Source organism: Mesorhizobium sp. M0185, from assembly GCF_040322175.1.
Classification (GTDB): Bacteria; Pseudomonadota; Alphaproteobacteria; order Rhizobiales; family Rhizobiaceae; genus Mesorhizobium.
On the sequence record NZ_JAMYSY010000025.1, the window covers coordinates 1 to 88536 of the forward strand.

General features: G+C 60.3%; 78 protein-coding genes, 12 pseudogenes and 1 riboswitch. Of the genes and pseudogenes, 34 read left to right on the forward strand and 56 right to left on the reverse strand.

Translation table 11 applies throughout. From position 1 onward, the window contains the following. Nucleotides 1-494 precede the first annotated feature (494 nt). Nucleotides 495-2573, forward strand: coding sequence for a calcium-binding protein (locus NKJ20_RS19760; RefSeq protein ID WP_352746218.1), 2079 nt, complete (start codon nt 495-497; stop codon nt 2571-2573). Between the two features lie 160 nt (nt 2574-2733). On the opposite strand, the gene NKJ20_RS19765 is transcribed toward NKJ20_RS19760, so the two are convergent. Together NKJ20_RS19765 and NKJ20_RS19770 are read right to left on the reverse strand one after the other, a co-directional pair. Further along, entirely contained in the window at nt 2734-3717 is a 984-nt protein-coding gene (locus NKJ20_RS19765; RefSeq protein ID WP_352746221.1) for an aldo/keto reductase, read from the reverse strand. 10 nt (nt 3718-3727) lie between these two features. Further along, the gene (locus NKJ20_RS19770; RefSeq protein ID WP_352746223.1) at nt 3728-4054 is read right to left on the reverse strand and encodes a YjiS-like domain-containing protein; all 327 of its coding nucleotides are present in this window, start codon (nt 4052-4054) and stop codon (nt 3728-3730) included. Between the two features lie 64 nt (nt 4055-4118). Here NKJ20_RS19770 and NKJ20_RS19775 point away from each other — a divergent pair, with 64 nt between their 5' ends. Next, nucleotides 4119-4988 (forward strand): LysR family transcriptional regulator, encoded by an 870-nt coding sequence (locus tag NKJ20_RS19775; RefSeq protein WP_352746226.1) that lies wholly within the window; start codon nt 4119-4121, stop codon nt 4986-4988. A gap of 161 nt (nt 4989-5149) precedes the next feature. Here NKJ20_RS19775 and NKJ20_RS19780 read toward each other — a convergent pair whose 3' ends face one another. The 6 genes from NKJ20_RS19780 to NKJ20_RS19805 all read right to left on the reverse strand — a co-directional run bounded on the left by NKJ20_RS19780 (nt 5150) and on the right by NKJ20_RS19805 (nt 10102). After that, the gene (locus NKJ20_RS19780; protein WP_352746229.1) at nt 5150-5833 is read right to left on the reverse strand and encodes an MBL fold metallo-hydrolase; all 684 of its coding nucleotides are present in this window, start codon (nt 5831-5833) and stop codon (nt 5150-5152) included. A gap of 3 nt (nt 5834-5836) precedes the next feature. Next, nucleotides 5837-6631: a helix-turn-helix domain-containing protein gene (locus NKJ20_RS19785; RefSeq protein ID WP_352746231.1), complete on the reverse strand. Its 795-nt coding sequence runs from the start codon at nt 6629-6631 to the stop codon at nt 5837-5839. 75 nt (nt 6632-6706) lie between these two features. Then, on the reverse strand, nt 6707-7051 hold the full coding sequence (locus NKJ20_RS19790; RefSeq protein ID WP_023679472.1) for a hypothetical protein: 345 nt from the start codon (nt 7049-7051) through the stop codon (nt 6707-6709). A 146-nt stretch (nt 7052-7197) separates the two neighbouring features. Continuing rightward, entirely contained in the window at nt 7198-7968 is a 771-nt protein-coding gene (locus NKJ20_RS19795) for a type 1 glutamine amidotransferase domain-containing protein (RefSeq protein ID WP_352746234.1), read from the reverse strand. Then, complete coding sequence (locus NKJ20_RS19800) at nt 7965-9464, reverse strand: aldehyde dehydrogenase family protein (protein ID WP_352746236.1); 1500 nt, start codon at nt 9462-9464, stop codon at nt 7965-7967. The genes NKJ20_RS19795 and NKJ20_RS19800 overlap by 4 nt, the downstream gene beginning before the upstream one ends. Next, nucleotides 9461-10102, reverse strand: a complete 642-nt coding sequence (locus NKJ20_RS19805; RefSeq protein WP_352449697.1) for an NADPH-dependent F420 reductase — start codon at nt 10100-10102, stop codon at nt 9461-9463. Before NKJ20_RS19805 ends, NKJ20_RS19800 begins: the two co-directional genes overlap by 4 nt. 381 nt (nt 10103-10483) lie before the next feature. Then, nucleotides 10484-10599: riboswitch (guanidine-I (ykkC/yxkD leader) on the forward strand. Between the two features lie 101 nt (nt 10600-10700). On the opposite strand from NKJ20_RS19805, the gene NKJ20_RS19810 reads away from it, so the two are divergent. From NKJ20_RS19810 to NKJ20_RS19835, 6 genes are read left to right on the forward strand one after another with little or no spacing between them, the layout of a single operon-like run. Further along, on the forward strand, nt 10701-11765 hold the full coding sequence (locus NKJ20_RS19810) for a putative urea ABC transporter substrate-binding protein (RefSeq protein WP_352746239.1): 1065 nt from the start codon (nt 10701-10703) through the stop codon (nt 11763-11765). 38 nt (nt 11766-11803) lie between these two features. After that, nucleotides 11804-12682: an ABC transporter permease gene (locus NKJ20_RS19815; RefSeq protein WP_352746333.1), complete on the forward strand. Its 879-nt coding sequence runs from the start codon at nt 11804-11806 to the stop codon at nt 12680-12682. After that, the gene (locus tag NKJ20_RS19820; protein ID WP_023679465.1) at nt 12679-13488 is read left to right on the forward strand and encodes an ATP-binding cassette domain-containing protein; all 810 of its coding nucleotides are present in this window, start codon (nt 12679-12681) and stop codon (nt 13486-13488) included. Before NKJ20_RS19815 ends, NKJ20_RS19820 begins: the two co-directional genes overlap by 4 nt. A gap of 10 nt (nt 13489-13498) precedes the next feature. After that, complete coding sequence (locus NKJ20_RS19825; RefSeq protein ID WP_023679464.1) at nt 13499-14707, forward strand: agmatinase family protein; 1209 nt, start codon at nt 13499-13501, stop codon at nt 14705-14707. 2 nt (nt 14708-14709) lie between these two features. After that, entirely contained in the window at nt 14710-15249 is a 540-nt protein-coding gene (locus NKJ20_RS19830) for a hypothetical protein (RefSeq protein WP_352746241.1), read from the forward strand. A gap of 47 nt (nt 15250-15296) precedes the next feature. Next, nucleotides 15297-15890, forward strand: coding sequence for a HupE/UreJ family protein (locus NKJ20_RS19835; protein WP_352449702.1), 594 nt, complete (start codon nt 15297-15299; stop codon nt 15888-15890). A gap of 1283 nt (nt 15891-17173) precedes the next feature. On the opposite strand, the gene NKJ20_RS19840 is transcribed toward NKJ20_RS19835, so the two are convergent. The 6 genes from NKJ20_RS19840 to NKJ20_RS19865 form a co-directional block, all read right to left on the reverse strand. Next, on the reverse strand, nt 17174-19375 hold the full coding sequence (locus NKJ20_RS19840) for a xanthine dehydrogenase family protein molybdopterin-binding subunit (protein WP_352746244.1): 2202 nt from the start codon (nt 19373-19375) through the stop codon (nt 17174-17176). Between the two features lie 3 nt (nt 19376-19378). Further along, nucleotides 19379-19837, reverse strand: coding sequence for a (2Fe-2S)-binding protein (locus tag NKJ20_RS19845; protein WP_352467057.1), 459 nt, complete (start codon nt 19835-19837; stop codon nt 19379-19381). 348 nt (nt 19838-20185) lie between these two features. Continuing rightward, nucleotides 20186-20377 carry a hypothetical protein gene (locus NKJ20_RS19850; protein WP_352565414.1) on the reverse strand — a complete coding sequence of 64 codons (192 nt, stop codon included), beginning with the start codon at nt 20375-20377 and terminating at the stop codon, nt 20186-20188. 647 nt (nt 20378-21024) lie between these two features. Then, a complete protein-coding gene (locus tag NKJ20_RS19855) occupies nt 21025-22440 on the reverse strand; it encodes a mannose-1-phosphate guanylyltransferase/mannose-6-phosphate isomerase (protein ID WP_352589324.1) in 1416 nt (471 codons plus the stop codon). A gap of 242 nt (nt 22441-22682) precedes the next feature. Then, nucleotides 22683-23672, reverse strand: coding sequence for a nodulation protein NodZ (locus NKJ20_RS19860; RefSeq protein WP_352746245.1), 990 nt, complete (start codon nt 23670-23672; stop codon nt 22683-22685). Nucleotides 23673-24065: 393 nt separating this feature from the next. Continuing rightward, nucleotides 24066-24428, reverse strand: a complete 363-nt coding sequence (locus NKJ20_RS19865) for a hypothetical protein (RefSeq protein ID WP_156937465.1) — start codon at nt 24426-24428, stop codon at nt 24066-24068. Nucleotides 24429-24472: 44 nt separating this feature from the next. On the opposite strand from NKJ20_RS19865, the gene NKJ20_RS19870 reads away from it, so the two are divergent. The 5 genes and pseudogenes from NKJ20_RS19870 to NKJ20_RS19890 all read left to right on the forward strand — a co-directional run bounded on the left by NKJ20_RS19870 (nt 24473) and on the right by NKJ20_RS19890 (nt 29749). Continuing rightward, nucleotides 24473-24946 (forward strand): hypothetical protein, encoded by a 474-nt coding sequence (locus NKJ20_RS19870; protein ID WP_352746248.1) that lies wholly within the window; start codon nt 24473-24475, stop codon nt 24944-24946. A gap of 369 nt (nt 24947-25315) precedes the next feature. Beyond that, nucleotides 25316-25617, forward strand: a pseudogene (locus NKJ20_RS19875) (nodulation factor ABC transporter ATP-binding protein NodI); the annotation flags it as partial. A gap of 141 nt (nt 25618-25758) precedes the next feature. Continuing rightward, nucleotides 25759-26829 (forward strand): GDP-mannose 4,6-dehydratase, encoded by a 1071-nt coding sequence (gene gmd / locus NKJ20_RS19880; RefSeq protein ID WP_352746249.1) that lies wholly within the window; start codon nt 25759-25761, stop codon nt 26827-26829. A gap of 660 nt (nt 26830-27489) precedes the next feature. Next, nucleotides 27490-27687 carry a hypothetical protein gene (locus NKJ20_RS19885; RefSeq protein ID WP_023722661.1) on the forward strand — a complete coding sequence of 66 codons (198 nt, stop codon included), beginning with the start codon at nt 27490-27492 and terminating at the stop codon, nt 27685-27687. Then, nucleotides 27677-29749, forward strand: coding sequence for a recombinase family protein (locus NKJ20_RS19890; RefSeq protein ID WP_352746252.1), 2073 nt, complete (start codon nt 27677-27679; stop codon nt 29747-29749). Before NKJ20_RS19885 ends, NKJ20_RS19890 begins: the two co-directional genes overlap by 11 nt. A 23-nt stretch (nt 29750-29772) precedes the next feature. Here NKJ20_RS19890 and NKJ20_RS19895 read toward each other — a convergent pair. Beyond that, nucleotides 29773-29868, reverse strand: a pseudogene (locus tag NKJ20_RS19895) (integrase core domain-containing protein); the annotation flags it as partial. A 559-nt stretch (nt 29869-30427) separates the two neighbouring features. Between NKJ20_RS19895 and NKJ20_RS19900 the strand changes: the two are divergent. Further along, nucleotides 30428-30700: a hypothetical protein gene (locus NKJ20_RS19900; RefSeq protein ID WP_352517225.1), complete on the forward strand. Its 273-nt coding sequence runs from the start codon at nt 30428-30430 to the stop codon at nt 30698-30700. A gap of 123 nt (nt 30701-30823) precedes the next feature. Then, nucleotides 30824-31522, forward strand: a complete 699-nt coding sequence (locus tag NKJ20_RS19905; protein WP_352746254.1) for a thermonuclease family protein — start codon at nt 30824-30826, stop codon at nt 31520-31522. On the opposite strand, the gene NKJ20_RS19910 is transcribed toward NKJ20_RS19905, so the two are convergent. The 20 genes and pseudogenes from NKJ20_RS19910 to NKJ20_RS20005 all read right to left on the reverse strand — a co-directional run bounded on the left by NKJ20_RS19910 (nt 31519) and on the right by NKJ20_RS20005 (nt 49383). Then, nucleotides 31519-31794, reverse strand: a complete 276-nt coding sequence (locus tag NKJ20_RS19910) for a pPIWI-associating nuclease domain-containing protein (protein ID WP_352746257.1) — start codon at nt 31792-31794, stop codon at nt 31519-31521. The genes NKJ20_RS19905 and NKJ20_RS19910 overlap by 4 nt on opposite strands. Beyond that, nucleotides 31679-32017: pseudogene (locus tag NKJ20_RS19915) on the reverse strand (hypothetical protein); the annotation flags it as partial. The pseudogene NKJ20_RS19915 and the gene NKJ20_RS19910, both read right to left, overlap by 116 nt. Then, a pseudogene (locus tag NKJ20_RS19920) lies at nt 31995-32461 on the reverse strand (DUF4238 domain-containing protein). The pseudogenes NKJ20_RS19915 and NKJ20_RS19920, both read right to left, overlap by 23 nt. Nucleotides 32462-32526: 65 nt before the next feature. Next, complete coding sequence (locus NKJ20_RS19925) at nt 32527-34404, reverse strand: hypothetical protein (protein WP_352746259.1); 1878 nt, start codon at nt 34402-34404, stop codon at nt 32527-32529. Nucleotide 34405: 1 nt separating this feature from the next. Continuing rightward, nucleotides 34406-34891 carry an ABC-three component system middle component 2 gene (locus tag NKJ20_RS19930; protein ID WP_199202885.1) on the reverse strand — a complete coding sequence of 162 codons (486 nt, stop codon included), beginning with the start codon at nt 34889-34891 and terminating at the stop codon, nt 34406-34408. After that, nucleotides 34888-35892 carry an ABC-three component system protein gene (locus NKJ20_RS19935; protein ID WP_352746262.1) on the reverse strand — a complete coding sequence of 335 codons (1005 nt, stop codon included), beginning with the start codon at nt 35890-35892 and terminating at the stop codon, nt 34888-34890. Before NKJ20_RS19935 ends, NKJ20_RS19930 begins: the two co-directional genes overlap by 4 nt. Nucleotides 35893-36279: 387 nt before the next feature. After that, entirely contained in the window at nt 36280-36552 is a 273-nt protein-coding gene (locus tag NKJ20_RS19940; protein WP_023680069.1) for a DUF2274 domain-containing protein, read from the reverse strand. Between the two features lie 11 nt (nt 36553-36563). After that, nucleotides 36564-37781 (reverse strand): TraB/TrbI/VirB10 family type IV secretion system protein, encoded by a 1218-nt coding sequence (locus NKJ20_RS19945; protein WP_352746334.1) that lies wholly within the window; start codon nt 37779-37781, stop codon nt 36564-36566. 10 nt (nt 37782-37791) lie between these two features. Next, nucleotides 37792-38820: a P-type conjugative transfer protein TrbG gene (gene trbG / locus NKJ20_RS19950; RefSeq protein WP_352746265.1), complete on the reverse strand. Its 1029-nt coding sequence runs from the start codon at nt 38818-38820 to the stop codon at nt 37792-37794. Further along, on the reverse strand, nt 38817-39539 hold the full coding sequence (gene trbF / locus NKJ20_RS19955) for a conjugal transfer protein TrbF (RefSeq protein ID WP_352746268.1): 723 nt from the start codon (nt 39537-39539) through the stop codon (nt 38817-38819). Before trbF ends, trbG begins: the two co-directional genes overlap by 4 nt. Beyond that, nucleotides 39540-40862, reverse strand: a complete 1323-nt coding sequence (trbL, locus tag NKJ20_RS19960; RefSeq protein WP_352720253.1) for a P-type conjugative transfer protein TrbL — start codon at nt 40860-40862, stop codon at nt 39540-39542. A gap of 35 nt (nt 40863-40897) precedes the next feature. Further along, on the reverse strand, nt 40898-41623 hold the full coding sequence (trbJ, locus tag NKJ20_RS19965; RefSeq protein ID WP_352473678.1) for a P-type conjugative transfer protein TrbJ: 726 nt from the start codon (nt 41621-41623) through the stop codon (nt 40898-40900). Then, complete coding sequence (trbE, locus tag NKJ20_RS19970) at nt 41620-44070, reverse strand: conjugal transfer protein TrbE (RefSeq protein ID WP_352746271.1); 2451 nt, start codon at nt 44068-44070, stop codon at nt 41620-41622. The genes trbJ and trbE overlap by 4 nt, the downstream gene beginning before the upstream one ends. Then, nucleotides 44064-44336, reverse strand: a complete 273-nt coding sequence (locus NKJ20_RS19975) for a VirB3 family type IV secretion system protein (protein ID WP_352746273.1) — start codon at nt 44334-44336, stop codon at nt 44064-44066. Before NKJ20_RS19975 ends, trbE begins: the two co-directional genes overlap by 7 nt. Further along, nucleotides 44336-44644 (reverse strand): TrbC/VirB2 family type IV secretion system protein, encoded by a 309-nt coding sequence (locus NKJ20_RS19980; protein WP_352528997.1) that lies wholly within the window; start codon nt 44642-44644, stop codon nt 44336-44338. Before NKJ20_RS19980 ends, NKJ20_RS19975 begins: the two co-directional genes overlap by 1 nt. A gap of 11 nt (nt 44645-44655) precedes the next feature. After that, on the reverse strand, nt 44656-45624 hold the full coding sequence (trbB, locus tag NKJ20_RS19985; protein ID WP_352746275.1) for a P-type conjugative transfer ATPase TrbB: 969 nt from the start codon (nt 45622-45624) through the stop codon (nt 44656-44658). Then, nucleotides 45621-46034 carry a CopG family transcriptional regulator gene (locus NKJ20_RS19990; protein WP_352746277.1) on the reverse strand — a complete coding sequence of 138 codons (414 nt, stop codon included), beginning with the start codon at nt 46032-46034 and terminating at the stop codon, nt 45621-45623. The genes trbB and NKJ20_RS19990 overlap by 4 nt, the downstream gene beginning before the upstream one ends. Nucleotides 46035-46153: 119 nt before the next feature. Beyond that, the gene (locus NKJ20_RS19995) at nt 46154-48181 is read right to left on the reverse strand and encodes a conjugal transfer protein TraG (RefSeq protein ID WP_352589283.1); all 2028 of its coding nucleotides are present in this window, start codon (nt 48179-48181) and stop codon (nt 46154-46156) included. 421 nt (nt 48182-48602) lie between these two features. Beyond that, entirely contained in the window at nt 48603-48836 is a 234-nt protein-coding gene (locus NKJ20_RS20000) for a GcrA family cell cycle regulator (protein ID WP_352457941.1), read from the reverse strand. A gap of 313 nt (nt 48837-49149) precedes the next feature. Beyond that, complete coding sequence (locus NKJ20_RS20005; protein WP_352467844.1) at nt 49150-49383, reverse strand: hypothetical protein; 234 nt, start codon at nt 49381-49383, stop codon at nt 49150-49152. Between the two features lie 274 nt (nt 49384-49657). Between NKJ20_RS20005 and NKJ20_RS20010 the strand changes: the two genes are divergently transcribed. Beyond that, nucleotides 49658-49876 carry a KTSC domain-containing protein gene (locus NKJ20_RS20010; protein ID WP_352746336.1) on the forward strand — a complete coding sequence of 73 codons (219 nt, stop codon included), beginning with the start codon at nt 49658-49660 and terminating at the stop codon, nt 49874-49876. A gap of 312 nt (nt 49877-50188) precedes the next feature. Here the strand turns inward: NKJ20_RS20010 and NKJ20_RS20015 are convergent, their stop codons facing one another. After that, nucleotides 50189-50377 (reverse strand): hypothetical protein, encoded by a 189-nt coding sequence (locus tag NKJ20_RS20015; protein WP_023718729.1) that lies wholly within the window; start codon nt 50375-50377, stop codon nt 50189-50191. A 455-nt stretch (nt 50378-50832) separates the two neighbouring features. Between NKJ20_RS20015 and NKJ20_RS20020 the strand changes: the two genes are divergently transcribed. The 3 genes from NKJ20_RS20020 to NKJ20_RS20030 all read left to right on the forward strand — a co-directional run bounded on the left by NKJ20_RS20020 (nt 50833) and on the right by NKJ20_RS20030 (nt 52866). Beyond that, complete coding sequence (locus tag NKJ20_RS20020) at nt 50833-51186, forward strand: hypothetical protein (RefSeq protein WP_352746279.1); 354 nt, start codon at nt 50833-50835, stop codon at nt 51184-51186. A 554-nt stretch (nt 51187-51740) separates the two neighbouring features. Beyond that, nucleotides 51741-51875 carry a hypothetical protein gene (locus tag NKJ20_RS20025; protein WP_352746281.1) on the forward strand — a complete coding sequence of 45 codons (135 nt, stop codon included), beginning with the start codon at nt 51741-51743 and terminating at the stop codon, nt 51873-51875. A 760-nt stretch (nt 51876-52635) separates the two neighbouring features. Then, nucleotides 52636-52866: a hypothetical protein gene (locus NKJ20_RS20030; protein ID WP_352746282.1), complete on the forward strand. Its 231-nt coding sequence runs from the start codon at nt 52636-52638 to the stop codon at nt 52864-52866. A 159-nt stretch (nt 52867-53025) separates the two neighbouring features. Here NKJ20_RS20030 and istB read toward each other — a convergent pair whose 3' ends face one another. The 9 genes and pseudogenes from istB to NKJ20_RS20080 form a co-directional block, all read right to left on the reverse strand. After that, the gene (gene istB, locus NKJ20_RS20035) at nt 53026-53754 is read right to left on the reverse strand and encodes an IS21-like element helper ATPase IstB (RefSeq protein ID WP_027038551.1); all 729 of its coding nucleotides are present in this window, start codon (nt 53752-53754) and stop codon (nt 53026-53028) included. Beyond that, nucleotides 53687-55253: pseudogene (istA, locus tag NKJ20_RS20040) on the reverse strand (IS21 family transposase). The gene istB and the pseudogene istA overlap by 68 nt, the downstream one beginning before the upstream one ends. Nucleotides 55254-55657: 404 nt before the next feature. Continuing rightward, a pseudogene (locus NKJ20_RS34170) lies at nt 55658-57319 on the reverse strand (DNA polymerase/3'-5' exonuclease PolX). A 108-nt stretch (nt 57320-57427) separates the two neighbouring features. Further along, the gene (locus NKJ20_RS20055) at nt 57428-57553 is read right to left on the reverse strand and encodes a hypothetical protein (RefSeq protein WP_352549760.1); all 126 of its coding nucleotides are present in this window, start codon (nt 57551-57553) and stop codon (nt 57428-57430) included. A gap of 750 nt (nt 57554-58303) precedes the next feature. Beyond that, nucleotides 58304-58549, reverse strand: a complete 246-nt coding sequence (locus tag NKJ20_RS20060) for a DUF982 domain-containing protein (RefSeq protein ID WP_352746289.1) — start codon at nt 58547-58549, stop codon at nt 58304-58306. Between the two features lie 229 nt (nt 58550-58778). Then, complete coding sequence (locus NKJ20_RS20065) at nt 58779-59024, reverse strand: DUF982 domain-containing protein (protein WP_352746291.1); 246 nt, start codon at nt 59022-59024, stop codon at nt 58779-58781. Between the two features lie 184 nt (nt 59025-59208). Continuing rightward, a complete protein-coding gene (locus NKJ20_RS20070) occupies nt 59209-59427 on the reverse strand; it encodes a hypothetical protein (protein ID WP_352746294.1) in 219 nt (72 codons plus the stop codon). Between the two features lie 274 nt (nt 59428-59701). Beyond that, the gene (locus tag NKJ20_RS20075; protein ID WP_352746296.1) at nt 59702-59929 is read right to left on the reverse strand and encodes a hypothetical protein; all 228 of its coding nucleotides are present in this window, start codon (nt 59927-59929) and stop codon (nt 59702-59704) included. A 589-nt stretch (nt 59930-60518) separates the two neighbouring features. Next, nucleotides 60519-60785 carry a hypothetical protein gene (locus tag NKJ20_RS20080; RefSeq protein WP_352746299.1) on the reverse strand — a complete coding sequence of 89 codons (267 nt, stop codon included), beginning with the start codon at nt 60783-60785 and terminating at the stop codon, nt 60519-60521. A 101-nt stretch (nt 60786-60886) separates the two neighbouring features. Between NKJ20_RS20080 and NKJ20_RS20085 the strand changes: the two genes are divergently transcribed. Then, nucleotides 60887-61228, forward strand: a complete 342-nt coding sequence (locus NKJ20_RS20085; protein ID WP_352746301.1) for a hypothetical protein — start codon at nt 60887-60889, stop codon at nt 61226-61228. A 201-nt stretch (nt 61229-61429) separates the two neighbouring features. Here the strand turns inward: NKJ20_RS20085 and NKJ20_RS20090 are convergent. Further along, nucleotides 61430-61627, reverse strand: a pseudogene (locus tag NKJ20_RS20090) (transposase); the annotation flags it as partial. 75 nt (nt 61628-61702) lie between these two features. Here NKJ20_RS20090 and NKJ20_RS20095 point away from each other — a divergent pair. After that, complete coding sequence (locus tag NKJ20_RS20095) at nt 61703-61954, forward strand: DUF6074 family protein (protein WP_352457909.1); 252 nt, start codon at nt 61703-61705, stop codon at nt 61952-61954. 365 nt (nt 61955-62319) lie between these two features. Here NKJ20_RS20095 and NKJ20_RS20100 read toward each other — a convergent pair whose 3' ends face one another. The 5 genes from NKJ20_RS20100 to NKJ20_RS20120 form a co-directional block, all read right to left on the reverse strand. Next, a complete protein-coding gene (locus NKJ20_RS20100) occupies nt 62320-63834 on the reverse strand; it encodes a T6SS phospholipase effector Tle1-like catalytic domain-containing protein (protein ID WP_352746304.1) in 1515 nt (504 codons plus the stop codon). A gap of 298 nt (nt 63835-64132) precedes the next feature. Then, nucleotides 64133-65122, reverse strand: a complete 990-nt coding sequence (locus NKJ20_RS20105) for a ParB/RepB/Spo0J family partition protein (protein WP_502902819.1) — start codon at nt 65120-65122, stop codon at nt 64133-64135. Beyond that, nucleotides 65076-66686, reverse strand: coding sequence for a DUF2130 domain-containing protein (locus tag NKJ20_RS20110; RefSeq protein WP_352746310.1), 1611 nt, complete (start codon nt 66684-66686; stop codon nt 65076-65078). Before NKJ20_RS20110 ends, NKJ20_RS20105 begins: the two co-directional genes overlap by 47 nt. 756 nt (nt 66687-67442) lie before the next feature. Further along, on the reverse strand, nt 67443-68033 hold the full coding sequence (locus tag NKJ20_RS20115) for an RES family NAD+ phosphorylase (RefSeq protein ID WP_352746313.1): 591 nt from the start codon (nt 68031-68033) through the stop codon (nt 67443-67445). Continuing rightward, the gene (locus NKJ20_RS20120) at nt 68030-68716 is read right to left on the reverse strand and encodes a hypothetical protein (protein ID WP_352746315.1); all 687 of its coding nucleotides are present in this window, start codon (nt 68714-68716) and stop codon (nt 68030-68032) included. Before NKJ20_RS20120 ends, NKJ20_RS20115 begins: the two co-directional genes overlap by 4 nt. A gap of 260 nt (nt 68717-68976) precedes the next feature. On the opposite strand from NKJ20_RS20120, the gene qatA reads away from it, so the two are divergent. Genes qatA through qatD form a run of 4 tightly spaced genes read left to right on the forward strand, consistent with a single transcriptional unit; the run spans nt 68977 to nt 73975 of the window. Then, complete coding sequence (gene qatA / locus NKJ20_RS20125; protein ID WP_352746317.1) at nt 68977-70971, forward strand: Qat anti-phage system ATPase QatA; 1995 nt, start codon at nt 68977-68979, stop codon at nt 70969-70971. A gap of 1 nt (nt 70972) precedes the next feature. Then, the gene (gene qatB, locus NKJ20_RS20130; protein WP_352746320.1) at nt 70973-71848 is read left to right on the forward strand and encodes a Qat anti-phage system associated protein QatB; all 876 of its coding nucleotides are present in this window, start codon (nt 70973-70975) and stop codon (nt 71846-71848) included. After that, entirely contained in the window at nt 71845-73233 is a 1389-nt protein-coding gene (gene qatC, locus NKJ20_RS20135) for a Qat anti-phage system QueC-like protein QatC (RefSeq protein WP_352746323.1), read from the forward strand. Before qatB ends, qatC begins: the two co-directional genes overlap by 4 nt. Next, entirely contained in the window at nt 73226-73975 is a 750-nt protein-coding gene (gene qatD / locus NKJ20_RS20140) for a Qat anti-phage system TatD family nuclease QatD (RefSeq protein ID WP_352746324.1), read from the forward strand. The genes qatC and qatD overlap by 8 nt, the downstream gene beginning before the upstream one ends. Nucleotides 73976-74164: 189 nt before the next feature. Here the strand turns inward: qatD and NKJ20_RS20145 are convergent, their stop codons facing one another. The 4 genes and pseudogenes from NKJ20_RS20145 to NKJ20_RS20160 form a co-directional block, all read right to left on the reverse strand. Further along, nucleotides 74165-77812 carry an anti-phage protein Upx-like protein gene (locus NKJ20_RS20145; protein WP_352746325.1) on the reverse strand — a complete coding sequence of 1216 codons (3648 nt, stop codon included), beginning with the start codon at nt 77810-77812 and terminating at the stop codon, nt 74165-74167. A gap of 190 nt (nt 77813-78002) precedes the next feature. Further along, nucleotides 78003-78635, reverse strand: a pseudogene (gene scpB, locus NKJ20_RS20150) (SMC-Scp complex subunit ScpB). A gap of 129 nt (nt 78636-78764) precedes the next feature. Further along, entirely contained in the window at nt 78765-79712 is a 948-nt protein-coding gene (locus tag NKJ20_RS20155; RefSeq protein WP_502902821.1) for a DUF1403 family protein, read from the reverse strand. 205 nt (nt 79713-79917) lie between these two features. Further along, complete coding sequence (locus NKJ20_RS20160) at nt 79918-80889, reverse strand: LysR substrate-binding domain-containing protein (protein ID WP_352457357.1); 972 nt, start codon at nt 80887-80889, stop codon at nt 79918-79920. A 122-nt stretch (nt 80890-81011) separates the two neighbouring features. Here NKJ20_RS20160 and NKJ20_RS20165 point away from each other — a divergent pair, with 122 nt between their 5' ends. The 8 genes and pseudogenes from NKJ20_RS20165 to NKJ20_RS20200 all read left to right on the forward strand — a co-directional run bounded on the left by NKJ20_RS20165 (nt 81012) and on the right by NKJ20_RS20200 (nt 86150). Continuing rightward, nucleotides 81012-81479, forward strand: coding sequence for an ATP-binding cassette domain-containing protein (locus tag NKJ20_RS20165; RefSeq protein ID WP_352746330.1), 468 nt, complete (start codon nt 81012-81014; stop codon nt 81477-81479). A gap of 86 nt (nt 81480-81565) precedes the next feature. Next, nucleotides 81566-82241 (forward strand): annotated as a pseudogene (locus tag NKJ20_RS20170) (amidohydrolase family protein); the annotation flags it as partial. Between the two features lie 35 nt (nt 82242-82276). After that, nucleotides 82277-83029, forward strand: a complete 753-nt coding sequence (locus tag NKJ20_RS20175; protein ID WP_352746332.1) for an SDR family NAD(P)-dependent oxidoreductase — start codon at nt 82277-82279, stop codon at nt 83027-83029. A 19-nt stretch (nt 83030-83048) separates the two neighbouring features. Further along, complete coding sequence (locus NKJ20_RS20180; protein WP_352453734.1) at nt 83049-83888, forward strand: transketolase; 840 nt, start codon at nt 83049-83051, stop codon at nt 83886-83888. Further along, nucleotides 83885-84907 carry a transketolase family protein gene (locus tag NKJ20_RS20185; RefSeq protein WP_502902820.1) on the forward strand — a complete coding sequence of 341 codons (1023 nt, stop codon included), beginning with the start codon at nt 83885-83887 and terminating at the stop codon, nt 84905-84907. The genes NKJ20_RS20180 and NKJ20_RS20185 overlap by 4 nt, the downstream gene beginning before the upstream one ends. Nucleotides 84908-85013: 106 nt before the next feature. Next, a pseudogene (locus NKJ20_RS20190) lies at nt 85014-85300 on the forward strand (transposase); the annotation flags it as partial. A 71-nt stretch (nt 85301-85371) separates the two neighbouring features. Next, nucleotides 85372-85527 (forward strand): annotated as a pseudogene (locus NKJ20_RS20195) (ATP-binding protein); the annotation flags it as partial. 266 nt (nt 85528-85793) lie between these two features. After that, nucleotides 85794-86150 carry a hypothetical protein gene (locus tag NKJ20_RS20200; protein WP_352453730.1) on the forward strand — a complete coding sequence of 119 codons (357 nt, stop codon included), beginning with the start codon at nt 85794-85796 and terminating at the stop codon, nt 86148-86150. Between the two features lie 137 nt (nt 86151-86287). On the opposite strand, the gene NKJ20_RS20205 is transcribed toward NKJ20_RS20200, so the two are convergent. Next, nucleotides 86288-87256, reverse strand: coding sequence for a glycosyltransferase family 10 domain-containing protein (locus NKJ20_RS20205; protein WP_352493678.1), 969 nt, complete (start codon nt 87254-87256; stop codon nt 86288-86290). Nucleotides 87257-87867: 611 nt separating this feature from the next. On the opposite strand from NKJ20_RS20205, the pseudogene NKJ20_RS20210 reads away from it, so the two are divergent. Further along, nucleotides 87868-88536: pseudogene (locus NKJ20_RS20210) on the forward strand (tyrosine-type recombinase/integrase); the annotation flags it as partial.

Consider the following 88536-nt stretch of genomic DNA (forward strand, 5'->3'; position numbering starts at 1 on the left):
TCTGCAATCTCTTCTCTCCAACAGAATGCAGAAATTACTTCGCAGCCGCAGGGTATGGACTCACATGAAAGTCCGCCGCTCTAGATCGGCAGCTTCGTCGATTGCGTCACATTTTGTTCTTGCTTTGTGCCGGCAGCTATGCTAGTAATTTGGCTACGGTGCAGATTCGCACTGACGACCCGCCGGTAGGCGGGTTTTGTTTTTGGTCTGGTTTTCAGATTTCCCGGCCGTCCTGCGTCGGACGGCTTCTCGACCGCGCCATTCGAGCCAAGCTCCACACGGTCGGATCAAGTTAGCCGAGTCTTATCCCGAATAGAACCATCCTTGGCTGGTCGTCGATACCGTTGCGGAAACGAGTTCGAAGGGAGCGCCCCTCCAACGCTCAATCCTACTTCAAACCTCAATATTTCTGTCAGAGGGTGTCGGTATGTGATTTGGCGCTAATATACGCCGTCTGTAAGTAGGCACGGTCGAAACAGAAAAAGGAATATTGGATGACAACTCTGCATTACACGTCAGGTGGATCGGGCACGGAAATTGCGCAAGCCGGATTCAATCTGGCCGACGTTTCATCTGTTGACCAACTCAATGCGCTGCCGGACGGTATGAAGGGCTTGGTCTACCTCAACGAAACCGACGGAGCGACGTCGTCCTTTATCGACAAGATCACGCCTTTCATCGGCAATCCGAAGCTGTTCGGATTCTTCCTGGTCGACGAGCCGGATCCCACCGGCCAATGGGGCACCTACGCCTCCGCCGCGAATCTGAAGGCAGAATCCGACTGGATTCACGCCAATGTGCCGGACGCCAAGACCTACATCACGATGATGAGCTTGGGGACGTCGGCGAATCCGGATTTTTCGGGCACGTACAATCCCGCCAATACCGGTATCGATTACTACGGCGTGGATGTCTATCCTGTCCGCACGGATGGCGCGGTCGACTATAACATGATCGACAAATTCGTCGCTGCCGCTCAGGCATCGGGCATCCCGACGAGCAAGATCATTCCAGGCTACCAGACGTTTGGCGGTGGCGACTATAACACCGACATGGGTGGCAAATATGTCGTGCCCACCGCCGCCCAGATGGAAACCATGATGGACCACTGGGCCAAGCTGGTTCCGTCACCCGCCTTCGAGTACGCGTACGCCTGGGGTTCACAGCGAGGCGACACCGCGCTTGAGAGCTCCCCGGAACTGCAGGCCGTTTTCCGGCAACACAATCTCAGCACCGCCGGGACTGCTCCTTCCGAAGCTGCGGCCACCGATCCCATTTCTACGGTCCCTTCCGAGGCCACCACCGGCGATAGCACCTCGACCGCCACAGCCCCTTCCGAAGCCACCTCCAGCGGCGGCACCTCGACCGCCACAGCCCCTTCCGAAGCCACCTCCAGCGGCAGCACCTCGACCGCCACGGCCCCTTCCGAAGCCACCTCCAGCGGCAGCACCTCGACCGCCACAGCCCCTTCTGAAGCCACCTCCAGCGGCGGCACCTCGACCGCCACAGCCCCGGCCGAAGCCACCTCCAGCGGCGGCACCTCGACCGCCACCGCCCCTTCTGAAGCCACCTCCAGCGGCAGCACCTCGACCGCCACAGCCCCGGCCGGGACCATCACCGGCGGCAGCACCTCGACTGCCACCGCCCCTTCCGAAGCCACCACCGGCGATAGCAATCATGGCAAGACCATGCTTTCGCATCTCCTCGCCGGCAACGGCGGTTCGACCACTACCGCCGCCTCCGGCGCTACCGCCAGCGATGGCAGTCATGGCAAGACCGCGCTATCGCACCTCCTCGCCAGCGACGGCAGTTCGACTACTACCGCCGCCCCCGGCACTACCGCCAGCGATGGCAGTCATGGCAAGACCGCGCTGTCGCCCCTCCTCGCCAGCGACGGCAGTTCGACTGATACCGCCGCCTCTGGCGCTATCACCGGCGATGGCAGCCATAGCAAGACCGCGCTTTCTCACCTCCTCGCTAGCGACGGCAGTTCGACTGCTACCGCCGCCTCCGGTGCCAGCACCAGCGATGGCAGTCATGGCAAGACCGCGCTTTCTCACCTCCTCGCCAGCGATGGCAGTTCGACTGACACCACCCAAGATAATGCCGGCGACAAGGTAAGCGAGGGCAGCAGCGTTGACCGCATATTGGCCTCGTTGAGCCATTCTCTTTCGGCCGGCTCGGAACTTCTCGCGACCAACGATCCATCCGACAAGACGGCAACCATCCGCCACGGGTTCGCGCAAACCGTCCAGCCCGATGAAAGTGTCGGCGCCCAGGCAAAAAACGGCGCCGCCGCCGAGATCATGTCTGGCCACGGAGGCAACGATGCCTTCGACTTCAGCAAGCTTCAGGACAAGCTGCACCTCGATCAAGCCGCTCTTACCGAGCTTAAGTCGGGCGGGCTTTCATTGCATACTTCCCCTGCTGGTACGGCCACGGATGATGGTTCCCACCACATCATCTTTGACAGCTCAACCGGGTCGCTCTCTCTCGACAGCGACGCGGTCGGCAGCGCAGCTCAAGCGCAGCTCGCTACCCATCTCCCGTTGCAGCATCACTCTTTGATCTGAAAACCGGAGCGGCGGACCTTCAACTCGAGCGTGTCCGCCGCTCCGTCCGTGGTCAATTGCGCCACGGAAGCTTGACTAAGAAAAATGCGATATCGGCAGACATCAGAGAGATCGAAGTTGGTCGCATTATCGCCAATGCGAATTCCGGATTCACCACACCCTACGCAGTCCCGGCAATTTTCAGCACTGCGTCGATCTCGGCCATCACCGTTGCCGGCAGCGGCCCTTTCTCCAGCGCACCGAGATTGTCCTCGACCTGCTCGGGCCGCGTGAAGCCGGGAACCGGCAAGGCGATTGCCGACTTGGCGAGTATCCAGCCGAGCGCGCCTTGCGCAAGCGTGCGTCCGCCCGAGGTGAGCAGGTCGCGGATTGCCGAGAGCCTTGACAGATAGTGCGGGTTGGCGGCGCCATCCCTGAAAAACACCATCCATTCGGCATTCCCGCCGCGCACATCGTTGGTGGGCAGCCGCATGGCCGGCGTGTATTTGCCGGTGAGCAGTCCCATTGCCAGCGGCAGCCGGCTGAACGAGACGAGGTTCTCGCGCGCCGCAACGGCCATCAGCTCGTTCGCCGGGGTAAACACATTGAAGTCGTTCTCTACGGCGACGAACCCCTCGCGCGTCGCGTAGGCGGCAAGCCGTTCGCGGTGATCGGTGCTCCAGCCGAAGCCGCCGATCTTGCCCTCCTGGCGCAACAGGCCGAGCGTATCGAACACCTCGCCGGCGCGCTCGATCGGATACTCGTTGATATGTAGCAGCACGACGTCGATACAATCCCGCTGCAGGCGCTGCCGCGAATTGTCGATCGATGTCCGGATTGCCGCGGCAGAGGCATCCTCGGGTGCGATCTTACGCGTTTCGGGATCGCCGAAATAGCCGACCTTGGTGACGATGACGGCTTCGTCCTTACCCCTCAACGCCCGCCCGAGGATCAGTTCGGCATTGCCGGCGCCGTAGGCGGCAGCCGTGTCGAACACCCGCGCGCCGATCTCATAAGCCATCGCCAGCGCGGCTTGCGACCTGATATCGTCGACCTCGCCATAGATTGTCGCCGTGTCACGCCAACGCGCGGGGCCACCCGCCGCCCAGGTGCCGATGCCGAGGCGCGGTACCGAGCGGCCATCCCAAAGCATCATCATCTGCATGCCCGGCTCCTCAACGACGCAAGCTGGCGTGGCGGGCACGCTCGCGGATCTCTTCGCGAGAAATGCCGGCATCCGCCAGTGTGCTGTCCCGGGCCTGCCTCAAGCTCGCAAGCGTCTGGCGATAGGCAATCCAGCGGGCGAAACGGTATCGAAGTTCATCCAACATGATCGTCTCCTTTGGTACGCAGAATGCCTGCGCGCCTGGGTTGGTCGGAAGCGCAAAACCTCTGCGCCAATCGCATGCGCGATCGAAAGGGTTCAGTTCGCTTCTTGGCCAGCCGAGGCGCTTGTCCCTGTCCGGCCAGGCAGGATTGTCCAACGCCTCCAATGCCTGCATACTTGCGCACGATGCCCGCTTTGCGCTACAGCCACGGTCGCAAGGAGTTTTTCATTTCTGCAAAATGGATATCGGCTGGGACGATCTGAGGTTGTTTCTCGACGTTGCGCGGCTGGGTGGCTTGAGCGCAGCGACGGGAACCACGCGCCTCAGCGCAGCCACCCTTGGACGACGCGTCACCGCGCTCGAAAAGCAGATCGGCGAACCTCTATTCGTGCGCCAGCAGAGCGGCTACCGGCTGACCCCGGTCGGCGAGGAACTGCTGCGGCGCGCCGAAGACGTCGAGGCGGCAATGCAGTCGCTGACCCGCTGGCGCGAGGGAAACCTGCCCGACCGCATTGTCCGCGTCTCGGCCGGGCCATGGACCTCGGCCTTCGTTTCCGCCCATATCGGCGAGATCTGGACGGTCGATGACGGCATAAGGGTAGAGCTTGTCACCACTACCGACCGGGTCGACATCGGCCGCCGTGCCGCCGACATCGGCATCCGCAGCGAGCGCCCGACCGAGCAGTGGCTGGCCGGCCGTCAGAGCGGCAAGGTCGCCCACGCCATTTATTCCGGACGTCACCTGATCAATGGCATCGCCGCCGGATTGTTCGTCGGCGTCACCGGCGAAGGCGCAAACATTGCCTCGGCGCGCTGGCTGCAAGCCCATCACGGCGACCGCATCGCCGTACGCGGCAACAACACCCATTCGGTGCGCGAACTGGTGGCCGCCGGCGCCGGCCTTTCGGTCTTTCCGTGCTTCGTCGGTGACGGCGATCCGCGGCTGGTTCGCGTTGCTCAGCCTATCCCCGAACTTGAAACCGACCAATGGATCGTCACCCATCACGAGGAACGTCACTCCCCGCCGGTACGGAAAGTCGCCGACCGGATTGCCGCCTTGATGCGGGCGCACCAGCCGCTGTTTCGCGGCGAGACGCCGATCCGGTAAGCCTCAGGCATCGATCGGCCGCCAGTGGATCAAGAATCAGATATTTTGGTGGGCCGGACGATGGTACCGCCGCGTTGAGGACGCCGGAGTGCGGCGCGCTGCTCGTCGAGATCCTTGCCTTGGACGAAGAGAGCGGTATAAACCGATCAGCAACGGGCCGCCTATCCGGTCACTCGTCCTCCTGCCGGCTCATAGCCGTATGCTTCGCCCTTACGCACCACACGGCCGATGCCCGGCCAGCCAAGGTGCGCGCCGGCGATCCACGTCCCCGCCTCGGCCGCTTCACTGAAAACCTTTAGGCGGGTTGCGCGCGCGGTCAGCTGATCGTCGTCATAGCCCCAACTGAACGCGGGATTGCCGAACTGCAAGGCCGGCACATGAACGATGTCCCCGAAGAATAGGAAACGGTCCTCGTCCGTGTCGAACGTGTAGCCGGTATGACCGGCAGCATGACCGGGCAAGGCGACCGCCCTCAATCGCTCACCCACCTGGTCGCCATTCTGGACAGGCTTCAGCAGGGGCCGGAACTGCGCAAGGTGCGCGTAAGCGAAAAAGCTCTGCACAGCCGCCTCGGGAATTACGATCGCCTTCAAGTTTGGAAAGAGCACTCGGCCGTCGCGGGTCAAAAGTCCGTGCACATGATCCTGATGGGCGTGGGTGAGCGCCAAGACCGTGATCGAAGCCGGGTCGATCTTGGCTTCCGCCATGGCCTGCTCAAGACGCCCCACTGTCGGGGCCCAGCCCCCTCCTCCGCTGTCGATCAGAACGCCGTCAACGCCTGGACCTGCGAGCGCGAAGCAATTGACAGACAGGCGAAGCGCCCCTGCGATGCTGGAATAGATCACAAGTCAGCCGTCGCGCCTGCGAGACCGCAGCCGGCCTGGCGACAGCCCTTTCAATCGGGTCACGACGCGATTCATATGGGCCTGGTGAGTGAAACCCGCGTGCTGAGCAATCTCGGCCAGCGGCAGATCGCTATTTTCCAAAAGCTCGACCGCGCGATCAACGCGGCGGCGTAAAATGAATTGATGTACCGGCAATTGCGTCGCCTCGCGAAAGGCGGCGGTGAAGGCGCGTCGTGGTATTCCCGCGATTCCGGCAAGATGGTCGATCGACACCCCCTTTTCCAGATCGCCGTCAATCGCAGCGAGGACTCGGTCGAACCGCTGCGAGGTTAGGACCGGAGACTTCTGCTGCCGCTGGCGTGCATGCCCGAGACGGAGCAGGTTCGCGAAAACCAGGCCCAGCGTCCATTCGCGGACGATCGGGTTGACTGGCGGGTCGCCTTCGAGGCGTCGGCACAACTCGGCCACCAGCGAATCGCGTATCGGTCGATCGGTCAGGATTACCAGGTCCTCGGGGGTCCCGCCTGCGGATACCAGGAGCCTTGACGCCAGGGCGGAGTCAACGGTGATCATCGTCAGCTCTCGCGGCTCCTCGATCTTGAACCGCGTGGCACGCTCGGGAAGACTGAGCAGCAGGTCGCCGGGGCGGGTGAAGACGCGCCGCAGCCCGCGGCCAAGATCGATCTCTGCATAGGATGAACCGCTGCGAATCACACGCAGCTGAACGACTCCGGCCGGCGCATGGCGATAGTCGCCGGCAGGAAAGAACAACCTCTTTGCACTTGCCGCGGTCACCATCGTTGTACCGGGCGTCCGGACGCAAGTTCCTCCGGGACTTCGATGATCGATCGCCGCATCCTCGATCCTTGATGCCTACACTTTTGCCCGTTTGACTGGTCCACCAGGCGCATCATTTGCCAGGGCAGTCAGTTCACCAATCCGGGGCACAAAGATGTTGTGCAGTGTCTGGGTCATAATGGTCATTTCACGCTGAACTTGCAGTTCCTGTGCGGCGGGAAACAATGTGTCCTGCAAGAAGAGCTCCAGGCCTGCCTTGTCGTCCCATATCTCGATGATGCGATAACCATCGTCTGTGGCATGCGCGATGTGCTGGTAGATGCCGCCAGCGGGCCGTTTCTCCACGCCGATCCGATCGAGGATGCGGCTATAATCTTCGGCCGTCAGGCCGGCAATATCAAGTGTCGTCACTACGGCCATGGTTCATCCTCGCTGCTGATAGTGGTTGTTTGAGGTGGAGTTTCTTGGACGGACCCGGATCCTACTGGGCCGATGTCGTTTGGCATCGCCCGCCCTGACGGCGAGTTTGTCTCCCGAACTTCACCGACAGGAGCGGTCTTTGGTCCTCAGCCACCGAGCGCCTCGATGACAAGACGGGCGGTCGCCGCTCCGGAGAAGTTCTGCTGGCCGGTGATCAAATTGCCGTCGCGCACGGCAAAATCGCGCCACAGCCCGGCCTGAATATAGTTCGCGCCGAGCGCACGCATCTCATCCTCGATCCGCCATGGCATCAGATGCGTACCGTGCGGCAGCGCGCCCATCTCCCAGACGGCATTTTCGGCGAAGTCCTCCTCGACATTGGCGAACCCCGTAACAGTGCGCCCTTTGGCCAGCAGCTCGCCGGTTGGGAGGCGCGCGTAACGCAGCAGCGCGACGCCATGACACAAGGCAGCCGCGACCTTGCCGGCCGCGAAGAAGTTGACGAACAGCCGCTGCAACTCAGTTGCGTCTTCGAAGGTGAACATCGGCGCCTGGCCGCCAGCGACGACGATCGCGTCGAACGCGTCGACCGACAGCTCTGCAATGGGCCGGGTCGTCTCCACCAGCGCCGCCAGTTTCGGCGTCGACAGGAAACCGAGCGAGATCAGATCCATATCCGAATAGCCGGACGGATCGCGCGGGTCGCTCAATGCATCCGCCTCGCATTTGTTGCCCTCAGGCGAGAAGATCGCGACTTCGTATCCGCGCTCGGTGAAGGCGAGCCAGGGGTGAGTTAACTCGCTCCACCAAAACCCGACCGGCCAGCCTGTGGTGGTTGACACAGCCGGGTTTGAAAGGACCATCGCGACGCGTTTGGGATGCCGCGGGTCGAGTGGGTTGGAATCGCGCACGCTCATCGCGCCATCTCGACTGGTTCGCCAAGATTCGCCCAAATCGTCTTGTATTGGGTGTAGCTTTCCCACGCCACGCGGCCCTGCTCGCGGCCATAGCCGCTCATCTTGAAACCTCCGAACGGCGCATTAGGATGGTACTTGTGCCAGCAGTTCAGCCAGATCGTGCCTGCCTTGATCCGGTCGGCGAGCCGCAAGGCGCGGCCGAGATCGCTGGTCTGGATGCCCGAGGCGAGCCCGTAGCTCGTATCGTTGGCGATCCGGATCGCGTCCTCCTCGCTGTCGAATGGAATCACCGGCAGGACAGGACCGAAAATCTCTTCGCGCGATATCCTTAGGTCGTTGGTCGCATCGGCGAAGATGGTCGGCTCGATGAAGAGGCCCTTGCCGTTGACCTGGCGGGTGCCGCCGCCCGCGGCCAGTCGCGCGGTGCGCTTGCCCTCTTCGACATAGCTCAAGACCTTGTCATACTCGCCCCGCGATGCGATCGGCCCGATCATCGTCGCAGGGTCCAGCGGATCGCCGAGTGTCGCCGACTTCGCCATGGCGCTCAGCTTCTCGACGGCCTCGTCATAGCAGGCGCGTTCAACCAGCAGGCGCGATCCGGCGACGCAGACTTCGCCCTTGTTCCAGAAGATGCCCCAGAAGGCTGCCTGTATCGCGACATCGATATCAGCATCGGCGAAAACGATATTGGGACTCTTGCCGCCGAGCTCCATGGTCAGGTGTTTCATCGTCCCGGCACCGTTGCGCATGATGCCCTGGCCGACGGTGGTCGACCCGGTAAAGGCGATCTTGTCGACGCGGGCATCGTTGACCAGCGCGTCGCCGATGGTGCCGCCCGGGCCGGTGACGAGATTGTAGACGCCTGGCGGCACGCCCGCGTCGAGGATCACTTGCGCCAAGGCGAGGGCCGTCAGGGGCGTGTCGGTCGCAGGCTTGTGAACGACCGTGTTACCCGCCGCGAGTGCCGGCGCGATTTTCGAACAGGACAGCGCGAGGGGAAAATTGAACGGGGTGATCGCAGCGACCACGCCGAGCGGCTCGCGCCGTGTCAGGATCCTGATATTTGGTTCGTAGCTGGTACGATAGGCGCCGTCCATCGCGCTCATGGCGAGCCCGCCATGAAAGCGGAACAGTCCTGAGCAGTGCGGCATGATGATATCGCGGAAATCGCGATAGGGCATACCCATATCCATCGCCTCGCGCACCGCGAAATCCTCGGCCCGCTCGTCCATTAGATCGGCGATGCGAAACAGGATCTTGGCGCGCTCCTCATGATGCATCCGCGCCCAGGGTCCTTGCTCGAAAGCCCGCTGCGCGGCCGCGACGGCATCGCTCGTGTCGGTGACGTCCGCCTTCGCAATATCGGTGATCGCCGCCTCCGTGGTCGGATCAAAAGTCGTCGAAGTCTCGCCGCTGACGGCATCGCGCCATTGGCCATCGATCAGCAGACGTCCTACTGGAATCGCCTTGCGCCGCGCGGGTAGATAATCAGTCATGAACCGGTTCCGTCCTGTCGAATGAGATTGAAGGAAATTGTCGGCCCCATCCCGCGCCGATAGGCGAGCTGGACCAATAGCAGCATCATCGGCTCGATCAGGCGCGAGGCCGTGAGATCGCCGACATCGACCGGCATTGTCGGCAGATCGGCGAGAAGCCGGCAAACCGCCGCCTTGGCATCTGCGTCATTGCCGGCGACATAGCTCGTCACCGGATCGCCGTTGAGACGCGGATCATCCCTGTCAAGCAATTCGGCAAAGGTCGGAATGCACTTGACGACAAGGGCGCCCCGCGCGCGCCTCTGAACCTCCTCGCCTACAGACGTAGTAGTGCCTAGCAGCATCGTGGAAAGGTCAGGCGCGACTGCATTGGTGTTGTCCCAGACGATCTTGCCCGACAAATCGCCAAGCGCGTCCATCGCCAGCTCGAGAGCCGGCCATGGCGTCGCCAGGGCAATTACGTCGGCCCATCTCGCTACTTCGTCAGGGGCACCGAAGCCAACACGGAGGGTTGCCGCGATTGCGCGCAACTTGCCTTCGTCACGACTGAAGCTGAGGCGAATTTCGTGCCCGGCGAGGCCAAGACATTTCGCCAAGGCCTTCCCGAGCGAGCCTGGTCCGATGATCGCAACTTTCACAACTGCCTCCCGACACGCGATCGGGCTTGCCTAGCATCATTGCAGTCGCGCTTATTTCACGAATTGCCCTTGCACGATCGGGCGCACTCGTCACATGGGTCGGCGCCAATTGGCATCCGGATCCGCCGCGCGCTCACGCCCTTCCCGAACGTGTCCCTATTGGGCATGTATGTGTGGGCGACCATAGAGCAGGGTGCGATCAGCGGAGGTCCCCAGGGCACAAGCCTTCTCATATTGGTTGACGCTAGATTTTCCTTGCCTAATCCGTCGGCGTTGCGATGACTTTTGTGGCATCAGCATAACGCGATTGCCTGCAAATCCGGGGAAAGGCCGCCTCAGGACGGCTTTCCGGACTGGCACGCCCCTTGCTTCGTTATTCACGTGCAGAGCGTCTAGGGTTCCGGCCGTGTCGATCACGGTGCTGGTCCAAGAGACGCGACCGCTTGAGATGCATTGAGGCATCTGGCGGAACACGGCGGGCCAAAATCCCGGGAGAACCCTGCACGGGTTTGCTGGCGCGAACCTCTCCCGGATGCGCGCTCCGTGAACCCCCCAACAGACGTTCGGACGCAATCCGGATCGCAAACAGGGGTATGTAATGCTTCGCAAACTGGCCACAATCATCCTAGCCGCATCACTCAGCCTCCCCTTCATCTCAGCCGCGCAAGCGGCGCCCAAGAAAGACTTCAAGATTTGCTGGTCGATCTATGTCGGCTGGATGCCGTGGGGCTATCTTTCCGACAGCGGCATCATGAAGAAGTGGGCCGACAAATACGGCATCAATGTCGAGATCACCCGCATCAACGACTATGTCGAGAGCATCAACCAGTACACGGCCGGCGGCTTTGACGGCTGTTCGATGACCAACATGGATGCGCTTTCGATCCCGGCCGGCGGCGGTGTTGACACGACGGCCTTGATCGTCGGCGATTTCTCCAACGGCAACGACGCGGTCATCCTCAAGAACAAGACCGCGCTCAAGAATATTGCCGGCCAGAAGGTCAATCTCGTCGAGCTTTCCGTCTCACATTACCTACTTGCGCGCGCGCTGGAGACGGTAGGGTTGGCCGAAAAGGACATTACGGTGGTGAACACCTCCGATGCCGACATGGTCGCTGCCTACGGCACCAGCGACGTCACCTCCGTCGTCACCTGGAATCCGCTGGTCTCGGAAATCGCTGCCATGCCGGGCGCCCACAAGGTATTCGATTCGACTGAGATTCCCGGCGAGATCATCGACATGATGGTCGTCAACACCGCGACGCTGAAGGACAATCCGGCCTTGGGCAAGGCGCTTGTCGGTGCATGGTATGAAGCCATGGCGCTGATGACGTCGGGCACGCCCGAAGGCAAGGCGGCCAAGGAAGAGATGGCCAAGGCGTCGGGGACGGATCTTGCCGGTTTCGACGCTCAGCTTGCATCAACGGCGATGTTCTTCGAGCCGGCCAAGGCGGTCGCATTCACCAACGGCGCCGAACTGCCGAAGACCATGGATCTGGTGCGCAACTTCCTGTTCAGCCACGGCATTCTTGGTACCAACGCGCCGAGCGTCGACGTGATCGGCATGAGCTTCCCCGACGGCTCGACGCTGGGCGACGTCAACAACGTTAAGCTGCGCTTCGATCCGGCCTTTATGGCAGAGGCAGCGGGCGGAACGCTCTGACGCGGGAGCGCGACATGCTAGCCAGAGGAACCGGCATCATGCAGACCGCAGCAGGCCCCGAAGTCGCACGCCTGCAACTTAGCAGGCCGAAAGCGCGGCTTCGCCTCATCAACGCGACGGTCTCCCGCGGCGGAGCGTTGCTGCTTGGGACGCTGCCGTTTGCCGCCGTGGCGATTGCCTATCTCTTCGCTTCGGCGCAAAGGCTGGCGGTCAATCCCAGCGACAAGCTGCTGCCCTCCCCTGCACAGATGTGGTCGGCCTTTTCAGACCTGGCGACAGTGCCGGACAAGCGCTCCGGCGACCTGATCCTGTGGGCCGACACCTATGCCAGCCTGATCAGGCTGTTCGCCGGAGTCGGCATGGCCACGCTGGTGGCACTCAGCCTCGGCGTCGCCATAGGTTTCATCCCGCGCGTCAGGGCCTTTCTGCTGCCCTTGGTCACAGTTGTCTGCGTCATCCCGCCACTGGCGCTGCTGCCGATCCTGTTCATTGCGCTCGGCCTCGGCGAAACGGCCAAGATCACCTTGATCGCTCTCGGCGTCGCACCGGTCATGGTGCGCGACATCGCCAACCGGGTGATGGAATTGCCGCCGGAGCTCGTCGCCAAGGCACAGACGCTCGGCGGCAACAGCTGGACCATGGTGCTCAGGCTGGTGCTGCCACAGGTCATGCCGCGCCTCATCACTTGCGTACGGCTGGCGCTTGGGCCGGCCTGGCTGTTCCTGATCGCGGCAGAAGCCATCGCCTCCACCGAGGGGCTCGGCTACCGCATCTTCCTCGTTCGTCGCTACCTATCGATGGACGTCATCCTGCCTTACGTCGCCTGGATCACGCTGCTTGCGGTGATGACCGACTGGCTGCTCGTGCGGCTCTCTCACATCATCTCGCCCTGGGCCCATCCGGTGCGGCGCAGATGAGCCGGATCCTCGTCCATGGGCTGGAGAAGAGCTACGGCGACGCCCGCGTGCTGGAACGGGTCAATGTCTCCGCCGAAGCGGGTGAATTCCTGTCGCTGGTTGGCGCCAGCGGTTGTGGAAAATCGACATTCCTGCGCATCCTGCTTGGCCAGGAACAGCAAAGTGGCGGCGTGGTCGTCGTCGGCGACCAGCCGATCGTGCCGGAACCGACGCCGCAGCGCGGCATCGTCTTCCAGCGCTATTCCGTGTTTCCGCATCTGACCGCGCTACAGAACTTGCTGCTGGTCGAGGACTTCCGTTCGGGCGGACCGTTCGGCCGCGTCTTCGGCGCCAGGCGCAAAAGCGCCAGACAAGAAGCCGAAACCATGCTGGAACGGGTCGGGCTTGGCCATGCGCGCGATCTCTATCCGGCCACGCTTTCTGGCGGCATGCAGCAGCGGCTGGCGATCGCGCAGACCTTGCTCGGCCGGCCGCAGATCCTGCTTCTCGACGAGCCGTTCGGCGCACTCGATCCCGGTATTCGCATCGAGATGCATGAGCTGCTCACCGAGCTCTGGACCGAGCACGGCATGACCGTGGTCATGGTCACCCACGATATCGGCGAGGCATTCAAGCTCGGCACCCGCGTGCTGGTCTTCGACAAGGTGCGCCACGACCCCCAGTTCCCGTCCGCCTATGGCGCGACGATCACCTACGATCTGAAGCTCGACCGCAAGCACCGGGCTTCCGCACGAGACGTGGCCGAAGTGGCCGCGATGGTCGGGACGACCCGACTGGATAGCGCAATCGCGACGACGGCGTCGTGAAGGAGGTTTCATGCACAGAGATAGTCCAGAACGCCGGCATCGTCGCGCCGGGCTCACCGACCACCAGCCACGCCAACGCTTCCACCATCCGAACTTCGAGATCCGCGACATGCAGGGCTGGAAGTCGATCGAGGCGGAAGGAAAGCTGCCCGAGGATGGCTGGCGCAAGGAACAGAAATGGGCACTCGACATGGGCCTGCCCGGATCGGATTCGATCATCGACAAGTCGATCCCGACATTCGCGCGAGGCGAGTTGCCGCATTTCGCCGGCATCAACACCTTCCTCAAGGCGCCCTATGTCGAGAACGTCCGCGATGTCGGCAGATATGACGCTGCCGTCATGGGCATTCCTTTCGACAGCGGCACCACCTACCGGCCCGGAACCCGCTTCGGGCCGCAAGGCATGCGCCGCATCTCGGCGCTCTACACGCCTTACAATTACGAGCTCGGTGTCGACCTGCGCGAGCAGATGACGCTTTGCGACGCCGGCGACGTCTTCACCATCCCCGCCAATCTCGAAAAGAGCTTCGACCAGATCACCAAGGGCGTCAGCCATGTCGCCTCTTCCGGTGCGCTGCCGATCATGCTCGGTGGCGACCATTCGATCGGGTTTCCGTGCGTGCGCGGCATCGCCGACGTTACCTCCAAGCGCATCGGCATCATCCATTTCGACCGCCACATCGACATTCAGGAAAAGGATCTCGACGAACGTATGCACACGACGCCCTGGTACTGGGCAACCAACTTGCCGAACGTCTCCGCCACCAATCTGGTGCAGCTCGGCATCGGCGGCTGGCAGGTGCCGCGCTACGGCGTCGCCGAGGCGCGGAAGCGCGGCACCAACGTGCTGACGATTTCCGATATCGAACAGATGGGGCTGGAGAAGGCGGCGGAGATCGCGCTCGAGCTCGCGTGGAAGGACACCGACGCCGTATACATCTCCTTCGATGTCGACAGCATCGATTGCGGTTTCGTGCCGGGTACGGGCTGGCCGGAGCCCGGTGGCTTCCTGCCGCGCGAGGCACTGAAGCTGCTCGGGCTAGTGTCGGCGCCCGGCATCTGCGGACTGGAAGTGGTCGAGGTGTCGCCGCCCTACGACACGTCAGACATCACGGCGCTGTTTGGCGTGCGGGTTGTCGTCGAGGCGCTCGGCTCGATGGTCGCGCACGGCAATCTCGGCAAGCACAAATCCATCATCGACAAGCCGACGAGCTTTTGACGATGCACGATGATCATCACCACCACAGCCATGACCATGGCGACGGTCACCATCACGGGCCGAACGGTCATCATCACCATCCCCACCCCGTCGGCCACAACGGGCCGGCCGGCAAGCCGTTGCAATGGCAGACACCGCATCTACCGCACGACCATGCGCCCGAACCCGCCGACGCGCCGGCGACGGATCTCGATCTCGTCGAGATCGCGTTTCTCGAAGGGTTTTCGCGGGCGCCCGACCCCTCCAGTTTCCTGCGCCTCGCCGGAATTCCCTTCGTCGGCGAAACCGCCGACGGCATGCGGCTGCATCTCCTGCGCGTCGAGACGCAGGACATGGTCGATGTCGGCGCCGTCATGCCGATGATCGGCGGCGCTGGCGTCACCTATCACCCGCTGCCCGCGAAACTGACGTCGCGCCGGCGCCGCCTGGCCTTCGTCTACCATGACGGCAAGGCACAAACGCCCCTTGACTTCGGCGAGGCGCGACTTCTGGCCGACAGGTCCGGCGCCGCACAATTCACCATGCCAGGGGCCGGACAATGAGCACCGGCCTTGAACCGATCGCACCCCTATCAAACAGGTCCAGAACCATGAACAGAACGCTTTCATTCTTCGGCAGACTCGCCCTGGCAGCCGCCACAACCCTCATCCCCTCATTGGCCTTCGCCCATAGCGGCGGATTTCATGCCCACGGGTTTGTAGACGGCCTTCAGCACCCGCTGACCGGTATGGACCACCTGCTTGCCATGATGGCTGTCGGCATCATTGCCGCTCGCGCCGGCGGCAAGGGGATCATCATCGTGCCGTCGTGCTTTGTCTCGGCGATGCTCGCTGGCGCCCTGCTCGGTATCGCCGGCATCGGCCTGCCCTCACTGGAAACCGGCATAACGCTATCGCTGGTGGTCTTCGGCGCCATGATGGCGCTTGCCAAGCCGCTTCCGCTCGCTGTGGCCGCCTCGCTGACTGCTCTCTTCGCCCTCTTCCACGGCAATGCCCATGGCCTCGAAATTCCCGAGACGGCCAGCGGCATCGCTTATGCGGTCGGCTTCGTGGTCGCTACTTCGGCTCTTCACGCGACCGGCGCGTTAGCCGCCCTAACACTTCGGCGCTGGCCGCGAGCCATCCGCACGGCAGGGGTCGGCACGTCGTTGGTCGGCGTGGCGCTGGCGGCACAGATCATCTGAACCGCAGCCCATTCATCTGCGATGAACAGGAGGCGAAGGCGTGATCAACCGGCTAACCGTTTGGCAGCGCATCCGAAACGTGCTGTACCAGATCCTGAAGACCCGGTCTGAGCGACTCTGATCTCATCCGGAGATTGAGGCTAGCAGCTTGCCGTACGCCGCGCGCGCGTACGGAGCGGTCCGCCGTGGGTCGCGATTAACTTCCTAGCTGCAGCCGGACGGTCTTGCCTGACGTCGCCGGCCTGTTCCCAGCTACGCCAAATGATCGCCGTCGTGAACTCCGCGCCGGCGAGCGTGACTTGGACGGCACCGCTGCTGGCGGCCTCCCGGGCGAGGTCATGAAGAACTGGCGTGTCAAAGCGCCGAACACATTCGATCGCGAATTCGGCTTCTCACGCATGGGCTACGAGATCGCCTGGGGTGCGGCGATGGCCGATGTAGCATCCAGACAGTAATTCGAGGTCGATTGCGTAGGGGACTATGCGCGGCTTTCTATTCCGAACACCGTGCCGGCGTCGTTCAAGCACTTGATAAACGATCCTGACACTCCACCGGCGGTTGGCAACACATCTGCGGCCTCCACAGGCCCACCATAAGTCAATAAAATCAAACGCTATGGACGGCGGTTCGCCAGCCTTGACTTGGCTAACCAAGTGCAACAATGCCTCTAAATCATTGAAAGGTAACGATAATGGTGGGCCCGGAGGGTATTCAGAAAGCCATAAAAATCAATTGGTAAGAGATCAGTGGGACTTCAGAGCATTCAAATCTTTTCCAATGTTTTTCAATGTTGTTGTCCCACTCAGAAATGCCTCAGTCCACCAAGCCGACGCACTGAACGCCTCACTCGGAAGGGAGGTTTGCGCAAGGCGAAAGGAAGATCGCGTCGGTGTGCAGCCTTCCTGAGAAAGGTCGCGGTAGCGCCAACTGCTGACGCTCAGCGCGAAGACATCAATGTCCTGTTATGGGGCCGTCAGAGGACCGGCCGCTTGTCGCGCCAAGAAGCGATAGCAGACATGCAACTAGGTGGTACAAAATCTCTAGCGTGACCCTTTCGAGACATTTGCGTGCGGCATTTGCGTCTCGAAAGCGGTTCTTTAGTGCTACCAGCACCAACGACCGTCGGCGGTCGTTCAGAACACGGGTTACCGTCTCTAAACCGTATATTGGACCGGGCAGCCGCCGGAAATTGATCGAATGGAGGTGATCGCATGTCAGGAGGCGTTCAAAACGACCTACGACCGCGATCTTCATCGCGGCCGTTTTCATGGTGTCATTCCCGGCTATGCTGACAAGTTCTTTATGATCGGCAGCTTGCGGATCGTCTTGCCCGTCGCCGCCCGTAGCGCGTTGGCGACGGCCGGGCCGATCGGCGGCACACCCGGCTCGCCAACGCCCGTGGGCGGCTCGTCGGACGGCACAATGTGCACCTCGACGCGCGGCATCTGCTCGATCCTGAGCGGCATATAGGTGTCGTAGTTCTCTTGGTCTACGACACCGCCCGTCAGGGTCAGCTCCTCCTGGAGGATCGCGCCTAGCCCGAAGCCGATACCGCCCTCCATCTGAGCGCGGATCTGGTCAGGATTTATCGCGGTGCCGCAATCTACCGCGCAGACGACGCGGTCGACTTTGAAATCATTTCCATCGATGAAGGTGATCTCGACCACCTCGGCGACATAGGTCGAGAGGCTTTCATGCAGGGCCACGCCGCGGAAACGGCCTTCCGGCAGAGGCTTGTCCCAGCCTGCCTTCTCAGCAGCCAATTTCAGCACGCCGGCATGCCGTGGATGGTGACCGAGCATCGACATGCGGAAGTCGACCGGATCACGGTTCGCAGCGGCGGCGAGCTCATCGATCAGGGTTTCCATTGCGTAAGCGGTGTGGGTGGAGCCTACCGAACGCCACCACAGCACTGGGATGTTCACGTCCGTGGTGGTCAGCTCGACCTTCAGGTTCGGGATCGCATAGGGCAGGTTGGTGGCGCCCTCCACGGAGGTCGGATCGATGCCGTTCTCGATCATCGCCGCAAAGGGCGAACCGTCCGCGATCGATTGGCCCACGATGTGGTCATGGAGAGCGACGACATTGCCTTCCTTGTCGAGCCCCGCCTCGACTGCGTGCACATAGGTCGGCCGGTACCGCCCACCCCGCATGTCGTTCTCGCGGGTCCACTGCACCTTCACTGGCTTGCCGGGTCCCAGTGCACGCGCTGTGGAAACAGCTTCGATAATGAGATCTGCGTCCGAGACCGCTCGGCGGCCGAAGCTGCCGCCGGTCTTCATCACGTGCAGCCTCACCTTGTCCGGCGTGGTGCCGCCTACTTGAGCGGCAGCCGCCTGATAAAGGTCGGGCATCTGGTGTCCGCCCCACACGTCGATGGTGCCGTCTTCGTTGATTCGGGCGGCCGCGTTGAGTGGCTCGATCGAAGCATGGACAAGATAGGGGAATTCGTAGTGCCCTTGGATGACTTTCTCAGCACTGGCCAACGCTGCGGGAGTGTTACCGTCGTCGCGCGCGGTGGCCGGGCCCGGATCGTCTGCTGCCTTAGTGTATTCGGCCATGATCTCGGCCGTGCCGCGCCTTTCGGCCTTCTCTTCGTTCCAGGTCACCTCCACGAGATCGCGGCCCTTGAGCGCCGTCCACATGTCCCTGCCGACGACGGCAATGCCGCGCGGCGTCTGGACGACATCGACAATGCCGTCGAGTGCCTTGGCCTTGGAGGCGTCGAAGCTCTCGATCTCAGCGCCGAACTTCGGCGGATGGATCATAACGGCCGTATTGAGTCCATCCATCTTGAGGTCGATCGTGTAGGTCTGCGCGCCATTGGTCTTGCCGGCGGAATCGTAGCGCTTGAGGCTGTCCGATCCGATCTGGGCCCACTTGTCGCGCGGCTTTAGCGGCACGTCGTCGGGAACCGGCATTCCCGCTGCGGCTTCACCCAGGTCACCGAAGCGCGCCTGCATCCCTGAGGCGTGCGACACGACCCCGGAAGCGACTGTGATCTCGCCGGCTGGCACGTCCCACCGCTGCGCCGCGGCCGCCACCAGCATGGCCCGTGCGGCAGCACCCGCCTTGCGGTAGCGCTCCCACGACGAGCTCATCGACGTGGAGCCACCGGTTCCCTGCGCGGCCCCGCCCCAGGCGAGATTGCCGTAGAGCGCGGTATTGCCATATCCGCCGACCACGTGGACCTGCGCCCAGGCGCCGTCGAGCTCTTCCATAACCAGGGTGGCGATGCCGAAATAGGAGCCTTGTCCCATCTCGAACTGCGACGAGTGGATGACGATTCGGTTCTCCGGTGTGATCTCGACATAGGTCTGGAAGGGGTTCGCCTGGACCGCTGCAGGCGTCGTTTGTGCGTTGGCGGGCGCGGCCATCATTAGCCGGTAGCCCACGGCGAGGCCCGCGGTGGTGACGGCCGTGCCGAGGAGGAACTGGCGCCGCGTGGGCCCCACGGCATTATGCTTCGGGAGAAACTGCAACATGCCTCAAGTCTCCAGCCGGTTGGCGGTCTCGTGGATGGCCGCGCGGATGCGATGATAGGTGGCGCAGCGGCAGAGATTTCCGCTCATCGCCGAATCAATATCATCGTCCGTCGGCTTCGGCGTCTCTGTCAGGAGGGCCACGGCCGACATGATCTGGCCAGACTGGCAATAGCCGCATTGAGGTACGTCGAACTCGGCCCACACGGCCTGGACCGTTTCGCCGATCTTGCCCGACACGCCCTCAATGGTGGTGATCGAGGCTCCTTCGATGTCGCCGACTGCGGTCTGGCACGAGCGCGTCGGCATGCCGTTAACGTGAACCGTGCAAGCGCCGCACTGGGCAAGGCCGCAACCGAATTTCGTTCCTGTGAGTCCGATGCCGTCACGGATCGCCCAGAGCAGCGGCATCTCTGGATCGACGTCGAGTGTTCGCGCCTCGCCATTGAGGGTAAAAGCGACCATGGCTTGCTCTCCTTGTCCTGAGCTGGCTATCTCGTTGCGCCTCCGCCCGGCTAGGAACCGGACTCTTCTTGCTGAGGCATAGCGACCACAGACTAGGATCGCGAAGCTCGAGCAACAAGCCGCTAGCTGGCAATCGCGAGATCGTGAAGTGGCTCGTGTCGAAAGGCTGGAGGCAACTGAATGTCATTTTTGGGCCCACCGGCCGGTCAGTTTCCTGCTCGATGACCTGGTTGGCAGTCATTCCGCTTCTAAGCCTAAACCCCAGACATGAACTGTAGCAGCATCATAAAAGACGACATCAAGCGGCGATTTTCTCGTTGCGCTGCACCGCTAGCTCGTTCGCGTGGTTCATGATCCGCTGGTTATCCGCGGATGCTGGTTCACCATAGGTGCCAGAAACTTGCCACGCGCTATGCGGTTAAGGATGTGGTCGTCATTCGTAGCGAGCGAATGGCCGAAAATGAAGAAGCAATGGCTGGCGGTCTTCCCATTCGCGGTGAACTGCTTGAAGCCTTGGTACAGGTAGGCATTGTGACGGATCTTCGCCTTCTTCTGGGCGCTGGTGGGCTGATGAAGGGCGGCTTAGGGTCATGATTCCCGCTGCAATGACCGATGAGTCACAGACGCTGCATTTCGCGCTAGACCGCAACTGCGGTATTCTCGATCATACGCTCAGCCATCCTATTCGCACCTCGTTGCCGCCGTTCGCCGCACCTATCGATCGGAGGCCTTCCAGCCTCGCGATAGCCGCGCTATGTGGCTGCACACAACCTGACGACGAACAGGAGCAAGATTGGACATAGAAGCCAGCACAAGATCGCCCTCCCCCTGTCCTTGCTCGTTTTCATGCGAAAACAATCGAACTGAGTGCTGCGGGGATAGCGAGGTCGATTTGGCCCACTTCAGAGCGAAGTCGGCCATAAGCCATTGATATAATTTTGGTGGGCCCTGAGGGTGCTTGGAAAGTCAGAAATATCAAAGGCTATTCGACAGTGGGACTGTGTTGCGTTACTATGCTCTCCGGTCTTTTCCGGTTGATTTGTCCCATCCTGATGCCGATTGCGGTCATTCGCCGCTGCCTTGGTCAATTCCCGATTCCACAAGCATCCGGTCCTGAGTGGGCAGACGGGCTTCCTAGTGGTAATTAGTCAGCGACACGTTGACCGTTCTCGTCACGCGGGTGAAATCTACGTTCGACCATATACGTCGTCGAAGCGAACGATATCATCCTCGCCGAGATAATCGCCGCTCTGCACTTCAATGATCACCAGGTCAATTCTGCCTGGGTTCTCCAGCCGATGCTTATGGCCGCAGGGGATGTAGGCTGATTCGTTTGTCGCCAGGAACAACTCCTGCTCGCCATTGACGATTTTCGCGGAGCCGCTGACCACGACCCAGTGCTCCGAACGATGATAGTGCATCTGCAGGCTCAGCCGCCGACCGGGCTTCACCTCGATGCGTTTGATCTTGAAGCGCTCGCCTTCCTCAAGAACCGTGTAGGTACCCCACGGCCGATGTACCGTGCTGTGGACCAGGTGAGCTTCATGTCCTGAAGCCTTGAGGCCCTCGAACAGCTTCTTGACGTCCTGAACGCGGTCGCGGGATGCGACGAGCAAAGCGTCCGGGGAATCGACGATCACCAGATCGCTGACACCGACCGTGCCGATGACGCGCTTGTCGGAGCTCACATAGCTGCCGGTCGTGTCGACCATATGCACATCGCCGCGGATCCTGTTCCCGCTTTCGTCGGGGGCGATCAAATCGGCCATTGCGTTCCAGGATCCGATGTCGTTCCAATCCATGTCGCAGGCAACCACGGCAAGTTTGTTCGTCTTCTCCATGACAGCGTGGTCGAGCGAGATTCGCGGGGCGGAGCCGAAATGCTCAGGCGCGAGTTCGATTTTGGCAAAGCCTTCGCCTTGACTGAAGCGGCCGTTCTCGTAGCTGTCGGAGACGGCCTGGATCACCGCGGGGCAATGCGATGCCATCTCGTCGAGCATGGTTTGTGCGCTAAAGCAGAAAATGCCGGCGTTCCAGAAGAAGCGCTTGGACGCGACATAGGCTTTGGCTGTGTCCAGATCCGGTTTTTCAACGAAACGGACGACTTTCTCACCATCCGCTTCGATATAGCCGAATGCCGTGTCCGGTCTGGTTGGGGTGATGCCCAATGTGGCGATCCGCCCGAGCTTCGCATGTTCGATGGCCCGGCACATGACGTCTAAAAATGCAGGCAGGTTGCCAACCATGTGATCGGCTGGGAAGACGCATAGAATCGCGTCAGGGCCTTGCGTTGCCTTGGCATGGATGGCGGCTGCCGCAACGGCTGCGGCCGTATCCCGGCCTTCAGGCTCGAGCAGAAAGGTGCGTGGCAGGACCACGGAATCTAGTTCGTCGAACTCGTCCTTGGTAAGGAAGAGGTGTTCCCCAGATGTCACGGCGACGAGTTCCACTACGCCCTTTATCGAACCGACGCGCAACACAGTGTGCTGCATCAGTGAATGCCCGTCTGCCACTTTGAGGAAAGGTTTAGGGTGCGATTGCCTTGAGGCGGGCCATAGCCGCGATCCGGCTCCGCCGCTGATGATGACGGGAACCACTTTCATATAACAACCTCGATTTCGTCTCTGGAGTGATTGCCCGCGCCCTTTCGAGCGTTAGCGTCACGATCGCCGTCGCTCTGGCTTGGTCTGCGGCCTCCGAGTAACAGCGAAGTTCTGGCGCGTTGCCGAACGGCCTCAGATGACGACGCTATCGGTATCGTACGACGCTTCCATGGCCTCGATGAGAAATGGACATTCAACTATGCCTGTTGGTTGCATCCGCCGAATTGTGCAGGTGACGGGTCTTAACTGAGACCAGAGATTCTTTGGCTGTCTTCTATCAAAATCAAACGACTTGGCTCCTTCAGATCGAACTCAATTACGCGTGGTACGAAAAGGCGTGCATATCGTGTAAAGGCGCTCGTCGGAGGAAACCGAATTACAGTATCGCAGCGCCCGAGAAGATACATCTCAACGAGGGCGGAAATTGCGCCGTCCATCCCAAGTGCTGCAGTGTGTAAGGGGCCGTCTTGATCGGATCGGAAATGCTTGGGGACGGTGAGAAGATCGGGAAACCTGGCCGACAGGTGATCCAGGATTTGCGCGCTGTCCGTGCACAAGAACAGCCGCACAGGCTTGGGGTGCGGTAACGCTTTAGCCTTATCAACCGCAGTGCACACTTGTCGAACGGCGAACTCCGGATCGGCCCAGTAGGGCGCATGGTCCATGATGTCTTCACCGTTACCATGTCGAACATGAACCCCGATGATGCTGTGCCCCTCAAAACATTCTTGGTAAATGGCATCTATGCGTGTTTGAATTTCAGACCGAGGCTTGACACTCTGGAAGACCTGCCGCTCGGCATCCTCATCGCAGCGCCACATCAAGCAAGCGTCACACACTACTGTGTTCGCTTCGACATCGTGTTCGGCCTGAAAGAGCTCGCCCAACTCGTCGCGCTCTTGGAAAATCTGCTCATCTGGGCGGTAAAGGCAGTCGATCGCTGGCCTATTCCACCACTCCGGGAAGAATGGACCCGGGAAGGAAAAGTCGTTGATCCGGTCGTCGCAAATAGCCGGTACGCCAGCGATGTCATTGATCGGTTCGAAGAACACCGGAAAGGCATTTGTGAAGGGTTGGTCGAGATAGCAGGACCCGCGCCAGTCGACGGCTAGCGTTCGTCCCGACCGCTGAGCGTAGCGCCAAGCGGCCGCCAGCGACCATAGACAATCACCGAACCCCGTACGCCTCTGAGAGACGACGAACCTGCGCTTTAGCAATCCACTGACCTGCATTTTCGGAAATTTCGTTTCAGAGACGAGGTTGCATCTGGCTTGGGATCTCTTAATCGATACTAGTCGACCGTTACGCCGGGCGATTTGGTAGAGGCTGCGCGTGGGGCAGAAGAGCTCCCTCTGCACTGCCTATCCTTATCTCTGTGACGCTCGCAAATCTTGACGCCGGGTACTCCCGCTTCCGGTTAAATTCAGCGTTCTCTAATGCGCCGGGCGACATCTGTAAAATTGATTGCGTGGATGTGGCCCATCCATGTGTTGGATACTAAGGCATTCCTTGACGATGGGCCTCTGCTGACGCGAGGCCGCGCTTTGCTAAGCGAAACAGCCGTTCGAGGCAGTCCACAAAGTCCCTTTTTCAAGTCCAATTCTTAACTGCCTCAACGTAACATGTCATTTGCGGGCGTTTCCTGAAGGACGGATGTGCAGGACCCGCCAGCCGTCGAATGTCAGGCGCAGGCCATCCACGTCATTTATGGCCATCATGGCGTCCGGTCCCATCGAAAGATGCGACACGGCGCCCTCTGACGCTTTCAAGTGCGCCAACATGGCGCAACTCGTGTCGACCGGATAGCTTTCGATCCGGCCGGACTGAGCGACTGGCACGCGATGCTGTGCGACGACGGCCGAGAGAGGAATTTTGGCGTCTGCAGCCATGTGGAGGATCGTTCCGACGGTTCTGCGGGTTCTCGGTGTCGGAGCCGACACCTGTGCGAACCCGCTCTCGTCCGTTTTCGACAGGCCCTTGAGGTTCATGATCCTGTTGTTCGCCGAGATCACCCGCCAGTTCAGCGATCCAGGTGAAGATCGGCACGCCTGTCGATGCGGCGATCATCGCCTCGGCCAGCGAAGATGATGAAGAGGGCCATTGGGTCAAGTACAAGCGCCGACCAGCGTTTCATTGCTTCAAAGCCCATTTCGGTGCCTACGCCGATACGGCCCTTGTCGAGGAGATCGCCGTCACGGCGCCCACACCGAGGACGGCAACGCCGTTCCTGATGCTCTGCCCGACAATCCCGGCGAAGTGTTTGCCGACAGCGCCTACCGAGGCAATCATCTCGGCGACGCGGTGCGCGCCAAGGGTGGAAGGCCGCGCATCGTCGCAACCGCTGTGGGGGCGCGACGAGGCCGAAAGCTCGACGCCTGGAACCGACCGATCCACAGAATTTGTACTCGGATCGAGAAGATCTTCGGCACCTGTAGCCGGATGCGATGGCGAGGGCTGGCAAAGGCGGCCGTTCAAATTCGCCGCACTGCGATCGCCTACAGTATGAAACACAGTTTGATGGTCGCCTCGTCCCCCCATCGTTGAAGCCCAGCGACCGTTTTCGGGCTAGCGCGCCCGAAATTCCTTGGAGGTCAATACGTAATGCCCTACCCGGCTTTTCGCCGCCGTCTCAAATGTGCGGTTCGCCCAAAGCCCCCACTGCCACGAACGTTGTCTTCGCGCGGAGCGAAACCTCGCGCCCACGACTTTGTGCCGCCGATGTGCCGCGCTGCCCTGCCAAACAATCCATTTTATGGATGCACCTCATCCAAACAATCGATTTCACTGATCAAAACAATTTCCATTAGAAGACGCTGAAGCAGGCAATGATTAAGATTACTTGGTTAGCGCAAGAGAGCGGTAAGGTGGAGTTGTCGGCTTGGACCCACATGCCCGCCATTTTATCTGGGAATGGCTACGTGCCCTGTTGGCGCAGGGCAAGACGATTCTACTGGCCACCCACTTCGTGGAAGAAGCGGAGCGGCTATGCAACCGACCTGCGTGCTTGAGAACGGACGTGCGTCCTCACTCGCTGATTGATGAGCAAATCGGGTGCGACGTGATTGAAATCTATGTCGCTCACCCCGTGAGCTGAGTTCGGCACTCAGGCCGCATGTGCGACTTAGGCAGGTTAGCGGCGAGACTCTGTTTTGCTATGCCTCCAAGCAGGAGCAGGTGTGCTCGCTGGCTGACACTGTCAATGACGAGCTCCGCGCCGCATCTGTCGAAATCCTACCATAGGGTATGGGGCGGGCCGCAGTTTGCTGGCGGTGTGGCGAGCCGGAGTCGAAACTTCAACTATAATAGAGCAGGAAGAAAATGGGCGAGAACAGGAAAGTTGCTCTGGTTACGGGCATAACGGGACAGGATGGTGCCTATCTTACCCGTCTTCTGCTGGAAAAAGGCTACGTCGTTCATGGGATTAAGCGACGTTCCTCTTCCTTCAACACGGGTCGCATCGAAGACATCTACCAAGACCCGCACGATCCCGATCCGCGCCTAATTTTGCATTACGGTGACCTCACTGATGCGACTAATCTCATCCGAGTAGTTCAGGAATCCCAGCCAGACGAGATTTACAACTTGGCCGCTCAGAGCCATGTCCAGGTGTCGTTCGAAACGCCGGAATACACAGCAAACGCCGACGGTATCGGAACATTGCGACTTCTTGAGGCGATCCGCCTCCTCGGTCTGAAGGACAAGACCCGCTTCTATCAGGCCTCGACTTCAGAGCTCTACGGCCTCGTGCAATCCGTACCGCAGAACGAAACAACGCCCTTTTATCCGCGCAGCCCTTACGCCGCCGCCAAGCTCTACGCCTACTGGATCGTGGTCAACTATCGCGAGGCCTATGGTATCCATGCTTCCAACGGCATTCTCTTCAATCATGAAAGCCCACTGCGCGGCGAAACTTTTGTGACGCGCAAGATCACCCGCGCCGCCGCTGCTATCTACCTCGGCAAGCAGGACAAGCTTTATCTCGGCAATCTGGATGCTCAACGCGATTGGGGCCATGCGCGTGAGTACGTGCGTGGTATGTGGATGATGATGCAGCAGGATCAACCGGATGATTACGTGCTGGCGACGGGCAAGACGACCCCTGTCCGCCAATTCGTCGAATGGGTTTTCGAAGATGTCGGCGTCGAGCTCGAATGGCGTGGTGAGGGAATCGACGAAAAGGGCTATGATGTCGAGACCGGCAGATGCCTAGTCCAGGTAGACCCACGCTACTTCCGCCCCACGGAAGTCGATCTTCTCCTGGGCGATGCCACCAAGGCGAAGGAGAAGCTCGGCTGGGTGCATGAGACATCCGTGCGCGAGCTCGCCGCGGAAATGGTGCGGGAAGACCTCAAGGTCATGCAGACGTCGGTAATCATGAAGGAAGCATAATGTACGATCTGAAGGGAAAAGCCGTGTGGGTCGCGGGCCACAAGCATGGTGGGCAGCGCTGTTGTAGGCCGCCTCGCGTCTGAAGACTGCAAAGTTATGGCCGCCCTGACGTTTCCCCCAATTTTATCCAGTCGTGAGTTCGTTTCCGGGGGTGGATTTGCCCTGATGGCCGGTGGACGCGACGGGTGCTGGCGCGGAGCGTTTCACGTTGCGCAGCGCGAGCGACCGTCGCGGGTTGAAGGTCGATGCACATTCGTTGGGTGTCTGCCATCCGATGTGCGAGTGCGGACGCGCGCCGTTGTACAACACGACGAGAGAACGCCCACGGGACCGAGGAACGCAAGTTTCTTTATCCATGGCATCCCTGGGCCGGGCGTTGTGTTCACGTTCATGAGGTGATCGAGAAGGCTGACCGGGAGGTTTTCCGCTGCAGTCTCTCTGGCCGCGCCTCCGATCGGTGGCTGGAGGTTCCGGCCTGGATGTTTGATCGCGCGGTCTGCACCGCGTGGCGCATTGCCGCTGCCCCACATGTCGATCCCAGAACGCTTGGCGTCTTGGTGACACTGCTGCAGGACGCGACGGCCAATTCCCACACCCCATCGCAATTGGAGGTTTCGGGCGCAGCATCGGATCCTCACGACGCGAATCGGGGAGAGGTCCATGCCGCGCCAGCCCACGACATATCAGTTCGATCTGTTCTCCAACCCGCACGATGCGGAGACCGCGCAGATGCCACCATGGCAGGCGCTGCCGGAAGAGACGCGCCTGACGCTGACAAAGCTGATGGTGCGCCTGATCCTCGACCACGTCGACGGCGAGCGCGCCGTTCCACGGGAGGAGGCACGCCATGATGCATGAGAAGATCCGGCCCCACCATCTGGAGCGAAAGGCGATCCTTTATGTGCGGCAGTCCTCGGCCCATCAGGTTCTGCACAATCGTGAGAGCAGCGCCCTGCAGTATGCGATGCGCGATCGCCTGGTCGCGCTCGGCTGGTCTTGCATCGAGACGGTCGATGACGATCTCGGCCGCTCTGCTGCTGGCGGTGTCGCGCGAGCGGGCTTCGATCGGATGGTCGCAGCAGTCTGTCTCGGCAAGGTTGGGGCGGTTGCGGCGCGGGAGGTATCGCGCTTCGCCCGCAACAGCCGCGACTGGCAGCAGCTCATCGAGATGTGCCGCGTCGTCGATACCGTGCTGATCGACCAGGAGACGGTCTACGCACCGCGCCAGGGCAATGACCGGCTGCTGCTGGGATTGAAGGGCAGTCTCAACGAGTATGAGCTCGATCTTCTGCGTCAGCGCTCCTTGTCGGCCCGCTATGAGAAGGCCCGGCGCGGTGAACTCGTCGTCGCTTCCCCGGTCGGCTTCGTGAAGGTCGGCGACCGGCTGGAGAAGGATCCCGACCGTCGCATGCAGGAGGCCATCACCCTTGTGTTTGACAAGGTGGCGGAACTCGGCAGTGCCCGCCAGGCCCTGCTCTGGTTCCTCGAACATGGGCTGGATTTGCCTGCCAAGCGCAACAATGGCGATGTGGTCTGGCGCAGGCCAAGCTATGCGACCATCCACCGAATGATCGAGAACCCGATTTACGGCGGCGCCTACGCCTATGGTAAGCCTCGTGCTGCGTCGGGATATGATGCAACAGCCATTCGTTCGCGCAGCCGCCGTAAGGCGCGTGATGAATGGCTGGCGCTGATCCCGGGTGCACACGAAGGCTACGTCAGCTGGGAAAGGGCGGAAGCGATCCGCAAGATGGTGAGCGACAACGTGCCCACGAGCCGGCATCACGGGGCGCCCAAGCATGGCGACGCTCTGCTCGCCGGCCTTGTCCGCTGCCGGCGCTGCGGCCGCAAGCTGACGGTCCGCTACACGGGAACCAAGCACAACATTCCGCGCTATTCCTGCTGGCGTGGTCTGCTTGACAATGGCGAGCCGCGTTGCATCGCCTTCGGTGGACTACGCGTCGACGACGCCATCGAGGAAGCTCTTCTGCGGGTTGTCGAGCCGGCAGCGATAGCCGCGGCCGTCGAGGCCGAAGCGCAAGCGGCCAGTCGCCGCGATCAGGTCCGCGATGCTCTGATGCGCGATCGCGAGGCGGCACGCTACAACGCCGATCGGGCGTTCCGGCAATACGACGCCATCGATCCGCAGAACCGGCTGGTCGCGGCGGAACTGGAGTTGCGATGGAACCGGGCGCTTACGCGTGTCGGCGAGATCGAGAGCAGGATTGCCGCGCATGATGCCTCGACATCGGAGCCATCACTTCTGTCGCCAATACACGTCACCGCGCTCGCCGCCGATCTCAAGGCTGTATGGGCGGCGCCGACGACGGATGCAAGGCTCAAGAAGCGCATCGTTCGCACCGTCATCCGGGAGGTGGTCGCCGATATCGATGACGAAGCGTCAGAGATCGTTCTTCTGATCCATTGGGTTGGCGGCGTCCATACTGAACTGCGCCTGCCGAAGCGGCGCCGTGGACAGCGCAACAGCACGTCCGGCGATATCATCGCGGCCGTCCGCCAACTGGTGCTCATCGCCAATGATGATCTGATTGCTGGCATCCTCAACCGCAATGGACTGGTGACCGGCCACGGCAATCGATGGACACGCGAACGGGTCACCGCGCACAGGTCGCATCATAAGATCCCTGTCTTCCGGCCAGCGGCGGACGGCAAAGAGCCATGGCTTAACCTGAACAAGGCGGCGCGCCTTCTCGGCGTTGCACCGAAGACCCTCAGGCTCGCCGCCGAGGCGGGCGAGATCGAAGGCGTTCATCCTCTGCCGGATGGTCCATGGGTCTTCAGCCGATCAACGCTTGGCGAACCTGCGGCACAGCGCATCGTTCATCGCGCGCGGCAAAACCCAAAATACCCCACGGGATCGCATCCAGATCAGCAAAACCTATTCACTTCAACGACATAGACAGATGGGTGTTATGAAACAGGATTGTAATCGGCGCGCCATACATTGAGCCTCGCGCGGGCCTGGGCCAGGGACGTGAACCGCGTCTCGTTGAGGAGTTCATCGCGAACGGGGCCGGAGCCAGCGGGCTTGATTGGGATGGCCCGCGCGGACGGTCAAGGCTGCGCCGGCCGACCATGGCGGAGGGACCACCTCGGTCAACGGCACGGCCCGATGACGGCGTGCCGATGTACCACAACATACGGCGAGATAGAGCCTTCCGGCGTCGCGGAAAAAAAGCCCGCCGGTTTTGAGCCAGCGGGCAAGTTCTGGAGTGGCTGAGATCAACCCAGCATCAGTCAACGACCGGCGGAAGGGTTGGTTGCAGTGGATGCCAGCTAGCCGCAGCATGCTGTGAATCGTAGCAAAGTGAAAAACAAAACTCTGGACTTCTAGGTCGGACTCGCCCCAATATTTGTTTGGGGGATTCACATGAAAATTGGAGCACTCATCGCAAGTGCAGCCCTGTGCGTCAGCGGCTGCTCTACGAGCGCTGTCGTGTCGGACAGCGATCTCACGGCAACGAATACCGTTGCGCTATGTCACGTTCTCGCCAGCAGCACGGACGAACAGTATCGTAGTCGGGTAGCGGCCCTTCTAGTGCGCAGGCGCGCAACAGCAGAGAAGTGCACCAGGCTTGTGAAAACCGACAATGCTGTCGCGACAGGCATAGCGGTCGCGGCTGTCGGCGGCGCAGCTGTGGGTGTCGCTGCCAACAACGGCTATGGAGGCGGAACATATTACCGGCCACCGCCACCACAAATCTATGGCGTCGCGTGGGACCAATTCTATGGCCAGAACTACAGCGTTATCTGGCGCTGCCGCGACCGCTCCACCGGGCGGTTCGTTGACGATTACTATTGCGCCGGCCTGCCCATGGTCGACAGCGCATGGCCGGGCTGGTCGGCGTAGCGGATGAGCAGGCCATACCGCAAATATCGATCCAATCGGTGGCAGAGACCCACCGGTGCCAAGCTGTGGCGGCGCCAACTTGCGAGCGTGCCGGCAATGCTCAGTCTTACGGCAGCGGCGGCGGTGGCCGCCTTCCTGGCGCCGTCGGGCGCGCAACGTAGCGACGATGCATCAAAGGCCAGCCCACGAAGGGCGGCGCCCGCCTTGCTTACCGGTGTCGCATCCGTCATTGACGGCGATACGATCGAAATCTACGGCCAGCGCGTCCGCTTCAACGGCATCGACGCGCCAGAGAGCCGACAGCTGTGCCGCGATGCGAATGGCGCCGAGTATCCTTGCGGCCGGCGATCGGCCGAAGCGCTGGACACTTTCCTGGCCGCGTCGAGGCCGCTCGAATGCACATTCGTGACGTGGGACCGCTACCACCGCTTTGTCGGCGATTGTCGGCGCGCCGACGGCGCGGGCGTGGCCGCCTGGATGGTCAAGCACGGCCAGGCGCTGGATTGGCCTAACTACAGCCAGGGCGCCTATGCGGGGCAGCAGGCGCAAGCCCAAGCCTCAAAGATCGGCCTGTGGGCCGGGACGTTTCAGGCACCCTGGGAATGGCGCGCTGCGCACGCCGACGCCGCGGCGCCGTCGAGTCGCCCGCTGGGCATCATCAGCCGTAAGCTGGTCGCGCAGAGCGGCTATTCTTGCGAGCCGCGGAGAACGTGCAAGCAGATCGGTTCCTGCGATGAAGCCAACTGGTACCTGCAAAACTGCTCATGGGGCGGAAAACTCGATCGCGATAAGGATGGGATCCCATGCGAAACACTCTGCTAGCTGAAATGTAACGGAGTAAGCGCGCCACGGCCGTGGGTCGCCTGGTTGAAGACGCCGAAAAGCTGGACGATGTTGGTGATGTCGGTCTCGATGAAGACCTCGAGCTTGTCGTGCAGCATCCCCTTCTTGCCGAGAAGATAGCGGATTTTCGCCTTGCGGGTGGGCTTGCCTTGGGCGTGCGGCGACCAAAGCGAGCTCGGGCGAGATCGTGAACATAACGATCGTATTTTGGAGGCCGGACCCCGGCGAGTAAGGTCTCGGCTTTCCGTCAACCCAATCTAGGATTACCGGATCGTCGGATGTCGCATAGGTGCAGCCAGGCGCGGCCGAGACGAAGGACCAGCTCCTGCGAGCCAGTTGCTCAACAGCCGTCGGGACCGATTCGAGCTCCAATCCAAACAGGTAAGTCTGATCGATCGCAACCTTACGTTCGCCTCGATCGATGAGGTCCTTCATATCCTCGTAGTTGATGTCATCGCGGACTAAGGGCGCCATTCGCTCGCGCCTGCTTCACCGAATCGTCGAAGCGATCCTTATCCTGCAGCATCATTTTCATAATGCCGTTGACGACTTTCAGATCAAAATTTTCGGTCATTGACCTGAACCGTGGATTACGCACGGCCACGTTCCCCATCAGAAGCATAACAGAAGAAAAATGCGCCTCCGATGGGAAGCTGATCGCCTCTATCATCTCGGCCAGATGCACTGAGATTTCACCCTCGATCTCGGCCATCCCGTCCTCGACGTGGTTAGGGTCATAGCCCTCGACATCGATCCGGAAGAAGTGGCGCCGACTGCCGACTTCCGGACCAAGGTCTCGAACGATTTTCTCGTCGACTGATCGTAGCAGAAGACCTTGGCTTTCCGCTTGTCACAGCCGACGCTGAAATTCCGCAGATAGAACTGAGGGGTGAAGTGGTGGTTTGCCTTCTCTGCCATTATTGCCCGCAATGCTTGCAGACCCGTGGAGGCCTGCTCCAGGGATCTGGCGATCCGGAACCGGCTCAAAACAGTCCGCGTTTGCCCGCGTTGCCGTGCTCGCCTGCGAACACATGCTCAAGCACCCCGTCCGGAAGTGGGAACGGCGGATCCTGGTTTTCGATGATTATGAACTGCGCCTCGTCGCAGCGTTCTATCAGATAGTTGTAGAAGTGCACGTTTAGACCTGCCGCGGCTACGGTAGCTTCGTCAGAGCTGAGTTCCTTGTGCTTTGACTTCAGCGGGTCGCGGTAGCTGAGAAGCGGGCTGTCGAGGACGAGAATACCCGGATGCGGCAACTCGCGTTTCCGGCAGACATCCATGACCCCAATCTTGAACGCTGCGTTGAGCAGCGCCCTTACACCCTTGCCGTTGGCGTTACGCTGCTTTCCGTTTAGGAGGATATCATGCGTCTGCTCGTGGAAAGTGATACGCGGATCCCCCGGATACTTCCACTTCCTGAAGATGTCCTCCACCGCAGCTGCGAGTTCATCTCCAACGACCGTCCCGACACCGACCGCGACGCTTCCCTTGGCGACCCCTTTCGTCTTGAACTTCAACAGCTCGGCCTGGCGGACCCGAAGTCCGCTGATGCGCCTCTCAACGGACGTTGCGTCATGGAGCTTCTTTCGGGCCACATCGATCCCCTCATACTGGTCGCGTGTCTTGACGGCGGCTTCCCGTGCGGTCTCGATCTGCTCATCTTTCACTTCGATGTCGCCGGAAAGGGAGGCGATCCGCCTCCGCATTCCGATCACTTCGGCCTGAAGTGAAGTGATCGCCTTCGTCAGCCCGGCGCTTTCGGCTCGGACTTTGCGCAATTCTGCCGAAACGGCCTTCTGGGAAGTTTCGACAGCCTCGAAGCCGTGTTCGACATGCTGATGCTCGGGATCAGCACCACACAGGACGCAAGGACGCTTCGCTCCGGCCATAAGGGCCGCGGCCCCCTCCTCCAGCATCATAAGCCTGCGGATATCGCTGGCAAAGCTTGTTGCGAGCAGTTCGAACCGTTCAATGGTCAGGACCGCCTCGTCCGCCCTCTCCGTCAGTTCATCGCGCTCGGACACCAGTCGTCGACGTTCCATGGAGAGCGCGTCGAGAGCGGAATGTCCTGCAGCCAGGTTTGATCTGAAGGTTTTCAACGTCGCATCTAGCCGCTCGGCCTGTTCGTCGAGTTTCAAGATCGTCAAGTCTTCGACATCGGGATACATGGCGGCGAGTTCTGCGACCGCCGTGTTCAGCATCTCCTCAACGATTTCAATACGACCAGCGTTCGTCTGTCTCTGCTGCTTGGTATCCGGCACTTTCACCATCGACTTGTCGTCGACACCTGTGAGGATGAACTTCAGGACGTTCTTGTTGAAGGTGTCGCTACTCTGGCGGTCGACGACGATTGGGCTTTCCTCCGCGATCATCGGGGTCTCTTCCGTGAACAGGTAGCTGGCGAAATGCCGGATCGTGAACGTCGCCTTGTCGCCGGTCTGAGTCCTGGCAATTTCCGTGTCGCCGACGCCGAGTTCTCCAAGCAGGAAAGTCGAGAGGCTCTCCTTCTTGGTCGTGTGGTTTTCGGCCAGCGTGCGGTCACTTTTCCGGCCGAGTGCCTGCTCGAACTCACCCTCGAAAAGGTCGTACCCGCCTTTTGACAGCGAACGGGCGAGAGTGATCCGCCCGCTTTTTGGCACATCAATTTCTAACCAGCATCTGTCGTATGCGACGGCCTCGGCCAGGCCCGGCAGGGCGGACCCTCCTCCGAACATGTAGTCGAGCGCCTTGACGGCGAAGGATTTGCCAGCCTGCGAACCGCCCCAGACCACCGTTAGTCCCGGCGCGAAGTCGAGGTAGACGGCCAGTCTATCCGGCCCGGTGAAGGCGAGGCGCCGCAAGATGAACCGGGACGGTGACATGTCAGACGCCAGCCTGGGAGGTGCCATGCCCGAAACTATCGGTCCATTCCCCGATGTTACCGACGACCATGGACCTGAATCCGGCCTTTGACAGTTCGCGCACCTGTCCGGCCACCCAGCTGGCGCAGATCTTCAGGTCTTCAGAGTAGGGGGATTCGAGCAACTCGACATACGAAGCGGCTTCCTCGGAGGCTCGCCACGCGAATCCCTCATCGTCGGCGACCTTCTCCAAGAGATGGCATTTGCGCATAAGGTCGAGCCCTGCCTCCACAATGCCGCGCCGGACGAGCAGCTCGCCCTTCCGGCTGCTGACCGCGGCGTGAAGCGACATCGGTCCGCCGACGTCGGAGGCGTGGACGACGACGTGATCGTAAAGGACAACCTCGCTGAGGTCGGCGGTCATCGGCCGCAGATGCTCGAGCACGACCACGGCACGAATCCCGGCCTCGAGCGGCGTATGATACAGGTCTGAAATGCTCGCGCTCATGGGCTCCATCTGATCCTTCCGTCCGAAACGAGGTGATGGCACGTACCCTGCTTCACGGGAGGCCGGGCCAAGGTACCCAGAATTCCTGCAGGCGCCGCCCCCGTGTGTTTCATCACCGCGTCGATCCTCGCCAAAGGCGATGGGTGCGCCTCGTTATAGACGTCGATCAGTAAATGGTAGATGTCGTTCTTGAATACGTCGACCGATCTGGCCGCCGTATTGTCGCGGTGGAAGTCGCGGAACGCGCACGCCTGATAATAGCGCTGTCTCTGGATCCTAAGGTGCTCCCCGAATTTAGGGTCCGTAAAGACGTCCTCCAGCGTCGCGAAGTCCAATCCGGCCGATCCCGCATAGACTTCCTGAAGCTGCGTCAGATACGTCAGCTCTATGTCGCTGATTTCATCGGGCGTTTCGCCTTCGGGCGCTTCGCCAGGCGCCAGGCCCAGCACCTGGACAAGAGCCGGAAGCGCGGCGGGATCCTTGACCAGTTTCGGCGCCGTCAGGCACTCGACCGCCGTGAAGTCGTAGCGCTCGATCGAGGCCCGGATTTCGGACGTGAGTTCGACGGGATTTCTGGCGGTTATCCTCATCCGGCAATGCTTGTCCCAAGCCTCCAGCAGCGCCTTCCCTATTCGGGACGGGTTCTGCAGCAGCGTAGTCAACGAGCCGTCGATGCCTCGCGGCGAAACGAAGATGTACCGTCGCGGCAGCGTCGCGTAGGCGCCGGCCGCATGATGGTGGAAGACCTTGCCCAGCTCCGTCATAGCCTCGCCGATCCGAAGCTTCGAGCCGCGTGTCTTCCGCTTGCACTGGTAAAGGTCCCACGCGCCATCATGGCGGGCGCGCGAGAGAAATCCTATCACGTCCCGGCCCTTGTCATTGGCCGCACCAACGCGCTCGACTTCGACGTAGTCTTTCGATTTCCGTTCGGCGTATATCTCGACGAACTCTTCGAGTTCGTTGTCCTCGAGTTCGACGATGCGCGTTGCTGGCTTCGTCACGTCCGCCCCTGAATCGATCCCTTTGCCTGAGTATCGCATCGGCGCGCCGCGTCGACAACGCTCAAACCGGCATCGATCTGAAGACATTGTTGGATGGTTTCGCCGACGACATCATTCGCGCGACGTCAAATCTCCGTGCTCTTTCCGGATAGTGGGATAGCCGCTTCCCACCCTGTCATGGACAGTTCATCAACCTGAACGGACCGGCAGCTTTGAAAAGATTGCCTAGACGGCCTGAACGACTGAAATGAGGCGCAGAGCCGGCATTGGTTCGGGGCAGATCAGCTCGTCTATTATGCCCGATGTTTCGGCTTGCCGCCGGCAAATTGCTTCAATGCATTTGCCCGCCTAGAAAGGTGCCCCCTCGGACTCACTGATCGCTGTCACTTATTCGGACCCTGAAATTGCCTGCCGCCGCGATTTCTCTGACTTGTCGACGACAGGGAGCCCTTCCTTTCTGGCCTTGGCAAACGCTCGATCGCTCTCCAGGAACTCCGCCAGCATGAACGGGATCAGTTCCGCTACCGATTCGGACTCGCCATAGGTCTGACGATAAAGGGCCGCATAGTCCTTCAGTGCTTGGTTCAGGTCTGCACTTACGCTTATGGTGATCTTCGAAGGTGTCCGATCCGGAAGTTTGCCGAGTTTCAGATTGGTCATGATGACTCCAGTCAATTCGGGTACGGCCGTAGCACAAGATCCTTATGCACGATGACGCGCAGTGGCCAACCAGGGCGGACGGTGATCGTGGGCTGAATATTGAGGTTCTTCTCGGTGATGCGCTGGCCAGCTTGACTGACGTTCTGCTGGGCGGATTCGCGGATTGCTTTGACCAGGTCGCTTTCGTCTTGCCCGAGGCTCAGCTCCGTGCCGACCTCCAGCAACGTGGCCAGCGCAACGCCTTTCATCAGCTGCCAGGTGTGGAAATCCACCTTGTCCTCAAGCCCGGCATAGCCGGCGGTGTCCGTCGCCGGCAGATTGTCGATTTCGATCGAAGAGCCGTCGGGCAGCAGTATCCGTTGCCAGACCAGCAGCGCGCGCCTTTGTCCAAAGGCAACAACGCTGTCATAGGTGCCAATCAGGCGAGAGCCTTGCGGAATGAGCAAGGTGCTGCCGGTGACTGTGTCGTGCACATTCTCGGTGACCTGTGCGACGACGAGGCCGGGCAAGTCGGAATTGATGCCAGTGATCAGGCTCGCTGCGATGACGCTGCCGGCCATCAGCTGATAGGGCGAAGCCGGCGTCTGCAGTGCATGCAGATTGTAGATTCCACTTGTGTTCCGCTGGCTGACAAAATCGAGCTTGCGCTGTTGATTGTTTTGGTCGCCCTCGGCCGGTGCAACGGAAGCTGAATCGCGTGCGGCATCGGATTGTGGAGCCGTTGCCTCAAAGGGTGGACGCCCGCCCTGCCCGTTGCCGGCGGCATCTGCTTGCCGGGGTCGATTTTCGATCCGGAAGAAGACTTGCGATTCGCGCGCCTCGATCGCCTGCTGTGCAAGGCGCTGCTCCTCCGCCGAAACCTCCTGGCCCGGCGCGATGCCCAGCTGGCGTTGGTGCTCAAGGATGGGGCGGCCGAGGTCGCCGGGCAGCGGTGGTCCAAGCACCGGAGGCTTGGGCTTGATCCCGGAATAGTCCTTAGGCAGCCTTTCAATTGCCTCCGCGGTTGGCTTCCGCTCAGTGTTGTAAAGCTCTTCAGCCTGCTCTTTGATGCGCAGCGCCGGTCCCTGCAGCGCCATCATGGTGACGCCTAGAACGGTCCCGGAACCAACAGCAGCAATGGCGACAATAATGCCGCGCTTGAAGCGCACAGCGCGGCGAGGCGAGGCCCGCAGCTGCAGCTGTTCTGGATCGAGTTTCGGTGAAGCATCGGAGCGGGAAGTATCCGTCATGGGCCGTCCCTCACCTGCTGGAACGCGAAAAGAGCAATTTCCGCAGCGGCGCTTGCCTGCCGTCGGTCCTCGTGATGCGCACCACCTGTTGCTGCTTGGCGCCGAGGCGCAGTTCGGCCGCGGCGAAGAGGCGATCGACAATGTAATAGTTGCCGCGTATGCGGTAGTTGACGAGCTGGTTGTCCCCGTCAGCACCGACGATGAAGAGCGGCGGGGCCTCGCCCTGATCGATGCGGCGCGGAAACTCGATGTAGACCTTGCTGCCATCATCGAACGCGCGCGTCGGCCTCCAGGGCGGCATGTCGCCGGTAATCGAATAGCGGAAGCGAATATTTTCGAGAGCCACATTCGACGCCACTGGCATAGCAGCCTCGGCCTGCGCATCGCGCCGGCGTAGCGCGATAATCTGGTCCTCGCTGTAGGTCCAGGAGATTGCCGCCATGGCGGTCTTATCCGTGCTTTGAAGCTGCAAGTGATAGCTTCGCCGGTCCGTGGTGATCACCAGATTGGTGGCAAGTCCTGGCGCGAAGGGCTTCACCAGCACATGGGTGCGCTGGTCATCGCCGGAGCCACTGACGGTGTCGCCAATTACCCAGCGCACTGTATCGCCGGCCGACACGGATTGGAGTTTCTCGCCTGACTGCAGAGCGATATCGCTGACGCGCTCCGGTGCGGCATAGAGCTGGTAGAGCGCGCCTTCGGCAAAGGGGTAAACCTGCACCGCATTCACATAGCCATATTTGGTGGGTTGCTGCGTCGCCGCCTTGTTGGCATCGGCGACACGTTCTTCAGGCGAGCGCCTGTCTTCAGCAGCCTTGCCCGGCTCGGGCTGCAACTGGCCGGGCAGCGGTAGCGGTTTCGGCACTTCCACGACTTTGACGGGCTTCTCCGGCGCCTTCTCGATTGCCGCCGGTTGGAACTTGGCAGCATCATAGGAAATCTGAGGTGGCGGCACCGGCTTCGAGGCACAGGCGGAGATGACCGCAGCCGACGTCGACAGGACCAGCGCAGTGCGGAGCGACGAGAGTCTATTTATCATTGGCGGGCTCCTGGGGGAACGGAAGTCTGCGCGGCACTGTCGAGCTCGCGCGACCAGTCGATGGCATTGATGAAGACGCCGAGCGGGTTTTTGCGCAGCTGATCGGTATTGTTCGGCGGCCGGATCACAATGGTGAGGATCCCGGTCCAACGCGTTGTGCTGGCGAGGCTGCCGCGCTCAAAGACCTGCTCGGTCCATTTGACTTGAAAGGAGCTGTCGGACGCTCGAACCACGCTCGTCACCTGCACCGAGACGCTGCGCGTGCCGATCTTGCCGAACGGGTCGTTGGCCTTAGCGTACTCGTTGAGAAAGAGGGCTCCGCGGTCGGTGGCAAAGTCGTAGGCCGAGAGCCAATTCTGCCGCACCAGCACCGCATCGGTGGAAACAGAGCGGACATTCTGGATGAAGCGGCCGAGATGCCAGGCGATCTGGGCATCGGTGGGCTCGTAGTCCCGAATTGCTGGAGCGACGGCGCGCGCCTCGCCGAAACGGTCAACCTCGACGACATAGGGCACGACGCGGCCCTGCATCGACTGCCACAAGAGTCCACCAGAGAGCCCGGTGGCCAGAGCGAGGCAGCCAAAGGCCATCAGGCGCCAGTTCCTTGCCTGCACGCGCGCAGTGCCGATGCGCTCGTCCCAAAGTTGGGCGGCCTTCTGGTATGGTGTGACGGGGTGGGGCGTCTTCCCGTAACGCTGAACAGGTCGCTTGAAGAGCATCTAGTCTTCCTTATCGTTGAGAGAGGGGTTGGCGCCGCTTCCACCCCGATCGCCATCGCGGACGGCCTGCGTGGCGGCGTGGCGATGGGCGCGCGCGGTCTGTTCGGAACGCAAGCGCCTCGCCCACGCCGGCGCGGCATTGGCACCTGACGCGGCAGGGTTTCCGGTCATTGATGCGGTCGGCGTGCCGCCCGTCGCGGTCCAGGCGGCATCGCGGCCGGCATCGGCGCTGCGCCGGAATGGTTCTGTTGCAGATCGCATTCCCCGAATCGCGGCGCCGCCAGCTGCGCCGGCAACGCCCTGCAGTCCAGCAGCTACGCCGGAGAGGCCGGACTCGGGCGATGTTGCACGCCTCATCTGCCAAGCTGTGGAAGCAGCCGATCCCATGGCCGTGCCGGCTCGAACGGCGGCGAGACCGCCGCCGGTTGCCATGCGCGCGCCGGCAAGCGCCGCACCTCCGGCAACGAGCGTTGATCCGGCGGCCGCCGCGGTGGTTCCGAGTGCGGCTCCCGCGCCAAGCTGCGGCGCGCCGGAAACAAGACCCGAGGCAATTCCCGGCCCGAAAATGCCGAGCCCAAGCAGCGCCAACGCGCCCAGTACCTGTGACATGGCCGCGGCCAAGTCCGGCTCCTTGCCTTGCAGGGCGGAAGCGAACTCGCCGAAGAGCGTGGAGCCGATGCCGACGATGACGGCAAGCACCATCACCTTAATGCCCGACGAGATCACATTGCCGAGCACGCGCTCGGCCAGAAACGCCGAGCGGTTCCAGAGCGCGAAGGGCACCAGAACAAAGCCGGCCAATGTGGTGAGCTTGAACTCCAGGATGGTGATGAAAAGCTGAATTGAAAGAATGAAGAAGGCGATGAGGACCAGGAACCAGGCGAGAAGCAGCACGAAGATGGTCAGCGCGTTGCCAAAAATCTCGGGGAAGCCGACTAGCTGGCTCGCTTGATTGAGCAGCGGCCAGGCGCCCTCGAAGCCGGCCGCGGCAATGCGGCCTGGCCGCAGGAGACTGTCGGCGGACAAATTGCCGGACGAAGCGTTGATGCCGAGCCCGGCAAAGGAGCGGTAGATAATGTCGGCAAGGCTTCTGAAATTGTTCAGGATGAACGCGAAGGCGCCGACATAGAGCACCTTTCGGACGAGCCGACCGAGAATATTGGGTTCGCCGCCGAACGCCCAGACCAGGCCCGCCAGCGTGATGTCAATGCCGATCAGGATGGTAGTGAGAAAGGCGACGTCGCCCGAAAGCAGACCGAACCCGCTGTCGATATAGCGGATGAAGGTCTGCATAAAGCGGTCGATGACGCCGAGGTCATTCATGTCGCCGTCTTCCTCGTTGTCTTGAAGACTGCTGATCAGTTGCCGGGATAGGCCGTACCGGTGCCCAGGAAACGCTTCGTCGTCTCGCGGGCGGCTTCCTCAGACTGCGCCTTGCGGGCAGCATCTTCGGCTTCAGCCCGGAACTGGGTCGCGAGCAGCGTCTGGATCTGCATCTGCTGCTTGGTCGAAAGCGCGATCAGCTGATTGGTGGCCTGGCTTGCCTCAAGGGCACCTGCCGCGCCCTGACTGCGGTTGACGAGATCGGTAAGCAGGTCGCCGTCGGCCCGCACGTTCTCCACGATCTGCGACTGCGCGCTCATGGTTTGGCGGAACGCCTGCATGGCGTTTTGCCAGCGCTCGCGCGCGGCGCTCGCCACATCGTTGACCTCGATTGTGGCGTCGTAGCTTTCCGGATATTGCACACGCCACTGGTTCTGAAGCTTGTCGAGATCGAAGCTCAGGCCGCTGGCCTGGGTCATCAGGCCGTCGATCCGTTGGAGCGAACCTGTGAGCTGGCCCACGGAAGAAAAATCCAGGCGCTGAAGGTGCCGCGCCATGTTCTGCAGCATCGTCGCCTGGTTCTGAAGCGACTGGATCTGGTTGTTTATCTGCTCCAGGGAACGTGCCGCTGTCAGCACGTTCTGCGCATAATTCGACGGATCGAACACGATCAGGGCGTGGGCCGGCTGGACGTAGTCGGCCATTGGTTTTGCGATCAGGGAAACGGTGATCAGGCTGGTGAGAAGGCGGCGCCGCATCATGACGATTGCTCCTTGTCTGGTTGAGGGAATTGCTGGAGAAGCTCGGCAGCCCAATCGAGGCCGCGCGCAATCAGAAACCGGGCGGCAAAGCCCTCCTGTCCGTGCTCTGACAGCACCTTGTCGATTAGGGTCTGCGTGGCCGGATCAGAGGCGCCGCAGAGCGCAAGAGCGATCGGGCCGAGCCCGAGCTCGAAGAGGCGGTTGCCGCGGCGCGACTGCAGATAATACTGGCGCTTCGGTGTGGCACGGGCGACCAATTCGATTTGCCGCTCGTTCAGGCCGAAGCACTCATAGGCTGCCCGCACCTGCGGTTCCACGGCACGGTCATTGGGAAGAAAAATGCGCTGTGGGCAGCTCTCGATGATTGCCGGCGCGATCGACGAGGCAGCGATGTCTGCAAGTGACTGCGTGGCGAAAATGACGGAGACGTTCTTCTTTCGCAGCACCTTCAGCCATTCGCGGATGCGGGCGGCAAAGAGCGGGTTGTCGAGATAGACCCAGGCCTCGTCGAGCATGAGCAGTGTTGGCCGGCCGTCGAACCGCTCCTCGAGGCGATGGAAGAGATAGGTGAGCACCGGCAGCACGGCGCCTTCCTGGTGCATCAGCTCTTCGGTCTCGAAACACTGCACATCCGACAAAGCCAGCCGATCTTCATCGGCATCGAGCAGACGCCCGAACGGGCCGTCGAGCGTGTACGGCATCAACGCGGATTTCAGCGCATTGGACTGAAGCAGGACCGACAATCCAGTGAGCGTGCGTTCCTGCGCCGGCGCGGTGGCAAGGCTGGTCAGGGCCGACCAGATCGCCTCCTTCACCTCCGGCGTTACGGTGACATTCTCACGGGCGATGAGGCCGGCGATCCATTCGGCTGCCCAGCTGCGGACAGCCTGGTCATTGATATTACGCAGCGGTTGGAAGGCAAGCGCACCGTCCGCACCAAGCCCATGGTGCTCTCCACCCATGGCGAGTGTCGCCGCGCGGGCCGAGTTGCCCTTGTCGAAGACATAAACCTGTGCGCCGGCATAGCGGCGGAACTGCAGAGCGACGAGGGCAAGCAGAACCGACTTGCCGGCACCGGTCGGACCAACGATCAGCATGTGACCGACATCGTCGACATGGGTGGAAAGCCGAAACGGGGTGGACCCGCTGGTCTCGGCAACAAGAAGCGACGGTGCTTCGATCCGGGTGACTTTCGCGAGATGCTCGTTTGTCGCCGGACCGGCCCAAACCGACGATAGCGGCATGAGATGGGCAAGGTTCAATGTATGAATGAGCGGCTGGCGAACGTTGGCATAGACATGGCCGGGCAATGAGCCGAGCCACGCCTCGACCGCATTGATGCTTTCACGGATTGTGGTGAAGCCGAGTCCGTTGACGATGCGCTCAACCGCGCGAAGGTTCTCCGCGGCGGCTTGGCGATCCTCGTCCCATACCGTCACGGTGGTGGTGAGATAGCCGAAGCCGACATGATCGCCGCCCAACACCTGAAGTGCTTCGTCGGCATCGAGGGCCTTGTTGTCGGCGTCACTATCGACGAGAGGGACGGGTTCGTTGGTCACGACCTCGCGCAGGATGGCGGCGACCGATTTGCGCTTGGCAAACCACTGACGGCGCAACCGTGACATCGTCTTGGTGGCTTCCGTCTTGTCGAGCGGGATGAAGCGCGTCATCCAGCGATAGGCGAAATCCTGATGGTTGAGCGCGTCGAGGATCCCTGGCCGGGTGACGTTCGGGAAACCAAGGATGGTGAGGGTGCACAGATGCTGCTCACCCAGCATCGGCTCCAGGCCGCCGGTAAGCGGCGCGTCAACCAGAACACCGTCGAGATACATTGGCGTTTCCGGCATGGCGACCGGATGGCGGTAGGTCGAGATTGTGCCGTGCAGATAGGTTAGCGTCTCGGCATCATCGAGGGCGCGCACTTCCGGCATGAAGCCGGACAGCAAATCCAGGACGCGGTCGGTCTCGTCGCGAAACCACGCCAGCTCCTGGCGCCAGTCTCTAGCCCCTCCCGAGTGATGCGAGTCGACCACTGCGCTTTCCGCCCGCGCCTGGCCATCTGGCGCCGGCATGAAGACCAAGGTCAGATGATAGCGACTCTCGAAGTGCGCGACCTTGCCCTCGAAGGCCGCGCGCCGTTCTTCATCGACCAGCCATGAGGCAGCATCGGGAAAAGCCGAGCTCGGATAGCCCAGCGCTTCAACGCGCTCGGCCTCGAAAAACAACCCCCATCCGGAGCCCAACCTTCGTAGCGCATTGTTGGCTCGGGCGCAGATGCCGACCAACTCGGCTTCGGTCGCGCTTTCAAGGTCGGGGCCACGGAACCGGAAGGTTCGCTGGAAGCTACCGTCTTTATTGAGCACGATGCCGGGCGCGACCAAAGCGGCCCAGGGCAGATGATCGGCAAGCCGATCGGCTTTGCCGCGATACTCCGAAAGGTTCAGCATGCAAGCCACCCCTTCAGGCGAAGATGACGGACAAGCACGCTGGCGAAGTCCGGATCGCGGCGAGCGGCAAAGACCGCGAGGGTGTGGCCGGCCATCCAGAGCGCCAGTCCGGCGATCCACTGCTGCAGGCCAAGGCCTATTGCCGCGGCCACCGTGCCGTTGAGGATCGCCACCGCTCGCGGCGCGCCGCCCAGCAGGATCGGCTCAGTCAATGCCCTGTGAACGGGGACTTCGAAACCCTCGATATGCTGCTCTCCGGTGGCCATCAGACGAGTGCCCCGCCGCCGAAGGAGAAGAACGAGAGAAAGAAGCTCGATGCCGCGAAGGCGATCGACAGGCCGAAGACAATCTGGATCAGCCGGCGAAAACCGCCTGCCGTGTCACCGAAAGCAAGGGTCAGGCCGGTGGTGATGATGATGATCACCGCGACGATCTTGGCGACCGGTCCCTGCACCGACTCAAGGATCTGCTGCAGCGGCTGTTCCCAAGGCATGCCGGAGCCCGCTGCGTGGGCCGGGACGGTGAGAAGAAACGCGAGCGCGGTGGACGAAAGGAAGCGAAGCTTCTTGCGCATGAGGTGACCTTTCAAAACTGCTGGAGTTGCGGAAGCGTGAGCGGGGTGACGGCGTAATCACCGCTGCTGTCGAGACCGGTGACCTCAGCGATCGCGTCAATGCGGCGCGAGGATCCGCGCCCAGCGATGAAGACGATCAGATCTACCGCATCAGCGATGAGGCGGCGGGGAACGGTGACGACGGCTTCCTGGGCGAGCTGCTCGATACGGTAGAGAGCGGAGCGCGCCGAATTGGCGTGAACCGTCGCGATGCCGCCGGGATGCCCGGTGTTCCATGCCTTCAGCATGTCCAGGGCTTCCGCGCCCCTGACTTCGCCCACGATGATGCGGTCGGGTCTGAGCCGCAGGGTCGAGCGCACGAGATCGGCGAGCGTGACCGACCCCCGCCTCGTCCTCAAGGCAACGCAATCCTTCGCCGCGCATTGCAGTTCGCGCGTGTCCTCGATCAGGATCACCCGCTCGTCGCAATCGGCGACTTGTGCCAGCAGCGCGTTGGCAAGTGTTGTCTTGCCCGACGACGTGCCGCCGGCGACCAGGATGTTGCGCCGCTCGCGGACCGCCGTCTTCAGCGCATCGGCCTGCAGCGGCAGCATGACCCGGTCGGCGACATAGTCGGCCAATGTGTAGAGTTTCGCCGCAGGCTTTCGGATGGCGAAGCATGGCCCCAGCACGACAGGCGGCAGCAGACCCTCGAAGCGCTCGCCCGATGGCAATTCGGCGCTGACAATCGGATTGTCAGCATGCGCCTCGGCGCGCACGTGGGAGGCGACCAGGCGGATGATGCGTTCGGCCTCAGAAGGATGCATGTGCACGCCGGTGTCGACCCGGCCTTCACCCAACCGGTCGAGCCGCAGCGCACCGTCGGGATTGACCATCACCTCAATGACGGTCGGATCGGCAAGGGCTTCGGTGATCGCCGGACCCATGGCGGTGCGCAGCATGACGCGGCGGCGATGGTCGGCTTCCGGATGAGAACTCATCCTTCCCCTCCCGTGCGATCGTGGGTGCCAAGTGACCGTTTCCCGGAAGCGATTTGGCGGCCGACCTGTTCGACGAATTTGTCGAAGCGCTCCTGGGCAATCGCTTGCGTGGCCCTGTCCGGCACCGGCGTGTGAGCATGAAGCGTGATCGAAAAGCGGATGAAGAGCGCCAGGCTCTCCAGGATCATCTCGACATCGCGCCTGACATGTCCGAGGTCGCGGGAAAGACGGTCGAGCCTCTTGCCGTAGCGCTGGTCGAGTTCATTCTCCCCACGCCGCTCGATAAAGGTCTCGACCGCGTGCGCCACAATGGCTGATTTGGTGGTCGATGGATTGCGGCTGAGGTTCTCCAGCTTCTCGCTCAACTCGGGTTCAAGCAAAAACTGGTGACGAATGCGGTGGGGCTTCATGCTGCTCGTTCCTCTGACCGGCGCTGATGCACCGGCGACGGGAACGAGCATCGTCGAGATCCTCGAAATCGCTTACGGCCGTTATCTACGCTGAGATGCGCCCGCGTATGGCGCGCCGTTCAGAAGCCGGGCACGATGTCCTTGTCGTCGCCCATTCCCTCATTGAGGCCGTACGCACGTGCTGCGGTGGAAATCCGATCCATGACGCGCTTGTCGGCGAGCGTCTCGCAGTCATCGTCTGCGGGCGTGAACAGATCGCCATGATCAGGCTCCTGGGCGACGAGGGTCCGTTCTTCGGGCAGGCCCGGATGGCGCTGCTGCTGGACACCTCCGTCTTCGATTGACGCGCCGGCACTGTCGTCGTCGCCAGCAAGACGCCGATCCACGCCGCGCACCTGTCCGCTCCAATCGTCCGGGCGCGACGTGGGCCGATCCGCGTAGGCACCGTCGCGCAGCACCGGCGAAGGCAGCACTCGCTCCGTGAAATTCGGATCCTGGTAATAACGCAACTTCTTGGCGCGAATCGGCGGCAATCCCGAAACCAGGATTAGTTCGTCAGCCTGCGGCAACTGCATCACCTCACCCGGCGTCAGCAGGGGGCGAGCGGTCTCTTGGCGGCTTACCATGACGTGGGACAACCAGGGCGCCAACCGATGGCCGGCATAGTTACGCATCGATCTGAGTTCCGTCGCGGTACCGAGCGCGTCCGAGATGCGTTTGGCCGTGCGCTCGTCATTTGAGGAAAAGGCAATCCGCACATGGCAATTGTCGAGAATGGCGTTGTTCTCGCCATAAGCCTTGGAGATTTGGTTCAACGATTGCGCTATCAGATAAGCGCGGATGCCGTAGCCTGCCATGAAGGCGAGCGCAGTCTCGAAGAAGTCGAGCCGACCGAGCGCCGGAAATTCATCCAGCATCATCAGGAGCTGATGCTTGCGGCTCTTCTTTGGATCGCCCTCGAGGCGCTCGGTCAGCCGCCGGCCGATTTGATTGAGCACCAATCGCACCAGGGGCTTAGTGCGCGAGATATCCGACGGCGGCACGACCAGATACAGCGACATCGGTCGCTCGGCATCCACAAGGTCGGCAATGCGCCAGTCGCAGGCCGATGTTGCCGCGGCCACCGTTGGATCACGATAGAGCCCGAGAAACGACATGGCGGTCGAGAGAACGCCTGAGCGCTCGTTCTCTGACTTGTTCAGCACCTCACGAGCCGCCGAGGCCACGACCGGATGGACCTGGGGCTTGTCCACCGTGCCGAGGTGGTTGGTGGTCATCATCCGCTGCAGTGTCGCAGCGAATGAGCGTTGCGGGTCCGACAGGAAGGTGGCGACACGGGCGAGTGTCTTTTCCTCTTCGGCGTAGAGCACGTGCAAGATGGCGCCAACTAGGAGTGAATGACTGGTCTTCTCCCAATGGTTCCGCCGCTCCAGCGCGCCTTCCGGATCGACGAGAATGTCGGCGATGTTCTGAACGTCGCGGACCTCATCTGGACCTTTGCGCACTTCCAGCAGCGGGTTGTACCGCGCCGATCTCGGATCGGTCGGATTGAACAAGAGACAGTGCGAGAACTTCGACCTCCAGCCAGAGGTCAGCTGCCAGTTCTCGCCTTTGATGTCGTGAATGACGGCCGAGCCGGTCCAGGAAAGAAGGGTTGGAACAACGAGTCCGACGCCCTTGCCCGAACGTGTCGGCGCAAAGGCCATGACGTGTTCCGGTCCGTCATGGCGCAGATAGCGATAATTCAGTCCGCCAAGGAAAACGCCGGCCGGCTGAAACAGCCCCGCCTTCTCGATCTCCAGCTTCATGGCCCATCGTGAGGACCCATAGGTGGTGACCAACCCCCGCTGCCGTGCGCGCCAGAGGGACCCAGCTATCGCGGCGGCACAGCCCAGGAACCCGCTGGCTCCGGCAAGTATGCCAGCCTTGTCGAAGACTTCAGGCGCATAGGCGTCAAATTGGAACCACCATTCGAACAGTTTCCAGGGCTGGTAGATCGGCCAGCCGACTGTCACAAACCATGGCGCGCCGAGTGGCGGCTGATAGGAGAGCATGTGGGCGCACCATTGGGTTGCAGTCCACACGCCAAGAATGACAATTGCGAATACGACAGCGATCTGCCCAATCAGCAACTTCGTGGGTGTCAATGGCTTGCTCCGCTCTTCTGGCCAGACGGACCAAACATCGCGCCGAGCGATGAGAATTCGAACGGCCGCTACGTGCGACTAGGTGCGATGACAAGGTTGATAGGCATTGTTCAGCTGCGAACAGCGAAAATCCGCCGCAGCAACCGACCGGCGGTGCCAGGTACGCGGTTTGGTCGCAGAAGATGTTGGGGCTTCAGGCGCCGGCACATTGAAGATGTGCTGACAGACAAACCTTTGGAGCCGACGCGTTTGTGCGAGTAGCGAGCTGAAAGGCTCGGCGAGAAGTCGTCGTTCTCAATCGGGCGACGGGGGATACATCGGCGAAGACGGCATAAGGCAGGATGGGCCAGACCGAGCCGACGGCAAGGTCGTAGCCATTGGAGCGCATAGCGCCTGGCCGGGAGGCCGCCGCCAGCCAGACTTACGCGGCGCGTCGTTGAGCGAGGTGGAGACCCGAACGGGCTCGACGAGGGTCCACGGCGGTCACAATGTTGTGGTGGTGATCGCAGTAGACGCGATCCGGCGAAGTTGGCCCAGCACAAAAACGATAGCCGCCGGGTACTGACGGGTCTTCGCTCACCGGGAAGCGGCACTGATAGAGGCCTAGCTGAATGAGGGGGACGTCTCTCGAAGTTGGTCTGATATTTTCAGGCATGATGGTTTCCTAGTTCGTAGCAATTACCGGCTGACGGCCGCAGTGCGACCCGTCGGGACGAGCTTCTCTCGTTTTGGAGGGCTATGGGTCACCATATGGTGTTGGTAGCACCATCAATGAAGCCCTACGCCCTGCTTCTGAAGCCAATAGTTTGCGACTTAAGGCCACACGCGCGAACGCATTAGCAATCTACCATCGTGTCCCCGAGGCACTCGCCCGCCGCGGTTTGCCAGCGGCGGGGTCGCACTGGCTTGTAGGCCCTAGGCCCACTCGCGGCGCTCGCACTCGATCTCGGTTGCGGGTTTCCCGTGTCTCATCGCCCTGTCAGCGCCTTGCAAATGAGCGAAACCAAGCTGTCGCGCGCTCGCTCGTGGAGTGCGCCTTTCGGCCGCCATGCAAGGAAATCATCAACGCTCATCCAATCAGCCGGGTTTGTGTCGGCGTCTGGCTGGCTGAATTCCACATACAAATGCAGTTCGTCCGGCACGAAGACGACCCTCCATAATCCTTTGATGTCATTGGCAAGGTTGTAGGCGAGGACGGTCATGGCGGGGCACTCCTTTCGCCGTGGAGCGTGCCTATCTCACGGGAAAATTCCATCACCAGAAGTTAGTATTGACGCTCGCGCTTTCTCAGAAATCCAACGTCCGCGTGATGCCGAAAGGTGCAGCCAGCTTTTTGTGTATCTCGATTCGGAACACGGGACCGCCGCGAAAGTTCGGTGCACGCAGCGAATCCTCCCCCTCCAGGTATTGCTGCAGATCGGTATCCCGATCGGCCCGCGCTCCCCGCAAGGGCGCGGGCCTCGGCCTGTGGTGCTCATGCCCTCCACATCGATCCGCAAGATGGAATATGATCTGGATAGAAGGACCCTCTCGGTGTGGTTCGTCGCCAGCGGCAAGCGGTACGAATTTGAGGGGGTACCGCCGGAAACCTTTGCCGCGTTCCGGGCCACGTTCGCCAAGGGCCGCTATTTCAACGACCACATCCGCAACAATTTCCGCTACCGTCTGGTTGCGAGCGATAGCGACCCGGGATGACCTGACCTGCCGGCGGCTCAATCGTCCTGTCGCTCCAACCGGCGGTTGGTGGACGCGTTGCCGCTGTTGCGCTTAGGGTTGGTTACGGTCCGCGCTCACTTGGCAAGCCCAACCCCCCGCATCCCCCCGCCTGGTGCAAAGCGTTTGATCGGTCCCGCCGTTCTGGCAGTGCGGCGGGACTTTTTGCGGTCCAGGTGGAACATCGGCGCGCGGGGAAGGCGCGGTGCACGCAGCACCCTTTTCTCATCCAACGTACGTCGCTGGCGCTGAAGGGTCTCAACGTCGGTTTGCCGCCGGAGCTCAACTAGTGGACTATTGCTCGACCGGAAGCGGCTCGTGCTGCGGCTCAGCGTGGTGGAACACCTGTCCAAGATCGCGCGCGTCGAACGTTTGGCCGCAGACTGGGCAGTAGATAAAGTGCTTCGATTCGTCCTCTACCGGCCCGTCATGCGGCCTGCCCTTATAGCCTGTGGCGATGTTGTCGGTTCTAATCCGGGGCATCGACAAGTGCCTTCGGTCGTTTTGGCGGCCGATATTTCTCGCTTGTCACGGTCGACCGTGACTAGTGGCCCGAGGTCGATCGTCGCGGTGTCCTCGTCGATGCGCGTGACCTCGCCTTTCAGGTCAATTTGCTGGCCTCGGTTCACCTTGGTGTGGTCGATGATGGAATGTGGGAACTCGTAACCTGGGATAGAGACGCTTACGCGGTCCTCTGTTATCCGCCTTCGAACCGTGGCAGTAATCGCCACTTGGTCACCAATGCCTATTCCCCGAGCCATGCCATGGATTCTGGTGCGGGCAGTGTCTTCTTCAAGAGGCTTCTAATATACGCCCGGCATCCTAAGGCTGACCTACGACCAGAGTTACAAAAGTTGAACTTCATCGGGGAACACTCCTTCTGTCTGCCTGTTCGATTTGGCCAGGCGCATCCCGCGCATTCAGAAAGGAGAAAGAAGATGAAACGCATCCTTTTGGCTTCGGCCGTGCTGGCGCTGTCGGCCGGGCTTTCCTTTGCCCAGACGACGAGCGGAACTTCGAGCGGAACCTCGACGAGCGGAACCTCGACCACGACAACCATGCCCAGCACGACGGATCAGGGCGCCGGCACGACAAGCAGCGGCACCAACATGTCCGGCGATCAAGGCACCGACACGACCACGACCAGCGGCACCACAAATCCGAACTCGGCCAGAGACTGCGCGCCCGGCCAGCAGACTGGCAGCGCTCAGCAGGCGGCGCCAGGTCAGCAGGACACGACAGCCAACACCGCCGCGCCGGGCCAGGTGAAAAAGACCGACCAAGGTTGCTGATTGGCACATCGGCAAAGGTTGGAATCACCAGCGTGTTGCTGGCCAGTCTCCCCCGACCACCGCCTGAACTCAACTCGGCTGGCGAGCAAGTTGCCGCCAGCCGAGCATCAGTCCAGGAACGTTTGCGCTTGCTTGTGCTTTCAGTGGGGCACGCCTAGCTTCTGTTTGCTTTCGGTCAGATAGCGTCGCTGGCGTCTTCGGACTACCGGTGAAGCAAGTCCGATGTGCGCCTATCGCGACCCCGCTTCACCTGCCGTCCAGCCGTTCGCGCATTCGCGATGTCGCTCTCGGCAACAGGCGGCGCGCGCGGCCAGGACGTGTCGCATGTGCGCGCTGTCGAAGGAGGCGCCCAGCAACATTGCGCGTGAAGGCACGCGGGCATCCGATCGATCGTTAACCTTTCTCTGCAATGAGCGCCTTGTCGCCTCCGGCTCTTACGCATTATGGAGATCACATGTTGGTCCCGGCACCCGATGCCGGGAGCAGGTCTGCTTCGGAGCGTCGTGACAGAACTGGGCGACATGGTTGCGGTGGAGTAGGCGCCGTCGCCCTGGATGAACAACAACCTGTCGCATGTGGTGGATGCGTTATCGAAGCTTTCGGTTGGTCACGGCCGCGACCGCATCGACAACGACCGCAACGGCATCAAGTCGTTGCTGAAAGCCCGCAAGTTATCTGTCAAGACATAGCGTGCCGGCGAAGATCCGCCCTCGCGACAGGGATTCGTCAAGCCGATCGGTCGGCAACGCGACCGGCCAGATGAGCGAGAGCTTACCCTCGGTGCTGGTCTCGACCCGGCTCGTATAGAGGCCTGAAGGGACATCTCCAAACGATCATCGACGGTCGTCGATCACTGCCGACTACGAGTCGAGGTCGTATGGCTCGTGGCCTAGCTCGTTGTGATGAAGCGCCTCTGCCATACACCTGATGTCGAACGCTTGGCCGCACGCCGGCCAGAGGACGAAATACTCCTCCTCACGAAGTGGCGATGCATCGTGGTTTTGGGGGATGACGATGTCATTGTATTCGTCGGGGATTGGGTCCTCCGGCAACGCCGCCCGTCATGCTGGAACGCCTGCCGGCAGGATTTGTTTCAAAGTTACTGCGCTTAAGAAGAGGGCCGGAACGGGTGAAGCACAATGTCGGTAAGCGCAAGGCGACGGCGCCCGAAACTCATCACGTGAGCTGAACGACTGCTTTTGCCAACTCGATGCTCGAAACCTGCCGATCTGCTTAGGCCGGTTCCGGACATTCGTGACCGGCCTCATAAGTCATAAGAAGCGCCCACCACCTACGGGACTCAAGCCGACATTCCCCGAGCCTTTCGCCAGGCACGGACTCTTTGCCAACCGCACATTTGAAGCCTATGCTTCCCACATCGGCCGCCAGCGCGTCGGACGCAGCCGACAGTAAGAGGTACGTGCTCTTGCCCGCATGGGAGAGAGAGCCATGCCCCAATCCCTTCTTCGCAACCATGTATTGAAAACCCTCTCCTCGGAGGATTTCGCGCTTTTGAGGCCGTCACTGCATCACGTCGAACTCAACATCAAAGACCAGCTGGAAGTCTCTTATCAGCCGATCGAGCGTGTGTATTTTCCAGAGATGGGCATCGCGTCGGTGGTCGCTACGATGACCGGAGGGCGGCAAAGCGAGGCGGCATCGTCGGCCACGACGGCATGACAGGAGTGTCAAACGGCTTCCAAAACTGACCCCCGATCGGCGTCCAATTTTGACCCCCCCTTATGTAATGCGCGGCGGTCAGCGTTCGCCCGGGCGGAGCTGGTCAGGGTTGCGCAGCCCGGGCGAGCGCGGATGGCGCTTGGCAGCTTGATGGGGTGATCAGGCGCGGTTCTTGAAGCGCCAGGATTCGTTTCCGGTCTCGATGATCTCGCAATGATGGGTGAGACGGTCGAGCAGCGCTGTCGTCATCTTGGCGTCGCCGAAGACGGCGGGCCATTCGCCGAACGCCAGGTTCGTGGTGACGATAATGGAGGTGCGCTCGTAGAGCCTGCTGATCAGGTGGAAGAGCAATTGCCCGCCGGCTTGCGCGAACGGGAGATACCCGAGTTCATCGAGCACGACGAAGTCGAGCCGGGTGAGGTAATCGGCGATACGGCCCTGCTTGCCGCCGCGGTGCTCGGTCTCGAGCCGGTTGACGAGATCGACGACGTTGAAGAAGCGGCCACGTGAGCCGTTGCGGATCAGGGCGCGGGCAATGGCGATTGCGAGATGCGACTTGCCGGTTCCGGTGCCGCCGATGAGCACGGCGTTGCGCTGGTCGGCGACGAAGGTGCCGTTGGCAAGGTCCCGGACCAGCACCTCGTTGACCGGCGTGCCGTCGAAGTCGAACTCATCGATGTCCTTGGCTATCGGCAGCTTGGCGACAGTGAGCTGGTATTTGATGGAGCGGGCCTGCTTCTCGGCGATCTCGGCCGACAGCAGATCGCCGACGATCCTCGGCGGCTCGTGCTGGCGCTTGATGCCTGTCGCCATGACCTCGTCATAGGCGCCGCGCATTCCGTAGAGCTTCAGCGTCCCCATTAGTTCCAGAACCTGCGTGCGTTCCATCAGCTTGCCCTCCTGAGGCTGTCGTAGCGGGCGCAGTCGGCAACCGGCTCGTGTTGCAGGCGAAGAGCGTCCGGGGTGAGAATGGTGACGGCCGGCGCCGGATCGCGCCGCCGGGCCAGGATGTTGATGATGACGGCGGCGGAGCAGACGTTCTGGTCGAGCGCTTCCTGGCAGGCGGCCTCCACGGCATCGATGCCGTCGGTCAACACCGTGGCCAGGATCGACACCATCTGCCGATCGCCGTCGTGCGCCGCCTTCAATCTGCGTCGGATACGCTCCATCGCCGAGGGCAGAACCCAGCCCTGGAAGGGCGCACCGTTGCGCAGTGCACCGGGCTTGCGGGCAAGGACCGGCATGTAATGCCAGGGATCGTAGATCGTGTCGCCGCGCCCGAAGGAGCGGGCATGCTCGGCGACGACCACGCCGTCCTGGCGGATGACGATCTTGCCGGCATAGGCATGGATCTCGACCGGGCGGCCGACGGCCGTCGACAGAACCGAGTATTTGTTGTTGTCGAAGCGCACCGTGCAGGTCTTCGACACCGAGGCCGGCACCGTATGGAACCCGTCGAAGGAACCGCGGTATTCAACCAGCTTGCCACGCTCCTCATCGAACACGTTCCAGATCGTTCGTTCCGGCTGTTCGATGTGACGATGCGCCTTGGCGTAGGCGACGCACTTGTCATGCAGCCAGGCGTTCAGCTCCTCATAGGTCTTGAAGCGCAGCCTGGGCGTGAAGAAGCGCTCGCGCACCAGCCCGACCTGGTTCTCGACCTGACCCTTCTCCCAGCCCGATGCCGGCGTGCAGGCGACCGGCTGCACCAGATAATGGCTGCACATCTGCAGGAAGCGGCGATTGTATTGGCGGTCCTTGCCAACGAAGATCGTTTCCACCGCCGTCTTCATGTTGTCGTAGATGCCGCGCGTGCAGGCGCCGCCGAAGAAGGCGAAGGCCCGGTCGTGGGCGTCGAACACCATCTCCTGCGTCTCCCGCGGATAGGCCCTGACGAACATCATGCGGCTGTGGCAGAGCCGGACATGGGCGACCTTCACGGTCACTGTCACGCCGTTGATCAGGACGATCTCGTGGCTCCAGTCGAACTGGTAGGCCTCGCCCGGCGCGAAGAACAGCGGCACATAGGCGTCCGCCATCGCCGACCCCTGCGCCTTCGCCCAGCTCTTCGCGTATCGGCGGACGGCATCATAGCCTCCCTCGTAGCCGAGGCTGCAAAGCTCTTCGTAAATCCGGATCAGTGTCAGTTGCTCGCGCGCCGCCTTACCGCGGTTGCCATTCAAAAAACCGTCAAGCTGATCCTGCCACGGACCGATCTTCGGCTTGGGCTGCCGCTCGCGTTCGTAGGAGAACGATGTCTCATCGGACCTGAGTATCTTGCGGACGGTGTTCCGCGACACATGCAGTTCGCGGCAAATCCGCTTGAGCGACCATCCCTGCACATGGAAGGCGCGCCGAACCCGGGCAATCGTATCCACCGACTTCATCCCCACACCATCCGCTCGCTACGACGAGCTGATGGTCGCAAATCAAAGCATCAGGGGGGTCAAAATTGGACGCCGATTCCCCGGCTTATGGGGTCAATTTTGCACGCCGATTCACAGGCGGGCAAGGAACATCACGTTTCACGTGTTCGACCCGCAGCACGTGGAGGATGTGCTTGACCGCGACCTGGTTACGGTCTGGCGCGAACAGGACGCAGCGACAGCTGCAGACAATAGGCGGCGAGCCGCGGGCAAGGCCGCTATGAAACGTGCGCAAAGAAGCGGTCGCGGAACTGCAGCTTCAGCTGGTTATGGCCCCGATGAGAACGCGCACTCCAGTTTGCGCGGCTGGGAAGATTTTGAGAATGAGGGACTCCTGCGCTGATAGGCCGGACAGCACAAGCAGGTTAAAGCGTTTGCCTGCGCCGTGCGAGATGCGCAAGGAGGGCCGTCAAACGCATCGCGTTCAGGACCCGCTTCGCAGGAACACCGCCCTTGCGCGCCATCTCGACACCCCAATGCATGTGGTCGAGCTCGCGGACCGAATGAGCGTCCGGATTGATGCTGAAGGTGCAGCCCCGATCGAGTGCCTTTTGATGCCAGCGCCAGTCGAGGTCGAGTCGCCACGGATGTGCGTTGATTTCGACAGCGACGCCGTGTTTCGCACACGCTTTGAGGACTTTGTCGACGTCGAGATCATAACCGGGCCGGCGCAACAGCTGGCGACCGGTCATGTGCCCGATGATTGTCGTCCGGGGATTTCCGATCGCCTCAATGATACGCTCCGTCTGTTCCTTCTTGGGCAACTTGAAGCGGCTGTGCACGCTCGCGACGACGAAATCGAACTGCTCCAAGATATGATTCGGGTAATCGAGCGAGCCATCCGCCAGGATGTCGGCCTCGATGCCCTTCAGTATGCGAAATTTTCCATTGTATGCCTTGTTCAGCCGGTCGGCTTCGCGGTGCTGTTCAGCAATCTCCTGCAACGAAAGGCCGCCTGCGTAGTGAGCGGACTGCGAATGATCGGCGACACCATAGTATTCGAAACCGCGCTTGCGCGTGGCTTCAGCCATTGCCTCAAGCGTTTCGGTGCCGTCGGATGCGGTCGTGTGAGAATGCAGGATGCCATGCAGATCTTCATCCCGAATGAGGGCGGGTAGCTTCTGCTTTGCCGCTCGCTCAATCTCGTCCCTGCCTTCGCGCAATTCAGGCTCGATAAACTGCAGGTCTAGAGCTTGGTAGATTTCTTCTTCTGTCGCTTACGCGATCAGCTTTCTCCCGCGATGAAGCCCGTCGGCGTTTAGGGTGAACCCCTTGTCGGCCGCGAACCTCTTCAGTTGCTCAAGGTGGTCTGCCGAACCGGTTGCTTCGAGCAGGCTCGCGCCAAAGTGCTTGCTGTCCGTGACAACAAGCCTGAGGGTCGTATCCTCGATACCAGTCGACTTTCTGCCCTGCGCTACCAAAGCGAAATCAGAAACGAGCTCGCAACCGCGCCGGAAGTCACCTGCAATTTCGACGCGCGAAAACTCTGGATGCTCTTGCTTCACCGATATGACCGCATGTTCCAGAAGAGCGGCGGCCTTGTGCAGGTGAAGTTGCGTTTCGCCGCTTCGCACGATGGCCAGGTTCTGCAGGAGCTTTGTCTGGAGCGCGGCGCCGAGGCCTTTGACTGGGCGTATGCGGTCTTCTCGTGCTGCGGCCTCGAGCTCCGCCAGCGAGTTCACGCCGAGCGCCTGATGAAGCCTCAGTATCTTATCAGGACGAAGCCCGGGTATGGCAAACAGCTCCATCACGCCCGCTGGAACATCCTCGCGCAGCTTTTCAAGGCTCGGGTGCGTGCCGGTTTGGTAAAGCTTGGTCACGATGTCTGCGATCGCGTCACCGATCCCCGGGATCTTGGTGAGGGCGCCGGCGGCGATGATCCGGTCAAGCGGCTGCGACAGCGCCGTCAGACTGTCTGCCGCGCGCAAGTATGCCTTTATGCGATAGGGATTGTCGCCGCGCATAGACGCCCGTTGTGCGTATTCCTTCAAAAGACTGGCGACGGTCCTCGGATCGATCTTTGCCATGGCTTCAGCCAAACGAGGCCGATCTCCGCAGGTTCCGATCAGGCCAGGCCATGAACGCCGCGTTGCCGTTTAAATCCCGGCTTTACTGCCTCCTTCCTGCGTCGGCCGCTACAGATCGGGCAAGGATTGGTCAGCGCGACCCCGCCCCAGCGATTCAAGGATAGCGCGGAACTGAAAGGCAGCGGCGCGGACGGCCTCAAAATCGAGGCCTTCATCGGGGTCGAGGTCGAACACGAGGCGGTCGGCCTTTTCGACATCTGTATCCGGTTTCTCACATCGGCTTCAGAAGCCTGACATTCCGGTTCCGGTCCCCTTACCTCGACGTAGACGCCAAGTACCTCGCCCAGAGCAAGCTCCGATGCCAGTTTCAAGAAGTGCAAAATGGCCCATAAATGCGCCGACCAGAGAGAACGCTCTCGGATCGGGGTCTATTTCGAGCAGTGCGGCCTTGGTCAGCATTCGGACAGCCTAGCGGGTCCGTCCCAACATAGCCATGGGCACCGGCCTGCTACTCACGGAACACCCCCTCCTCCTTGGCAGCAGCCTCGAAAGCCTGAGGGACCTCCTGTCGGCGCACAGTTGCACAGCCTTCCTCCAGTTAGGTCCCATCTTGGCCCACTTCATGAGTTCCTCGGCGGCACCCTCGACGTTGTTGCACCCGTAGGTCACCCCAGGTCGGTCGGTCTTGACGTACACCGGAGGGGAGAACCAATGGGTTGCCACGACAACTCCTACTCAGGGGAGAGATACACGTTGGCCTCCCTTAGCGGCAGCCTCAAAGGCCTTTCGTATTATGTGGGGGTCAATCGAATCGCCCTCCAAGGCTGACAGGCAGAGGATCACCGCTTGTGCCAGCGAGGCCCTCGCCGGGTCCACATGTTGAGCTGCTCAAGGGCTCCTTCGCATTGTTGCAGCCATGCCTGACACCGGTTTCAGTCTTCACGAACACCGGAGGGACGAACCAATGGGTTGCCATGATACCTCCTACTCAGGGGAGAGATGCATGTTGGCCTCCTTGGCAGCCGCCTCAAAGGCTTCACGGACCTCTTGGAGGGAGGCTTTGCCCTCGAACGCATCGACGCAGGATTGGACCGCCTTGGTCCACTTCGGGCCCTTTGTGTCCCATCCCATGAGCTCCTCGGCGGCTCCCTCGACGTGGCTGACCCCATGGCGAATGCCCGGACGTTTCGTCTTCACGTAGACCGGGGGAGCGAACCAGAGAGGACCCATAAGGGGGAACTTAGAGCGGCAAGAGCCCGCCGACCAACCCCGCTTTAGCCGCAGCTAAGGGAACGATGTAGGCCCTCGCGGGTTTAGAAGTTGCAGTGGTCCTTCTCGGATGTGCAGCCGCTGTGGCGGGGTCCGTCGCCTCTCCCTCACCGGCGGCGGGCTCCTTTCGCGAAGGCGGTGTTGGTAATAGACACCTAGAAGCTTATGCCGCATCCAATTTAGCTAGTTGTCACATTGGGGGGAGCAATGTCCCCTCCTCTTTTGCAGCAGCCAGGAATGCCTTGCGGGCCTCCTCAGCTTCCATCTCGTCGAAAATCACGGCCATGCAAACGCGCACCGCGAGGTCCCAGCAAGGGCCACGCTTGGTCCATTTCATCAGCTCCTCGCCGGCTTTCTCGGCGTTGTTGACGTTGCGGATGATCCCGGGACGCTCGGTCTTGACCGGGACCGGAGGGTTGAACCAGTGGAGAGCCATGCGGTCACTCTTTGTCGGCCCGATCAAGTTCCTCCAGCAAATACTTTTGCTCAGCCCAGTTCCCGTTCTACAGGCAGATTTAGCAGCTTGCGAAGGTAATTGCGGATTACCTCTGACTATTGAAAATGGCTCAGGACGGCGCGCTTCCGTTGCGATGCCACGAGTGACTGAAGTTGGCTGACAGCTACTCTTGGGCGTCGAAAGCCACGCAGAGGCCCATGGCAGTTGCTGCCTCGACGATTGCCTCGGTTAGTTCTTCGTCGGAGGCCACCAAATAAGGCGCAGTCTCCCGAGCTTCGCGTAGCGCCGCTTTGATCGAGACCGTGTCGCGACGGTCCACCCTATTGAGGAGTACTGTGATTGCTTGCTCTAGAAGCGGACCTACCCTTTGCGCGACGCTCATCCAGCCCTCCCCAGGGACACGCCGAAGGAGACTCTACTCACTTCCTGACCGACATCAACGCCATGTAACAACCGTACAAATTGGCACGGTGCTAGGCCGCGACAGTCAGGAATCTTTGTAGAATTGCTGTGGTGGGGATCGGACACCAGCTCGCGAAGACCCTCATGCTCCTCCTCGATCCTATTGACGCGCCTCGAGCCGCCTTTCTCCCACAATCCCAGGTCGGTCTGTCCTGACGTACACCGCAGGCGAGAACCAATGGGTTGCCATGAGGCTATTCGCGAAGATCGAACCCGACGAACAGGCCAAAGGCTGGGGCAACATTGACAATAAGCTCCACCAGCTCGCAGTCAGTTTCCGCCAGATGTGGCCGGTCTCGGCGCACCGCTGCAATAGTCTCTTTGACGGAGATGATTTGGCCGCGACGGGCTTGTAGGATCAGCTCGTGAACAAGGTGTTTGGCAGTCACCTTGTCGGGTCGGCAGTTCGTCCAAATGTTCATACAAGGCCTCCCACCTCAGGGAGAACTCAAGGGAACATTCATTATCCTCTGTCGAGAAAAATCAAGAAGAATGTTTGATAACTTCTGAGTGGGAATCAGGGGGACAAGCCACGAAGCGAGCCTCTATACTCTTTGAGCTGACGCTCAGCCAGCCGGCTAGGGACCTTCTTCCGTCGGCCCCTGTTTGGCCCCATCAATAGCCGCAAGTAACGACTGTAGGGTTGGCGGCAGTTCTGGTTCGACCTCCAGATTTAAGAACGTTTGTACGTGATGACGATAGCCTTCGGAACGGATCAGTTTCCGAAACGCTTCGGAGACAGACTGATGGTCTGCTTTGTTGCTCGTTGTCATGTTCGGGAGGTCCGTCCCAATCAGCCGCAACTCGCCCGCAACGAATGGGTTCGATCAGGAGGTCGGAATATTTGGTAGAAATTTCTGAGCGGGAGATCGGATAACTGGCTCGCGCGAAGACCCCCCGTGCCCCCTTCGTTTGCCGCAGCATTAACCTCGCTCTTTGAACTGAAATTCGGTCTATCTAGCGTCGGCGTTGCACATCGTGAACGTTGGAATGCTTCTGTCCAATGTTTGCTCACGCTGTGATGCCAACGGGCAGGCTCTTGCGGCAGGGTGCCGCAAGGCGAATGAAACGCCGGCCCAGTTCAACCCGCGCGACGTCCTTCAAAGCTGGGGGATCGATCTTCACCAAGCGGTCTGCGGCCTCGACCGCAGTTCGTATCCTGCTGCACAGCGCGAGATTTTCCGCCAGCATTTCTTCAGTGCGTTGAAGCGCGAGCTCGGTCCGGTGGATGCGCTGCCTGGCATTGGCAACTTCCGATGTCAAAAGATCGGCCGCCATCCCGTGGCCGTGGGGTTCCATAGTGTCCATGGGTTTCTAATACATGGGGGGCGATATCGTTCCCTGATGTCGGGCGAAACGGCGGGCCGCAGAAAAGCGCGATGGGCCGAATGACCAATGCGCGCCGTGTCAAAACAGCGCCGGCAACAGGCGAACGGCTTCGGCCGCTCTACATCCCACGGGCAGAGGCGATCACGGTCCAGAGGGCCATTGATCTGTTCAGGCACGACTACAACGTAAGCGAAGACACACTCAGGCGGCTGGTGATCAAGCACCGTCTTCACAACCAGACAATGCCCGGTGCTCCGTGGAGAATAAGCGCTCCCGGTTTGGCTATGGCGCTCGCCGGCGATGATGACGCGCTTGCGCGGTTGAGGCGGGACGATCGCGAGCATCCGGACGTAACCCGGTATTTCAAGCGGCTCGGCATCCCGCGACCCTGACCTGTTATCAAAAGTTATGGTCGCGGCGACTGTCTAAAATAGACATTAAGTAGATGTCGCGGCCCGACAGGGCTCCACACAAGAGCGAACCGTTGCTGCCTTGCGCATCGCCCTCTAGGCCGCCGGCGTCGAGTTCATCCCGGAGAACGGCAGCCGCGCCGGCGTGAGGCTCCGCAAACCTTAGGCCGTAGACTCGTTACTGCGCAGCCACACACCTGCTTTTCGCCATCGGACGAAGCGGTTGCAACAGGTGGTGCGCGGGCCATAGCGCTGAGGCAGGTCGCGCCATGGAGCACCGGAGCGCAGCACCCAGAAGATGCCGTTCAGCACGCGCCGATCATCAACACGTGGCACACCTCTTGGCTTGTTGGGTAGACGCTTTATTCCATTGCTGACCATTGTCCAAAAGCGCTGTTAACCAAATTTTCTCACCCGCCAATGCTTATTCGCGCGACTGAAGGGGTGAGGTGATCGATGTGTGATTCAAACATAAGCGCGTTTCCGCTGCATCGGCGGCGGAAGTTGGTCGAAGGGATCGCCCGGGTCCTGGAATCCAAGAACGGGAAGGACGCGAACGCCTTCTGGCGCAACACCGCCAAGGCAATTCTCGTTCAACTGTCCGAATCAGGAATTGCACCCGGGGTCGCCGAACAGGAAGTTGGAACGCTTCTTCATGCTGTCTTGGGCGATATCGCCACCCGCAGTGCTGCGAAACTTGCACAATAGCATCGGCTCACGATGAAGGATTGCCGCATAGAGACGCCCCGGGCTCCGCAAGCGTAGCACCACTGCATCCGTCAAACGCAGGTTTCTCACTGCGGATGAAAAGATAGGCGCGTTCGTCGAAATCATGCGCGCGAATGTGCTCTCGGGCGAGATACGGCTCCGCCTCGCCTGTCCGGCGGTCATCGACCAAATCGAGGTAGGCGATGCGGAAACCCGCATTCACGGAAGGCCGACGGACCTTTTCCACGAGCTGAACCCGCAAAACCAATGAGCCGCCGTTGAGTTCCGCACTGCCAATTATGCGACTTTCGAAGCACAAATGGGGAACGAGCCTCTACGCCGCCGTACACCCCGCTTCGCATATTCTATTCATAGTAGGCGTGAAATTTCTCGTGATTCCGCAAGGCCTCAGGACGATAGGAACCGGACCCAGCGCATTGCGGAACCTGTAGGAGTTGGAATCGCTCTTCTACGGTAGGATGGACAGGAGCTTCCGGATTGATTTCCCGGGTTTTGGTCTTCCATCCAAGGCGGCTTGTAAGCGGGCGCAGCCAGTGGGGAATGCGAGCTTCAAGCACATCCTGCGTGCCCGCAACTTCGCAATGCTGCAGGGCGTCAGCTCTCGGGAAGAGATGGAGAGGTGTCCCATTTTCAGGCGTCTGCGGCAGGCGTTTGCCGTCGACAATCACCGGCCCCATCTTAAGATCGTCGGGCAGTCCCACCACCTCTTCGATCATCCATTGCAAGGCAATGTCGGAGAGCCGTGATTCACTCTCCGGGTAACTGCCACCGATATCGGAGTGGTTCCCGGCGAACCACAACTGTTTGAACGTACGGACGCCGTTCCGCTCCTCCGGCATGTCCCTTGTTGGACCCCAACCCACGCGAGTAAAGTCTTCTCTCGTTTCATCGATGGCATTCGCGGAACGCGCATATCCCACAAATCGGCTTAGCAGGCGGTCGAAGTTCTCCCCCTTCCATTCTGCAAGGTGAGAGGATTTGTCACCGGGATTCGGGAAGTCGCGTATGACTTTTTTGATTGATTTGCGCTGTTGCCAAGTAATCAGAACGACGCCTGCAACCGCTGCCAACCCGACAAATGCCAGCACCGAAAACCAGAAGGTGAAGCCGAAAAGAGAAAGTATGCCGGCCACTATAAGCGCAGGCGCTAACGCAAGTGCTGCTGCGAGCAAAGCAGCGCCGACAGCCAGAAAAATCTTGATACCGATCGCAAGAAGGCCTTTGACGCCAAGAGCCGCTACGGTATCAAACACGCCGATGAAGTATGGTGATGCGTTGGAGCGGTGGACCTCACCAGATTCATGATCGGCGCCGTATTGGGCTCGAAACCGTCGTGCAAGCTCGAGCCTTTCTTCGTCAAACTTCGCACGTGGGTGCCCTGCCCCGTGTTCCAGCACAGTGTAAACTGCGCTGCTGGCGATATCGCGGACCGCCTTCCTGAAGCGGGGGACTGGCTGATCGCCATTGCGGCTGGGTATTCCGCAGAGCATCAGCAGGTTGGCCACGCTCCGCACCGTGTACGCTCCCCTGCTGAAGCCGAACAAGAAGATCCTGTCGCCAGGTTCATAGTGATTGATCAGGAATTCATAGCAATCGACGATGTTGGTCGTTATTCCGCGGCCGGACACGGAAGCTAACGTCTTTTGTACCCATCGCACTGCGCTCGTGAAGCCCGTTGCCGTGGTTTCGGTCCCGAGGCCAGGATCATAGAACGCTGCCTGCTCGTGAGGATCGATCGATGTTTCTGGCCCTACCCTGCAAACTCGGTACATCTTGTAGATGTTGCTCAGGCGCTGCTCGACCCGAATACCCCCCTCCTGACCGGTACCGTCGGAAAAGATGACGATGTTTTTTGCCATGGGCCGCTCCTCTTAAGGACAACATATCCGCATAGTCCTCCGGTGTTTCCTAAAGTCGATGTGATCCACAATATTCATCTGAATCGAGGCCGCTTCTCTCGAGCGGCCAGCGCCAGTTCGATGAGCTTCCCGATATTCACACTCCGCCGGCCTTAGCGTACGATTTTGACCGATGCGAAGAGCGCTAAGGATCGCGCACGCGACCTGCAAACCCAGCGCGAGGAAGCCTATGGAAGGACTTTCGATGGGCTGGTCGCGGAGCAATCGGTGCTGGAGGGCCTAGCCGAACGCACGAAGGCTAGGTGATGGCCTTTTTCAGCGAGCGAAGAAGCTCTTCCGCCGCTTCAATCCTCTTAAGTAGCTCCGGATCGCCCTTGAGACCCTGAAGCGTGGTCCAAGGCACGCTCTTCATCGCTTCGACTGCGGCCTCAAGGTCATCGGAGAGACCGCCTCGTGGCTTCTTCTCTTGCGGTGCCAGTCTCAGCATGGCGGAATCAAGATCGCCGCCGTCACTAAGGAAATTCGCTCGCGCCACCGGATCTGGCAAAATTGCCCGCAGCTTCCGCAGCTCTTTTGAGTTTGTGATTCGCCTATCGTTCACCTTCTTGACGACGGCTTCGACGATGCTCGGCGTGAGGAGCTTCTTGCTGACACCCATCATTTCACGTGCCCAAGTGATGGCCGCGCTCGGGTCTCGCAAGCTGGTGAACTTCTCAGATAGCTCGAAAATATCGACCAGCTTGTCGAGGTCGCGGACCGTGATACCGAGGATGTTGGCCGCGCTAGCGCGGCCCATGAGGTCAACTAACCGATATGCCACCATCTCCTTTTCCTTGGCATCCCACTCCTTGCGCTGCCGGTGAATGTAAATCCACGCTCGCAAACGGTCTTCGTCGCTCAGCGTCCGGTCGGTCACCTCGATCGGCAGTTGCCGAAACTCCTTTTTTCCCTGCTCGACAAGCACGCGTGAGTTCGTCCAACGCCTGTCGCCATCGATTATGCGATACTTGCCCGGAAAATCGGGGTGCGGCTCAACCAGCAATGGTTCAAACAGACCACCATTGGCCTCAATCTGGCGCTGAAGCTCTTCATCGATTTTGGGACCTAGCCGAGGCTGCTTCTCGTTCGGAACGATTGCGTCGATATCTGCCTTGGTTCGATAGGTACGGAGCACAGTGCGGTCGAGCCGGCGCTCCTGAAGATTGACGACGACGTTGTCGCGATCTTTTGCCTGCGAGGGGCTATTCATCTTGCCCTCCTGCGGCCTCCCCGGTGCCGATGATGTCATCAATCTGTCTGGTCAGTTCACCGCGCACTTTCTGCACGGAACGGATGAGTTCGCCCTGACGCTTCCAGGTGGCATCGTGCGCCTTCATTTCCTTCACCTGAAGGTCCATCAAATCATCAGTGTGGATATTGATCCGGTTGAGAAGGTCATTGCACCGCTCCGAGGTGATGAAATCATAGAGCGCTGCCGTCTTCTGGGTCTTTTCCTCGCCACTCATGCGCAGGGTGTGGGTCTGGACGATGTGTTGCCGCACGACGCTGACAAGGGCCACTACGCGCGCGGGATTTGCGAGCAAAACACCATCCTGCAAATGCAACTGACGGGCGCCGGCAGGGAACTTACTGATAGACAAAATTGCATGTTCAGCCTTCGCCGCCATCTGATCGCTAGCTAACTTGGTCACAAAATCGTTCCGCCAAGCGTTGTGGTTTTTGGAATCGTAGATGATGGTGCCGCACGCCTTGCCGTTATGCATGACGATATGCAAAATGTCAGCGCCGGGCTGGCCTTTGTTGATGCGCTCAATCTTATCACCCTCGAATTCCGCCTTGAGAGATTCGAACAGATCAATCTCTGCGCCCTCGCCAAGTTCCTCGTTAGTTTTCTTGTCGAGAGCCCGCGTCAGTTCCGCCACCTTCTCAGAAAGCTTCTGAGTTTCCTTGAACGCAGCAGCTTTCTCCGAATTCACCGCCATCACTTGCGCCTGCTCCAAAGCTTCGCGCTGCTCCTGAAGGCGAGCATTGGTCCTCGCCTCTTCCGTTTCTTTCACCTCTGCGAGTTGCTTCTCGACTTCGGCCGCCTTGGTTTCGGCGGCAGCGCGAGCGGCCTCAATCTCAATAAGTTTCTGCTGCGCAACTGCCTCAGCGGCGGCGACGGCCTCTTGCTTGATTGCGACCTCCCGCAAGGCCGCAGCTTCGTTGAGGGTCTGGATCTTGGCGTCGGCGTCAGCCGCGGCCTTTTCAAGCTGCTCCGTGAGTACCTTGGCAGCATTCTCGGCCCTCGCTTTCAGCGTTTCCGCCGTTTCCAGACGATCCTTCGCTGCCGCCTCGGCAGCGGCCTTCGCCTCCGCCCGGATGGTCACTTCCTTGGCTGCCGCATCACCTTTGACGAGCTCGATCGCCTCCTCGTTGTCGATCTTGGCCTGAGCAAGCTGAGCCTGCACCACGCTACGAAGTTCCTCGGCGCTGGCTTTGGCAGCGTTGGCCTCAGTAATTTGATTCTCAAGTCCTTCAAGAACCTCACGACCGGCCGCCTCGGCGGCCTCGATCTTTTTCTGCGAAGCGGCTTCAGCCTCCGTTCTTGCCAGCGCGGCCTTCTCGTCCGCGTCCTTCGCTGCTTTTTCCAGCGCTGCCGCCTTATCGAGTGCGAATTGGTGCTGGAGCCGAGCAGTGATCTCGTCCGAGGTCTTCCTCTGGCGCGTTTCGATGCGCGCTTGGATCTCATCGAACTGGTCGTGCGGAATCTGCTGCTCGCAGAGAGGGCAGACTTCCTCGGTGCCATGAAGGAATGAAGGACTCGAAAGCCCCGTGCTAGATTTCAAAACAGGGGATGCTGACGCTGACAAAGGGACCTCCATGGCTGCCCAAAAAAAGTAGGTCCTAATTTATCCTACTTGATCCTGAAGTCAAGTTTGGTTATTAAGGAGAGGCGAGTCCGCGCTCAAGCGGACGCTGACAGAAAGGCTACTAAATGACTAAAACCTTCAAACCGGGCCAAACCGCCCCGCGTTCAGGACAGTATGGAATCCTCGGCACGCGTGGCGGGGACACCGGGCAAGAGCGCACGGTCACGCGTGGAGAACCTCTTCCTCCCACGCCGAAGTCCGGCCAAACCTTTAAGATGGTCGATCCTACCAAGAACGGCAGTGGCCGTCGCTAAACCACAATGAGCGGCGGCCTCGGTCGCCGCTCATTGAATAGCCATGATGCCAGATCGCCGGCACCGACGCTCATTTGTATTTCAGCCGCTACCTTTATCTCGTAAGCGCGAGGGGCCGGCCGACTCCATTTTCCTGCTCAAAAGCAATCGTCATTGTATCGTCCGCCCTGGGCGATGCAACTCGGCCCCGGCCTATCCCCGCCGAGCACGATAGAACCGATCTCAAACCCTAAGAGCACGTCTTCCCGCCCGCGCCCGTCATGTGTCGGTTACAGCGCGCTGAGCTTAGAGGGTTTGCTTGCCCGCCTGGCCAGATATAATGGTGAAAAAGGGATGGGACATCTTTTGGCAGACACCACGGAAGAGCGGGAAGATACCTACGACTCACGCCCAATAGACGCGGGAACCTATCCGGAAGACCAGTCGACGTTGGTGCTCGAGACTAGCTTGGGGCGAACCCAACCTTGTACCGGGATGCCAGACGCCAGAACCATTCCTGGTCGAGTTCAGAAACCTTCTCTGCCTCGAGCAATCCATCTTTGCATCGATCAAATAGCGCGTAGCAAAGCTCTTCGTCATCATGACGTGCGTTGTAGGCAATGCCATCGGCATTGACGGGGTGCTGCGACAGTGCCTTCGACCAAATCTGAGAAGTGTCGTATGGCAAACCTGAATGGACGATTTCTGCGGTAGCGCCGAGTACGGCAAGCCCCGGACCAGCAAGCTTGATCAACGACAGGTCCGATCTAAGTTGCAGCCGAACATAGGCCTTCCTTGCAAGAAGGTCAGTATCAATGAGCGTACGTCCTGGGCTTCTAAGGAAGGTTTCGGCAAATGCGCCTTCCGACCTCTTAGCGACATACAAAACCCCGTATGTCGCATCTGGCGCGTTCAATCTCCCATCGCGAGACCGGTCAAAATATATCGGCTCATATTTGGCGGTAAAGAAGCGATAGACGTTGGTTCCCGCCGGTAGCTTCATCAATTCTGGAGTTCGCTTGGCCAGATCTAAGGGCGGTAAAGGCCCGCTCACGCTCCCTGCGTGCCCATTCTGCGTGCGGCCTCTACAACCAGGTCAATGTCGCCTTCTTTAAGGACGTCGATAGGCTTGCGTCCCTTCAGCCTGACATCCGGTTGTGCGAGGAAGTTCAGCACGGTCCAGGGATTGCTTGTCGGCAAAGCCTCGCGCACTGTCTTCAGGCCGGCCACAACAGCGCCATTCCGCATAAACTGGAGCGTGGGGTAGCTTCTGCGATTGCTGGGACCGGGGACGGCAAGCAGACTGCCTTCCTGCACCCGTTTGTCTATCGCCTGGCGTGAAACGCCCTGCATTAACATCCTGACCTGCTCCAGATCATAGGCCCCCCCAGCCTCTCGCAGATCTTCCTGAGCGATCCGGACACCATCAAGAAGAGCCCGAGACCGCGCATCTGGCTTGAATGCATCGCTGTTGACGACCGGAGTGCGAGTGTTGCGAGTGCGGCCGGTGGCAACCTCGCGAACGGTGCCGAACCGCTTGGCGTCGCTACGCTGGATCTTTCGGACCAATTCACTGTTCTTCGAAACGATCGCTATTTTTGTTCCAGCGGGCAGCTTGAACCTCTTTAAGAACGCGACGGGGTCGCCTTCCACAGTTATCATTGCCACGGTCTTCCCAGACGTCTTGCTACGAGACGCCTTCGCCAACGGCGTTCTGGATTGCGTGTTGTGTGCCATATCGATCTCCTGGAATGAAGATGGGGCAGGTTCGCAACTTTGTCAACTTCGACAATTATCGCAACCTCGCCATCTGGAACCGTTGGGCGTCAACGAGCGTCGATCCTTAGAGCAACATCCTTGGGCGGCGGACACAGCTACGGCGATTGAACTTCCTTTCCAGCCTGCCGCCTCAAATATTATCGGCAATATGCAGCGTAGGGACTCCTAATCGACTTAATACGCTGTAAGCTGGCCCCGGGATGAGCCTTGGGGGCATAATGAGCGTAACGGACGGCTCGAAGGCATTCGGTTACATAATCGATCAAGAAACAAGCGTCGACCTTCTCCGCAATGAAGCCATTGCGAAAACTGTCGTCGATCTTGTCACTGCGAAAAGCAGTCACTCGGTCACTGTGGGCGTGCACGGAGATTGGGGTGCAGGCAAGTCCAGCGTCCTCCACATGATCGAGGCCGCATTTGCCAATGGAGGATCAGCGGCAAATCCAGGTTACCTCTGCATACGATTTAACGGCTGGGAGTTCCAGGGTTTCGAGGATGCGAAGATAGCCCTGATCGAGGGGGTGGTGACGCAGCTCATCGCCAAGCGCCCTATGCTTACTAAGGCGACTGATCAGGTAAAAAACGTGCTCAAACGGATCGACTGGCTGAAGATTGCCAAGAGGGGTGGCGGATTGGCTTTCAATGTTTCGACTGGTCTTCCAAGCCCCGACCAGGTGATGTCGCTGCTTTCGATGTTTCAGGCGAAGATCGAGAATCCCGCAACCTTTCTGACGAAGGAAAACGCAGAGATTGCGATGAGTGAGATGAGGGGTTTCTGGAAAGAATCTCCCGATTCAAGATCGGTACCCGAGGAACTTCGCGAGTTCCACAACGCCTTTGAACAGCTGATCGAGAAGGCGGAAGTGAGCCGTTTGATTGTCCTCGTCGATGATCTGGACAGATGCTTGCCTGAGACCGCGATCCAGACACTTGAAGCTATCCGCCTTTTCGTGTCGTTGCCCAAGACTGCTTTCGTTATCGGCGCCGACGAATCCATGATCGAGTATTCGGTGCGCAGCCATTTCAAGGACATCCCGGAGGAGGGCGTCTGGAAGGGCTACCCAAAAGCCTACCTCGAGAAGCTCATCCAAGTACCGTTCAGAATTCCTGCGATGGGCGAAACGGAAACGCACATCTATGTGACGATGCTCTTGGTTGGCGCGCTCATCGAAGAGGATTCGCAAGAGTTCAAGTGCCTGCTCGACCGCGCCAGGGAACTCATGTCCCGGCCCTGGGAGCGAAAGGGCCTGGAAGAGGCCGACATTCGCGGCGCGCTTGCCCTGAAATATTCGCCCGATGTAGCAAGGGCGGTGGCACTTGCAGATCGCATAAGCCCAGTTCTGGCAAAAGGCGCAAGTGGCAACCCCAGGCAAGTGAAACGCTTCGTAAATGCTTTGAACCTGCGTCTCCGGGTATCGGCCGCACGGGGATTCGGCCAGTCGATTGACCCCGACGTTCTGGTGAAATTCATGCTAGCCGAAACCTTCCTCCCTTCAACAGTGTTCGACCATATTGCGATGTCGGCCGCCAGTTCCGACGACGGCATTTCAGAGGACCTCGCGCTTCTGGAAGCCGCGGTCCGCGCCGTTCCTGCGGCCGAAGTCGTTTCCAAGAAGGGTTCACCAATTCCCATTGCTACGCCTGAAGTCGCTCGAAACGAAATCGTCGAGGATTGGAAGACCCAGGAGGATGTCGCTCGTTGGGCGCGAGTCGATCCCGAAATCGGCAAGCTCTCACTCAAACCGTACCTTTTCGTTGTGAACGACCGAAAGAATTTCGTAGGAACGGGCAAACCTATGTCCGCAAAGCTAATCGGCATCCTCAGAAAACTGACCGGAACCTCCTTCGCTGCAGCCTCGGCCAAGGGTGACCTCGGCGCCCTCGAACAAACAGAAGTCGAACTTGTATTTGGGGCGTTGCGTACATTACTTCTTTCGGAAAAGGCGCTTCAAGTTTGTCCTGCTGCGATCGGTGGACTGAACGCTCTCGTTACCACTCACCAATCCTATCAAGCGCGATATCTGGAAGTGTTGGACATGCTGCCGTCGGATGCACTCGGTGCGTGGGCGGGCACGGGTTACGACAAGGTCATCACGACCGCGCCCGCCAAAGCAAAGCTTTCAGCACTGTTCGAAAAATGGCGAACCAAAGGAGGGGCCAGTTTGAAAATGGCTCTCGAGCCAATGGGTAGCGGCCCGAACGGGAGATCGTGAAGTGGGCACATCAACACCGTTCACCGGGGGAAAGAATGGAAATCCGTTGATCCCAACCTGGCTCGAAACGGGAGCGGAGACAAATCCGGCAGAAGGCCCTGGCGCTCCTCCAGCCGATGCACCGGAAGCGGACTCCGGCGAAGCCGACGCCGCCCAGACACCTACCTCCGATCAGCCGGTTCCGACTGTACAGCTCCGTTCGGGTCGAACTCAATTCAACAAGCATGCCCGGGGTGGAGGGAATACCCCGGACGCGTCCCGATTGCATCGCGCCATTGGATCATACGTTGCGCGCGGGGCCGGCGGATCGTCTTCCGCAGCCAATCGTATGTCATCGAGCGGTGGCGCAGCCTCCGCCCTCGGAAGGCTCCTTCTCGATGCATCTCGCGATGGCATTCGAGAAACCGTCCGAAAACTCAATCTGGATTCGTTGGCATCCAGGTCGGTCAGAGAAATCTATGCCTCCCTCGTCGATTTCGTCTGTGGCGAAGGCGGAGACCATGACGAGGCCATCAACCGTGATGCATACATCGAAGCCGTCGACGACTTGATGCAGGTTGAGGGCATAGACTTGGAACGCCCGTCGATCGATACGATCAACCTACTGATAGAAAGCTTCATCTCCGGTACCATCAACAACCGAATCCTGAACGCTATCGGGAACAAACTGGTTCTCCTACCTGACAATGTGGAGCAGGTACGATCGATCGAGACGGAGGTCCGCGGCTTCATCGCCGGAGCCGTTAGAAACGGCATGGCGCAGGCCGGACGGATTTTCGCTCGCGACCAGATCAAAGCTACGATTGACCGAATCTATGAGCGAGCTCTCGCCATCCTCGAAACGTACTCCGACCCCGACGCACAGGAGGCAAGATGACTCGATATGTGATATCCGGTACCCTTGGCGCTTCCGATAGATTTCAGGCTGTCATCGGGGCAGACGAAGCACTCAGCACTGTAGACCTTCTCGACGTGAATCGTCGTATGCGCTTCGGGATCGATAGGGTGCTTGGAAAGCTGGCGGCGCTCGGCTCGCCTGCTACGCCAGTCGCCGTGGACTTGTTGACGGTGGCGGCGCTAGTTTATGGCGCTGACACGCGGATCAATCGGGTCCAAGCATCCCAAGATGCTTGGACCCGCGAGATCAAGCTGATCGTTCCAGTGTCGGCTCCGGCGCTCTGGATGGCAACGCGGCCCCTTTTGATGCAAATGCTTCGCTTCCTGACTGGAGACTTATGGGATCTCGAATTCCGTCCGTTCGAAAAGCTCGCCCGCCAATACCCCTCCGTCCCCTCAATGAAGGGCACGGCACGTTCCTTTGACTGTGTATCGTTGTTTTCAGGTGGCCTCGACAGCCTGATCGGGGCCATCGACATTCTGAAAAAGGGAGAACAAACACCGCTTTTCGTAAGTCACGGTGGAGACGGTGCTGTTAGCGGTCCCCAAGGAAAGCTTTTCTTCAAGCTCACCAAATCATTCCGGAAGGCATCTCCGCTGGCACGAATTCGGCTCGGAATGACGTTTCCAAATGGGCTAGTTGGTAAGTTGAAGGGAGAGGATTCCACCAGAGGACGATCGTTCCTGTTCATCGCTCTGGGATCTGCAGCAGGATCAGGCTTCGGAAAGCCGTTCAACCTTCGAGTTCCCGAAAATGGATTGATCTCGTTGAACGTGCCATTGGACGTCACGAGGCTCGGGAGCAACAGCACAAGAACGACACACCCCTTCTACATTCACCGTTGGAACGAACTCCTTCTTAAACTCGGCATCCTTGCAACGGTGGTCAATCCTTACTGGGACAAGACAAAGGGAGAGATGGTCGTCGAATGCGCGGACGAAGCCGTGCTTGAAGAGCTGGCGCCATTGTCTATTTCCTGTGCCCATCCGGCCGGAGACCGGTGGAAGGGTGGGGGAAAGGCACATTGCGGCTACTGCCTCCCGTGTATCATCCGTCGAGCATCATTCCTCAAGGCACCCTGGCCGGACAAAGATAGGACCGGTTACAGAGTTGAAAATCTCACGGCGGAACCACGCGACACCAAAGGCGCCGAGGGAAAGCAGATCAGAAGTTTCCAATACGCGCTGGCACGGCTGAAGGCGAATCCCGAATTGGCTAAATCATGGATCTACAAGCCTGGTCCGCTCCGCGAGGACGCATTGATCGTACGCGACCTAGTTGGCGTCTACGAGCGGGGGATGGCGGAAGTCCGCCAGGTGGTCGAAAAGGTGATCACATTCTCCTCGGACGGGCAACGTGACTGAAAAGCTCGTCGACTTTCACTGCCATCTCGACCTCTATCCGGACTTTGAGGACCTAGTTCGCGATTGCGAACGCAAAAGTATCTATACGCTCGCAGTAACAACGACTCCACGCGCCTGGAGTCGCAACCATGAACTCGCGTCGCGCACTCAGCATGTCAGAGCAGCATTGGGCATCCACCCACAGTTGGTTGCCACAAGCGCCTCCGAAATCGACCTTTGGGAACAGATCCTGCCGGCTACAAGGTACGTTGGTGAAGTCGGGCTCGATGCCGGTCCAGCTCATTTTCGATCACTGGATCAGCAGAAGGAAGTTTTCCGACGAGTTCTCCAGGCGTGCGCAAAGTCGGGAGACAAAGTCCTCTCGGTCCATAGTGTACGTGCCGTCACACCCGTCCTCGACATGGTTGAACGATACCTGCCGCGCGAGCGGTCAAAAATCGTTCTTCATTGGTTTTCCGGAAACCGCGCGGAGGCACAGCGTGCCGTGACCCTCGGCTGCTGGTTTTCTGTCAACGCGCAGATGATTGAGAATAAACGGACGGCAAAAATCATCAGCGCAGATGTGCCTGTTGACCGCATTCTCACAGAAACAGACGGACCCTTTGCCTTGGTTGAAGGAACTCCAGCGCGGCCACACGATGTTAGGCGAAGCCTAGATGCAATGGGCATTCTATTTAATCTGTCGGGGGCCGCCATGGCCGTTCAGATAGTACGAAATCTGAGAGGCCTCACCCAAATCTAGGCGGGGAGTTCTCGAACTTATGACAGGTCGTACAAGGCAGCAACTCCGTTCGAGCGTGGTCTAAAACCCGGTGCCAATTGCCCCGGTCAAAGCTGCCATGTCCTCAAGTACGAACCCCTAGATTGTGAACCGGCGCTCGGGTATTCGCCGGCGAACGTTAAACCCCTCCTGCAGGTGCAGCAACATCGCTCAAATCTGATCAAGGTCATCGAACACGTGAAGCGCGGTTCGTGATCGTAGCTGCTCCCAAGCAAATTGCATTGGAACGGCGTTTTTGAAAACCAATTCCCCCTCGAGCCTTGGTTCCACCCCAAGTCGCAATGCTTTCTTGAGTTCGGGAATGTGCGCGTTGACGAGATCGAGCCGGTCAAGATGTTTTCGAAGAAGGTCCCTCCTGCCGTTGACCTCCAAGCCACGAAAATCGGCGAGCTGCTCTGCGATTTCGCCATCGGTCTTGCGGAACTGCATGTCCTTGCATTCGATCACCAGAACGCGGCCCGTGTCCGGTCGCCAAGCGACAACGTCGATGTCGCCGTAGTCGATCGGGAAGCCCTTTCCCAAGAGGGCCGTGACCAACACTTCAGATCTGGTTTCCCAGCCAAGTTCCTTCATCCTTGCCGCGACGCTGAAGCTGAAGGCATGGCCGCGGCGGTTGCTTGAATGGCCGGCCCACTGTCTCATCTTTGGACTCAGCTGCCATAGCGGGAAATCGCCCCGATGGTAGTTACCCAACATGTAGCGAACCGCATCCTCTACAAGTCCCGGAGCAATCACTAACTGGGGATCAGCTTCATTGTTGATTTGAATCAGCGGACGGCGCAAGACCGACAGGCGGCGCCTGAAGCGCCACGGAAAAATGTCCTTGGCGTCATAGCCTGGTGGCGATTCGCGCCATGACGCGCGGGGTGTGAAAATCAACCGCTCGATCAGCGTGACCGCTTCCGCGCCTAGTGGAGCTTTTCTTTGAAGGGCTGCGAGCAGCTCGCTCTTGCTCATCCGGAACATTGCTTGCTGAGTCTCGATGCCATGGTTGTCCAGCGTCCGCATCAACTGCCGCAGGGCCTCGACGCTCGCTCCGAACTCCTCCGTCCAGGCTTCCCAGAAGACGGGCGGAAATTCCTCGACAGGCGGCAGCGGATTGTCCTCGGTCGGCGGGTCGTCGACGTTCTCGGCGTAGTGCGCTATGCTTTCATGGATCCGCTGTCTGCTGGTCGTGCGCCCGAAGGGCGTGATGACCTCCTCGTGAAAGCTGAGGTTTGCGTGGATGTCACCGAGCGGGGTTACGCGAAGACGCGGCTCCATCGCATCCCAGCGGATCGCATCGGACCAACCGCCGAGATGTAACACCAGCATTAGCTTGGCCATCAGTCGGGACATTTGCAGATGGCCCGGCACTCGTCCGCCCTCCGCCCGCGATTCACCAAGCGCGAATTCAACAAGTAGCCGCGAGGTCTGCAACACGGCGCTGATTTCGAAATCCTTTTGCATCATTACATCGAGGGCCGCCTGCTTGTCGTTGTGCAAGGCGATCACAGCGGCGGCCGTGTCGTGCCATTGATCCCGGTCCCCACAAGCGCTCTCGTGATTGAGGACGGCAAAATCGATTACCGCACCACAGTTGAACTGACGAAGCTCTGTGCAGATCTCGTCCTCCAAACCGCGGACCACCCGGTTAAGGAAGGCAGTGCATTCGGCTTTGCCAGCAATTTCGCTGCCTTCTGCGCGTTCGCGAAAATTCCAGCCCAGGCCGAGCTTGATAAGCGCGGCATCGTCCCCATTGATCTTGATAGGTGCCGCCCACAGTGAGTTGCGCACCCAATCACGGAAGTCCTGTGCCATGAACGCGTGCTGTGAACGGGCATTGCCGTCGGGCACAATGAGAGCGACAAGCCGCTCCACCTCTTCAGGGTCGGTGGAAAGGCCTGCGAGTTCACGGAAGCCCTCTACCGTACGCTGAACGAGAGCTCGCTCAGCGATATTGTCTTGATGCAAAAAAGCGCGCTCCAACGACGCTTCAGCCACGAGCCGCACGGATCCTGTTTTGTGATCAATTTCAAAGGCGATTGCAGCGAGTGCTTGTTCATAGTTACTCCGAGCCATGCCAAGCTCGGCAGGCCGGTCGGCAATGTCACCTTGGAATACGACGTTCCACACGACGGTGCTGGGCAATGCCAGCAACGCATGATCGAGCACAGGTGCAAACCGAATAATCCACGTCTTCAGCAGGCGGAATCGTTCATAGGCGAAGTGGCCACTGGTGCCTTGGGAGGTCGCCAGTGTGCACCACCATCTTCGGGTTGGGGACTCGTAGACAGCTTCCGGCCAGCCTTTCCCATGCGGTTCATCGCTCACGTAGAACGGTTGCCGATGATCTTCCTCGAATAGCGAGTTTTCATCGCGCAACACACGCCGCCATTTACCGGCAAGGTCTTGCGCAACGTGCAGATCCCATCGTGTCAGCGCCTCGCTGCGAACGGTGCGCAGGCTGTTCTGCTGCACCATCATAATCAAGGACATCGTCTCTATATCGTCCGGCATGTCAGCGTGGGGAACGATGTGGCCGCCGAGCTGGCGTATCCAACCCACCAAGTTAAGAAGGCCATTGATGTTCTGAAGCTCCACGCCGAGTTCCGCGAGGCGCTCGCGCGCGTCAAGCATGCGCCACAGCGACAACGACTCGAACTGGGGCAACCAGCTCAGCGAAATCAGATCGGGCGCGCTGATGAACTCGACTCGCCATCCCTCGCGTGCCTTATCTTGGATAAAGAAGGGCACGCCGCGCCCTACTCCGCACGGAACCACAAGGGTGAGCCCACCAGTAAACTCGGATCGCTCGCGAGCAGCCTTGTGGGAGTCATCAATCCATTTATCGATGACCGCCCCGAGCTTGCCGGGGACAGGGAATGACCCGAGCATCCCGTTGGTACCGAAATCCTCAAGATCATCACTGAAAAAAATCAAATTCAGATAGAGACCGCGGTCAATTTCTGTCATGGCGCCCGCCATAAACCCTCCATCCGTTCCGCGAAGCTCGACCGCGAGCCGGCCGCGTGTGCCGAGAAGTGGCGTTCTGGACAACAGCGTCGAATACTCATTGGCGACCGCCGCAGCAAAGGCTCGCCGCGCCCCAGCGCCCGACATCTCCTCAACAAGGAAGCGCGTTATTGCGGGTACCACGGCGCTTGGTAAGCATACGAATACGTTGTCCCCACGCATGACCAACGGGTATCGCTCAAGGCCCGAATGTCCGACCCGTTCGCTACGGAGCGCCGCTCGATCGTTCGGCGTGAATCCGAACGGGGCTAAGTCTTCAAGAGATATTCCTAGGCTCGTCAACTGAGGGATTGTAAAGCGAACGATCCGATGCAACGAGCCAAGGCCCTCACTAATGGACGAGGGGAGTTCGGCCAGTGGCATCTCCCGGCCAAACTGGTTACGTGCGAGTTTGCCGCGTCGGCAAATCTCGTCCGAAAGCCGCAGCAGCCCGTAGGTGCTCTTTCGCAACGCGGCAAGCAGACCGCCGTCGCCCAGCGAATCTAGCGTATTGATGAGACGTTGAAGATGGAACCCGCCGGATTCCCAGGTTCCTCCCAGGACACGAAGGTTTCCCTGGCGGGTTGCGAGGTTATAGACGAACACGTCCTCGCTCGGATCTTCCTGTTGGCCAACCCAGCTGTCGCTCATTGCGTTGAAACCAAGCGCCACGATGCGATCGTCTGGCTTCCGCGTCCCGGCGCCAGAAAGAAACGCCAGATGGACGAGCACCTCAAGCCGATGATTGTTGGCTTGCAACTCCGGTTCCGCCAGAAGCGCGCCAAAGGTGGCGGCCAGAAGCACCGGATCGTAGGGGGCAAAGCACGCTGAAGTTCAGCATGGTCGGCCAGGGCCTTCGCGACGGCAACGCTGCCAATCTCGAGAAGCCCGAACTCTTCCGCGCCGATGTCCGACTCTTGTTTCACATAGTCATTGTACGGCTGTAACGTTGCGGTAGTGAAGTATCTTGGACCCGCTAGGCAATTCCGTCGCGTCACTCATCCACGTAGACTCGCAGCGAACCCTCGTCATCCAGGAATTCGGACTCCCGGCCAACCGCGCCAAGTGCGCCAGGGATGTCGGCGAGCAGTTTTTTCCTTGTTGAGCAGGCCGGCGTCTTCCAGTTTTTCCATATCGGGCAGGTCGCGCAACGTTTCGAAGCCAAATGGCCCAGGAACGCCTTCGTCGTGACATAGGTGTAGGGCGCTCCCGGTGTCGGGCTTCGTGGACCCGAAGCGATAAAGCCGGCGCCGCGCAGATTGGCTATTAGATCGCGGCTGATCTCGCGGCCAAAGAAAGCGGAAAGCTCACCGCGGGTGGTTGGCTGGAAATAGGCAATCGTCATCAGCACCAGCGCTTCCGGTTGCGAGACATCGATGCTCTGTTCACTCGCGCTTGACGCGGCACGAATGGCATCGGCGTAGGCAGGCCGGGTGCGGTGCTGCCACCCGCCGGCGACCGACACCAGTTCATACGGCCTGCCGCGCAGCTCTTCGCGGATATCGTCGATGATCAGCTCGAGATTGCAGCCTTTGCCGACAATTTTTGCCAGCGTTTCTCGCGTCACTGGTGCCGCTGCGGCGAAGATCACGGCCTCGACGCGCCCGATCCACTCACGCCATCGCATGTCAGGTGGCAGATGATCCAGCTCACGATCAAACAAATGGTCATGTGAACGACGAGAGCCTGGTCGATGGCCATCTGGCCGGCCTTCCTTCCTTTTCCCCGTCGTCGTGCCTGCTGACTCCGTCATCGCTCACAGCCCGTAGATGCGGAAGGTGGATCGTCCCGACAGTTCGCGCACGGCGCCGAGATCGAACAGCCGATCGAACAGGCGGCGCAGGCCGCGATCACTGATGCCGGGAATAATGTCCGAGGCGACGACCGCATCTTCGGCCAAAAATCTCTCGACCACGGCGTCCGAGCCTTTCGCGCGCAGCGTCGGCGCCACCGTCAAAAGCATTTCGGCGCGACGCGACAGTTCCGCGGACAGATCGATGGCCTGGATGGCAGCGCGCGCCAGCCCTGCAAGACATTGTTGCTTGCGCCACTCCTCCCCAAGCGCCGGCCCCGACCTCTGCTGTCGGCCACTCTTTTCTCTTTCGGCCGCGGACCTGGTGACAAAAAGCTGCACGCCGAGCAGCGGCACAGCGACCGGCCAATTCAGTTTCCGGGCCAGCACGACATCGGCGAGCCAAGCTCCCAGACTCCGTTCGGCCTCCGGCAACAGTCCAGCCACGGTGTCGAGCATTCTCGCGCTCGCTGCGACAGCAGGACCGTCGTTCGCAGAAAGATCTCGTGCGGCCGCAGCGATTTCGCCAATGACGTCATCGGAGGAAAAACCGAACCTTTCCGCTGCCGCCACCACTGCCTGATCGGACAACAACGATTCCGCCGGCCGCGCGGCGAGCTTACGCCAAGCCAACAACAAACGGCCGGCGGGGCCGACATCGTCACCCGGTCGGGTGAGAGTGACCGCGTCACGCAGTGCTACCCCATCCTCGGCACGGCCGGATCGTTTTGCTACCATCGCCGCGGCGGAAAGGGCGAGACGCTGCCTCCAGACGCCGGCCCATTTCTCCTGACGACGGACCACCGCGTCGAGCAGGGCAATCGCTGCGCCGGCCATGAACTCAATATCTTCAAGGGCTCCACGCCGCGTGCGCACGCCCGGAGTCCGTTCGCTGCCCGGCAAGGCCGACATAGCAGGCGGCATCAAAGAGCTGATTGTGCCTAATGCCACATTTGTGCACCAACGCCTTGTGGCGCGGGCAGCCACAGGCACAGGCTACGCGGAAAATGAAAAGCGGGGCCAACCCATTCGCTTGCACACAGCCTGCGTTTTGCCAGCTCCTCAACCGCAACGTGCTGTCAATCTTCGTCTTGCCGTGTCTTGAACGCCGAACTGTTCACGCCATTGGCGCCGCTTTGTCATCCCGTGCCCCGAAATGAGGCCGTCGTTCGAACGATATGCGCAGTTGCTTATCCGCCAGAAACCGGCGAGCCAGATCGGTGTCGCGCTTACCCACGCGTGACACCCAGTCCGAAAACAGGCGAACCGCGCGCCGGTTCATATGCCGCGAAGGACAGACCAGCCAGTATCCCGGAAACTCGATGACCTCGAACTCTATCGAGACCGGAACCAGAGAACCCGACACCAGGTCCTCGAATGCGATGGATGTGCTTTCCAGGACCACACCTGCACCGTCCTTCGCCAGTTGAACCGACATTGACGAACGGTCGAAACGATAGGGATACGTCATGCGGGCGCCCTGGATACCGTTGCACGGCAGCCAATAATCCCACCGGAAATAGGCCTTCACACTGTCGATCAACCGCGCATGGCGAAGCTGCTCGCGCGGATCCGGTGAGATCGCGCGCAGTTCGGCAAGATAGGAAGGCGAGCACATCGGCAGGATCAGATCGTTGACGACGCAATCCGAATAAAGGCCGGCCCAGCCGCCGTCGCCATAACGAAGATCGAGATCGATGACCTCCGTTTCGAAATCCGAGAAATTGGGCGTGGCGTCGACGCGCAAATTCCAGCTCGGATAGCCCTTGCTGAACTCGGCCAACCGCGGCGCCAGCCATTTCTCGCCGAAGGAAGGACTGACGCGCAGGCTAAGCTGGAAGCTTTCGCGCTGCCGCACAATGGCATTACGCACCTCGCGTATGGATTCGAAAGCCTGGGTCGTGGTCTGGAAGAGCCGCTCACCGTCGATCGTGAGCGAGAGATGGCGCTTTTCGCGCTGAAAAAGCCGCACCCCGAGTTGGTGTTCGAGCAGCCGCAGCTGCTGGCTAACCGCCGAAGGTGTCACCTGCAATTCCTGAGCGGCCTTTGCCACGCCGCCGAGCCGCGCGACTGCCTCGAAATGCGTCATCGAATTGAACTTGATGTCTGACCTCGTCCTCGTCAGTTAAGCTCAGCTACACAGAATGTTAAGAAACGAAAATTGAGCCGAATGTCAATCGGTCGCACAGTGGTCCCGGAAGGAGATACAGGATGGAGCCGAGTTCAACCCAAAGCTTGGGTAGCGCCGGCAACGTGCCGGGAGTTGGACAGGTATTGACCAGGAAGCCCCTGATCGAAGCTGCGAATATCGAGAAGAGTTATGACGCAACCCGTGTCCTGCGCGGTGTGAGTTTTCAGGTCCGGGCCGACGAAATCCAAGCGCTCCTGGGCGGCAACGGCGCCGGCAAAAGCACTCTCATCCGCATCGTCACAGGGCTGACCTCACGCGAAGCCGGCGAGATTGGCTTCGCCTCGTCGAAGGCCGACCACAACAGCCCGATCATCGCGGTGGTGCATCAGGAGCTGGCGCTGTTGCCCGAGCTGTCCGGTCGCGGAAAACATCGGCATTGTGCATGCGAGGTCGGGCTGGTCGCAGATAAGCCGTCGCCGCACGCGCGAAACTGCGCTCGGAGCGCTCCAGCTGATCGACCCAGCGATCGGCGAAGCGATCATCGATAATGCCGGCGCGCAAATTGTCCCTCCACGAAGGCCAGATCGTCCAGATCGCTCGTGCCCTTTCCACCGGAGCCGAAGTGCTGCTTCTCGATCCCGGCGATCCGGTTGGGGAAACGCGCTGGCTGCAGGAGATCGGCTTTCCGCATGGCATCGTCGGCTATGCCGACCTGTCCCAACCCGACGTCGGCGACCTCCTCGACCGCCACATGGAATATCCGAACTTCCGCGGCATGCGGCAGCCGATGAATTATCATCCCGACCCCGCCAAGACCTATCTGGCGCGGCCGGAGGTCAGTCGTACGCCCGAATGGCGGCGCGGCTTCCGGGAGCTGGCGAAGCGCGGGCTGAGCTTCGACCCGCAGCTCTACTATCCGCAGATGAGCGAGTTCCTCGAACTGGCGCGACTTTCCCGACGTGCAGATCATTCTCAATCACACCGGCATGCAGGTCGACGGCGCCGAGCATTTTGGCGCCTGGAAAAAAGGCATGCACCAGTTAGCGCAAGCGCCGAACGTCGCCTGGATCTCGGGCCTCGGCATGGGCGACTGGACTTGGACCACGTTCTCGATCCGTCCTTATGTCGAGGAGGCGATCGCAGCCTTCGGCGTCGGCCGCTCGATGTTCGCGACGAACTTCCCCGTCGACAAGCTGTTCTCGAGCTTCGACGCCATTTTGAACGCCTTCAAGGAAATTACGATCGCCCACCCGCACGAGGAGCGGCTCGCGCTGTTCCATGACAACGCCGCCCGGTTCTACCGACTTTAGATCACCGGCAAACAGAAATAGCAGGAGAGTTCGACTTGTTGCTGAAGGGCAAGGCCGTGGTGATTTCGGGGGCCGCGGGCCCCCGGGGAATTGGCCGCTCCACGGCAGCGCTGATGGTACAGCACGGGGCTCGCGTTGCAATACTCGACCTCGATGACGGGCAAGCGCGTGACGCCGCTGCGTCGCTTGGACCCGACCATATCGGCCTTGCGTGCAACGTCGCGGACCTCGACGCCTGCAAGAGGGCGGCGGCGCAAGTGACAGAAACCTTGGGCAGGATCGATGTGCTCTGCAACAATGCGGGCGTCACGCAGCCGGTCAAGACGCTGGAGATCAGCCCGGCTGACTGGGACCGCATCCTCGATGTCAACCTACGCGGCGTGCTCCATCTCAGCCAGGCATTCATCCCGAACATGCGCGAAAATGGCGGCGGCTCGATCATCTGCATGTCGTCAGTTTCGGCCCAGCGCGGCGGCGGCATCTTCGGTGGCCCGCACTATTCGGCTGCCAAGGCGGGTGTTCTGGGGCTTGCCAAGGCCATGGCGCGCGAATTCGGTCCCGAAGGCATCCGCGTCAACTGCATCACACCGGGCCTGATCCAGACCGACATCACCGGCGGCAAACTGACCAACGCCATGCGCGCCGACATCATCAAGGGAATCCCGCTCAGCCGGCTGGGCGAGGCGCGCGACGTAGCCGGCGCCTATCTCTTCCTGGCTTCCGATCTGGCCAGCTACATCACCGGCGCCGTGATCGATGTCAACGGTGGGATGCTAATCCATGGCTGAGTGGACAACGGAGCTTGAGATGCCTCGCGCTGGCAGCAATGTTAGCCTGGCCGAACGAGCCTATCGTATCCGCCGACACGCCGTGCGGATGGGTCAAGTCCAGGGCCAAGGTTATGTCGGACAGGCGCTGGGTGTCGCCGACGTGCTTGCCGTCGCCTATTTCCATGCGCTTCGTTACCGGCCGGAGGACACGTTGTGGGAGGGACGCGACCGCTTCCTGCTGTCGATCGGACACTATGCGATCGCGCTCTACGCGGCTCTGATCGAAGCGGGCGTGCTGCCGGAGGAAGAGCTCGAAACCTATGGCAGCGATGAAAGCCGTATGCCGATGTCCGGCATGGCGCCATACACGCCCGGCATGGAGATCACCGGCGGCTCGCTCGGTCACGGCCTTGGCATTGCCGTTGGCATGTGCATGGGGCTGACGCGCAAGCGAAGCGACAGTTTCGTCTACAATCTTTTGTCCGACGGCGAGCTCGGTGAGGGCTCGACCTGGGAAGCCGCGATGTCGGCCGCCCACCACAAGCTCGACAATCTCATTGCCATTGTCGACTTCAACAATCAGCAGGCCGATGGTCCGTCGACGGCCATGCTCTCCTCCGAGCCGGTGACCGACAAGTTCGAGGCGTTCGGCTGGCATGCGCAGCGCGTCGACGGCAACGACATCGAGGCGGTCCGCAAGGCCTTCGACATGGCGCGCGGCCTGAAGGAACCTCGTCCGCGTGTGATCGTTTGCGATACGCGCATGGCCAAGGGTGTGCCATTCCTGGAAACCCGCGACATCACGCATTTCATCCGCGTCGAACCGCACGAATGGACGTTAGCGCTCGAAGCTTTGGAAAAGGGACGTCCGCGTTGAGGTTGTCAAAGTTCGCGCCGCGCCACGCCGCCAATGCCGGTGAGCGCAAGAGCACATCGGCGATGATCGCGTCGATCGCGCCCGATGGCGTACCGACACGCAATGCGCCGTTCGGGCACACACTGGCCAGACTGGCGCACCAGCGGCCCGGGATAGTTGGCCTGACGGCGGACCTCGCGAAATACACCGATCTCCATGTCTTCGCACAGGAGCATCCGGACCGCTTCTATCAGATGGGCATGGCGGAGCAGGTGCTGATGAGCGCCGCCGCCGGCTTGGCGCGGGAGGGTTTTACGCCCTTCGCCACCACCTACGCCGTCTTCGCATCGCGACGTGCCTACGATTTCATCTGCATGGCGATCGCCGAGGAGAAACTCAATGTGAAGATCGTCTGCGCCTTACCGGGGCTGACGACCGGCTACGGCCCCAGCCACCAGGCGACGGAGGACATCGCGATCTTCCGCGGGATGCCGAACCTGACGATCATCGACCCTTGCGACGCGCTCGACATCGAACAGGCCACGGAGGCGATCGCGGACTACAACGGGCCGGTCTACATGCGGCTTTCGCGCGGTAAGGTTCCTGTCGTGCTCGACGAAGACGACTATACATTTGAAATCGGCAAGGCGCGAATGCTGCGCGAGGGCGCGGACGTATTGTTCATTTCCAGCGGCCTGATGACCATGCGCGCGCTGGAGGCCGCGAAGGCGCTTGAAGCCGACAGGATCGGCTGCGCCGTTCTGCACGTTCCGACGATCAAACCTCTGGATACGGAGGCGATACTCGCTGCCGCGCGCCGTTCGGGACGGCTGGTGGTGGCGGCGGAGAACCACACCATCATTGGTGGCCTTGGCGAAGGCGTTGCCGCGCTGCTGATGCGCGAGAGAGTGACCCCAGTCTTTCGCCAGATCGCCCTGCCCGACGAGTTCCTCGACGCTGGCGCGCTGCCGACGCTTCACGATCGCTACGGGATCTCAACTTCCGAGCTCGTGCGCCGCGTCCGCATTTGGAGCGAATGAGAAGTAAGAGCTCTCCCCACACAACAGTTGAGTCATCGACCTTGACCTTGCCCCTCTTATCTAATCCGGTTTGAAGTTCGTTCTGGCCCATCGAGAGGACCAGGACATGAAACGTAGCCGCTTCTCTGAAGAGCAGATCATCGGAATTTTGAAGGAACATGAGGCCGGGGTATCGGTTGCCGATCTGTGCCGCAAGCACGGGGTCAGCGACGCCTCGATTTACAACTGGACGGCCCGCTTCGGCGGGATGGATGTCTGCGAGGCTCGGCGACTGAAGGCTCTGGAGGACGAGAACACGCGGCTGAAGCGGCTTCTGGCCGACGCCATGCTCGACAATGCGGCGTTGAAGGATCTTGTGGGAAAGAAATGGTGACGCCCGCGGCCAAGCGGAAACCTTTCCAGCGACCAGATCGATCAACTTCAACGCCGACTGCAACGGACCAGGCGATCAAGGAAAGGTGCATCATGAAGCATTCGCGGAGCCGACAATAGCCGACGCCATTCTCGACCGGATCATCCACAACGCCCATCGCATCACCCTCGAAGGCGACAGCATGAGAAAGCAAAAAACACCGCCGCCCTTGACCGGCGCCGAAAACGGCGAAATCAATCGCAAATGACTTCAACCAGGCAACCGAGCGCCGACCCCATCCTGCTGTCCGCGAATTAGTGAAACTGCTGTCCGCGATTTAGCGGAACGACTGTCCCGTTTTTGCGAAATACGCACGTCCGACGCAGCTTGCGTTGACAGAGGCGGTTTTACGCGCAGTTGCAATAGCACTTCCGCCGGCCTATTTTTGTGGAGTTCAATTGTGGTTCGGCCAAGGGCGCTTTGGGCGCCGGACCGGCCCCGTGTAAACCTCATTAAAGAGAGACGAACCCTGCCATGGAAGAATTCTTATCGCGCATCGCCACTGGTGCCGGCATCGGCCCGGCTCTCGCAGAGAAGGCCGTTGGGTTAATGCTGGGTTTCCTGCAACGCCACGCGGCCGACGGTCCCGTTGCGCGCATGATCGCGGCCATTCCCGGAGCTTCGGAATTAGTGGCGAAGTATCATGGCAACGACCCAGAGGGCGGAGGCGGCCTCATGGGGCTCGGCCAGCAATTGATGAGTGAGGGTCTCAGCATTCTAAAGATCGCCGCCATCGCCAACGAGACGATCGCCTTCGCCAAGGAACATGCCGGCGACGAACTCGTGGACGAGGTCCTCAATTCCGTTCCTGGCCTTCCCCAGTTCGTCTGATCAGCGGCAGCCGGGGCGCATGACCTCGTGCGCCCGTGCCGGCCCGTCTGCGCAGGTAGGCATTCTCCGCCGAGCGCTCCGTACCGATCTCGCCAGACCACCAACCGCCGGGCACGCGAAGCGAGCGTTGGAGTACTTCATTCGTCTCTCCCAAAATCGACCGCAGGCGAACCGATGTGTATAACTTCCGGCGGTAAGGGTTTATCGTGAACGCTTTCGATGAAGCCCGCGAGATAAGCAAACGTATTGTATTTCTCAAGAACCAACCGCTTCGCCTCTTGTATTGCGCCGCGACGCTCCTTCCAGAGGTCCGAGTCGATGATTTCTTGAATTTTTTGGATTACGTTCTTGTCCTCTGGGTCAATCAGAACCATTGAGTCGGAAGGGAAGAACCTCGTGATTGCCGGGCTGCCGTAATAGATCGGCATTGTTTCAGCAACGAAGCAGTCCATAAGCTTCTCTGTAAAATAGTAATCAGCACGAGTATTCTCGAAAGCTATACTGTAACGGTACGGTGCGAGTGCGTCCCATTTATCTCCAATCAGCCGAAAACCTCGGCCGAACAGGTCAAAATCGAGCTCCTCTCTCAGCCGTTCCAGAAACGCCAGCCGATATCGATGCCCTTTAAGCAGGGCGATGTTACTGGTAATCCATGAGAGCCGAAGCGGCTTGTCCACGACTTCGCTGACCAGAAGTTGGTCATATGTCTTTGTTACAGACCAAGACCGAGTGATAGGTGGAGACAAAACGAATCGGCGCTCCGCATTCTGCCGAGCAGCCAGCTCTGCGTCAGACGTCAGGACGATGGTATTTTTCCCCTGCCCTTCATGAAATGCGCGATGAGCTTTCGTCGGGGGTTCGCCGATTGCAAAAATTGTCCTGTTTGGACTCGCCTCGATATCAACAGGGAGCCCAAAAATAGAAGCAGAGTTAAAGACAATATGCCAATCGGGCGCGAAGGATGTCCTGCGTACAAAAGCGACATTGTTCCAGATTCCACTGCCCTTTGGAGTGAGATGGTGGATTGCATCATCCAAAACGCCCCAAGAATCCAGACATGTAGCAACAATGGGCGCCGGACGTTCCGTCAACAATTTGGTCGACAAAGCAGTTCCACCCCATTCACTTCCGTTGGACCGGGAGCAACTCGTGCATCGGGCGCAAGACCTCTCTGCGCCTGAAATAGCTCGCGATCCTGATCGGTATCAAACACACGATTCTGTGCGACTTCGCGATTCTGTGCGACTTCGCGCCATTCGACAACTCATCTCTAAGACCGCGGGAATCCCTTCACTCGTGAAGGTACTCAATCGCCATTTCGGATTGCGGTAAGATTGGGCAGCATAAACCTTCCGGGACCCGCTGTCGAGGCAATTGTCGCTTTGCACCTAACCAGGTTCTTCCTCACTTTGTGTGGTGATCAGGCCGGTTGAGTGGCAGCATGCGTGCCTTCTAAAATATGGGAGTTGACTACATTCTTATTATTAATCGGGATATACGACCAGTTTAGAGGCGGCTCGCCTCTCACAGGCGACGTTTGCAGCGGCGACGGCAGATCGAGATATTGGCGGGTTGATGCCGGGGCTTTGTCCGAAATCTGTGGTCCGATTTCGGACGAAGTGACGGTCAAGATGTCCGAAATATGCTACGAATTTCGGACAAGCTTCACACACAAAGCGCCGCGGCTTTGCCCGACATCATCGATATCGTCATGCAGATGGGCGATGCCGACCTAGCCTCGTCCCCTCCCCTTCCAGCCATTGCCAATCCCAGCCTGCCTGCGCAGCTTGAGGCGCTCGCCGGCCGCGCGCGCGACTATATCGAGGCGGCGAGTTCGGCCAACACGCGCCGCGCCTACGCAGCCGACTGGAAGCATTTTTCGAGCTGGTGCCGGCGCCAAGGCATCGAGATGTTCCCGCCCGATCCTGAGGTCGTCGGGCTCTATATCGCCGCCTGCGCGTCAGGTACGGCCACTGGCGACAAAAAGCCCAACACCGTTTCAACCATCGAGCGCCGGCTTTCGTCGCTCTCCTGGAATTTTGCCCAGCGCGGCCAGCCGCTGGACCGCAAGGACCGGCATATCGCCACGGTGATGGCTGGCGTTCGCAACACCCACGCCTCCCCTCCCCGGCAGAAGGAAGCGATCCTGCCCGAGGATCTGATCGCATGTTCGAGACCCTCGACCGCGGCACGCTGCGTGGTCTGCGCGACCGCGCCATGCTGCTTTTGGGTTTTACCGGCGGCCTTCGCCGATCCGAAATCGTCGGCCTCGACGTCGCCAGGGATCAGAGCGAGGACGGGCGCGGCTGGGTCGAGATTTTTGCCGATAAGGGTCTGCTTGTCACATTGCGCGGCAAAACCGGCTGGCGCGAGGTCGAAATCGGCC

Excerpts from the sequence above, each read along its gene's own strand:
- NKJ20_RS19760 (WP_352746218.1), top strand. The coding sequence starts at position 495 with ATGACAACTCTGCATTACACGTCAGGTGGATCGGGCACGGAAATTGCG.
- NKJ20_RS19765 (WP_352746221.1), bottom strand. The coding sequence starts at position 3,717 with ATGCAGATGATGATGCTTTGGGATGGCCGCTCGGTACCGCGCCTCGGC.
- NKJ20_RS19770 (WP_352746223.1), bottom strand. The coding sequence starts at position 4,054 with ATGCAGGCATTGGAGGCGTTGGACAATCCTGCCTGGCCGGACAGGGAC.
- NKJ20_RS19775 (WP_352746226.1), top strand. The coding sequence starts at position 4,119 with ATGGATATCGGCTGGGACGATCTGAGGTTGTTTCTCGACGTTGCGCGG.
- NKJ20_RS19785 (WP_352746231.1), bottom strand. The coding sequence starts at position 6,631 with ATGGTGACCGCGGCAAGTGCAAAGAGGTTGTTCTTTCCTGCCGGCGAC.
- NKJ20_RS19790 (WP_023679472.1), bottom strand. The coding sequence starts at position 7,051 with ATGGCCGTAGTGACGACACTTGATATTGCCGGCCTGACGGCCGAAGAT.
- NKJ20_RS19795 (WP_352746234.1), bottom strand. The coding sequence starts at position 7,968 with ATGAGCGTGCGCGATTCCAACCCACTCGACCCGCGGCATCCCAAACGC.
- NKJ20_RS19800 (WP_352746236.1), bottom strand. The coding sequence starts at position 9,464 with ATGACTGATTATCTACCCGCGCGGCGCAAGGCGATTCCAGTAGGACGT.
- NKJ20_RS19810 (WP_352746239.1), top strand. The coding sequence starts at position 10,701 with ATGCTTCGCAAACTGGCCACAATCATCCTAGCCGCATCACTCAGCCTC.
- NKJ20_RS19815 (WP_352746333.1), top strand. The coding sequence starts at position 11,804 with ATGCAGACCGCAGCAGGCCCCGAAGTCGCACGCCTGCAACTTAGCAGG.
- NKJ20_RS19820 (WP_023679465.1), top strand. The coding sequence starts at position 12,679 with ATGAGCCGGATCCTCGTCCATGGGCTGGAGAAGAGCTACGGCGACGCC.
- NKJ20_RS19825 (WP_023679464.1), top strand. The coding sequence starts at position 13,499 with ATGCACAGAGATAGTCCAGAACGCCGGCATCGTCGCGCCGGGCTCACC.
- NKJ20_RS19830 (WP_352746241.1), top strand. The coding sequence starts at position 14,710 with ATGCACGATGATCATCACCACCACAGCCATGACCATGGCGACGGTCAC.
- NKJ20_RS19835 (WP_352449702.1), top strand. The coding sequence starts at position 15,297 with ATGAACAGAACGCTTTCATTCTTCGGCAGACTCGCCCTGGCAGCCGCC.
- NKJ20_RS19840 (WP_352746244.1), bottom strand. The coding sequence starts at position 19,375 with ATGTTGCAGTTTCTCCCGAAGCATAATGCCGTGGGGCCCACGCGGCGC.
- NKJ20_RS19845 (WP_352467057.1), bottom strand. The coding sequence starts at position 19,837 with ATGGTCGCTTTTACCCTCAATGGCGAGGCGCGAACACTCGACGTCGAT.
- NKJ20_RS19855 (WP_352589324.1), bottom strand. The coding sequence starts at position 22,440 with ATGAAAGTGGTTCCCGTCATCATCAGCGGCGGAGCCGGATCGCGGCTA.
- NKJ20_RS19860 (WP_352746245.1), bottom strand. The coding sequence starts at position 23,672 with ATGCAGGTCAGTGGATTGCTAAAGCGCAGGTTCGTCGTCTCTCAGAGG.
- NKJ20_RS19865 (WP_156937465.1), bottom strand. The coding sequence starts at position 24,428 with ATGAACCTCAAGGGCCTGTCGAAAACGGACGAGAGCGGGTTCGCACAG.
- gmd (WP_352746249.1), top strand. The coding sequence starts at position 25,759 with ATGGGCGAGAACAGGAAAGTTGCTCTGGTTACGGGCATAACGGGACAG.
- NKJ20_RS19885 (WP_023722661.1), top strand. The coding sequence starts at position 27,490 with ATGCCGCGCCAGCCCACGACATATCAGTTCGATCTGTTCTCCAACCCG.
- NKJ20_RS19890 (WP_352746252.1), top strand. The coding sequence starts at position 27,677 with ATGATGCATGAGAAGATCCGGCCCCACCATCTGGAGCGAAAGGCGATC.
- NKJ20_RS19925 (WP_352746259.1), bottom strand. The coding sequence starts at position 34,404 with ATGTCACCGTCCCGGTTCATCTTGCGGCGCCTCGCCTTCACCGGGCCG.
- NKJ20_RS19930 (WP_199202885.1), bottom strand. The coding sequence starts at position 34,891 with ATGAGCGCGAGCATTTCAGACCTGTATCATACGCCGCTCGAGGCCGGG.
- NKJ20_RS19940 (WP_023680069.1), bottom strand. The coding sequence starts at position 36,552 with ATGACCAATCTGAAACTCGGCAAACTTCCGGATCGGACACCTTCGAAG.
- NKJ20_RS19945 (WP_352746334.1), bottom strand. The coding sequence starts at position 37,781 with ATGACGGATACTTCCCGCTCCGATGCTTCACCGAAACTCGATCCAGAA.
- trbG (WP_352746265.1), bottom strand. The coding sequence starts at position 38,820 with ATGATAAATAGACTCTCGTCGCTCCGCACTGCGCTGGTCCTGTCGACG.
- trbF (WP_352746268.1), bottom strand. The coding sequence starts at position 39,539 with ATGCTCTTCAAGCGACCTGTTCAGCGTTACGGGAAGACGCCCCACCCC.
- trbL (WP_352720253.1), bottom strand. The coding sequence starts at position 40,862 with ATGAATGACCTCGGCGTCATCGACCGCTTTATGCAGACCTTCATCCGC.
- trbJ (WP_352473678.1), bottom strand. The coding sequence starts at position 41,623 with ATGATGCGGCGCCGCCTTCTCACCAGCCTGATCACCGTTTCCCTGATC.
- trbE (WP_352746271.1), bottom strand. The coding sequence starts at position 44,070 with ATGCTGAACCTTTCGGAGTATCGCGGCAAAGCCGATCGGCTTGCCGAT.
- NKJ20_RS19975 (WP_352746273.1), bottom strand. The coding sequence starts at position 44,336 with ATGGCCACCGGAGAGCAGCATATCGAGGGTTTCGAAGTCCCCGTTCAC.
- NKJ20_RS19980 (WP_352528997.1), bottom strand. The coding sequence starts at position 44,644 with ATGCGCAAGAAGCTTCGCTTCCTTTCGTCCACCGCGCTCGCGTTTCTT.
- trbB (WP_352746275.1), bottom strand. The coding sequence starts at position 45,624 with ATGAGTTCTCATCCGGAAGCCGACCATCGCCGCCGCGTCATGCTGCGC.
- NKJ20_RS19990 (WP_352746277.1), bottom strand. The coding sequence starts at position 46,034 with ATGAAGCCCCACCGCATTCGTCACCAGTTTTTGCTTGAACCCGAGTTG.
- NKJ20_RS20000 (WP_352457941.1), bottom strand. The coding sequence starts at position 48,836 with ATGCCTGAAAATATCAGACCAACTTCGAGAGACGTCCCCCTCATTCAG.
- NKJ20_RS20005 (WP_352467844.1), bottom strand. The coding sequence starts at position 49,383 with ATGACCGTCCTCGCCTACAACCTTGCCAATGACATCAAAGGATTATGG.
- NKJ20_RS20010 (WP_352746336.1), top strand. The coding sequence starts at position 49,658 with ATGCCCTCCACATCGATCCGCAAGATGGAATATGATCTGGATAGAAGG.
- NKJ20_RS20015 (WP_023718729.1), bottom strand. The coding sequence starts at position 50,377 with ATGCCCCGGATTAGAACCGACAACATCGCCACAGGCTATAAGGGCAGG.
- NKJ20_RS20020 (WP_352746279.1), top strand. The coding sequence starts at position 50,833 with ATGAAACGCATCCTTTTGGCTTCGGCCGTGCTGGCGCTGTCGGCCGGG.
- NKJ20_RS20025 (WP_352746281.1), top strand. The coding sequence starts at position 51,741 with ATGAACAACAACCTGTCGCATGTGGTGGATGCGTTATCGAAGCTTTCG.
- NKJ20_RS20030 (WP_352746282.1), top strand. The coding sequence starts at position 52,636 with ATGCCCCAATCCCTTCTTCGCAACCATGTATTGAAAACCCTCTCCTCG.
- istB (WP_027038551.1), bottom strand. The coding sequence starts at position 53,754 with ATGGAACGCACGCAGGTTCTGGAACTAATGGGGACGCTGAAGCTCTAC.
- NKJ20_RS20060 (WP_352746289.1), bottom strand. The coding sequence starts at position 58,549 with ATGGGTCCTCTCTGGTTCGCTCCCCCGGTCTACGTGAAGACGAAACGT.
- NKJ20_RS20065 (WP_352746291.1), bottom strand. The coding sequence starts at position 59,024 with ATGGCTCTCCACTGGTTCAACCCTCCGGTCCCGGTCAAGACCGAGCGT.
- NKJ20_RS20070 (WP_352746294.1), bottom strand. The coding sequence starts at position 59,427 with ATGAGCGTCGCGCAAAGGGTAGGTCCGCTTCTAGAGCAAGCAATCACA.
- NKJ20_RS20075 (WP_352746296.1), bottom strand. The coding sequence starts at position 59,929 with ATGAACATTTGGACGAACTGCCGACCCGACAAGGTGACTGCCAAACAC.
- NKJ20_RS20080 (WP_352746299.1), bottom strand. The coding sequence starts at position 60,785 with ATGGCGGCCGATCTTTTGACATCGGAAGTTGCCAATGCCAGGCAGCGC.
- NKJ20_RS20085 (WP_352746301.1), top strand. The coding sequence starts at position 60,887 with ATGGGCCGAATGACCAATGCGCGCCGTGTCAAAACAGCGCCGGCAACA.
- NKJ20_RS20095 (WP_352457909.1), top strand. The coding sequence starts at position 61,703 with ATGTGTGATTCAAACATAAGCGCGTTTCCGCTGCATCGGCGGCGGAAG.
- NKJ20_RS20100 (WP_352746304.1), bottom strand. The coding sequence starts at position 63,834 with ATGGCAAAAAACATCGTCATCTTTTCCGACGGTACCGGTCAGGAGGGG.
- NKJ20_RS20105 (WP_502902819.1), bottom strand. The coding sequence starts at position 65,122 with ATGACATCATCGGCACCGGGGAGGCCGCAGGAGGGCAAGATGAATAGC.
- NKJ20_RS20120 (WP_352746315.1), bottom strand. The coding sequence starts at position 68,716 with ATGGCACACAACACGCAATCCAGAACGCCGTTGGCGAAGGCGTCTCGT.
- qatA (WP_352746317.1), top strand. The coding sequence starts at position 68,977 with ATGAGCGTAACGGACGGCTCGAAGGCATTCGGTTACATAATCGATCAA.
- qatC (WP_352746323.1), top strand. The coding sequence starts at position 71,845 with ATGACTCGATATGTGATATCCGGTACCCTTGGCGCTTCCGATAGATTT.
- NKJ20_RS20155 (WP_502902821.1), bottom strand. The coding sequence starts at position 79,712 with ATGTCGGCCTTGCCGGGCAGCGAACGGACTCCGGGCGTGCGCACGCGG.
- NKJ20_RS20160 (WP_352457357.1), bottom strand. The coding sequence starts at position 80,889 with ATGACGCATTTCGAGGCAGTCGCGCGGCTCGGCGGCGTGGCAAAGGCC.
- NKJ20_RS20165 (WP_352746330.1), top strand. The coding sequence starts at position 81,012 with ATGGAGCCGAGTTCAACCCAAAGCTTGGGTAGCGCCGGCAACGTGCCG.
- NKJ20_RS20180 (WP_352453734.1), top strand. The coding sequence starts at position 83,049 with ATGCCTCGCGCTGGCAGCAATGTTAGCCTGGCCGAACGAGCCTATCGT.
- NKJ20_RS20200 (WP_352453730.1), top strand. The coding sequence starts at position 85,794 with ATGGAAGAATTCTTATCGCGCATCGCCACTGGTGCCGGCATCGGCCCG.